The sequence below is a fragment of the Parabacteroides distasonis ATCC 8503 genome (assembly GCF_000012845.1).
Classification (GTDB): domain Bacteria; phylum Bacteroidota; class Bacteroidia; order Bacteroidales; family Tannerellaceae; genus Parabacteroides; species Parabacteroides distasonis.
This window is the reverse complement of record NC_009615.1, coordinates 666543-781885: the sequence shown is the minus strand read 5'-3', so window position 1 is coordinate 781885 and position 115343 is coordinate 666543. Positions and strand designations below refer to the sequence as shown.

Sequence of the window (115343 nt, the reverse complement as noted above, 5' to 3'; positions counted from 1 at the left end):
TTCGCGAATTTCTCGATATATTCTTTCACCTTCTCCTGACGCATAGCGTTCTGATCTTCCGCCTCCATGATCTCCTTGCGGAATATGATGTTAGCTGCGCCTTCCGGACCCATAACAGCGATCTCCGCGCTCGGCCAAGCGAACATGAAGTCAGCGCCCAAGTGACGGGAGTTCATAGCTATATAACCTCCACCGTACGCCTTGCGCAAGATAACCGTGATCTTAGGAACAGTAGCTTCCGAATACGCATACAGAACCTTAGCCCCATGACGAATCACACCCGCATGCTCTTGATCTACGCCCGGCAGATAACCCGGCATATCCTCCAACGTGATGATAGGAATATTGAATGAGTCGCAGAAACGGATGAAACGAGCGGCCTTGTCAGCGCTATCACAATCAAGCACGCCGGCCAAAACCATCGGTTGATTGGCAACGAAACCTACCGTTTCTCCTGCCATACGACCAAAACCGATCACAATATTAGCGGCCCACAACTCTTGAATCTCCAAGAAGTCCGAGTCATCGACGATACATCTGATAACGTCTCGCACATCATACGGTTGTTTCGGGTCCGCCGGAACTACTTGCTCGATATTCAGCATAGCGGACGGCTCTTTCGGCTCAACCACTTTCGCACGCTCCTGATTATTCCAAGGGATGAAGCTAACCAAACGTTTCACCTGATCGAAACATTCTTGCTCGCTCAAGGCATAGAAATGAGCGTTACCTGTAGTCTCCGCATGAACACGTGCGCCACCAAGGTCTTCCATAGAGATATCCTCACCCAGCACGGTCTTGATAACGTTCGGTCCCGTGATAAACATCTTAGAGATGTTCTCAACCACAAACACGAAGTCCGTCAACGCCGGAGAATAAACGGCACCACCGGCACAAGGACCGAGGATCAAGGAAATCTGAGGGATCACGCCCGAGGCGATCGTATTGCGATAGAATATTTCACCATAACCAGCCAAAGCACCAACACCTTCTTGGATACGTGCGCCACCCGAGTCATTGATTCCGATGATCGGACATTTCATCTTCAACGCATGATCCATGATCTTGGTGATCTTACGAGCATGCTGCAAACCTAACGAACCACCGGCAACCGTAAAGTCCTGCGCATAGATGCAAACCGGGGCACCAAAGATCGTACCCGTACCGGTAACCACACCATCACCCGGCAGAACCTTCTTCTCCATACCGAAATCACGGCCATCGTGTTTCACGAACATGTCATACTCATGGAAAGAGTTCTTATCCAACAAAGCCAAGATACGCTCCCGGGCAGTAAGCTTACCCATCGCCACTTGCTTTTCGATAGCAGCCTCACCACCGCCCATCTCGATAACGGCTTTCTTTTCCCTGAGGGCCTCAATGTTTTTACTTAAATCTGTCATATTGATTATTTATAGATTTATTATTTACCAACGGCTTTTGCCCGGTAAGAGCAACGAACCGTCCCTTTAATAATACTATTTAATTTGCCTTTGTTCAATTGGCGGCGAATAGCGGAGACATTGTCGATAAAGACATGCCCCGTCAGATGCTCGCACTCATGCTGCACGATACGGGCGGCGAAACCTTCCACCACTTCCTCGTGCTCCTCCCAATTCTCATCCCAATATCTCACACGAACCGTTTTCGAGCGAGACACTTTCTCGTGTATACCCGGCAGGCTCAAGCAGCCTTCCTCCATAGCTATTTCCTCCTCGCTACGTTCCAAAAACTCGGGATTAATCAACGCACGCTTGAAACCCTTGCATTCAGGGAAGTCATCTCCCATCACATCACCGTCTATAACCACCAAACGGATAGACAAGCCCACCTGAGGAGCGGCAAGCCCTACCCCATCAGCATTATACATCGTTTCAAACATATTGGCAACCAACTGTTTCAAGTCGGGATAATCTTTAGGTACATCCTCAGCCTCTTTTCTTAGTACGGGCTGACCATATAAAAATACGGGTAAAATCATAAGTTATAACTGATATTTTTTACTTTCTAAATAAGCTTGCAAAATAATAACGGCGCTAATCTCATCGACCAATCCTTTATCTTGCCGTTTCTTTTTCTTTAAACCGCCTTCCAACATGGCCTTATGAGCTAAGACCGACGTGAACCGCTCGTCGTAATAAGTTACCGGGATACTTGGTATCGTCCTTTTCAGATGGGTCACGAACGCCTCCACATACTTCATGTTCTCAGAAGGCTCATTGTTCATTTGCTTCCGAAGCCCGACCACAAATAAATCCACCGGTTCCCGTGATATGTAATCCGATAGGTACTTCACAACCTCTCCACTTGGGACTGTCGCCACGCCGTTAGCGATCATCTGTAAAATATCCGTAGCGGCTATCCCCGTACGTTTCCGGCCGTAATCTATTGCAATTATTCTTCCCATCGAGCGCGAATATAGCATAAATATAAATACGGATTACACAAATCCGCAAAAAGTGTGCAACGAATCGGATCAATACGCATTCTTCTCTCCCTTGAACATATTCAGTACCGTAACCACAATAATCTTTAAATCAAGGAAGAACGTCCAATTCTCTATATACCACACATCTCTCTTCACACGTCCTTCCATCTGCTCCAGCGTCTTGGTCTCACCCCGGTAACCGGTGACTTGCGCCCACCCCGTTACTCCCGGTTTCACCAAATGCCGCACCATATACTTATCGATCAACGCCGAGTACTGCTCGGTATGCTTCAACATATGCGGACGAGGGCCTACCACGGACATATCGCCCAGCAAGACGTTCACGAACTGAGGGAACTCATCCAGATTCGTCCGGCGCAAGAAATCGCCGATCCGGGTCTTCCGGGGATCATCCTTGACGGCCTGCAAGGTATCGGCCTGCGCGTTCACCTTCATCGTACGAAATTTAAAACATTCGAAGTCATGCCCATACAATCCCGTACGTTTCTGCTTAAACAAAATCGGGCCGGGTGAGCTTAACTTGATCATTATACCGACCACGATGTACAGGATCGGATAAATCGTGAGCAAAATCACCAAAGAGAAAAATATATCGAACGTCCGTTTCAAGAACCGGTTATAGGCGGATTGCAAAGGCTCCCGGCGGACCGTCAGCAATGGGATCGATTCCATCACCTCCATCACCATACTCTTCTTTACATCCCGGTAAAACTCGGGCACGATATAGAAGCGCACCATCTTCTTCTCGGCGAAATTCAGAAGCCGTACGATCTTTCCGTTGTTCGTACCCGGCAAGGTACAATAAATCTCATCAATATCATGCTCCAGCACATACGCTTCCACCTCACTCGTCTTACCCAAATAATTAGGTAAAACGTCTTTCAACGAGTCATTGTCATCAAAGAACCCCTTTACACTAAACCCATAGCTCAAATCATCTTTCATAACTTGGTAAAGCTCCATACCATTCTTTCCCGCACCCACAATCACCACCTTCTTAAAGTTATAGCCTTTTCGCCTATAAAACTTTAAGGATAAGCGCACAAAAACCCGCCAAAGCGAAAACAAGATGATAGAAACCCCGTAATAGACCAAGAGGAAGGTAGCCAGAATATCCCCTACATTCAAGAAGATCAAGCAAGTAGCGAATAAAAAGATAAGTACGGTAACCAATCCGAACGCCCGTTGCACAATCTTGTCGATAAACACGACCGCCTGATGCAATTGAATCGGGATAAAATATAAAGAGAAGAAATAACAGAAATTCAATAACAAAATAACCTCTCTCAAATTATAGGATATCGCTTCCGTGTATTTCGGGCCAAGCAGATGAAAAACGGCCATAAACAAGAGATTCAATACGATCAAATCTCCTACACCAATCAGCCATTGGATTAAATAACCATGTTTTTTGTTCAATATCATAGCAATTCGATAAATTCTCACAAAAGTAAGTATTTTTCGGCGCAAAAAAAAGGCCGCACTTAGAAGTACGGCCTTTTTAAAGTATTAATTCGTAAATTAATTATTAGCGCTCATAATTACTACACGGTTCCAGCTATTTTCGCCATAAGGTTGTTCGTCCGAACCTCTCCACTCGATAGTGATCTGGCTAGAAGAGATACCGTATTTATCGATAAGTTCCTTAGCGACCGCTCTAGCACGTTTCTCAGAAAGACCCATGTTATAATCAGAAGTACCCGTCTTCTTGTCAGCGTAACCAACTACCTTGATCGGAGCGTTGTTGTTCTTCATGAACTCAGCTGTGTTATAGATATTGATCTGCTGGTTCTTGTCGATCTTAGCGCTGTTGATGCGAAAGTAAACCACATTGTCAACGTAGTTATTTACAACTTCAGTAACTGTCTCTTGGCACTCAGGGCAAGAAACCGGACGTTTGCTCAACTCATCGTTAGCAGCACGCAAAGAGTTGATCTGGCCGTTCAAGTCGTTCAACAAAGCGTAATCCATCGGCTCCAATACCTCGAAGTCTGTCTTACCCAATTTGAATGTCAAACCAGCGCTCAACTGAACGATACCATCTGTCAGGTGATTCATCTCGACGCGGTTAAACTGCTCGTTCAACAAAGAACCTTGGATCTCAACGTTCAAATCAACACGTTTGCTCAAACGGAAAGCGGTTAAGATACCAGCGTTCAACGTAGGAGACTCCGTTCTTGGACGATCATAAGACTCTGTAGTCTTGAAACGCTGCGCATAACCAAAACCGACCCAAGGAATCAAGCGGAACACTTTAGATTCTCTGTAAGGAGCCCAAAAGTTAGTAACATCCCACAACAAGTCTACGTGAGCGGCTACATATTTATTATGTTGCATAAACTGTGCGCCATCACCTTCAAAACCGTGGATAATACCACCATTTAACTGGGTACGGAATCCTAAATACGGATTAAACCACTTACCAAAAGATACTTGTGGAGCGAAGTTTAAACGATTCTTGAAATCAGCCTCTCCATTTTGGTCCCCTAACAATACGCTGGCTCCACCCGCAATTGAAATAAACCAATTGTCGCGAGCTTTATTCTTCTTGAAATTAGTCTTATAACCAGCCTCATTGCTGAACCCCACCTGCGGTTGATATTCCTGTGCTGTCACAGAGAATACAAAACCTGATAACAAAGCTAAAAGTAAAACCTTAGTCTTCATATTTTCAACATTTTAATTAAACAATCAATTACCTAATATCTTAAAATTGGCACAAATTTAACTCTTTTTGTAATTACAACAAATAAAATCTTCAAATTGTTTCGAACTCACTCGAAATAGTTCAAAATTTTATAGCCCCCCTCTTTCAGATAAGACTCCTTCTTCATTAGTTTTATATCGTTCTTCATCATATCCTCAATTAAAGCCGCTAATGAATACTCCGGTTCCCACCCTAAACGAGTACGTGCCTTCGTAGCGTCACCGATCAGCAACTCTACTTCCGTAGGGCGGAAATACTGCGGATCTACTCCCACAACTTCCTCACCCACACGTTTCTTAAAGTTTTCCAGATAGGCATCACCAACCTTCTTGACGAACAATCCCTCGTCTATCGACTCTATGATAGCGACCTCGTCTATCCCTTCTCCTTTAAAGCGGATTCCCACGCCAATTTCCTCAAAAGCCATACGGATAAAGTCCCGAATCGTGGTAGTAATCCCGGTAGCTATGACATAATCCGAGGGTTCATCTTGTTGCAAAATAGCGTACATGGCACGCACGTAATCTTTTGCGTGTCCCCAATCCCGTTTGGAGGAAAGATTACCCATATAAACCTTTTTTTGCATACCCAAAACGATACGTGAAACCGCCCGGGTTACCTTACGGGTCACGAATGTCTCTCCCCTTAATGGAGACTCGTGATTAAACAAGATGCCATTGGAAGCGTGCATATGATAGGCCTCCCTGTAATTCACCGTAATCCAGTAACCGTATAGTTTCGCTACCGCATAAGGGCTTCTCGGATAGAAAGGAGTAGTCTCCCTCTGCGGCACCTCTTGCACCAAGCCATACAACTCGGATGTAGATGCCTGGTAAATACGCGTCTTCGGGATCAAGTTCAGCAAACGGACCGCCTCTAGGATACGCAATACGCCCAAACCATCCGCATTCGCAGTATATTCGGGAGTGTCGAAACTTACTTTTACATGGCTCATGGCGGCCAGATTATAGATCTCGTCCGGTTGAACCTCGCCAATGATACGTGTAAGATTCAAACTATCCGTTAAATCGCCATAATGCAAAATCAAATTACGGTTTTCCACATGCGGGTCTTGATACAAATGATCGATACGGTCCGTATTGAACATGGAAGAACGACGCTTGATACCGTGTACCGTATATCCTTTCTTGATCAAGAACTCGGTAAGATAAGCCCCATCCTGTCCCGTAATACCCGTTATTAACGCTACTTTGCCCATTTCTCTAATTTTCAATTTTCAATTCTCATTTTTCAATTCCCAAGTACCATTCATAGAGTCGCTTCACGCCCTCCTCGATCTCGATCGTATGGCGCCAACCCAAGGCATGCAACTTGCTTACATCCGTCAGCTTACGAAGCGTACCGTCCGGCTTGGACGAGTTAAACCTCAACTCGCCCTCGAACCCGATCTCTCGCCGGATCAGTTCGGCGACCTCACGGATCGAAAGCTCGATACCCGTACCTATATTAATATGTGTATTCCGGACCTCGCCCTCCTTCTGGCGGACATCCTCGAAATCCACGTGTTCCATGATATAAACAGAAGCGTCGGCCATCTCCTCGCTCCATAAAAACTCACGAAGCGGCTTGCCGGTTCCCCACAGCTCCACCTCGCCCGGACGGATACCCTGTTTATCCAATACGGAGAGTATCTCCGGCTCGGAGGCCTTCCCAGACACGCCCTCTACCGGACGAATGTCCATATCCTTACGCAAGGCCTCCCAATCTCCTGTATGCAGGCATTTCGCCAGATGGATCTTACGGATCATGGCTGGCAACACATGCGAGGTCTCCAGATTGAAATTATCATTCGGCCCGTAGAGGTTAGTAGGCATCACGGCGATATAGTTCGTACCGTATTGCAGGTTGTAACTCTCGCACATCTTGATACCCGCTATCTTGGCGATCGCATAAGGCTCATTGGAATATTCCAAGGGAGATGTCAGCAAGCAATCCTCCGGCATCGGCTGCGGAGCCTCACGGGGATAGATGCAGGTGCTTCCCAAGAATAATAATTTCTTTACATCGTTTTTCCAAGAGGCATGAATGACATTATTCTGGATCATCAAATTATTGTAGATAAAATCGGCACGGTACAGACTGTTCGCCATGATACCGCCGACGTGCGCCGCCGACAAGAACACATAGTCCGGCCGTTCAGCGGCAAAAAACTCGTTCACAGCGGCTTGATCCGTCAGATCCAGTTCCGCATGCGTACGAAGCAGGAAGTTCGTATACCCTTTGCTTCGCAAATTATTCAGAATGGCGGAGCCTACCAAGCCCCGGTGACCGGCAACAAATATTTTACTGTCTTTTTCCATCGATATCTCGTATTCTGAACTACTTCTACTTATTAATCAACCTCATCAAATACTGGCCGTACTGATTCTTAATCATCGGCAAAGCCACTTGCTCAAGTCGCTTCTCATCAATCCATCCTTGCTTGAAAGCGATCTCCTCCAGACAAGCCACCTTCAGTCCCTGTCTCTTCTCGATCACCTCCACGAAAGTAGATGCCTCAGACAACGAGTCGTGAGTCCCGGTATCCAACCAAGCGAATCCACGTCCCAATAGCTGCACTTTCAACTCCCCATCCTTCAAGAACCACTGGTTCACGGTAGTGATCTCCAGCTCTCCACGGGCGGATGGCTTGATATTCTTGGCCACGCCCACCACCTTGTTCGGATAGAAATACAATCCTACCACGGCGTAATTCGACTTCGGTTCCTTCGGTTTTTCCTCGATACTGAGGACGTTCCCATCCGCATCGAACTCGGCCACGCCATAGCGTTCCGGATCGTTTACGTAGTAACCGAACACGGTCGCTTTTTGTTCGTTCTCCGCCTTGTCAACGGCCTCTTTTAACATACGGGTAAAGCTCTGTCCGTAAAAGATATTATCGCCAAGTACCAAGCAAACGGAGTCATCGCCGATAAAGCGCTCTCCAATGATGAAAGCTTGCGCCAATCCGTCCGGCGAAGGCTGCTCGGCATATTCAAAACGAACGCCATAATCGGAGCCATCGCCCAGTAAACGACGAAAGCCCGGCAAATCCTGAGGGGTCGATATAATAAGAATCTCCCGTATCCCCGCCAACATGAGCACGGATACCGGATAAAAAATCATCGGCTTATCATAAATAGGTAGAAGTTGCTTGGAAACTCCTTTAGTGATCGGATACAAGCGGGTACCCGATCCACCGGCTAAAACTATACCTTTCATATTCTTTCCATTTTGTTCGACAATACTCGCTTAGGATCGATTCCACACCGTCCCTAAAACTATACAAAGTTAAACAAATAATAATAGATTAGCGCATGGTTTTCAAAAAATCGTCCATATTCTGATACAATGGGACGCCATAGCGCGCACAAGTTAAGCGCACATTATCATACCGGTAAAAGCCGGGCTCGCAAATCACCCGCAACTTTCCGGAGCGCATAAACAGCCCCATCTCCAATAAAGTTATCGGGGATTTGCTGCTCGCCAGAATGTTCATGATAATCAGATCGGCTTTCTCCAGATGCTCCAGTTCCCAATTCACTTGATGCTCAAAATCGGACATCTCCCCGCTCAACCCTTTATCCCTACGAGGATTGAACAAGAGATACCGTCCCTCCGGAAGCGCTCGGAACCAGTCGCAGGTAGCCTTCTGCCAATCCACACTTTTCCCCATATCGATCGTGCCGGCCAAAAAGATTTTTTGGTATACTGCTTCATCCAAATCCTTATTTTCAGTATCGGGATACAAGACAACGACCTCAGATTGGGCAAACCCTCCCATCGGCACCAAAAACAAATATAATATACACAGTACAATATTTCTCGTATTCATGTCTCAAAGCTTACTTTTCAAGCAACAAACTTCGCAAAAAAACATGAATCCAACAAATACATTCACTTTAAATGTGGGCAACAGTCTTGTATATACTAATAGGATATCACGAGAAGTAGTACTTACTTGGACGGTGAAGTATATCTCCTAGGGTACTTGCAGTATATCTTCTCCAAGGAGAGGAGTATATGTACGTGTTTTTTCGAAAACACGTACATGTTTTTGGGAAGGACTCGGCATGTAGCAAAATCATGGGTTCAGCCCATAAATCGTAGCCTGTACGGCATGCGATAAGATATAGGCCGCAGGCGTATCGTTTGAGGGGGAATAGCCTTTGGAGAGCCTCTGGACTACGGGTTCCTTGTTCGTGCCCAGTATCGGGACCAATAAGGGGGCGCCGTTCAAGATAAGCGGTCCCGTCATGGTGATCCGGTATTGGCCGGTAGAAGGTTGCTGGGATACCGCATAGTTACGGCTATCCGACAATAGCTCCATGGTGGTAGGGAAAATGGATGCCGTATGGGAATCCTCACCTACGCCGAGGATGATGCAATCGAACGTAGGCATTTGATTGAACAACGGCAAGAATTCCTTTACGACCCATGAATAACGCATCGCCTCGGTACCCGGCTCGTTCTCGCCCTTGATCCGGTGAATATGGTCTGCCTGGATACGCAAAGGCGTAAAAAGCAAACGATTCGCATGACCGTAATTACTATCCGGGCTTGTCGGTGGAACGCAACGCTCGTCCACCCAGAAGAAACGGATGTTATTCCAGTCAATCTTATCCTTATACTCATCTACCCAGAGGGAAAACATATGCTTCGCCGTCTCTCCTCCCGAGAGCGCTAGGTTAAACGGAGCGAAGTCTTTCCGGCGAATCATCGCCATCATATCCTCCGTCATCGACCGAAGCGCCTCTTTCATCTCATTATATCTCTTTATTTCCATAAAATTATCTTCTTTGGCAGGCGCAGACTTTCTTTTCCGCACCTAAAATAACAGTTTCCTCCGGTCCGTCCTCGCCCGGCTCATAGAAGAATAAGTTCTTCGAACCCTCCTCTTTCCAATGGAGCAAGATCGGATCGATAAATTTCCAGCTAGCCTCCAAAGCGTCGCTACGAGCATACAGGGTGGAATCGCCCAGCATGGCATCCAGCAACAGACGCTCGTAAGCGTCAGGAAGATAGCTCTTCGAGAGGGAATCGTAGCGGAAGTCCATGCTGACTTGCTTCACCTCGAAACCGGCTCCCGGCATTTTCAGCCCGAACTTCAAGGATATACTCTCGTTCGGTTGGATACGGATGGTCAATTTATTGCAGGAACCTCCCGAACATTGACCGACAAACAGTTGATGGGGCGTAGACTTGAAGTGGATCACTACCTCCGATGACTTCTCCGGCAACTTCTTTCCCGTATAGAAATAGAAGGGCACACCGCTCCAGCGCCAGTTATCGATGAAGAATTTCATCGCCACATACGTCTCGGTATTCGAGTCGGGAGCTACGTTCTTCTCTTCCCGATAACCGATATATTGTCCGCGGACAACCATCTTATCCATATCCAACACCGTATACGGACGTATGGAGCGGAATACTTTCACGATCTCGTCACGAATCGGTTCCGGCTCGAATATAGAGGGAGATTCCATGGCGATAAACGACATCAATTGCATCAAGTGATTCTGGATCATATCCCGCATCGCCCCGGCTCCATCATAATATTTCCCTCGATTCTCCACCCCCAAAGTCTCGGTAGCGCTGATCTCGATGGAATCGATATAATTATGATTCCACAATGGCTCGAAAATACCGTTCGAGAAGCGCAATACCAAGATATTCTGCACGGTCTCTTTCCCCAGATAATGGTCGATACGATAAATCTCCTCCTCATGGAAGATATGTCGTAAATGATCGTTCAACTGGCGGGCAGACTCCAAGCTGGTACCGAACGGCTTCTCTACGATGATCCGCCTGAAACCATCTGGAGACTCGGTCTTGTTCAAACCGCTCTCCAGCAAACATTGCGGGACGATCTCGTACATCACCGGCGGGGTAGCCAAGTAATAGATGATCTTATCCGGCAAGTCATGTTTCTCTTGCAAGAACTCGATGCGCTCACGCAATTTGTAGTATTCATCGGCGTTCGTGGAATCGAAGGCGAGGTAATAGACATTCTCCAAGAAGTCATCGATCAAGCCCTCGTCGTAAGTCTTTCCCTTCTGTGCCTCCAAGATATGCGTATGTTGCTCCGCACAGAACTCCTCATCACCATAAGCGGTACGGGCGGCCCCCAAGATGCAGAAGCGGTCGGGCAGCAAGCCCCGGACATATAACTCGAACAAAGAGGGAAGCAACTTGCGACTGGTAAGATCGCCCGACGCCCCGAATATAACTAATAATTGATTATCTGCTTTCTTCATACCTTTATACGTTATAAGTTCCAGAAACCGTCTTTCCTCCCTCGCCCGTCCAGTTGGTATGGAAAAACTTACCACGCTCCCAATCGACCCGCTCATAGGTATGAGCCCCGAAATAATCCCGCTGAGCTTGAATCAGGTTAGCGGCAGAATGTGGGGTAGACAATCCATCGAAATAGCTCAACCCCGAGCTCATTGCCGGCAAAGCCACTCCATGCAAGGCACCCTCGGCTACCACTTGCCGCCAAGCCAACAAGGAAGACTCGATCTTTTGAATAAAGAACTCATCGAATAAGAGGTTCTCCAGATTCCGGTTCTTCTCATAAGCCTGCGTAATTTTCTCCAAAAAGACAGAGCGTATGATACATCCCTTCCGCCAGATCTTGGCGATCGTACCGTAATCCAACTGCCAATCATATCGCTTGGAGGCTTGGCACAACAAAGAGAATCCCTGTGCGTAGGAAACCAACTTAGCAGCATACAAAGCCTGCTTGATCTCTTTCTCCGAGATCAAGGTCTGCCCCAACGCGCCACTCTTCGGATAAAGCGAGGACGCTTTTTTCCGTTCTTCCTGCATGGAAGAAAGCATACGGGCATAAACAGCCTCGGTAATCAATGTCAGCGGATCATTCTCGTCCATAGCGGCGATAGCGCTCCATTTACCGGTGCCCTTCTGGCCGGCGGCATCCAATATCTTATCTAGCAGATAGCCCTCTCCCGCCTCGTCCTTGAAGCAGAGAATATCGGCCGTAATACCGATCAGGTAGCTATCCAGCTCTCCCGTGTTCCAATCCTCAAAAATACGAGCCAAGGCCTCATTGTCCAGATCCAGACGATTCTTCAATAAAGAATACGCCTCGGAAATCAACTGCATATCTCCATACTCGATACCATTGTGTACCATTTTCACGAAATGGCCGGCTCCACCCGGACCAATCCATTGGCAACAAGGCGTCCCGTCGTCCAGCTTGGCGGCGATGCTTTGCAAGACATCCTTCACCAAAGGCCAAGCGGCAGGCGAGCCACCCGGCATCACGGAAGGTCCGTACAAGGCACCGATCTCCCCTCCGGAGATTCCGGTACCTACGAAGTACATCCCATGCGCCTCCATCTCCTTCACCCGTCGTTCCGTATCATGGAAGTCCGAGTTGCCACCATCGATAATCACGTCACCGGGTGATAAGTAAGGAATCAATTGAGCCATCAGCTCATCCACCGGGGCACCCGCTTTTACCATCAGCATGATCTTGCGAGGACGCTCGATAGACTCGACAAATTCCTGTATCGTATGGGTTCCTATAAAATTCTTTCCTTTTCCACGACCGCTCATGAAGCGGTCTACCACGCCTTCCTCTCCCGGCGCTGTACGATTATAAACGGATACGGTGAACCCCTTGCTTTCCATGTTCAACGCAAGGTTCTCGCCCATCACGGCCAAGCCGATTAATCCAATATTTGATGTTTTCATATTTATGTTTTTATTTTATTAATCCAAATAGATCATTTAAAGCCTCACTCATCGACGGATGGGTGAATATCGAATCCCGGAGGAACGTGTAATCTTGCCCGAGACGCATCGCCAAGCTAACCGTATTTATGACTTCGCTGGACTCGGCGCAGAATAAGGTACATCCTAGGATCTTCCCGGTATCCGCATCTACCACGGCTTTCAGTAAGCCATCCGTCTGCTCGATGGTACGGGTACGAGGCATGGCGGCGGCGGGCAGGCTGGCCACCTTTATATTTTTCTCCATCTTACGGGCTTGCGTCTCGTTCAACCCGACATGGGCCAACGGAGGATCGATGAATACGGAATAAGCCACTGCTTCCCGATCGTCCAAGCTCCGGAAACCATTACCAAACAGCTCTTCCCGGATAATACGGTAATCATCCAAAGACAGATAGGTAAATTGTAATCCGCCATGTACATCCCCGATCGCCCAGATATTAGGGATATTGGTACGCAACTTACTATCCACCTCGATAGCGCCACGATTAGTCGTCCGTATTCCGGCGGCTTGCAGATTTAGGCTTTCCGTATTCGGTTTACGGCCGGTAGCCAAAAGCACCGCCTCGGCATCCAGCCGCAAGGTATCTCCCGAGATAGCGTTACGGCAGATCACCGTAGCCCGCTCGGCATCCTGCTCGATAGTCTGCACGACCGTATTCAAATGAATGGTGATCCCTTTTTTCTCTAGCGTGGACTTCACCGAATCGGCGATGTCCCGGTCCTCACGAGGAATGAACACCTCCCCAGCCTCCAAGATCGTTACCTTCGATCCAAAACCGGCGAACATGGAAGCGAATTCCAGCCCGATATATCCGCCTCCGACAATAACCAGATGCCGTGGCAGTTTCTCCAGTTCCATAATGGAAGTACTTGTATATACGTAAGGATTATCCTCGATACCGCTTATCGTAGGAATAATCGTCGTGGCTCCGGTATTGATGAATATCTTCTCGCCTTCCAGCAAGAAAGAGTCCGTATCCGTTTTCACGACAATCTCATAAGGGGAACGAAAAGAAGCCTCTCCGGTATAGACCGTTACGGTCTCCCGATCATCCAGATTCTTGAAATTCTTCTCACGAAGCAAAGAGGTCAGTTTCTCCTTGGCGAGGATCGCCTGCTTAAACTCCTCCGCATATTGCTCGAAGGTAGAAGGTCTGCGATACCCTGTCACTTGAGCGTTATGTACAAGCGCTTTCGTCGGTATACAGCCGATATTGATACAAGTACCTCCGTACATACCCGTCGAACGCTCCACCACAGCTACATTCCATCCATGGTTGGCCAAATCCGCCGCCAAGGTTTTTCCACCTTTCCCAAAACCAATAATAATCGCGTCGTACTTTTTCATCTCTGATTTATCTTCTTTTCGTTAGACATTAAAATAACATTCGTTTTAACCTAATTGTTGCGAATTTCATATCGCAAAAATAGCTCCAGCCCCTATTTTACAAAATGGTTGTTCAACCTATAAGTTTAGCCATTTTTCCCGAAACAAGAAAATAACGAACAAATACCCCCTATTTTTTGTTCTTTACCTATAATATTTATACCCTATGATCACAACACTTATAATACTGGCCCTATCAGCAGTTTTCTTTGTTAATGGAAAATTACGTTCCGATCTTGTCGCTCTATGCGCCCTCGTCTTATTAATCGTATTCAACATACTTACACCCGAAGAAGCGCTTTCCGGCTTCTCCAATCCTATCGTCATCATGATGGTCGGGTTATTTGTCGTAGGAGGAGCTATCTTTAAAACGGGATTGGCAAAGATGATCAGCAGCAAGATACTCCGTCTAGCGGGAAAAAGCGAATTGAAATTATTCATATTGATCATGATGGTCACCGCTTTTATCGGGGCGTTCGTCAGTAATACGGGTACCGTGGCCCTCATGCTTCCGATCGTAGTGAGCATGGCGGCAAGCGCCAATATCAGTCCCGGGAGGTTCTTGATGCCCTTGGCTTTCGCTAGTAGCATGGGCGGAATGGCCACGCTGATCGGTACGCCTCCGAACCTCGTGGTAGATGAGGTGCTATCCAACGCCGGATTCACGGATCTATCGTTTTTCTCGTTTACGCCTATCGGGGTTATTTGTGTGCTTATCGGCTTGGTCGTCTTGATTCCCCTAAGCAAATTCTTCTTGGTAAAAAAGGAGGATGGCAAAGACACGAAGACTACAACCGGGCACTCCCCAAAAGAGTTAGCCAAGAAATACCAATTATCGGATAATCTATATCGGATACAGATCAGGCCCGGTTCCCGGATCGGAGGGAAAAAATTGCAAGAATTAAATATTACGCAGGCTTATAATCTCTCCATTCTGGAGATACGCCGGCAGTCGTCCTCTCAAGGACGTTTCCTTAAAACCGTAGACCAGTCCTTAGCCGGCCCACATACGGAATTACAGGAGAACGATATCCTCTATGTGTTCGGCCCGTTCGAGAAAGTAAACCAATTCGCCAAAGAACAGAATCTGGAGCTTACGGATACCCACGTATCCGAATATGTTGAAGGGGCGGAAGTTGAAAAGCTGAGCGTTCGGGAGATCGGTATCGCCGAGGTCTTATTAATGCCCGACTCGAAATTGATAAATAAGGTGGTAAAGGACTCTGGTTTCAGGGATAAATATTCCGTGAATATCTTAGGCATCCAACGGAAAGGGGAATATATACTGAATGATATAAAAGATATAAAGATGCATGCCGGCGATATCCTTCTAATACAAGGCACATGGGACAGTATCGCTCGCATGAGCCAAAAGCAATCGCAATGGGTGGTATTGGGCCAGCCCTTAGAAGAGGCCTCTAAAGTCACTCTGGATTATAAAGCCCCTGTCGCCGCCTTGATCATGGTCTTAATGATTGCCGCCATGGTATTCGACTTCATCCCGATTCCTCCGGTAGCGGCGGTAATCATAGCGGGAATATTGATGGTATTAACCGGATGTTTCCGTAACGTGGAAGAGGCTTATAAAACGATTAATTGGGAAAGCGTAGTCTTGATCGCCGCCATGTTACCCATGTCGCTAGCCTTAGAGAAGACAGGCGCCTCCAATCTTATCTCGGAGAAATTGGTGAGCGGACTAGGCGATTACGGACCGCTCGTCTTGATGACCGGAATTTATTTCACCACCTCGCTACTGACCATGTTTATCAGCAACACGGCCACGGCGGTACTGGTAGCCCCTATTGCCCTTCAATCCGCCATAGCCATCAACGTTAGCCCTTATCCGTTCCTGCTGGCGGTGACGGTAGGTGCCAGCATGTGCTTCGCCTCCCCCTTCTCTACGCCACCCAACGCACTCGTTATGTCCGCCGGAAAATATACATTTATGGACTATGTAAAGGTGGGGTTGCCTTTACAAATCGTGATGGGAATCGTTATGGTATTTATATTACCTTTATTATTCCCATTCTAAACATTCGCACACGCATTTTAGTTTTATATTTGCAGTTTGTAAAACAGTACAAGAAAATTTATGGATATACCGTTTAAACCGATCAGGTTAGAAGACAAAGAGATCATAACCTCATTTACATTTCCCAGCGATTATCGCAATTGTGATTTCTCATTCGCGAACATGTGCAGTTGGCGTTTCTTATATGACAGTGAATTCGCTATCGTGGATGGCTATTTATTAATCCGTTTCATGATCGAGGACAAGAGCCGTTTCGCCTATATGATGCCTGTCGGGGATGGAGATTTAGCGGGTGCCGTTCGTTTGCTGGAAGAGGATTCCTTAAAATATAGACATCCGCTCTGTATGCTGGGTATCACCCCCGACGCCAAGGAGCAACTGGAAGGCGCACTTCCCGGAAGCTTTTTTTATATCCCAGAACGGGATTATTTCGATTACATTTATTTACGGGAGGATTTAGCGACCTTACGGGGTAAGAAATACCAATCCAAACGTAATCATATCAATAATTTCAAGAAACAATATTCGTACGAGCATGTCCCTATCACGCCGGATATCGTCCCCCAATGCCTAAAACTGGAATGTAAATGGTATAAGGCGAACAATGGAGATAATGACGAGGAAGAGCTTAATGACGAACGTCGCTCCCTTACCTATGCCTTGCATCATTTTGACAGCCTAGGCCTGATCGGTGGCGCTCTCCGGGTGGATAACGAGATTATCGCTTTCTCTTTCGGGGCCCCCATCAACCATAATACATTCGGAGTACACGTGGAAAAAGCGGACGTGAATTTTGACGGAGCATATACGGTGATCAACCAAGAGTTCGCCTCTCACCTTCCGGAACAGTATACTTACGTGAACCGGGAGGAGGATCTCGGCATACCGGGGTTGCGCCAAGCGAAGCTTTCTTATCAGCCTACCATACTATTAGAGAAGAGTGCCGCAATAAAAAAGCAACTTACGCAAACTAAATAAATTATGGACAAGAAACAACAAATCGTAAACTTATGGCGTACCTGCTTCGGGGATTCCGAGGCATTTATCAGCCTTTATTTTGATCGTGTTTACAAGGACGAGAACGCAATGACCATCGAGAAGGACGGTAAAATAGTTTCTGCCTTGCAGATAGTTCCTCATACGATGACTTATTTGGGTACCGAGATCTCGGTAGGCTATATCTCTGGGGCGTGCACGACTCCGGAAGAAAGAGGGCAAGGGCTTATGCGACAACTCTTGCAAGAGACATTCGAGGAAATGGAACGGCGTGAGATCGCTATCTCCGCCTTAATCCCTGCCGATCCTTGGTTATTCGACTATTATAGGGAACAGGGTTATACCGAGGCATTCGATTATTCCGTAGAGACATATATCCGCCCGAATACGCCGGTTCAACTCCCGAAGATAACGGTTATCCAACCGGAGGTACCGACAACCGACGAATTGTTCGCTTATTTCAACCGCAAATTACGTGAACGCCCTTCCTGTATCTTGCACTCGCAGGATGATTTCATCACGATACTTCGTGATCTGCAATTAGATAACGGGGGGATCTACACGGCCTTGGACGAGAACGAGAAGGTGGTTGGCATGGCTTTCGCACTGCCTCTTGAGGCGGGTACAGCGCCGTCCGACAAAAAGCTTTTTATCAAGGAACTTCTTTACGACTCGGAAGAGATCAAGGAATTACTATTGCAAGAGCTTACCCTGCAAAATAACATATCGCAAGCGACGGTCAATACCCCTCCCACCCCTCCGGGTACCTTACCTATGGGTATGGCCCGCATCATCGACACGAAACGCATGATCCACCTCTGGCTATCCAAACAACACGAAAGCCCTGTCTCCAAAAAAGATTTGGAACAAATGGATAACCAAACGCTAACACGACAGTTGATGGGTTATCAAGGTAGGATGGCTTATATGAGTTTGATGCTGGATTAATAGAAATGAAAAACGGATTGCTAAGGATAAAGTTCCCGCAATCCGTTTTTATTCTTAAATCTATTTACTGTTTACGACAAATAAAATTATCATTTAGATGCTATGATCACTTATCTTTAGCAGAATCTCCTTGGTAAAGAAGATCATTGACACCTAAAGTATACCAATCCAAAACATCTTTTCCTCCAGACTTGGCCCAATTCATAAATTGAGGATATGCATCCATAATAGAAATACCTTCTCTAGGATATGAATCAAAAGATGATTTAGGGATCATCAATCCCCACATCATATTATTAAATTCCTCTGTTGAATTATCAATATTCTCATTATACTTATATCGATAATATTCATCACTTGTTAAGGCCGTGGCTGCTTGTTCCGTCCCTAAAAAACCAGCTATATGGACCTCGTTCTTTTTATTCTTATTAGGATCACCCCAAACAATAAAAACGTTTAAGTTGTTAGCATTCACAACTCCGCTCATGCCATTCACATCTACTTCTATCAAGCTTTCACGTGCTTCACAAGTCTTATTATATGTATTTATTATTTGACCTGGCTCGCTATTCATGAACTCATGCGCCTCTTTTCCTTCCAATAAATTAATAACCTTGTCTGTTCCTTGGATCTTCGCAAAAGCATATAAAGATTTCGTTGCACCTACAGCCCTAACACTTGTTGATAAATATACAGTTTTTGCATTAATACCTTCACTGCTAGCCTCTGTCGTATTCATGATGCTGACAATCATAACCAAGTCATTCATATCATAGTCACCAAAATTAGGCCAATTGTCTTCAAATAAATAGACATAAGCTTCTGTCTTATCATATTCAGGTTTATACTCAGGCGTCTCGGATTCGTCTGTAAAAGGCTCATCTTTACTGTAATTGATATCGCCAAAACAATCACCGGATATATTTACAGGGCATTTATTGCCAACCACTCTTAACGCACCATTCTTATTAGCTGAATAATTTACTTCACTTTGCGCATAAGTATATAAATCACTCCAGAAAAAGCCTGTTATCTGAACAGATGTATAATCCAATACACCATTCACCTTAAACAATTTGGCACTATTTCCATCTCCATATTGATTGGCATCCGCATCCTCTACAACTAAGGATACAGGACCTGTTTGAGCAGGATTCAACGCATCTGTCTCAAACAAGGAATGTTCCGCCATCGATATTTTCGTATCATAACCATATATAAAATTCCCGGAAATTACAGAAGAACCCCGATTTAAATATAATCCGGAAGCAGATCCATCAAAAGAGAAAGTACCAACCTTTACCAAACAATGATTATGAAGTTCACCTCCATTCAAATGCATTGAGTTTACAGTAATTTCCGAATTCGTATGATTATAAATTGAACTATGTGGCGAAGGTAGAGTTTCTATTCTATTAATATCTACTTTACCCATATTAACCAATTGAGAATTTCCATCAATTTTCAGAACAGCCTTAGAGCCAATTATCTGACCTCCATGAAAAACTACAATTTGACTGTTTTTTGTCAATGGTGAGGCTGAAGAAGCTAAATCCAAGGTAGCGCCGCTAAAAATATAAAGAGTGTAGTTCTCGTTATCAGGGAAAACGACATTGTTGACCTTTCCGCTCGTAATTTTATAACTCTTATTTTTATCAAGAGTCATACCACTCCGTAGCTCTATTACATCTTTCATCTCAGCTTTTTTATCCAACTTCTCAATTTCCTTCTCCGAAAGCGGGGTGAGCCAACGTGTTATTTCTTGATCACTAATCCCGCTGTCACTACGCAAAAAAGATTTTGTAATAACTGGATCCGTATAATCCAATAATAAATCGCCATCTTTCACCTCTAAGCTTACAACAGTACTATACCCTTGTGCATCCGTTTTCTTAATATAAATATATTCTTGAGTCTTAGGTAAAGCCAAATCAACAATAAATGGATTCCTTGAGTTTGTTTTACCTCCAACATAGAAAACAGAATTAGGATCAGTGATAGGGTCCGAACCAAATACTTCTATCGTATAATAACGTTTCCCCTCATATTCATCCAAGACTTTAACAGTCAATTTATGGCTAGCCTTTGTTGAATAATCAAAATCATTCGGAATACCATTTGTACTCTCGTCCGGTCTCGGCTTTGGATCGGGATCCGGCTTAGGCTCGTACACGTCCGCTGTACATGCGGTCATCAGCACCGCAAACAGGAACAGTGCCATGAACTTTACTTTCGTAAAAATACATCTCTTCATATGCTTAATCATTAAATATTTCCCCTATAACATCATTAAAAAAAGAAGTTGTATATTTTAATCAACTTATTGAGTATTATCAACAGCAAAGGTAGATTTTATTATAATGCGAAGTTCTTAAACGCACAAATATTATCACATCAATTAACTATAATTAATAATACTCCAAAGAAAAAACCTTTGATAAATAGACAATATTTATTTCATACCATGTTAAAAAAGAATAATAAAAGACTATTCACCCTACTCCAACCATTCAATCAGCTTATCAGCCAAAGTTACTGTTCCCGGCAAAGGTGGTTGGTGCCGATGTGGAGAAGGCCCCTAGCGATTTTCTCTTGGCAATAACATACCATCTGGCAATTTGACAAAATGAAAACTAAAGTCTCGGAGAATCGATTTTTTCGGGCAAAGGTACGGCTCGTTTCTAAATACGAGAAGAAAAAGCAGCATTTGTCTCGTTGACAGATGAATACAGAAAAACAGCCTCTCGCTCCAGCGAAATTAATTCATCGTATCTCATATTTTGAGGCAAGAAAAGGGTAAAAGCAGTGTTACGATAGGGTTATAGCACGGTAAGAATGCCCATTCATGAGTACTCATAACCCTATGCGTGACCGCTCATAATGCCTAACGCGAGTATCGGCATTGGGCAATACGACCTATCGCAACAGGTTTCGCCACCTATCGTGTACAAAATTGGCCCCTTTTTCAAGAAAAAGCGTGTTTATTGCCACACCTATCTCATTATCTTGTCACTTTCGCACGAAGGGTATGTCAACATATTCGTATAATATGAAGCAAATAGTCAGAATAAGCTTCTATTTCGCAACAGACCCATCATACAAGCCAGAGGCTCCCAATAGGCCTTAAGCACTCACATAAAACACGGAATTTTCAATCCAACTGATAAATCTTCAGCTTATTGTAAAGCGTCTTCCGGTCGATGCCCAATAACTGGGCCGCACGGGTCTTATTGTTGCCGCACTCTTGGAGGGCCTTACGGATAAGGTCTCGTTCGTGCTCCACGTTCTTTAGCTGGATGTTAGTGTGCGACGGGAGGTTCTCCGTCAGTTCCTCCGGGAGTTCCTTGCGGGTGATGTAGCGGCCGGTCGCCAATAAGGTGGCGTACTTGATGACGTTCTTCATCTGCCGCAGGTTGCCCGGCCAAGAATAGGATTGGAACAATTGCATGGTATCGTTGTCGAAACCGATGATATCTTTCTGGAGCTCGCTATTCGCCAGATCGAGAAAATGATTGGCGAACAAGAGCAAATCCTCTTTTCGCTCTTTCAAGTCCGGGATACGGATCGTGAACTCATTGATACGATGGTACAGGTCCTCACGGAAATCTCCTTTCTCGATCGCCTGCCGCAAGTTCTCGTTCGTAGCGGATATCAGACGTACGTTGATGGCGATCTCCTGATTGCTCCCGATCGGCTTCACCTTGCGCTCCTGCAGGGCACGCAATAGCTGGACCTGCACCTCATACGTCAGGTTCCCGATCTCATCCAAAAATATCGTACCGCCTTGGGCCGCCACGAACGCCCCGGTCTTGTTCTCGATCGCCCCCGTAAAAGAACCTTTCACGTGGCCGAAGAACTCGGAAGCCGCCAATTCCTTGGGAATAGCGCCGCAATCCACGGCGACAAACGGAGCCTTGCTACGATTACTTTGCTCGTGAATCCGACGGGCGATATACTCCTTACCGGTACCACTAGCGCCGGTCACCAATACCGACATATCCGTCGGAGCCACCAAACGCACATGCTCATAAAGCTGGCGGGCCGCTTGGCTCTGCCCCTCGATATAAAGATCCGGGGCCGAAGAAACCGGGACTCTCGCCGGAGCCTTCTCCTCCACGCGCACAAGTTCCTTGATCTTTCCCAGCAACTCATCCGGGTTCAGCGGCTTGGCAATATAATCCGCCGCTCCCAGCTTCATCGCCTGAACCGCCGTTTGTATCTCCGCATAACTGGTCATCATGATAAGGGGTAAGGAAGGATGAGTGCTTTTCAGCCATTTCAATAAGTCGATCCCGTCACTATCCGGCAGGCGTAAATCCGATATAACCAAATCGAACGCTTCCTCCCCCAGCTTCCGTTTAGCATCGGAAACAGAGGACGAGGATCTTACGACAAACCCTTTCTTACCCAGCCATGTGGTAAGCATCAAGGAAAAAGTTATATCATCTTCAACGATTAGAATCGACAACATACCCACTCAGATTATTTATAGTAACCACAAAGGTAAATAAATAAAACGAATCAAGAAAACATCCACGTAGCTTTACGCCATACTCCCTCGAAAGGACCTTGTTTATGATGGGCTAACCACCAGTGGCAAAAACCTAGCTGGAGAATGAAAAGAAGGATTCCTACGGCGAAGCTGGCGGTCGTCCCCAGATCGTCATACAGGGATAAACCGTATCCGAAATAGATGAAAGAGCCTACCATCGATTGCGTGAGGTAATTCGTCAAGCTCATTTTCCCGTAAGGCACAAGCCCGTGAAGCACCTTATGCGGCGCCTTCCACTGCCACAAGAAGATAAAGGAGGATACCAATACGCACATGAACGAGAAATTACGCAAGGAAGACACGATCGTGCTCATCGGGCGAAGCTCTTCGGTACGCTCCAGCAAACCGGGTAGTGAAAGGGACAGATAATAGAGGGGAATGAAACAAACTACCCCGATAACAAAGGTCCTTGTCCAAAACGTCCGGTGCTTCTCCGGATCGACAAACAATCCCTTGCGCCCCAACAACATACCCAGCATAAAGAGAGCCGATGTCTGGAAGAAACGTCCATAGCTCCAAGCCCAGAGAAGGCTATACAGCTGCCCGTCCCACAGATTGGACTTGACCATTTCCCAAAAGCTGGTACCTTCCATATACGGAAAGATCCGCATACAGTGCACCAGCCATTGTTCCTTGGATGCCACATATTCCGGATGCATCAGGGCATACATGAATTTACCCCACTCCATAGGCTGTAGCATCAAGACCACGGCGATCGCCAATACCACCTTATTACTCAACTTGCAAACCGGTATCAACACAATACCCAAGATCGAATAAAGCACCAAGATCTCCCCCGGGAAGAACGATGCGTTGAAGCAACCGATAAAGAATAGGAGCACCAACCGCCAGAAGAAACGAAGCCGGAAGTCCTTCCCTTTCCTCGCTTGGTTATCAAACTGGATGAAAAAACTAAAACCGAACAGCAGGGCGAAAATAGCGTATGCCTTCCCGGAAAAGAGGAAGAACAAGGTATCCCATACCCCTTTATCCAAGGCTTTCATAAAATCGGTAGTAGCCTCCGGAAAATTATACAAGTTAAAATGCTCGATATTATGCAATAGGATAATAGCCATAACGGCAAATCCTCGTAATGCGTCGACCACCTCGATACGAGGTCGGGATTGTAGTGCGTGTTCCATGATATGATTCAGTAGATTTTATTATTTCGTGGCAAAAGTAACGAAACTAAATAGAAAAAGCATCCTCGAAAGGATGCCTTTTTCTTTTGCAGACTTAAATTGAATACTCAGGACTTAATCTTTCGCCATGAATAAATTCATGACTTTCGTTTTTAACGGTTTAAATGTAGAAACGCCCACTTGCGATTTCATTAAATAGATAGCGAATATCGTGCCAAAGCCAGCGAAACGCACGATAATGAATATCTAACTACTTATCCTTTAACAAGTAATAGATAAATTTTGTTTCTATAAAGTGGAATTTTATTTCAGAAGCATGGGGAAAGGCATTCCACGGATGGGTATTTATTCCACACCGGATTCCACAAGATTACCCGATGGCGGACTCCGCATCCTTCACGATAGCAAGTGCTTGCTCGATTACCTCGCCCAGCAGGTGGTACCAGCCGGAATCGGTCAGTTCCTCATCGTTCTTCTCCAAGATCCGCAGGTGTTGTACCAATGAATTGGCCCCCAGCATCGTAAACAGGGGGATCAACTTATGGGATATCCGGGAGGCTTCCTCCCGGTCTTTTCCCTCTAACGCATCCCGAAGTAAGTCGATGCTCTTGCGGGTTTCCTCCGAGAAGGTTTTCAGTATAGAGGCTGAGGCCTCCGGATCCTCTCCGGCAAAAGCGGTCAACGAAGAGAAATTCAACTCGCTCTTTGCCTCCAGATGAAGTGTCAGCAACTCATTCAGCAAGGAGATTAATTGGGCGGCGGTAAACGGCTTGTTCAAGAAGCCCGTGAAACCAGCCTCCAGATAATGCTCGTGCTCCTTGGCGATACTGGCGGATAGGGCGATCACCGGGATCTTATCCGTTCCGGGGATACCGGACGTACGTATCCGCTCCAGTAAATGATAGCCATCCATCATCGGCATCTGTATATCGGTAATAATGGCGTTGAATACGGTGTTCCGCAATAGCTCGAGGACGTTATGCGGATTCGTACAACCTACCACCTGCACGTGACTCTGCTTCAAGAGTTCCTCCGTCAAGGCCAGTTGTAGAGGATCGTCATCAACCAGAAGGCAATAGACATCTTGCCCCCTAAACAAGGGTAAAGCCTCGGCCCCACCGGCATCCGGAGCCTCCGCCGTTACGTCCGGCAAAGATTGGTTATCAGCCAAGGGAAGAGGTAGCAAGATCGTGAAATCACTGCCTTTCCCCGGGGTACTATCCAAAGCAAGCGTACCGTTCATCAAGGACAGAAGCTTACGGGTGATGGAGAGGCCCAGACCGAAACCTTCCGCCTCTTCCGTATCGGCAAGGCGGGTAAACTCCCCGAATACCCGCTCTTGTTCCTCTTTCGGGATGCCCGGACCGGAATCGCTGACGGTAATGGACAGTTGATAATGGACAGCGGACAGTTTCTGTAAGGAGACAAGTAAAACGACTCGCCCCGCTTCCGTGAACTTGATAGCGTTAGATAAGAGGTTTCCTACGACCTGCCGGATACGGATCGGGTCGCCCATATAAACTTGCCCAGTCTCCTCCGGTTTCAGGTTCAAGACAAACCGTAAGCCTTTCGCCTCCGCTATCGGCTGGAAGCTGGTATAGATCTCATCGAACAAGGCCGGGACACGGAAGGGAACGCTATGCACCTCCATCTCGCCGGACTCCAACCGCTGGAAATCCAACAGGTCGTTCACCAAGGAAAGGATATGATCCGAGGAACCTTTCATGTTCTCCAGATAATATTGCTGACGCTCGTCTGGATGGCGGCGTAGCAAAAGCTCGATATATCCGATGATGGAAGAGAGCGGAGCCCGTATATCGTGGCTGATCGTCAACATCAGCTTCTCACGGCTTCGCAATAAGCTCTCGGCGACCTGTTTCGCCTTTTCCAGTTGCATACGGTAATATTTACTTCGTGAGATATCCCGTGAGATAAAGAAGAGGAACAGAAAGGCGATTACCACGGAGACGATCGCGATTCCGGCGATCAAATGGGAGGTCTCCCTTAATAGTACCTGCTTCTTATAGACCCTTTCCAGCGACGCCTCCATCTCCTCCTCCTCGATATTACGGAGCATCTGGTTGATCTCCCGGGTAATCACGCTATTGTTATACCGTAAGTTAGAGGCCCTTTCCAACAACTGATCCATCAGTTGTTGCCGTTGCCAAGCCACACTGTCTTGGATGCTTTTCAGCACGCTGACAATCGTATCGGTCGGATTATAAGCGTTCACCAACGTATCGGTAACGATCTCCCGGGTCGTGTTCACCACGATGCTGGTATCTTCCTTGCCGGGAGAGAACACGTCGGCCAAACGCTTGAAGAATCCTCGCTTCTTACGGGGAACTACCACCGTATCTTGCTTGACCTCTACCCGCTCTTGTACCTGCACCTCATTTACGATCGTATCCCGGACGGCAATTATTTTCTCGATATTCTCCGTATAAAGACGCTCCGTGTTCGCTTCCTGCCAAGTCTCAAGCAAGCGGCGGGTATTCCATCGCTTACGCTCCAGCAGTATGTCGATCGTATCTATTTTCAGGAGTTGCATGGAGTCCGTCACCAAGGTCCTCAACGAATCCATGTTATTATGGGCCTTATTCAACGTACGATTGAAGTGGCGGAACTCGTTCTGGGGCATGCCTACCAACTGCCCCAACGCCTCGCTTTCATAGAGCAGGGAGAGCGTATTGGTGACCAAGTACACCTTCCGGCGTGCCTGATGATCCGGCTCGTCCTCCTCGGCCACTTTCTCTACTATATTATAAATGTAAGCGACTGAGCAGACCGCAATGGTAATCAGCAAAATATAGCCTAATATCACCTTGCTAGTAATATGTCCGCTTTGCTCTTTCATATACGATTGAGATCAGTCTAATTCCTATCATAAGCGATATCCCATTTATCCATCATCTCAAAATCCTGCTTTTTTAAGCCGACTTTCCAAAATGGGATCGGGTCGTCATGGTCTCCCAGATACATACGGTCACGTACCTTGAAGGCACGATTCGTTAAAGCAAACGTGGAATCGGCCACCGGAGTCCGCACACCGGCTATATCAAGCATCGTATGGAATACGCTGTTCGTGCTAACCGGATAAGTCTCGTGTGCCTGCGCTTCCAGATATTTCTGGGGATATGACTCCCGGTAAGCCTTCGAGAACCAGATCACATACGGGATATGCAACTGGTAATAGGTCGGTATCGGAGAAGCATGCAGATAACGGGCTCTGGAATCATCGAAGATATCCTCTCCATGATCGCTTAAGTAAAGCATGGATGCCGGAGCATTTGTCTTCGCCAACATATCCACGATTTCCCCCAGCACGTAATCTGTATAGTGGATGGAATTATCATAAGCGTTCCGTAACTCCTTTTTATACGAGGCACGAATTCCCTCCGCCTTATCCGGCCTATAGAAACGGAACTCCTTCGGATAACGTTCATGGTAATTAAAATGCGAGCCATAAGTATGCAGTACTACGAAAAGATTACCGTCCTCTTTATCCAGTTCCTTCTTTAGATAAGGCAGGATCGCCGCATCGTGCAAGGAGGTTAGCGTAGAACCCGTATTAAATGCGCTCATATCGATAAAGGTATCTGCCTCCCGGTAAAAAGCGCCGATCATCGAGGTCGTTAGTTTCTGGTTGGCGATCACGAGCGTACGGAAACCAGCCTCTTTGAAAGCGGTCACGATACTTTTCTCGTCGTAAAGGACTCCATAATTCTCGGCGCTGGCAGCGGACAGGATAATGGGGACACTTTTATGCGTATTATTCGATTGCGTCACCACATCCGTGAAATGCACCAATCCGTCTAAAGCCTCCATACGGGGAGTCGTCTTGCGCTCGTATCCGTAAAGGCTCCATTCCATAGCACGGGAGGTCTCTCCCACTACCAAGACGTAGATCTCCCGTTTTCCCTCAGCTTGTTCCAGCTTAGTGGCGTCGAACTTAAAGTCGGCGGAAGTAATATGATACTTACGGTTCCTCTCCGCCTTATTTATGGCGAAATATAAATTGTATAGGGCGTTAGCCGGATACACATCGTCCTTCCATGAAAACCGGTGATCTTGCAAAGGAGACAGGAAGCAAAGGATCAAGCCCATGACAAACATGCCTAGGCTGATCTTGGCCCATTTCTTCCGGAAAGGATTTCGCAATTTCTCTTTCTGCCGTATCGAACGATAAGCGAGTATTAGAGTAGGCAATGTATAGAAAAAGAATACGCAACCGATCACCAAAATGATATTCCCCAATAATTCGCTAGCCTCGGAAGCGTTCGAGCTGGTAAGGTTCAAATACATATCAACCGCTATCACGGACTGCCCGAAAAGATACAGAAGCACCAACTGCCCCCCATCTAATATAACCTTCGGCAACAGGCACCAAACCACGATCCCCGGTTTACGGGCCACTAACAAAACACCCATCCAAAAGGCCAAAGGTATCAGCAACGAGGCGATACCGACCGTGACGGGAAGCGGTTCCGTAAAAAAGAACACACAGTTTGGGATGATAAATAACAGGGCAAATAAGAAATATAAATGCTCCTGTGAAGATATCCAGCGTATTAACTTTGTAAAATACTTCATTCAATAAAACTTTGCCAACTCTCAATCATTACTCTTCTCAACTAATACCCAGAACCTAAAATTCCGGTAATTGGCAAAGATAGGCGTTATTAAACACATACAAAGCGTATTATACACAAAAAATGTTATTCACAGTCATTACTTCTCCTTCATCCGTCGCCAATACTCCTTGACAGAGTTTTTCACTTCCCTATGTAACAGCAAGATACCAATTAAGTTCGGGAGAGTCATCAAAGCCACGGTGATACCGGATAATGTCAATACTACCACACAATAAAATTATATTTATCTCCTATATTTTCTGGAGGATAGCGATAAACTCATCATTCGTAATGTCTAGCTCCGGCTCTTTGTAATTGACATAATCCTCAAAATAGTCGCTGGCGATATCGGCTACGATCTCCCCTCCGTCCAAGCCATACGAGGAAACTAGTTTCTCCACCCGGTTACGTATCTGGCGAATCACCTGTAAACGATCCTCATAACGATCTGGCTTCTCCTGATCAGTGACGTGCTCATTCCGGGCGATCAAGTAAACTACCGTATAAAATTTCTCCATGCTCCCGAAAACAGGGACAAACAAGGATTTCTTCTCCTCGGGCAGATCTGCCAAAAACTGTTGTATCTTTGTCATAGCTCTTACTCTTTTACCTAATAAAAAAAACAATATACTTTTTGTTCTAAAACAATATACTTTCGTGTGTAAAAGTATATTGTTTCGACAACAAAAGTATATTGTTCTTCTCGAGTCTGTTAAATGATTGAATTCTTCTTCGTAAAATCCAAAATCTCATCAATATAGCCAAAAGCCAATCCTGTTACCGTATCTGCGCAGCCGTAATAGATAGCGATACGTTTCGTCTCCGGATCATGCAAGGCGGCACAGGGAAAGACTACGTTCGGAACGTCTCCCATGCACTCGTAATCCTTTTGCGGGGATAACAAATAAGGTCCGGAGCGGAATTTCACTTTCCAAGGTTGCTCCAAATCCAAGATAGCGGAACCGAAGCTATACACATACCCGTTGCAAGAACGAAGCACGCCGTGGTAAATCAATAACCAGCCTTCGGAAGTCTCGATAGGGATAGGGCCCGCACCGATCTTCGTACACTGCCAAGCGCTATCCTCGAACGCAGCCGGAGACATCACGTGGCGATGTTTACCCCAGAAACACATATCCGGAGACTCGCTATAGAAAATATCGCCGAACGGAGTATGACCGTTGTCGCTCGGACGGCTCAACATGGCGAAGTTTCCGTTAATCTTACGAGGGAACATCACGCCATTACGGTTGAAAGGCAGATAAGCGTTCTCCAGCTGATGGAAGGTCTCGAAATCGAACGTGTAAGCCACGCCGATCGTCGGGCCATGATAACCGTTACACCAAGTCACATAGTAACGATCCTCGATAAAACATACACGGGGGTCGTAGGCATAAACAAACTCGCCGATCTCCTTGTCGTCGCACTCAAACTCGAGTTTTGTCTCAGAGATACTCCAATGAATGGCATCTGCGCTAAAACCTACGTGCAAACGCATCCGGCGATTCGTATCGTCGCATCGGAACACACCGGCATAACCACCTTTGAAAGGGACAACAGCACTGTTGAACACACTGTTCGATGTCGGGAGGATATCACGAGGAATCACCGGGTTCTTCGAATATCTCCACAATACTTCTTTGCTACCCTCGGGACGATCTTCCCAAGGCATATCTGGCAGCGGAGCGCCTACGATTTTCAAATTATCCATAACTAATCCTATTAAAATATTACTATACTAACTTATTACCTTTATCGTCATACGTGAACGGTACGAAATAGGCTACCAAGAATGAAGGGATCATCGCCAGCAAGGTCACGATAAAGAAATACTTATAACCTAGCCAGTCACTCACAAAACCGCTCATCATTCCCGGAAGCATTACGCCAAGGTTCATGATACCTGAGGCGAACGCATAATGCGCCATCTGATGCTTGCCCGGAGCTACCTGTTGCATCATAAACAGCATCAAGCCCACGAAACCGAATCCATAGCCAAAATACTCGAATACGATGGCGGAAGCGATAATGAGACCATTATCAGGCTGGAAACACGCCAAGAACGTGTATACCAAAAACGGTATGTTGAAGCAACAACAAAGCGTAAACAATACCTTTCGCAATCCCTTAGCCGAGATATAATATCCACCGAGCAAAGAACCCAGCACAAACGCCGCCGCTCCAAACGTACCATAATACAAACCGATCTCTTGCTCCGTTAGTCCTAATCCTTGATCAGCTATCGGAGCTTTCAAGAACAAAGGTACGATCTTTATCACGAAACCCTCGGCAAAACGATACAATATAATGAAACAGATATACCACACGATATACTTCTTCGTGAAGAACTCCTTGAAGACCAGCCATAGCTCAGCCATACTTTCCTTCAACGAATGTTCTCCGGTAGCGGCTTTTCCACCCGAAGGCAACATCTTCATATGATAAAAACCAAGCAGGATCATGATCGTACCGCAAAGCAGCATAACGATCATCCAAGCGTATATCATGGCCTCTTTCTCCAATCCTATCCCGGTAAAATATTGCATCATATAACCCGCCAGATAAACCAGACCACCCGTGGCTACGATCTTCGCTAAATTGTAAAACGCACCTTGCCAACCGATATATTTGGCTTGATTCTCCGGTGAGAGCTCTTTCATATAAACGCCATCCGTTGCCACGTCATGCGTAGCCCCGCTAAGCGCTATAATACCTAATAATGCGATAGATAGAGCAAAGAAACTCGGCAAGTTTAACGCCAAGGCCACTAAACCGAATAAGCAACCGGATAACAACTGGGTCAATACGACAAAGAATTTCTTGGTACGATACATTTCCAAAAACGGGCTCCATAAAGGCTTTAAGGTCCAAGGTAACATGATAACCGAGGTCCATAACGCAATCTGGGCATCCGAGATATCCAATCCCTTAAACATGAGTACGGTAACCATGTTCAGCACTACAAAAGGCAATCCCATAGCAAAATAGACACTAGGGACCCAAGTTACAGGGTTTCGACGTTTAGTAGCATTCGTGTTTTTCTCTTCCATGCTTTATTTAGAATTTAGGTGTACAAATATAATTAATAATCCGGATATATCTTTAATCGATCGGACAAATAGAGGAGATCATCCCGAAGGTAGCGTTATCATTCAAATCCCAGACCATCTTTCCGGCTCCGTTTATCTCGATCAACTGCGGGTAATGTCCTTTCGCAGCCTCTCCGTCATGGCCTTGCCAGTTACAGATATACAAACCACCGTCCCGTTTAGGGAGCAACTGGGCAACAAAGAAAAGCTGGGCTCCCTCGATATCGTTCTCATTCACCTTGCGAACGATATCTCCAGTCTCGAAATTCAGCTCTATGAAGCAATGGGCATCACCGCAAGCGACCAGATAATTACCGTTATCCAACGCAGCCACGCTAAACGGGTTACCGTCTACTTTCACGCTTTTCAGCAATTGACCGGACGGGGATATTTCCCGGATCTCGGAGGTAGCGAACAAGGGCACTAAATAATTGCCCTGCTTATTTTTGTTTACTTGACGGAATTGGGCATGGGGTTGCTCAATATGGGTGTCGAAATCCGTTTTCGACAGGATCTCTCCTTTTGCATTCACCTCCATGATCGTCGCCGGGTATCCACACCACGCTAATAAATAATTACCGTTGGGAAGTACACGGGCCGTCTGCATCTCACAGCCTTCCGGAGCGGAGATATTCCAGACCTCCTCATGATCCCGGGTGATTAGCTTCGCCCCTTTCGAATAGGAAAAAAGGATATTCCGGTCGGGAGTAACAGCTACGGAATTACATTCCCATCCTTTTTCCAAGGGATGCTCCCATTCAATTTCTTTCGTGTTCTTGTTTACGATGGCGATTTTGTCCCAGCCGGAACCGCCTAATAAAAGATAATGCGACGCCTCATGACATGCGGAACATACGAGTAGCAGGCATGCGGATAATATAAAAGTATAGATTTTCATGGTTTAAATTATATAAATAAGCAGGAGCAGGTAAAACCTACCCCTGCGATGGATTATTTCGCTAAGTCGCAGAACAACTCATATCCCTGATCAGGCGTGATACCTTGATGCACGACCGCATGAACCGCTTGGATCATGGCGACAGGAGAAGTACTCTGGAATACGTTACGTCCCATATCCACGCCAGCCGCACCGTCGTTGATCGCATTATAACATAATTCCAACGCCTCCTTCTCCGGTAATTTCTTACCACCGGCAATTACCACGGGAACCGGACAAGCAGCGGCTACCTTCTCGAAGCCCTCACAATAGTAGGTCTTCACGATATTAGCGCCATTCTCCGCACAGATACGGGAAGCCAGACCGAAATAACGAGCGTCTCGAGCCATTTGCTTACCAACGGCGGTAACACCCATTACCGGGATATTGTAACGGCTGGCCTTATCGACCGCCTTATATAAGTTAGCCACAGTCTTAGCCTCATGCGCCTCATCACCGATAGCCAACATAACCGCCATGGCGGAGACGTTCATACGGATAGCGTCCTCTATATCGATCAATACATTATCGTTCAAATCCGTAAGAATAGACGTTCCAGCGTCCGAACGAAGACAAATCGGTTTCGTCGTATTCGCAGGGATCGTAGATTGCAGGATACCACGGGTACACATCAAGCAATCCGCATATTCAATCAAAGGAACGATATTCAAGTCGATACGCTCCAAACCGGAAGTCGGCCCCATGATGAAACCATGGTCAAAAGCAAGCATAACCGCCTTGCCTGTCTTCGGGTTGAAGATACGGGACAGACGGTCTTTCATGCCCCAAGGTAAGTTCTCGGCTCCCTTCACATGGAAACTCTGGTTCTCACAATTGATGCCTAAACCGAAGTCCGCACCTTCTCTTAAATCATCTAAATCTGCCATATTTATTATTCGTTATATTATTATATTTTGTAGAGACGGGGCATGCCCCGTCTCACGCTGTGTATTATTTTATAGCACCTCTGCAAAAGAAGCGAACATACAGCTCCACGAAGTAGCCCCGCTATCAGCGAAACCAATCGAACGCTCACCATAGTTACGGGCACGTCCAAAGTTAGCTTTCATCGGTACCGTAGCCTCCGCTCCATCAAGCGCCGCTTTAGCGCCGGCATTCAAGACCTCCTTGATATCATCCGACGTACAAGCCTGCATAGCCTCCACCGCCGGGATCAAGGCATCCATCATCGTCTTGTCGCCTCGTTTCGCTTGGGTTTGTTGTTGCACATTCGCCAAGCCACCGGCGAACATAGCTTTCACGCCTGCGGCATCCAACTCGGTTCCCTCTGCATGATCGCTCATACCCAAGAAGAAAGCACCGAGCAAGGTACTTGTCGATCCGCTCACTTCCATCATCACGTCCATTCCCATATCACCAAGCATTTGCTTGAACTCCGTTCCGGACTGAGCGCTTTTATTCACGGCAGTCATAGCGGCAACGATAGCGGTACCATGATCACCATCCCCGATTACGGCATCCAATTTAGAGAATTCCTCCTCACGTGCCTTGATCTGTTTCAGCGCATTGTCTAACATGGCCTTGAAGGCCTCGATAGTAAGTTGTTTCATGTATATTATTTATTTACCTAGGGTTGTCCAATAAGGTGCGTCCGCACATTTGTTATTCAAATAATCGATATGATCCTCATCCAAGATCGCCATAATCATCTGGAATCCGGCTTGCTCCTGTACGGTCAAGATCTCTTGGATACGGCTTACCACCACCTGCAAGCCACGAGCCTCTAATTCCTTATAAGCCTTGCGGAAGATGATATTCAATTCCATATGGGTAGTAGCGCCTACGCCGTTAATGATCAACAACATCTTATCACCGGCTTTTGGCTGTAACTGCTGGCAAAGTAGGTCTACCATCTCCACTGCCGTATCATCGGCGGATACCAACGGTTTCTGTCCACCGCCACCTTCGCCATGTTGGCCCATACCGATCTCCATGATACCATCGGGAAGGTTCGTGATCGTACCTCCGTTTTGGGGATGCGTACAAGAACGCATAGCGACAGCCAAGGTAGCCACGTTCTTATTATAGCGTTCACCAATCTCAATCAGCTCGTCTAAAGACTTCCCTTCCTCAGCGGCGGCACCTAATATCTTATACAAAGGAACACAACCAGCCAAGCCACGACGATCGTCTATATTCGCCCCGATACCTGCGCTGATATCATCATGCGTAAGTAATTTCTTCACCTTGATCCCTTTACGTGCAGCCAACTGGCAAGCCATATTAGCACTCATCACGTCGCCGGAATGGTTCAATACGACCAACAAGATCCCGGCCTCACGATCCATCAATTGCAGTGCCTGAAACAAACGTTGGGCACCCGGAGCGGCGAATACGTCACCCACGACGGAGCAATCCAACATGCCCTCTCCTACGAAACCACTCAAGGCAGGCTCATGACCGGAACCACCTAAGGTAACGATCGCAACCTTATCATTGCCTTTCGGGTTAGCACGTACGACGATATTCTCAGCTGCCAACTTTACCTGATTCGGATATGCTAATACATAGCCTTCCAATAACTCTGCCGTAATATTCTCAGGATCATTTATGAATTTTGTCTTGATGTCTGACATGGTATTATCCTCCTTTAGATTTATAAATTTTGATTTACGAATTATTTTAGTTCCATGATCTCGATAGCGATACCTTCTTCCTCGATGAAAGCGATCGTCAAGTGCTCGTCGCAAACAGCTGGGCCGAAGATTACCTTCTTACCTTCCAACTCTTTTTCCAAACAAGGAACCGTATAAGCGATATGGCCATTGGTCTGTACCAACTCCGGTAGGCAGCTGCCTTTCTCGAATTTCAAGAACTCGATCCGGTTCGGACTCTTGCTGTAATCCGTCAACCATACACTCAGGCTTTCGTTATAAACCGCCCCTTCTTTACTTTCCGTAGTGACAATTCCTACGTGATTAAATGTTCTCATGATCTATTCAATTTATAGTTAGACAATTATATTATTAAAATTCGTTCTCTTCCGATAGGATATAAAGCCAGCCCCCAATACTAGGATGATCGACAGATAAAGATAAATAAATATCCCGTTCACGTTGTCATTCTGGCCATAAGAGTGCATGCCACTCAAGAAATAATTCACGCCGAAGAAGGTCATCAACACCGAATAGAAGGCCAAGATAGACGTAAAATTAAACAACCACAGGTTATTGCATTTCGGTATCAAGCGGAGATGCGTCACGATCGCATATATCACCATCGTAATCAACGCCCACGTCTCCTTCGGGTCCCAGCCCCAATAACGTCCCCACGACTCATTCGCCCAGACCGCTCCCAAGAAAGTACCGATCGTCATCAGGGCCAATCCGATCCAAAGTGACATCTCGTTCACGATACTCAATTCTCGTACCCGTTCTTTGAGCATCACGCTGTTCTTCTCCCCGCTTACGCTCATCATCACCAGATTCGTCAAGCCGATCAGACAGCTAATACCGAAGAAACCATAAGCTCCCACGATAACCGCCACATGGAACATCAACCATGGGGATTTCAAGACCGGAACCAGCGGATTGATCTGCGGGTCCATCCAACTCAAGCCGGACACGAACAAGATGATCCCCCCGAATAAAGTAGCCAACGCAAACGTAAGCGTACTCTTGCGTACGAACAACAACCCGGCGAACACCGTAGCCCAAGCCACATAAACCATCGTCTCGTACGAATTGCTCCAAGGGGCGTAACCTGCGATATACCACCGCATTCCCATCCCATACATATGGAAAACGAATACGGCCAAAATGCCCAGACTTAATAACCAAGTCGTATAGGTAACCCATTTTTTCTTCTTGAATAAGGCCACGAAAGCGAAGATCAGCAACAAGCCTCCCAAAATCAAGTACCCTTTCTTACATTGCCGGAATACATCCATTTGATTATATTTAATCTCGGCCTGTATTTTCTCAGGGCGAATGTCTACCGTCTTATTCTTGGCTTGCTGATACGTATGGATCATACCGATCACCTCGTCCGCTTTCTCCCAATCACCACTCTTCAATCCTTCTTGTACCTCCGATAAATACCAGCCCATAATGTGGGTAACGAACATGGAGTCTTTTCCGGAAAACGCCGACAAATCATCGCCCGGCGCATACCATTTGTGATCCGGATCGTCCTCTTTCGGGAAAAGGTTCAACATCTGGTAATTGATCAATTGATGGAAGATATTCACCTGCTCGTCCAGCTTGATCAAGTCTTTATCGAAGCGGGTACGCTCCGCCGGCATTTTATTGTAGGCCTCTTCCAGCTTCTCTTGCAATTTATAGCGTCCGTGGCTATCGAATACCTCTATATAGGCACACTCCTTATCCGTAAGGTCGTAATAATTGGCCAGCTCACTATTAGACAAGGCGATAAACGGCACCCGGACCCACATATCCGGCATAGCCAAGACACTCAACAAGAACTGATCCGAGTTCAAGGAACCGAACTGATCCGATTTATGCAACTTTCGCAGTACCTCGGAAGAGAATGTATTGATCGGCAACATACGTCCGCTTACCGATTGGATCGGCAACGCACCGAACTTAGCGGCATGTTCCGGACTTATCGCATATTTCTGTATAACCTCCTTCATCTCGGGAGCGGCCGCACCTTGCGCCCGCAAGCCCCCTACGGAAAGAAGAACCGCTACTAACAGGGTCGTTTTACGAGCGCCCCCTCTTAAATCTTTCAACTGACGGCTTAATTTCATGAAACGGGAGTTCTTGCCTACCAAGCAAAGTATAAAGCCGATCACTAAAATCACGTAGCCGGTATACGTAATATTCCTTCCGGCCACATCTCGGTTCACGGAAAGTACCGTTCCTTGCTCATCCGGATCATAGGAGGCTTGGAAGAAGCGATAGCCTTTCACGTCTAATACATTATTCATATATACCCGGGTATGGCGAGTCTGTCCATCTACATGTACCAGCAACTCACTCTCATAAGCAGAGGGACTGGCAGAGCCGGGATAGCGGGTTAAGGTAAATTTCACGAGTTCTACGCTAAAAGGAAGCGTATGATAGAGAGTCTGGTCCGAGGTACGGATCATGATACGATCGCTAGCCTCTCCCTCACGCAGGTGAAGGATTCCTTCCTCGCCGAAAAGGTGGGAAATAAGTGCACCCAGAAGGATGACAATAAAGGCGGCATGGGTGACCATCAATCCCCATTTACGCCGCTTAAGTAACTGGTGCTTGATAACGATAGCCACGAAATTGGCTACCAATAAGAATTGGAGTAAGAAAAATACAGGAGAATAGTAAATCAGCGCTTTAGCGACGGCAGTACCATGATACTTCTCTATAAAAGTAGCGATAGCCAAGCCAAAGGCGTAGATCAATAGAAGGACGATAGTCGTCACGGAAGAAGAGATAAATCTTTCTAGAGTTTTCATTTGCTCATTTATTAATAACACTGATGCGACAAATGTACGCAGATTAATCATTTTTGAAAGAATCGGCGATTAATTTGCCGCATCCATGTTATCTATCTATAAATAGACCTTGTCTATTAATCCTCAATAATTACCCGGAAGCCTACGTTGAACACACGTTGGTACGGATAATATCCTTTACGGGTATAAGCCGTCGAGAATTTCGGTCGCTCGATATAAGAACCGCCACGAACCACCTTATACTCGGAGACCTCTTTCGATTTCTCGTTGTAAGGATAAGGCAAGTAATCTGAACGAGTCCATTCCGCCACGTTACCGTGCATGCAATACAAACCGAACGGATTCGCTTCATATTGCTTACCACCCACCTGAACCAAATTGCCATCATCCACGCCTTCCTCTTTCGGTAAGTAAGTATAGTATTTGTACCAATAAGAAGTCTTAGGCATCGGTTGCGGGTCGATACCGCTTACGGCAAGCAGGAGCGTGGTTACGTCGGCTAGGTTATCCTTTTTGCCGAAGTCCGCATTCATATCGCCATACCAGAAATCTTGATCGCTACCGGCACGACAAGCCCATTCCCATTGCGCCTCGGTCGGAAGCGTGATGTTCAAGCCTGTTTTCTCACTCAGCTTCTTACAATAATCCATAGCGTCATTGTAACTTACACGGATTACCGGTTGCTCCGGTTTATTAGCGGGATATCCTTGAACCACGTGATCTTTCCATTGCTGATCCACGAAACGGCTGTCGTGATCCGGGAAAATCACGTTGAATTGCTGGTTCGTAACCTCCAACTCACCCATCCAGAAAGCTTTGTCAATCTTCACTTTCGCCGTCGGACGAGTATCGGATTGCCCACGATAGCTGCCCATCACGAATTGTCCGGCCGGAATGCGAACAAATGTCATCTTGATACCCGGAGCCAACTCGATCTCCTTACGGGTTTCCTTCTCGTCAGCCAACATAGCCTTGATCCGGTCCGCATCGAAAGGCCAGCCTTTCACCTTCAACTCTTTTTCCTTGACAGGAGCCAATTTCTCCGGCATCTCCGGTTTGATCTCACCTTTACCCTTCAAGTAAGCGGCATAATCGGAGATCTCTTTCTTCCAATCCACGCCTGCGCCATTCGCATACTTATCCGTCAACTCTTTACGACGCTTGATCTGGTCGAAGCCTTGATACGGGATGATATCCTTCGAAAGCACATTCGCATTGAAATAACCCTTATCCGGAGCGTTGTAATCAATCCAGTTATAAAGGGTTTTCCACTCTTTATCCGTCAGTTGCACGTTAAAGTGCCCTTTCTTCAACATACGAACCAGTTCACTCGTGTTCGGATGATATTCATACGGTTGAAGAACCACCATATCACCCTCGCCACCTTGACGGTGTACATACGGATGCAGATTCAAGTAAGAAGTGCCATAACCTAATTTATCCTTCTTGCCCCCACGCAAGTCGAAAGCCTTACCCTCACCATTATGGCAAGCGATACAGGCACGATCCAAGATCGGTTGGATCTCCAGATCGAACGTGAACGAACGGGTCCCCCCTTCCGGCGGAGTCAACGCATGCGGGGCTTTCTGCGAAGCCATCACACGTTTCGGAATAGGAATCTGGTTCTGGTCCTCATGGCAACCGATACAAGATACCACCTCGCCCGGCTGACCGGTCAACCAGCTACGCATCCACTGGATAGCCACACCGTCTTTGTCTAACGGCTGGATAGAAATCGGCGTATTCGCCGGGATCTTGAAGATAGCGGAGCCATCCTCTTCTACTGGTACCGTACCCAACATACGCTTGATGTCCCAACCGGACTGGATTCCATGCCAGTTATGATCGGAGGTAGTCTTCACGTAAGCATACTCATAAGCGTGCAGACGAAGAGACTTAACCGTACCCCGGGGAATGCCTCTCAAACCCTCTCCCTCGTAAATATCCTGAATAAAGACCGTAGCCTCTTTGTCATTCAATTTCACACGGTCCGGAATAGCCGGAGGAGTCTGTGTCTTACGTACGGCAACCGGACTGATATAGCCCTCACCCTCTACCTTACGCAAACAAGTCACGTTATCGAAGACGTCCACCAAATAGATACCCCATAAATCCTGCGGGTCTAATTTAGCGGCCACCAAGAAATATTTATCATTCAGCGGAGTCGGTTTGATAAACTGCGGCCATACGCCATTCACCAGCTCATCCTTAATCTCCTCCACGATCGGCCGGTTACGATACGGGATCTCCTGTACCATACCGGCGGCGCCTTTACGGGCTTTTGCCGGATCGAACACGATCAAACGGCCGGAACGGGCGATACCATGGTGACCGGAGATAATTCCCACGAAAGCGGAACCGTGGCCCGGCAACGGCTGGATATCAAACGTACTGTTCGGGAACATCGATCCGCTACCATACAGCGCTTTCTGCTCCGTACCATCCGGATTCATGTTCATCACGATACGGGAATAATAGTGCGTCAAGTCCGTGTACTCCCAACGGGTATACATCACACGACCGTTATTCATCACTACCGGGTTCCAGTTCGCGTCTTGATCGAAAGTCAGACGGCGCAAGTTCTTCGTATCCGGCGTATAAAGTACCATATTACCGACAGGGTCATCACCGCTTACACAAGGCACGCCTTGATAACCGATATTCGAGTTGGCGATGATACGTCCGTCCGGTAAGTAGGTTCCATCATAAAACTCCAGATCCGGTTCCTCGTTATGTATTAATTGCTTAAAGCCCGAGCCATCCAATTTCACCTCGAATACGTTCCAACGCTTATCGGGCATCGTCTGGGTAAACATAGCACGATCGCCATCCCAATGCATCCGCAAGTCAGCGATAGAGGAACCGTTTTCCGGTTTATAAATCGACCGTACCTGTACATCCTCCCCACGTAGATTACTCAACTCCACAATATCGGCGTCGAATCCCATACGGCGGGCGGACTCTTGGTTGCTCCAGTTATTACCCTGCGTACCCAAATCCGGAGCCATTGCCTTATGAGCGTTTACACCTAATTTAAAGCGGGCAGCCAAGACTTTATCACCATCCAAGAACGGGTTCGCCAGCAAGATCGTACGTTTATTCGCAATCGCTTTCTCCGCGTTAACCAAAGCGGCCTCATCACCACTATAAATGCCATCGAAACCTTTCTTTACCTGCTGTTCCAGCTCATCCAAAACCGGTTGATACTTAGTGGCATCGAAACCTTTCAGTTTTTTCATATCATTGAAAGCCAGACGAATCGCCTCCATATTCAACCAACTCAAGTCGCTCTGCAAATTACAGATACGTTGAATTTTCTCATAAAGTTTCAAATACTCACGGATCTGAGTATCAATATCTTTTTCTGTCTCGATCTGCTTAACAGCGTTCTTTACATACGCAGCGTCTTTCAGACGAGAAGCCAGATTCAAGACAATATCACGCTCAGCGGAAGCGTCACTAGTAGTCAACCAATTCTCCAACCCATCGATATTAGCGTTTAAGGCTCCTAATTCCTTCGGATAAGCGGCTAGCAAGCGTGCGGCCTCCTCCTTCGGGAAAACATTCATGATACGGAAGAATACACTACCTACCGTTGACTGATCGGCCAAACCCACCTCAGCCTCAAAGCGTACATATTCCTTATTGATATTGTACACCATCACGCCATTGGCATGGCATAATACGCTATGGTCGTATTTCTTACCACCGATCAACAATGGATTCCCGTATAAATCCGTATTCTTGCGGATACTGTTCGAACCGGAAACCCAATAATCCGGGTCTAACTCATCCAACCAAACCGAACTACCGTCCGCCTTGATTAAACGGGCATTCGCCCATGTACCCCAATCCCAATCCGTACCGTCCGGTCCGGCGGCCGTAACAAGTACCAACTGATCCTGACCCGTCAAATCGGCGGACATCGGGACAGCCTTCTGCTTCGCTTTGATCCAAGCGGACATGATCGGCATGTTCGCCTTCACCAAAGAGGCACGAAGCTCAGACTTTTGTTTTACTGAGGCGTCAATCCAGTTATCCACCTTCTTTTGCTTCGGACCTGCCGAAACAAGAAGAGAGGTCGACAACAAGAGTGATACCATTATATAGTATTTATTCATGTATTAAATTTAAATTTAGAAGGTTGTTTATTGAAACCCTAAGGATCACGATCGGCAACCCTTAGAATTACGAAGCATAACCCTAGAGGTTTTTATAAAGCGGCCTTCTGGTTCGTGAAACGTAAGCCAGCGTTGTCGTGATAGCATGCCCACTCATCTACGATAGCGCCTTCCGGACCTGCCATCATAAAGTGGAATGTCTCCAATTTCTTCAGACGTAATACGTCGCCGACCTTCTGAACCACGAAATTCTTGCTCTTGATCGGTCCGTGTCCAGCAGGGATAGCCGGGGCGTTCGGGGTCTCGTCACCTACCTCAGAGAAGTTGTATACCCAACCCTTCTCTACCATCCAAGACTCATGTTTAGCAGGAAAGTCAGTCTTTACGTGAGCGTGTTCCGGAATCATCTGGCCCGGCAACAAATAGATAGCGTGAGCGAAATACTTATACTCCGGATCGTTGATCCAGAAAATACCACCCATACCTACATTTTCGAAATCGCCCAAGCCAAAGTCTGTCACCCACATATCTTTCGCCATCAACTCCGTGAAAGGAACATCGTAGAAAGCAAACATATCTTTCATCGCTTCCATAGCGACATCTTGTTGAAACTTGCCGTCTTTATAAAAATCGGCGTTCGTGTACTTCTTTGAATAAGCCATTGTTTTATTTTTTTGATTGTTAGTATTACATGCGTTCGTGCATTCTTTGCGGCAAGTTCCTTCCGGACAATTGCCCTCCCCGTTAGCGGCGCAACAAGTAGCGTCTGTCGTTGTCTTTCCCGTACATGCGACCATAGATACCAACACCAATCCCATAGCCGCCATTTTCATGTTCAAACCTTTTCTCATTTGTTTTTGTGTATATTTGTTAGTACTATTTGTTTCAACGTATCGCTATTCCCTCGATCTCGATCAATAACTCATCCCGGCAAACGTCGGCCCACATATAAGAGATCGGGATATTTAATCCGTAGGTATTCATCAAACGCTCAGCCTCCTTATAGTCGGATTTATTCTTCAAGTAGACTCGTAACTTAACCAATTTAGCGTCAGCGATCAGTTCCGCTATATTTTCCATCGTGATCCGTAGCTGACGTTCCAGACCTACTCCCGTCAAGCTCTCCTCACCACGGATAGCGGCTGTACCGGAAATATAAATCAATTTACGATCCTGAAAAGTCATGCTCTTGGCACGCTCGAACTTAGGGGTCGTCTTCTTTTGTCGGGCAACTTCCAGTACTTGTTCCGAATACGCATGGGCAGCCACCTGCAACTTATTATCGATCGGCGTAGCGAAAGCATCCGGCGTAGTAAACACGGCGGCATCCACATCGATCAAGATACCTCCCAGATTCGCCCCGATACCCGTAGCGGCAGGATAACCATTCGCCCATTCCGTTTTACTATAAAAATCAGACCGGGCGTTATTAAACGCTTGATAATGCTGATCCGGACCGTCGAAAGCGGTTATACGCTCGATATAATTCCACTGACGGATAATGCTATTCAACGGAAAACCCTCCCGACGAAGCACATCCCCCAATAACCGGAAAGCTTCCACCGACTGAGGCTCTATACCAAAATGGAGTACATCCCCTTGAAAACCGCCGGCAAAAAGGAAACGTCCCGAGGCATTCTCCAACAAGACATAAGGAACACCTTGATAATGACGGAAAGTAATCCGATCCTGCGCATCGGGCACATAGCTATGTACCTCCATCAGCAAAGGAGCGTTCAGCGGCGGTTGGGAGACATAGCTCAAAGCCGGTTCGCAATCCCCATAATACCGACGGATCTTCTCCCGCAGCAAAACCCGGCGTGCCACGTATTCCTCATTTGTACCCGGAGTACCGAAAAAGGCCAACCTCATGATCACCTCGTTTTGAGGCAATTGAGACAATAGATCGTCCACCATAACGGCGAACTCGGCCCGCTTGGTGCTTAATATCGTATAATGTATCTTCTCACAATAATTCATATCCTTTTATTTTACAGGGAGTTTACATATTCCGTTAACGCCTCGATATCTTTCTTGGAAACCTTTTTATCGATGCCATGCTTATGGACCTCGAACACCTCTTCCATGGTAGCCGCACGCCCATCAAACAGATAAGGAGCCGTACGCCAGACCTCGATCAAAGTAGGTGTATCCCACCCTTTCTCAAATTCTATATCCTCGCCGATACGGTGCATCTTCATATCCGTATAATAAGGACCGCTATGACACTCGCCACATTTCAGTTTCTCAAACACCTTTCTTCCCTCTTTCGCCTTATCCGATAATTCCCCATTTACTAAATACGGGCTAGGCACCGGACGCAAGGATTTCATATAAGCGTCCACACATTTCGCCATTTCCTCTTCTGGCTCAAAAAACTGAATGAACTTAAAACCGGCACGTACCGCATATTCTGCGCTCTCACGAACACCCGAGATCATGCTTGGGGGAGTCACATGCGAATACAACATGCTCTTACAATTCTTCGAGTTACCAACTCCATCATTCATCAAGTCCCAGTTCATCCCGTCCGTACGGGCATCCCCCGGATGGCAACCGTTACAACTCTGCCAGCCTTGATAGCAATGATTTGCGTCGTTAAAGTATTTCTCGCCCTTGTTCTCCGGCGTTTCCGTACGCCCCGGATTCATGTCGGTAGCCGTCACCTCCAATGTATTTATATCGACGGTATTCAAGATATCGGCGAAATAAGTAGGGATTATCAACTTATCTCCCGAAAATATAAAATTTCGGGGACCGTTTCCTTGTAAGGTAACTCGCTCACGAAGTCCATACAAGAAATTCAAGTCGTAATCCAGACGGCTCTTATCCTTATAAGACTCAAACTTCGCCAACATCGCCGGATGATCGATCACGCTCACCTCATGCGTTCCGCTATGCGTGATAAAGATATGCTTGTCATCGCAAGCGATACTCCAGATACCGGCAGCGCCACGATCCGGCTCGTCCACCAATACCGCCCCAACGAATTCCTGCTTCGCCACATCGATCACGCTGAAAGCGCTCGTGTTCATCCAACCTTGTTGAAGTTGGGAAGTAGGCACCGTGAATCGTCCCAAGTTATGAGACACGTATATATATTTCCCGTCCGGCGTGATACACATCCCCCGTAAGGCATTGCTACCATTCGCCAATTGGATATCTTTCACTTTCGTAAACCCCTCCATCTCGATTACTGATACGCAAGCGGCCACCACATCCACGTCCGCCCGTTGTGCGGGCAGGAAATTCGTAACAAACATATACTTGCCATCCTTGCTGAATACCGCCGATTTAGGCTCACGCAACACTTTCACGCTCCGGACTACCTTACGCATCACCGGATCTATCTCGACCACCGAATTATCGAACTGATTACATACATATATATGTTTCTTATCCGGCCCGAACATCGGATGACAGGCTCCCGATCCCGTCGGTATAGCCGCTTCCACCCTACCCGATTCCAAGGAAAGCACTTGTAAACGGCCGGTCTTCTCGAAGGTCGTCACATACACCTTATCCCCATCCGGAAGCAACCCGGTCGGGATCTCATCAAACGGAAACGAATGAAGTAAGCTCTTACCGTCCGCTGAAAAAATATCCAGATGTCTCGTTCCTTTCTGTGTCATTAATAGCTCCCCCTTCGCATTCAATACGGCATCCGTAGTAAAGAAAGGTGGGTTGCCGGCTGAAGCGAGAGAAACGCAACAGCCGACAAGACAAGCCACCAATGAGTTTTTTATCAAGTATTTTCGTGTGTTCATGGTATATTTTGTATTCCTTATTTTCTAAATCCTAGTTCGTTCGAGATCACCCCGGCAATCTCCTTGATCACCTTCACCGTATTTTTCACCACCTCTTTCGATAAGCGGTCTTTCGGGCCGGAGATCCAAATCGCTCCACAAGGATATCCCGTATAATTAAAGATCGGGGCGCCTACGCAGATCACGCCGCTCAGCTCCTCCTCATTATCCATGGCATATCCCAGCTTACCAACCTTCTCCAATTCCTCCAGATAGGCCTCACGAGAAGTGATCGTCCGGGAATTATACCGTGTAAACGTCATGTAGGACAGGTAACGATCTCGCACCGTCTTCGGCAAATAAGCCATAATCGCCTTTCCGGGAGCCGAACAATGCAACTCAAACGGCTTTCCCGGCGACAGGACGAAGCGGAACGTATGATGTCCTTGCGCTTGTTCGATAAAAATCCCTTTCTCATCTCCCAAGACACCAAAGCAAGCGGTCTCTTTCACTTGATCACGTAAATCACGCAAATGTGGCAAGACGGTCTCTAAGAGATTGTGTTCATTCAAGGATCTGAAACCAAGGGTCAATAATTTTCGGGAAAGTTTATAGCGTTTCGTGTCTTCACTAAAATTAAGATATTCCAGCCGCACCAATGTATTCAAAATACGGTAAGCCGTAGTCTGAGATATATCGAGCGCCGACTTAATATCTTGCAATGTTTCTCCCGCCGACCGCAAGGAAAGGTACTCAAGAACCGCTATGCCCTTCTCTAAATTAGGCACTTTGTAGCTCTCATCCACTTTTTCCATATTTGGCAGCGTGTTTTCCATATTTGAAATTGCATTTCAGATTTGAACCAAATATAGCAGTGATGAATTTAAACAAGACACGAAATATGTAAAAAGGTGTTAAGTATGTTGCAGAGCATATAAATCCTTAAAGGAAAATGATCAATTCTTTTTGATTTACAATGATTTTATCTCTTATATACATATTATTTACCTACTTTCGCGGAATATCCTTGAAAGCACAAGGATATAAGTGCATTCATAAACGAGCAAGAATACAAACATGACAAGCGAAAGCAAAAAAGAAAAGTTAAATAAAAACGAGCTATTAGCTAATTATCAATATCTCATGGATACGATCTGGACTATCTATTTGGAAGACGGAAGCGTCGATATACTTAAATATTCAATGAATCCGGAATTAGTTAATACAAAACAAGATTATACCAGCCTTGCCAACATTCTAAGAAACGACATCTATTCTCCAGACCGTAGTTTATGGGATGAAACGGTTTCGCTTGAAGTTTTCTTTAGAATGATAGCCGAAGGATGTTTTCATAAAACATTTGACTTACGTTTCTGCAACGATCACTTCGGTTTTGAATGGCACGAAACTTTTATCGATATTCTTGTTAACAACGAAGGTATCCCTGATAGAATCCTTTTATCTAGCCGTAATATCAACGATTTCAGAAAAGCGCAAATTATAGAAACCGCCGTAAGATCAGAATATGATTACGTAATCTATATTGAAGCTTCGAAAAATAGCTATGTCATGTATACCTCCGGCTCGGAGAGCTATAGTCCCCCTCCTATCGCCAGCTATGACTATGATGGAGTAGTCGCCTCATATAACCGGCAATATATGGCACCTGAGCTTCACGAAGAAATGACTGAGAAACTACAGATCGCTCATATAGAACCGATACTACGGAAACATGGAGAATATATCGTATATGGCACCATGATAGAGAATGGCGTAAACCGGGAAAAGAAAATGCGATTCAGCTATTACGACAGGGAAAAGAACATATGGTTAATGACTCGAACTGATATAACGGAAATCAAAGAAGAAAGAAAACAAAAAAAACTGTTGCAGGAAGCTTTACAGAGCGCTAATGCCGCCAACCGTGCCAAAACTGATTTCCTATCCCGGATGAGCCATGACATCCGCACTCCTATCAACGCCATCGTCGGTATGACAGCGATAGCTCGCCTGCACATGGATGACCAGATGCGTATAGCTGATTGCTTAAAGAAAATAACCATTTCCTCCAAACTCTTATTAAATCTGATCAATGAGGTACTGGATATGTCTAAACTGGAAAGTGATAAGATCATGCTGACAGAAGAGGCATTCAAGATCAACGAGCTATTAGAGAGTTTATTCGTCATGGTGCAACCGGCCTTTGAAGCGAAAAAGCAAAAGTTTCAGATACATGTCACCAAGATAAAACACGAATGCCTTATAGGTGACGTGCAACGTATACAGCAAGCATTGTTGAACATGCTTACAAATGCGATCAAATATACTCCGGAAGACGGGCAAATACAACTAACGGTAGAAGAGAAACCTTCTGTCTATAACGGTTACGGCCAGTTTGAAATAACCGTAACGGATAACGGTATAGGAATGAAACCAGAATTTCTGGAAAAAGTATTCGAACCTTTCGAGCGGTCGGATGACAAGGCCATTCGCAATATCCAAGGGACTGGTCTCGGCATGGCTATCAGCCGCCATATCGCCCAGATAATGAACGGAGACATTCTTGTGGAAAGTGAATATGGAAAAGGCTCCAAATTCACCATGAGGTTTCATGTCAAACTGGGAAGTACGAATGAATACGACAATAATATATTGGTAGACCTACCAGTACTGGTAGTAGATGACGATGAGGTATCCTGCGAGATCGCTTATGAAAACCTCCAAGAATTAGGGATGAAACCGGAATGGGTTCTTTCCGGTGAAAAGGCCGTACAAAAAGTAATCGACGGAGACACTTACTTTGCTATTATCATAGATTTAATGATGCCCGGCATGAACGGCATCGAAACCACCATAAAAATAAGGGAATACGTGGAACCAGATACTCCGATCATCATCATATCAGCATACGATTATTCCGGTTACGAATTTGAGGCAGTAAAAGCTGGCGTCAACGGCTTCATAAGCAAGCCTATCATGAAATCCAAGCTATTCCATTTAATGAAAAAATTTGCCTCAGACAAAAAGGAAGACGAGCAAGTCCTTATCACACCGACTCATATCATATCTTTTCCCGGCAAACGGATACTGGTCGTGGAAGACAATGACCTAAACCGCGAGATAGCGTATGAATTGCTGCAAGAAACCCATGCAGAAGTCGAGACAGCTTGCGACGGACAAGAAGCCGTTGATAAAGTCGCCGCTTCACCCGAAGGTTATTACGATTTTATAATCATGGATATACAGATGCCTGTAATGGATGGACTCGAAGCGACAAGGCAAATTCGTCATCTCGACCGTCAAGATATCAAAGATATGCCCATTATAGCCATGTCTGCCAATGCTTTCGCCGAAGATGTACGGCTAAGTCTGGAAGCCGGCATGAACGAACATATCGCAAAACCGATCGAGATAGACAAATTATATGGAATTATGAGGAAATGGTTCCAGTAAAAAAAGCCGGAATCTCTTCCGGCCTTCTCCAAACTCAATGAATCACCTTTTTACTTCTTGCAATCGCAAGTTGAATATGCTACCAACATCCAAACCAATTTTTCTTGTTCCTTCAGATAGTCACTCATCAACGCTACCGTAGCCTCATCGCCCGCCTCCGATGCCAAGGAAAGAAGTTTACGCTCCTCACCAATCAGCAGGCCATAGGTATCGAGAATATGTTTCAATGCCTCGTCACCACAGGATACGCCTGATACCTCTTTTACACGGGCTACTTTCAGGTACTCGCTGAACTTGTTCTCCGGCTCGCCTCCCAACATCAGGATACGTTCCGCCAACTCGTCAACCTTCTCGGCAGCGTTGTTGTACATATCCTCGAATTTACCATGAAGAACGAAGAAACCGTGTCCCTTGATATTCCAGTGGAAACCACGAAGGTTCGTATAAAATACTTGGTAGTCCGCCAATAATTGTTTCAAGCTTGCTACTACGTTACTTACCGCTGATGCGTCTAAATGAAGATAATCTAATGTTTTCATACTGCTATTTTTTTAATTGTTATACTTTCCGTTTTCTTATACTGCAAAGATATGGTAAATATAAACAGCTGTCAAACAGATAATTCCTATATACATATAGATAGAATCTATATTTAAACGATCAACAGGAAGACATGCGATAGAACTTAGGTTTCTATTTACCCAATTTAAACTTATATCCTGCGGTAAGAGCCAAGGTATGGTAATTCGCCTCGATAGATCCTCCCTTATACTCTTTACCTAACGATACATCATAGCCAAAATTGATAAAGCATTGTTTTATTTCCACACCTACAGTGGAACTTATACCCCAATCAAAAGCACGAAGCCCTTCACAGGGATCATGGGTATAAAACTTAGCGGATTCTTCCGAAGCGACAGACCATCCCCCGAACATTCCTTTATCCAATACGCTTACGGCTATATAAGGGCCTACTCCGACATTCAAACGAATATCCTCAGCTAATTTGAACGATAAATTAGCCATAATCGGTAATTGCAAGAAATTTCGTGTCACCTTATTTGAGTAATCATACGCATATCCATACGGATCATAAGTAGGTCCCGGCACAGTCCACCAATAATGCCCATATCCATATCCGGGGAATTGGTCATTACTATATCCCCTTTGCGTATAATACAGACCGGACTTCAGAGAAAGAAATTCCGGCTTCAACTGATATTCCACTCCTACCCCAATCTTCCAACTCGGTTTCCAATCAACCATTGGACCCGCCTTCATCACTGTCATACCCGCTTCCGGAACTACCGACCACTGGGCTTGTACCGATACTACACCCAGCATTAACACCATCGCAAATACTACAACTCTTTTCATATACTTTTTATTTTGATAAAATAATCGAACGATATATATGAATAAGACATGAAACAATAAAAAACCCCTATTGGCACCAACAGAAAAAGGCCGGAATCACTTCCGACCTTCTCCAAACGCAATGAATCACCTTTTTTACTTCTTGCAATCGCAAGTTAAATATGCTACTAACATCCAAACCAACTTCTCTTGTTCTTTCAGATAATCACTCATCAAAGCGACCGTAGCCTCATCTCCCGCCCCGGATGCCAAGGAAAGAAGTTTACGCTCCTCACCGATCAAATGACCATACGTATCAAGAATATTCTTTAACGCCTCGTCACCGCAGGATACGCCTGATACCTCTTTTACACGGGCTACTTTCAAATACTCGCTGAACTTGTTCTCCGGCTCGCCTCCCAACATCAGGATACGTTCCGCCAACTCGTCAACCTTCTCGGCAGCGTTGTTGTACATATCCTCGAATTTACCGTGAAGAACGAAGAAACCGTGTCCCTTGATATTCCAGTGGAAACCACGAAGGTTCGTATAAAATACTTGGTAGTCCGCCAATAATTGTTTCAAGCTTGCTACTACGTTACTTACCGCTGATGCGTCTAAATGGATATAATCTAATGTTTTCATAATTGCTACTTTTTAATTTGTTATACTTTCTGTTTTTCTTATACCGCAAAGATACGGCAAGTATAAGTAGCTGTCAAACAGATAATTTTTATATCAAGATAGAGGAGATTTATTAAACTATTCCATACAATAAGTATGCAAATGACATGAATACATAAATAATTGGATACTAACATTTTAAAAAGACGATTATCATTTTCGAAAAACACGTACGTGTTTTTTTGAAAAGTCGTACATGTTTTTCGGGAAACACGTACGACTTTTTACAGAATCATACGGCAAGGAACTAGAACATACATAAAAATATAAGATAAGTCTCCCTTTTTCAGAGGACCCAAAAGCATTTCCCCCAAAATCCCCTACTCGAATCCTCGCTCTATGGAAAACAGATACTCCGGCGACATTTACTAACATTGAGATTTCTCCATGCTTCTGCGCTTCGTCTATCAAGCTCAGAATAGACGAGCGTGAGGACAAGTCCATTTCCATCGGCAGTACGTCAAATCCGGCATTGTTCATTGTCTGGGCAATAATCGCTGCATTATTCATACTGTTTTTTTCCCTAAAAAGGTTACCTTCGCGGAAACAAGATATCGCTTTGGAAGTACAAGAATTATTGAAACTATATGCCGCTCACCCGCAAGTGACGGCGCTGGACACCCTACTGAAAAACGATACGTCCCGCAATATATTCCTAAAGGGACTGAATGGCTCGGGTCCGGCGATGACGATCGCCTCTCTTTTTACGAAAGGAAGGGGAAGCTATGTGTGTGTGTTGAACGACCAAGAGGAAGCCGGCTATTTCTATCACGACTTGATGCAGCTTACCGCCAGCAATGAGGTATACTTCTTCCCATCCGCTTACCGGAGGGCCATCAAGTACGGGCATGTCGATCCGGCGAACGAGATCCTGCGCACCGAGGTACTCAGCCGGTTGCAAGACCCGGACGCCTCTTTCGTGATCGTCACGTATCCGGACGCCTTGGCGGAACGAGTCGTGGCCCGGGAGGTATTGAAGGAGAATACCTTAAAAATCAGCGTGGGCGAGAAGCTGGATAATATGTTTGTCTCTGACGTGCTGGACGAGTATGGCTTCGAGCAGGTCGATTATGTATATGAGCCGGGGCAGTACGCCCTCCGGGGCAGTATCCTCGACGTTTTCTCTTTCTCCTACGAGTTCCCCTACCGTATCGACTTTTTCGGCGACGAGGTGGAGACCATCCGTACGTTCGACGTGGAGACGCAACTCAGCAAGGAGAAACTGGACAGCATCTATATCGTCCCGGAGATGAGCAAGAACGCCAAGGATAGTACTTCCTTGCTAGGCTCCCTTCCCCGGAACACCTGCATAGCGGCGAGAGATCTCGCATGGTGCAAGGAGCGCATCGGAAGCGTATGGAACGACGATCCGGTGGTAGCCGACGAGGAATCCTTCGCCGATATCGACCAGATGCGGAAGAAATTAGTCCGGGGCGAGGACTTCCTACGGGAGGTCTTGGATTTCCGTCGCATCCATTTCGGGGCACGGCCGATGGGAACGGCGGACGCTACCATCCATTTCTCTACGCAAACGCAGCCGATCTATCATAAGAATTTCGACCGGGTGAGCGAGTCGTTCCATAAATACCTCGACGAGGGCTATACATTATATATATTGAGCGATCAAGAGAAACAAGCCAACCGTATCCGGATGATTTTCGAGGATAGGGGCGACAATATCCCTTTCACCGCCGTAAACCGCACGATACACGAGGGATTCGCCGACGATACGCTACGCATCTGCTTTTTCACCGACCATCAATTGTTCGACCGCTTCCACAAGTTCAACTTGAAGAGCGATAAGGCACGAAGCGGAAAGATCACCCTTTCGCTCAAGGAGCTGAACCAGTTCTCGCAGGGGGATTATATCGTACATATCGACCATGGCGTAGGACAGTTCGGGGGATTGGTACGCACCGAGGTGAACGGTAAGATGCAAGAGGCCATCAAATTGATTTATCAGAATAACGATATTATATTCGTCAGCATCCATTCCCTGCATAAATTATCGAAATACAAGGGGAAAGAGAGCGGCGAGCCTCCTAAGTTGAGCAAGCTCGGCACAGGCGCTTGGGAAAAGATGAAGGAACGTACCAAGGCGAAGGTGAAGGATATCGCCCGGGACTTGATCCTCCTCTATTCCAAACGCAAGCAAGAGACGGGTTTCGCCTACACGCCGGACAGCTTCATGCAGCATGAGCTGGAAGCCAGCTTCATCTACGAGGACACGCCGGACCAGATGAAGGCGACCGCCGAGGTCAAGGCGGATATGGAAAGTACCCGTCCGATGGACCGGCTGATTTGTGGAGACGTTGGTTTCGGAAAGACCGAGGTAGCTATCCGCGCGGCATTCAAGGCGGTATCGGACAATAAGCAGGTGGCCGTGTTGGTACCCACCACCGTACTGGCTTTCCAGCATTACCAGACGTTTTGTGAGCGCTTGAAGGATTTCCCTTGCAAGATCGATTATATCAGCCGGGCCCGTACGGCCGCGCAAATCAAGGCTACCTTGAAAGAGCTGAAAGAGGGCGAGGTGAATATCTTGATCGGCACCCACCGGATCGTCGGCAAGGATGTACGTTTCAAGGATCTGGGCTTGCTTATCATCGACGAGGAGCAGAAGTTCGGGGTATCCGTCAAGGAGAAGCTTCGGCAGCTGAAGGTGAACGTGGACACCTTGACAATGACGGCCACCCCGATCCCCCGTACCTTACAATTCTCCTTGATGGGGGCCCGGGACCTTTCCAGCATCACCACGCCACCGCCCAACCGTTATCCCGTGCAGACGGAGGTGGAGCGTTTCAATCCCGATATCATCCGGGAAGCGATCAATTTCGAGATGAGCCGGAACGGGCAGGTGTTCTTCATCAACAACCGTATCCAGAACATTTACGAGATGGAAGCCTTGGTACGGCGGGAAGTCCCCGACGCACGGGTAGCCGTGGGGCACGGGCAGATGGAGCCGGAGAAGCTGGAGAAGATCATCCTCGACTTCGTGAACCATGAATACGACGTATTGATCGCTACCAGTATCGTGGAGAGCGGCATCGACGTGCCCAACGCCAATACGATCATCATCAACAACGCCCAGCAATTCGGGCTTAGCGACCTCCATCAGCTACGCGGACGTGTAGGACGAAGCAACCGGAAAGCCTTCTGCTACCTCCTTTCCCCGCCCCTCACCTCGCTGACGCAGGAGGCACGGCGCAGGTTGCAAGCGATCGAGAACTTCTCCGAGCTGGGTAGCGGTATCCATATCGCCATGCAAGACCTCGATATCCGGGGGGCCGGCAATATGTTGGGGGCCGAGCAAAGCGGTTTCATAGCGGATCTGGGTTACGAGACGTACCAGAAGATCTTGGAGGAGGCGGTAGACGAGTTGAAAAGCGAGGAATTCGCCGATCTTTACGCCGATAACACCGAAGGGCACCGGGATACGGGCAGCGAGTACGTCCGGGAGACCTATATCGAGAGCGATCTAGAATTGATGTTCCCTCCCACCTACATCCCCAACGACTCGGAACGTATTTCCCTATACCGGGAGTTGGATAATATGGAGGAGGAACGTGACATCCTCGCCTTTACGGAGCGCCTGAAAGACCGCTTTGGCAAGATACCGAAGGAGGGCAAGGAGTTGATCCGGATCGTGCGCCTCCGTCGCATGGCCAAGAAACTGGGTATGGAGAAGGTGATCCTGAAGAAAGGGCAGATGAGCCTCTTCTTGGTGAATAACCCGGACAGCCCGTATTACCAAAGCGAGGCGTTCGGCAAGCTGCTGGGCTTCATCCAAAAGCATCCCCGTGAATGCAACCTCCGGGAGCAGAACGGCAAGCGAAGTATCGTGATCAAGAACGTCCCTACGGTGGAAGCGGCATGCGGCTACCTGCAAGAGATGGAAAAAATAAACTCAACCAACTTTTGACACATCCTCTTACAAACACGAAAAGATATGGAAAAGAAAACGATTATAGACCTTTTTGAGAGTTCAGTGAAGCGCTTCCCCGGTAATCCTTTTTTATGGGAGAAGACGGGCAAGCGATTCGAGCCAACCACTTACTCCGAGGTTCGAGACCTCGTCTATGAGGAAGGCGCAGGCCTCGTATCGCTGGGCGTGCGGAAAGGGGATAACATGGCTTTGCTGAGCGAGGGCCGCAACGCATGGATCATCGGAGAGCTGGCCATGTTTTACGCCGGGGCCACCAATGTCCCCCTATCCATCAAGCTGGAGGAGGCGAATGACCTCTTATTCCGCCTCGTCCACGCCGACGTGAAATATATCATGGTATCGGGCCTGCAACTCAAGAAAATCCGGGCGATCAAGGATAAGCTCCCCGCCGTACGGAAGATCATCGTACTCGACGAGCAAGCGGAATACCAAGACCGTGAGATGTCGCTGTCCGAGATACGCCGGATGGGGAAGGTCTATCTGGGTATTCATCCGCTAGAGGAGTTCTTGGCGATCGGGCAATCGCTGGGCAACGATGATTACGCCACCATCACCTATACCTCCGGCACGACCGCCGATCCGAAAGGCGTGATCCTCACCCACCGTAACTATACGGCGAACGTGGAGCAAGCGCTCACCTGCGTGGATATAGACGATACGTGGCGTACGTTGGTGATACTCCCGCTGGACCATTGCTTCGCCCACGTGGTAGGATTCTACATCTTCATGTCGAAGGGAGCCTCGGTAGCTACCGTGCAGGTAGGGCGTACCGGTATGGAGACCTTGAAGAATATCCCTATCAATATAAAGGAGTTCAAGCCGTACCTGATACTGAGCGTCCCCGCCTTGGCGAAGAACTTCAAGAAGAATATCGAGCAAGGTATCCGAGCGCGAGGCAAGAACGCCGTCCGCCTTTTCAACCTAGCCCTACGGATCGGTTATATCTATAACGGGGATAGCGACGAGGAGGAAGGAAAAGGCTTCCGCGTCTTCTTGAAACCACTGATCCGTTTGTTCGACAAGCTATTGTTCACGAAAGTCCGTGAGAACTTCGGGGGCGAGCTGAAGTTCTTTATCGGAGGGGGCGCCTTGCTGGATAAGGACTTGCAGAAGTTCTATTACGCCTTGGGAATCCCGATGTACCAAGGATACGGGCTGAGCGAGGCGACACCGATCATCTCGACCAACGGCCCCCGCCGCCACGTCTTCGGCAGTAGCGGCGTATTGGTGCGGCCCCTCGACCTAAAGATCTGCGACATGGACGGCAACGTACTTCCTCCGGGGGAGAAAGGCGAGATCGTCATCCGGGGAGAGAACGTGATGGCCGGCTACTGGAAGAACCCGGCATCGACGGCCGATACCGTAAAGGAGGGTTGGCTGTACACCGGGGATATGGGATATATGCGTGACGGGCTTCTTTATGTGTTGGGGCGTTTCAAGAGCCTGCTGATCGGAAGCGACGGGGAGAAATACAGTCCGGAGGGTATAGAGGAAGCCTTGGTAGAGCATTCCTCTTGCATCGACCAGCTGATCCTGTACAATAACCAGAGTCCGTACACGACCGCCCTGTTGGTCCCTAACAAAGAACGGTTGAGGAAGCATCTGGCCCACCAGAATCTGGACCTCACGAGCGATCAAGGCCGGGAAGAGGCCATCCGTATCATCCAGCGCCAGATCGACCGCTTCCGCAAGGGAGGCGACCTGTCTAGTATGTTCCCGGATCGTTGGTTGCCGACCACCTTCGCCATCCTCCCCGAGCCTTTCACCGAGCAAAACGGCATGGTAAATAGCACCATGAAGATCGTCCGGGGCAAGGTAGAGAAAGCCTACGCCGCCCGTATCGCCCAGCTCTATACCCCCGAGGGGAAGAACCCGCAGAACAAGTGGAACAAGGAGGCGTTGTAGAGACGCGGCGTGCTGCGTCTCATCCCCCGCGATGGGCCTTGCTACCCCGGCAAGGCCTTTGTTGTTTCAAGAGAGCCGCAGAACGAGAACAACACAAAGATATTTATGTAAAAAACAAAGTTTATTTTTGCTTTTATGTAATTTTCTACTGACCTTTGACAGTGATTAATAATTGCCTATTCCATAAATAGTAGCCCCCCAGCTCCTCGGAGTTTCTTCTCACAGCTAATATGGTTTAATAATTTCTTTCTTGAGAAATGAATCTCTAAATCTAATTTTATATGAAAACTAAATTTTTAGCACAATTACTGTTATCAACATGTTTGATATCCTCCTGCACGAGCGAAGATATAGAATTTTCAGATGTAGACGAACAGGGATCGATAGAAACCACCACGTTGGATATCGATGAAGCCAAAAGTTTATTGCAAGAGTTCGTGGCCGATGCTTTCACGAAGTCTAACACGTCTTTCACGATCAAAGAGCATAAATTAAAGACTCTGTATATTGATAACACAGAGACCTTGCCCGTTACAGTCAGAGATACGATACCCGTTTATGAGTTCACTACCGAGACGGATGGACAAGAGGGCTACTCCGTGGTAGTCGGAGATAAAAGAGTAGAGAAAGTGCTCATTTCAGTACCTTCCGGTCTTTTATCGGACACATCGTTCATCGAACCTTTGCGATTGTATTATAGAGATATCCCGATGCTCATTCAGCAAGATCTGAATCAATATTACGCAGAGACACAAGAAAAGGCCATTCAAACAAAGATGAGTGTGGAAGCTTGCTATAAAGACCTACCTACACTTTGGAGTCAAGGATATCCCTATAATGAAAAATGTCCAATAAAGTGTTATGACCATGCGCTTGCTGGATGTAATGCCATTGCTATCGCCCAGATCCTCGCTTATCACAGAGTCCCAACAAACCTTAATTGGAATGCTATCTTAGCTAGCTCTACGGTAACATCTTCTTCTAGCGCAACTGTCATAGATCAAGTGAGCACACTTATAGCAAACATAGGAAGTAAAATCAGCACAGAGTATGAATGTCTCGAAAGTGGAGCATCTCCAAGCAATATACCATCCTGTCTAATTTCTTATGGGCTTAAAGCAGATGGTATCGTAACACTTTCCGTTGAAGAATGTAAAATGAACCTTCAAAATGGAAGACCGGCGATTCTTTTCGGATATACGGCATCAAATGCAGGCCACACATGGGTTTGCGATGGATGGAAAAAACATATATATGATGACGGAAATTGCTATGATTACTTAAAAATGAATTGGGGTTGGGGAGGCGATTCGAACGGATTCTTCTTAATAGAATACCCAATGTCTTTCAATGCCGGAGGATATTTATTTAACAAAAATCTAAAGATGATTTGCAATATACATAAACTATAAACATATAAGATACTCATGAGAAAAACAATCATACTCGCTTCAATCTTCTCCTTCATCCTCATAGCCTGCACCAAGGATGACAACACATGGAAATATGGCGACAAACAGGAGTTGGCAGGCTCGGAATGGCTCAAAGTAGAAATGTATCCCGTGACTTATGTCTCCAACGAGGGATTCTCTCCCATCCGGAACCCCAAAGAGCAAACGCTGCGTTTCGAGGACGACGGCTTCACGATGACGACTAAAGGCAGTGTGCATGATGACGAATCGCAAATCATGCGGGATACTATCATCCTCACGCACGGACGCTACGAGTACGAGCACCCTACCCTGCGATTGACACCCGACTCCGGCAGCCCCTCCGTGGAGGCATGGATCTCCCCTCTGAACAGGATTTGCTTCCATGATAACGGAGACCTCCGAGAGTTCAAACGGAAATAACGATCCGCCGAGGCCCGGCCATCACGGTTGGGCCTCGCATTTTCTAAAGATTCGACCTCGCACTTGCCGCGGAATGCCGCATTTCCCCAAGATTCGACCGCACACCCGATGTACCCCCCGTATTTTTCCAAGATTCGACCGCGCACCCGCCGCGAGGTCTCGCATTTCCCCAAGATTCCGTTTCGCGCCCGATGTAAGCCCCGTATTTTCCCAAGATTCAACTTTTCACCTGCCGCGAGGTCGAATCCGCGAAAAATACGGTAGTTTCCAGAGCTATATCCACCGATTTGTCTTACCTTTAGCCAGTATTAAACCTGATCATGGATCTAAATCAACAAGAAAATGGAAAAGATTACAAAAGTAAAAGACATTAACATCACGAAATTGAACAACGCCGAGTACCGAACCTTCATGGCCCGCTACGGGAACCTGCTCGCGGGTGGCGGAAGCGACTCGGAATCGCCCGACGAGATCAGCTTCGATCCGAACGACCCGCTGGGCATCCCCCAAGAAGTTCGTACAGCCTTCGCCGCCGATTTCGCCCTATTGACCGACGCCGTGAACCAATCCTCGGCCAGCGAGGAGACCGCGCAGATGTCCACCCTCGACAAGGAGAGGGATGATCTCTTGATCTTCATTACTTCCACCATTACCCAAATGACGAAAAGCCCGCTGGCGGCGCAACGCACGGCGGCCGAGAAGCTATACCTTCCCGTGAAGCCCTACATCGGAGCCGCGCGCCTCGCCAACTTGCAGGAGACGGCCGCCATCGAGGGCTTGCTGGTAGACCTCGACAAGGACGGCATGCCCGAGGCGCTGGCGGCGCTCACCCTCACCGAGGTAGTGGCCTCGCTGAAGGAGAAGAACCAGCAATACGCAGCCTTGACCGAGCAGCGCACCAACGCGCAAGCCGACAACCCCATCGAGAGCGCCAAGAAGATCCGCCTCCGCATGGACGAGGAATACGACGAGATGACCACCTACGCCTTCGCCCAGAGCGTGGTGAAGCCAACGGCTACGACCGCCACCTTCATCAACCGCCTCAACACCCTCATCGACGAGACCAACGCCCTCTACAACCAACGCATCGCACAAGCGAGGGCCGCCGCCGCCAAGAAGCAAGCGGATAGCGAATCGCCGTCAGAGATATAAAGCCGTGAGGCCCTCATGTTTTTTAGATTTAAGAATGATGGGGCTCCCCTCCCTCCAAGGAGGGGATGCCCCATTGATTAATGATTATTAATAGCCTCTCCCCCCTCCCTCCCACGAAAAAAACATACCTTTGCCAACTGTATTATCCGTGAAGGAATAACGAGACATTTACATGATAAGATCTATTCGCTATATCACTTTGCTAGTCCTGTTACAATTCGTGACCGGCATTTCCGTCCTATACGCCCAGAGCATAACTTCCGCGTCCGGAATCGTGAGAGACTCCGTAAGCGGGGAACCCCTATCCTACGTATCCGTCATGTTCGAGAACTCGACGATCGGGGCGATGACCGACGATGACGGGGCTTTCAGCCTCCAGAATGACAAAGGGCTTACCCGGCTGGTCGTATCCTCGCTTGGATATGACAATAAGGTCGTAAACCTAAAGGCCGGGCAAAAGAACGACAATCTGGATATATTATTAAGCCCCACCTCCTTCCAGATCGCGGAGGTAGAGGTGAGGCCTACCAAGGAGAGATACTCCCGCAAGGACAACCCCGCCGTGGAACTGATCAAGAAAGTCATAGAGCATAAGAACGACAACCGCATCGAGGCGAAGGACGAGTACCAAAGCGAGGTGTACGAGAAGCTCAGCATGTCGCTGGACGACTTCAACCCCAATCTCGAGAAGAATAAGTTCCTGAAGAAATTCAAGTTCATCAAGAACTATCTGGATACCTCGGAGTTCAACGGGAAACCGATCCTGACGATCTCCGTCCGTGAGACGATCTCCGACCAATACTACCGCAAACATCCCAAGGCGGAGAAGACGATCACCAAGGCCAAGCGCCAGCAGGGTATCGACAAGACATTGGACGATGGAGGCGCCATCACCGCCAACCTTGAGGAGATATTCAAGGGCGTCAATATCTTCGACAACAATATCAATATCTTGTTGAACCGTTTCGTGAGCCCGTTATCTTCCACGCTGGCCGTCTCCTATTACAAATATTATATCATGGATACGGTGGACGTAGCCGGAGATAAATGTGTGGATCTCGCCTTCGTGCCCGTAAACAGCCAGAGCTACGGCTTCACGGGCCGCTTGTACATCACGCTGGACGGTAATTACGCCGTCAAGAAATTCCTCTTGAACACCCCGGCGAACATCAACCTCAACTGGGTGGACAAGCTTCGGATCGAGCAAGAGTTCAAGCGGATGCCGGATAGCACTTGGGTGCTCGCCAACGAGAATACCTACGTTAATTTCTATATCGTAAAAGGGGCGCAACAGCTCTATGCCCACCAGCTAAGGAATTTCGATAAGTATCAGTTCGACGTGCAGAACGCCGACTCGATCTTCGGTCTTCTCGGCCCGATCCATGAGTTGCCCGAAGCCACCGCCCAGACCGACACCTTCTGGATACACAACCGCCATGTCCCCTTGAAAGAGAAAGAGAGCGCCTTGGACGACTTGCTGGCGCAACTTCGCAAGGTACCGGCTTTCAACGTGATCATCAAGACCGCCGAGATATTGATCACCGGTTATATCCCGACCACGGCGGACAAGGATAAGAGCAAGTTCGATTTCGGACCGATGAATACCACGTTCAGCGCCAACCATCTGGAGGGCTTCCGCATGCGTGTGGGAGGTATGACGACGGCAAACCTCAACCCGCACTGGTTCGGTAGCGGTTATCTGGCCTATGGCGTAAACGACCGTAAGCTAAAGTATAACGCCAAGCTGACGTATAGCGTGAACAAGAAGAAATATCACGAGGGAGAAAGCCCGGTGAACAACATCTCCGCGATCCAAGAGTACGACGTATATACGCCCGGTCAGGACTTCCTCTTCACCAGCAAGGATAATATGTTCGTGGCATGGAAGGTGGGCGAGCCCGTCACCATGATGCAATACATCCGCAAGACCATGCTCCAGTACCAGAAGGAATGGCTGAATGGCCTGACCCTTACCACTTGGGCGCGGAACGAGAACAACGAGGCGGCCGGAACGCTCCGCTACGACCGTTACAACGCCGACGGGACATTGACGAACCTAAAGAGTTTCACCAACACGGAGCTAGGGGCCCAGCTTCGTTTTGCCCCGGGCGAGCGTGCCTATAACGGACGAGAGGGTAAGAACTCGCTTTTCAACCTCTCGAAAGACGCTCCCGTATTCAAGCTATCCCATCAAATGGGATTGAAGAACGTGTTGGGGGGCGACTTCAACTACAACCATACGGAGATCAGCGCCGAGAAACGGATCTGGCTCTCTTCCTTCGGACATATCGACGCCTTGGTGACGGCGGGCAAGGTATGGGACAAGGTTCCTTTCCCCTTGCTCATCATGCCGAATACCAACCAGTCCATCACGATCCAGCCGCAAGCCTTCAACATGATGCGTGCGCTGGAGTTCGTAAGCGACCAGTATGTTTCGTTCTACTTCACGTATTATATGAAGGGATGGATCTTAAACCGTATTCCCGGCGTGAAGTGGCTACGTTTGCGTGAGGTGATATCGTTCAGCGGTTTCTACGGAGGACTGACCGATAAGAACAACCCTGCCTTGGACCCGACGGGACTATACCGTTTCCCCGAGGGAACCTCGCCGATGGGCCGTACGCCTTACCTGGAGGCCAGCGTAGGTCTGGAGAACATCTTCAAGATATTACGGATCGATTATTACCGCCGGTTGACGTATCTGGACCAACCGAATATCAAGAAGGGGGGCGTGCGTATAGCGCTGCGGTTCTCCTTCTAAGAGAAGGGACGTAGAGAATTGACAGTTGACAGTTAATTTAAGAGAGATAAGAAAAAATGGGGGAGTTGGGACGTAGACCGAACGCATGGGCATTGACGCCGCTGGTGGTATTCTTATTGACTTATTTGGTGGTATCTATCGTGGCGGGAGATTTCTATAAGATGCCGATAACGGTAGCCTTCGTCATCTCCTCGATCGTAGCGATAGCGATCTCCAAGGGAGGCAAATTAAGCAACCGTATCGAGCAGTTCTGCCGGGGGGCGGCCAACAGTAATATCATGCTGATGGTATTGATCTTCATCCTCGCCGGGGCCTTCGCGCAGACCGCCAAGGCGATGGGTGCCGTAGACGCTACCGTGAATCTGGCGATGTCCATCCTGCCCGGTAACCTGTTGGCGGCCGGAATCTTCCTAGCCGCTTGCTTCATATCCATCTCGGTAGGTACGTCGGTGGGCACGATCGTGGCCTTGGCCCCGGTAGCCGTCGGTATAGCGGACAAGACGGGGATGCCGGACGCCCTTATGCTGGGTGTCGTGGTGAGCGGCGCCATGTTCGGCGATAACCTGTCGTTCATATCCGATACGACTATCGTAGCTACCCGCACGCAGGGTTGCCAGATGTCCGATAAGTTCAAGGTGAATATCCGTATCGCCCTCCCGATAGCGATCCTGACCGGATTGATATACGTGCTGGTGGGAAGCGGCGTGGAGAACGCTTACGCCCCCGCCCCGATCGAATGGGTCAAGGTGATCCCTTATCTGGTGGTATTGGTAACCGCCGTTTGCGGGATCAATGTCATGCTGGTGCTATTTATCGGGATCGTCCTGTCCGGTATCGTAGGTCTGTGGACCGGTAGCTTTGATATCTGGGGCTGGAACGCCTCCATGGGACTAGGTATCACGAATATGGGCGAGCTGATTATCGTGACGCTTCTGGCAGGAGGCATGTTGGAGATGATCCGTTATAACGGGGGTATCGACTGGATCATCCGCAAGCTTACCTCCCGCATCCATTCCTCCAAGGGGGCCGAGATGAGCATAGCGGCCTTGGTGAGCTTCGCCAACCTCTGCACGGCCAACAATACGATCGCCCTCATCATGGCCGGCCCGATCGCCAAAGATATAGCGGACCGGTTCAAGATAGATCCCCGCCGCAGCGCCAGCCTATTGGATATCTTCTCTTGCTTCGTACAGGGAATCATCCCCTACGGCGCCCAGATGTTGATGGCCGCCGGACTCGGGCATGTCTCCCCTATCGAGATCATGCAATATCTTTACTACCCGTATCTATTGGGAGCAGGCGCCTTATTGGCGATCTTATTCAATTACCCGAGGAAATATACATACGTATAGGCTGCCCGTCCTTACGAAAAAACACAATAGTATTCAAAGCAAAAAGACTATTGTGTCCGGGATTGAATACTATTGTGTTCGCTGATGAATACTACTGTGTTCAGGTGGGAACACGGTAGTGTTTGGGAGCGATGGGAATACCGCTGTCGGATTAGCCGAACAAATCCAGCGTAAGCTGTTTCTTTGCGGCTTCCAGTTTACGAAGATGCCGCTTGCCTTGAGGGGTGACGATCTCCATCTTATCGAAACGGGTACGTATCACCGTAGTCACGGTATAGCTCACGTTGACCACCTCTCCTAGCTCCGACAGACGGCGGGCGATCTCCAAGACGCAATCGATGCACATACCGCTCGTGAACGAGATCTTGTCCTCGAACATCTGTTTCTTGAAATCCTCATCTTGCATATAGAAATCGATCGTCTCGCCTCCCTTGTTGTAGATACCTTTCCACCGATACTTACTATCTTTCAGTACCGGCGAGATGATCTCTATCGTGGCCTTATTATCCTTGACCGTAGGCAGATCGTCGCTACGCAAGATAAAATAATCGAACTGGTCCCGTTTCACCTCCAGCGAACCGGAACGGTTGCGATCCTTCTCGTTCAACTCACGTACCGAGATTTTCGTCACCTTCGGATACCCTTTCAAAGCCTCGTAGAAATTAGACTTACACTTACAGAAACGGGGCGAGGCGTTCAACAGGTCGATCAAGCGGTGTGAAGGCGTAGCCCCCGGAGTCTTCAGCCGTAGTTCACGGCGTAACTTGAACAGCTCACGCTGCATCTCCTCCTCGTCCGCCGGCGTACGATCCATCAGCGGCTGTCCACCCACCGACAAGGAAGGACGGGTCAATATCTGCATCACCAAGTTCAACACGATAGAGATAGAGCGGCTACTCTCCCCAGCCACGCCCAGCTTCTCACGGAAACCACCCTCCTTATCGTAAGGCTCGTTGTAAACCGTCAGCTTCACGTCCAGCATATCCGCCAAGGAACGTATCAGCGTAAGAATCTCCTTCTCACACCGGTGCTTGGTCATGGCATCCATATAATTGGATTTATTATTAAAGGAATAACGTATCTCCAGCTTATTCGCAAATTTTAAATAGAGTCACTCATTTGTTTCTAGTTTTTCGGTTCTTCTTTCGGTTTACGATCAAAAAACGGGTTCTTCGACGAGGCGCTGACCGGTATCGCCATCACGCATTTACAGTCTCCCAACAGCCCCAGTCGTTGGGCCGCCAAGCCGGCGCTGAACATGACACGAGTATCCACACGCAGGTCCGCCGCCGTAGCGCAAGCCGAGCCGATAGCGATACCCAGATCGACGGAATTAATAGCGCACGGAACCAAGTCCGGCTTCTCCACGCAGGTATCGAAACCGCAATGGGCGCAGTTCAAGCCTTGTACTTTCTGGGAGGTACCGATAATCACCACGGCGTCGGCACTCTTTATATTCTCGGCGTCACGGAGCAGGAACTTGAATCCGGTCTCGGCCGCTATCCGGATCATCTCATCGGACAAGCGCAAGATATCCCCATCCGTCACCATCGCTATCTCTATGATATCAATACCCTTGCCTTTAGGAGCCGTGCGAGCGGCTGTCATCATACGGCGTGCGGCCTGTAACACAAGCTCATGCCTGATTTCTCTTTCGTTCTGTATCATATCCTTCTAAATTCAGTGAAACAAAATTAAGCAAAATATACGAAACCAAGGCAAACATATGAGGATAGAATTCATAATTCAAGATTAGTCATTCGGTCCGTGGCCTTAAAGGGATAAGCCGGGTATTCATAAATACTGAAACGAGGCTCGGTCTCTCCCTCGCAATAATTCCAGATCGTACGGTACTCATTGACATCCTCGCCTATCTCCTTCAATTGCCTAAGGTAAGCGGCCACGGATTTATTCTCCACGATATAGACCTCACCCATTTGATCGATAATCGGGCTATGCCGACGGCTCCCGTCGTGATCGAACTTAAGAATCCGCTTTCCCTCGGAAGTCAGTCCAATGGTATGGAAAGTCATGCTCTTACCAATAGCGGGCAAGTTCAACACGTTACGATCCGTCCCGGCGAACAGCAACCCGTTCTCCTTCAGGAAACGAACCAAGCACTTGCCTAAAGGACGCTGGTTACGGATCATATCATACAACTCCGCCTGTTTCTCCTCCGGCACCTGCCCGAAGATCTTCTCCTCACGAGCCTCTTGCAACGAGCGGCTATTCGGGGTATAAACCGCATAATTCTCCCGGAATCCCTTCACGGAGAACGTATAATAGCAAACCACCCCAAGGGCGTTTAAGGTCTGCCGTAATTTCGCCGTATGCCCCCTACGGGAAGCCGAGACCGTATAAACCAACTGATTCGTGATCGTCCAGCCCGCCGCCAAGATCGCCTCGATAGCGTGCCTCGCCTCCGGTGTCACCTCCAGTGGAGACTGGAAATGCGTTTGTATATAGAACTGGCTCACGCCGATAGCGGAAGCCTTCTCCTTGAACTCCCTCAATATACCGACCAACTCGTCGGTCACACGCAGCGGAAGATAAGCCAGCAACCGGGAACCTAGCCGTACCCGTTGTAACTCGGCGTACTTCTCGCCCTCCGGACGGCTCTCGTTCGCCTTCCGTTTCCGCACCGCCATCTTATATACCGCCTCCAATATTTTACGCAAGGTAGCGTTCTGGCTCATCAAGGCATCCCCGCCCGTTATCAAGATATCCCTCAGTTGGGCGTCTTCCTCGAAATAACGCATCAGACGACGTAACTTCCGGTCCCAACTCTCCTTAGGCTTCAGGGCCTCGAAATCGAAATTCAACCGCTCGCTCTGGAAATCATACATGCGCTGGCAAGAAGCGCACAATCCACCGCAGGCACGCCCCATCGAATCGGGGATCAAGATCGCCACCTCCGGATACCTCCGGTGTATATTATGTCCCTCCGGCAATAGCCAACCCGCCGCGTTCGGCTCATCGGCAACGACCATGTCTTCCTTTTCCCACGCCTTAATGCTTCCATACGTATCTACCAGCTCGTTCGAGTACATGATGTACGATCGCACCGTAGCGTCGTCATACCCCTCATGTTCTATATTTAATAGGGAAAGATAATAAGGAGTCACAAAAAAGGGCATCCCCTTCTTTTTGGCACGGGCCAATAAGCTCATCGTCTCGTCCGACAGGGAATATCCCAAAAAGAAGTTCAATTCCGTAGGACTCTTGATCGCCATCGACAAATGGAAACGAGCGGTATTCCACCATTCACGTACCCGAGCCTCTTTCTCCTCATAGGAGATGCCCTCGGCGAACTGGAAACGTGACGAAGGGCTATGGCGTCTTTCTATCTTCTTGATCAAGCAAGCGATGATACGCTCCTTGTTCCTCTCACGGATAGCGATCACCTCCGGGTCAAGCCCGGTCGGCCAGCGGCTCATCTGCCTTTTCACCAATGCCCGGTCCGGCAGGATCTCAACCGGATGTTCCAATAAATCAAACTGATGGTATAGGTCGATAAATAAATCAGGAGAGACCTCATTTTCCAAATGGCCGGTCAGGAACTGCCAAAGATAAGTGACCGTCCGCACCGGAAGACGCTCGCCCGTAGACAGCTCGTCCACGAAAGTATCATCATGCTCAATCAAAAGAAGGATACGCCTCGCCACCGCCATTCCTACGTTTTCTTGGGTACTTTCCTTTTCCGTGAGCCAGGATAAAATAAGAGAACGCAAAGCATCCTTAAAATACTTTGCGTTCTCACTTTCTTCCGCTAAGGTCACCAACCAAGGGAAGCTCTGGTTATATACTTTTTTCAGTTTAGAAATGTCGGATACAAGATGTTCTTTTTTTATCATAAGCATGTCATTTTTGTAGATTAGAATACATTTGTAAAGCGTCCTCTTGACGATTTTCTACAAAAATAACAAAAAATACGGCAAAATGCCGTTTATACAAATCTAAAACATCTTAATAAATCCTTACCATACGATTGACGGACAATACTGCGATATCGTATTTTTCAATACCTTTAGATTGATCGGCTTCGTGATAAAACCGGAAGCCCCGGCTTCTTTAGCGGCTTCCATATCAGAGTCGAATACATAAGCCGACTGCATGATTACGGGGATATCTTTCGATAGCTTACGGATTTCCTTCAAGGACTCGATACCCGTCATCTCAGGCATCTTTATATCCATCAAGATCAAGTCCACCTCGTTTTCCTTAAAGAGAGCCAAAGCTTCCAAACCAGTTTTAGCACGGATCAAATTACAATATTTATGTAAAATGGTCTTCAGAAGTAAATAATTACTTTCCTCATCCTCCGCGATTAGCAACGTGGGCTTTCCTCCACCCAAATCATTTTTCACATCCATATATATAACGTTTTATTCTTTTAATCAAAATCAAATAAACTCTGATGAAGCAAAGATAAAACAAATATTAGAAAGTAGACATAAAATTCAAGGAGATATGAGTATTCGGGGAAGTTCTTTTTCCACCCATGCTAGAAAGTTACGTCTATACCTCCCATAAATATCGCCTTCGGCATCGGGAATCCTTCGTTGATAGAATAACGGGTAGCCGTTAAATTCTCTCCTTTGACAAATAGATTCAAGCCTTTATCACGTGTACCGAAACGGTAGGCTGCCTTCGCGTTCAAAACCGTGTAATCCTCTTTCACCTTGTCCGCCGTATTGATATAAAGGTCGAAAATGGATTGTACGTTCACGTTGAAAGTGAAACGTCCCGGGGCATACATCACGCCAGCGAAAAACTTATGCGCCGGAGCCGCCAGCAGGGCCTTGCTCGTATGCAAATAGCTATAGTTCATATCGAGGCTCAAATTCTTGAGAATCTGGTAACGGGAATCGAACTCGATACCTTTATTCGTAAAAGTACCCGTATTGACATTCTTAGGCCGTCCGTCTATACGTGTCGTCTCGATCATATCCTGCCCGTCGATAAAAAAGGCAGTCAACTCCGTAAACAAGTTGCCGTCCAAAAATGTCTGCCCGATGGATACCTCGTAGTTCATCATGCGCTCCGGTTTCAAATCTGGGTTCTGAGGCGGGAACATGTACATCTCTCGTATATTCGGACTCCGGAAGCCTTTCGACAAAGAAGCCTTTATCACGTTCCCCTCGAACGGACGTACCGTGAAGCCGGCCTGCGGAATCCACTCGCCGCCGAAGATACTGTTATGCTCATAACGAACCCCGGCGTTCAAGCTTACCTTGTCAAATAGATCCTGCTGCATGATAACGTATCCGGCTACCTCGTTCACGGTCTTATTCACCAACTCATTCTGGTTACCATTGATACTATCCTGCCATGCGTGACCACCCCAGTTCTTATAATCGATGCCGACCGTAAAACTATTCCCTTTCACCAAGCGGAAAGACTGATAAAGCAAGAAACCCGCATTATGATCGTCCGAATAAAACAGATAAGGATTAGGCGTCCCGCCCGGATTATACCCATCATCAATCTTATGATGGCCCCAGTTGTAGAAAGCACGAAGGGCACCACTTGTCTTCCCGTAATTATTCTCTAAAGCGAAGGAGGTAGTACCTCGCAGGATATTCATGATATTATCGATAAGCGGATTTGTTATCTCTCCCGGGTTCTGGTTCTTGAACTTAGCTAAGCTTACGTCTCCCGTCACCTTATAATGATCATCAATCTTATATCCTAACTTAGCGAAACCATTCGTGATATGAAACTTCGAATCCGGACGATGTCCATCTGTGCGGTCATGATTCAAGGAGATATAACTACTAAAGTTACCGATATTGTACCCATTATTAATCATATACTTCTGGGTGTTATACGAGCCGTACATGATACGGGCTTGCGTACGCCGTCCCGGCTGATTATGCTGGCGGGTGATGATATTCACGACACCTCCCATAGCGTTCGAGCCGTATAACAAGGAACCCGGACCACGGATCACCTCCACCTTTTCCACGTCCGAAGCCACATAGGTATCCGGAAGCGAATGGCCGAATAGACCGGCCCATTGAGGCTGTCCATCGAACAACATCAAGACCTTATTACCCTGTCCGACCCCCCGGATATTAACCGTCCCGGCCGCTCCCTCGGAAACGCCGAAACCTGTGATCCCTTTTTCCGTGACAAACAGCCCGGGTACTCGCTCCGACAATACGGGAAGCAACGCCGATTCACTGCTAGCCTCAATCTCCTCCCGTTCGATGACCGAGATAGATAACGGCACACTGTTCCGGTTCACATGGATCTTGTTGGCGGAAACTACCACCCCTTTCAAATTGATCAGACTGTCAATCTCTACCGGATCTATCGCGAATGCCATGGAGCTTACCAATAGTCCGGAAACTAGTAAAAGTTCTTTTCTCATATACTACTTATATCTATACTATTTATCATTTTAAACATCCCTTAGTGGCACGTCTGCCAAAAAACGTGTTACCAAACCTTCAAAAAAAAGCATTAATCCGCCCGGCTCATCACCAACTTACCATGCTTAATGCCTTTGATTGTCGTCAACTTATCCGACAATTCCGTCAAGCGGTGGGCCGTTCCCATCACCGTCACTATATGCAAGCAAAAATTCTGATTGATATAATACTGGGAAGACGACAAGATCACATCCTTATAATTTTGTTGGATACCCGTGATCTTCAAAGAGATCTCTTTCTTGACTTGGTCATACATAATCACGATCGTCCCGGCTACGATATGGTTGCATTGCCATTTACGTTCGGCTACATTCTTCTCTATCAGAAAACGAATCGCCTGCGAACGATTGGCGAAGCCATTCTCATTCACATATTGATCCAATGATTCCAACAGATTGTCTTCCAAAGAGACACCGAAACGTTTTAAAGACATAAAACCTTTTTTTATAATTTTCGGTACCAAAGGTAGTGTTTTTTCAAGAATCTCGGTATTCTATCGGCAGGAAGAGGAAAAATTAGTCGCTAATCACGAAAATTCACTCCAGTATCCCACCATAAGCGAGTACCTCCGGTATCCGGACCTCCCAGATACTCACACAAGGCGGAATATTGAGCCGGGTTACCGGAAATAATGCTAACCGGGAAATTCAAACGACGAATCATCGTTCGCGTATCGATCTTTCCATTGCTTTTATTCACCAAAACCGGGAACAAACGGGGATAACCGGTACGCCTCTGCTCCGCCCAAGCCTCACAGCCCTCGGGGTAACAAGCGATCCATTTTTGGGTAATGATCTTCTCCAGCTTGGTCTCCCTAGAGGCTTCTTCATCCCATGCCGGAGACACCAAGCAAAGCGCCTTCGCCGAATATTCGGGAGTAAACGTATCCACGAAATCGGCGGCTACAAGATCACTCCGCAAATAAGTATTGGCCTCTCCTACCCTCCATTGATTGAACGATGATCGTACGCCTTGCTCATAGCAAGTCCCGGCATCCTCCCCGGACCAGCCTCTCAAGGCTGCCTCCGCACGTAAGAACCAAACTTCCGCGGGCGTCATTAATATAGCGTCCGTTTTCTGGGTAATCGTGCTTCTCGAATGCTCACTATAGCGGGAATGATTAAATCCTGTCCCTTGCCGGATTCCCCGGTACTCCCCGGAATATCCCTGTCCGGTAGCAGGCTCAAAATAACAGGATAACCGAGGGTCTTTATATCCTTTAAGGATCGATTCCATATTAGCGTTCATAAAAACCTCTCCCCACGCCTTATTGATCTCCCCTAGCGGATTCGAGTAGCCGGTTCCGGCGGTAGAAACCGCGACGACCTCATAAGCCTCCTCCAGCAAACCGGCTGGATGTGTCAGCGACTTATGCGCCTCATCCCTTGCCTTATCAGGGTCGGCCATAGCGATACGAACCGCCAAGCGCAAACGTAATGAGTTGGCGAAACGCATCCATTCCCCAAACGTCCTGTAATTCTCCGGCATAATCATATCGAAACGAGAAAAGGTTTCCTCTCCATCATATTCAGACAGCAAGTGAATAGCCTCCCCCAAATCCCGGAAAAAAGCATAATAAGCGTCTTTCTGGGAATCCGGCATTACCCCGGCATCCGACTCCCCGAACTTCGTATACACGATCGGGCCATAATAATCCGAGATCCGATGCATGACCTCTACTTTCAGTATTTTAGCGATCGCATAGAAAGCCGGATATTTATCACGGGAATGATCTTCCGTCTGCTTTATCTCCGTCATGATATATCCATACGTATTATCCCACATCGTGCCATTCCAGCCATCCTGCAAATTATAGACCGTATTTCCCAATCCGGCGTTGAAGGGTTTAAAATCATGCATATAACCGGAAAACATATCCGCATTCAGATTTTGCATCGTTTGGAAATGCCAGTTCTTACCATTCCCCCAATCATAATTAAAATAAATCCCCATCTGGACTACTTTTAACCAGACACCGAACGTATTATAATCATACGTTTTCTGCTCGTCAGTAAACCCCGTACTATCGGTATTATACTCCTCGAATTTACCCGTACAAGAAAAAAGGAGTAATACGACCAACAGACTTGCCATTTCATTCAGAAATCTTGTCTTCATACACTTAGAATGAAAGTTTCACATTAAAGCCAACACTTCTCGTAGTCGGTATCCCGAATATATCGATCCCTTGATTACTATTACTCACCGAAAGTATGGCATCCGGATCAAATGGAGCCTTTTTATAAATAAAGAATAGATTCCGGGCGACAAAAGACAGTTCCGCCTTTTTAACAAATTGTTTTCTTCCCAACAATCTCTTCGGTAGCGTATATCCCAAAGATAACTCTCGCAAACGGATATTGGTAGCATTGTACATATAATATTCGGTCACGCCGTTTCGTCCTCCCACCTGCTCATAAAATCCTTTTATGTTATAAATATGATGCCCTTCCAAATCCACATACCCCATCGTACGGGCCTCTCCAGAAACCTTACTCACTCCTATTTGGTCAAGCACAGCCTGCGTCTGGGCCAATACCTCTCCCCCAAAATGCCCGTCTATCAGGAAATAGTATGAGAAATCCTTATACGTGAAACTATTCCCCCAACCCAATAGGAACGCCGGATTGCAATTCCCCACCTTAACCGTATTCCCGCTACCGATCTCTTGGGGCAAACCGTCCCGGCCATACACGATCGCACCATATTTATCCCGCTCAAAAGCTTTCCCATAGATATCGCCAAACGAACCACCTTCCACCAAACGCATCGCATAGCTAGAAGAGAACCCTTCGTTTCCTTGAATAAAGCTAGCCAAATCATCGTGCAGTTTTTTTACCTCATTTTTATTCCGAGAAAAGTTGAGTGTCGTATTCCATTTAAACTGGTTCGTTAATATGGGAACCGCACCTAGCGTCAATTCTACTCCCATATTCTGTATATTTCCCGCATTCACAAAATAATACTTGTAAGCGGCTCCAGCGGAAGAAGGCAAAGAAAAGAGTTGCTCTTTCGTGTTGGTCTTATAAAACGTAAGATCCACGTCCATACGATAATCAAAGAATTTCCATTCAGTACCTATCTCAAAAGAGCTGCTCATCTCCGGCTTCAAGGTACCGAACGGAGCCGTATCATTCGGCTGGGGAATCCCGCCCGCTGCGATATGGCCTACCGTATTGCTAACGAATAAAGGTATATCATTACCCACCTTACTCCAAGAAGCCCGTACTTTCCCAAAAGATATCAAGGAAGGCATCGAGAAGGATTTAGGGATAATCCAAGAAAGACCGACTGAAGGATAGAAAAAACCTCTTGATTTACGTTCCGTAAACGCAAGGGTAGATGACCAGTCATTACGTGCGGTCACATCTAAGTAAAGGCTTTCCTTATATCCCAACTGCGCCATAGCAAAAAAGGATTGCATTTGCCGGCGTGCGTCATCCAACTCCTCGATGTAGGCACTGGACGACATGTTAATATTAGCAATCGTAAAGACATTCGGATAATACAAGGAAGCCGTTTTCGAATCCAGCCTCAACGCACTGGTGCGTGTGTCCGTTATGCTCGTACCGATAGCGGCGTTCAAGGAGAAATCATCCCAGCTTTTATTCAATTTGGCCATCAAATCCCCATAGAGCAACGTAGTCTGGCAGGTGTAATAAATGTAACGCCCGTTCTCACCGGCGATACCCGGAGAGGTAGAAGCGTATATTTCCTGCTGATACTTATCATTCACATAATCGATATTTCCACGGCCCTGTAACGTAAGCCAATCTGTCACCTTGAAACTAGCGGAAGCCAACGCCAACACACGGGCACGTTTATCCTCGTTTTCCGTACGGTTGACCAACCAATAAGGATTTTGCTCAAAATCAGTAATCGTAGTATACCAGTTCTGGACGTTCATATTCCGTTTCTCGTTATATACCTCAAAGTTCTCCTTATAAGGCGCCATATCCATCCCTCTAGGAAACGTGTATAAACCTTGTAACGGGTTCATATAAAATCCCCCGACCGTAGGTTTCCCTTTGATTGTTTGGAGTATCAAGTTTGCCTGCCCCTCCAAGATCAAACGATCATCAAAGAAAGAAGAACTTTCACGGAGATTAAAATTATGCTTGCTTAAATTATTCTTAGGAACAATGCCCCGTGCGGTCGTATTGGCATACGAGAAATAATTTTGCACATGGCTATTCCCTGCCGTAAATATCAATGAGTTAATAGCGGTAATACCCGTCCGGAAAAAATCGCCGACAGGGTCATAGACCGGAAGAGAAGCCCGGTCTCCCCAACAAGTTTCCGCCCCTTCCAGCCGTCCAAACTCATTCTGAAACTTGGGGAGACTGATCGCTTGATCGACAGTCAGCGACGAGGAGAAATGAATATTCCGTACCCCGGCCTTACCTTTTTTCGTTTTGATCAAGATCACACCGTTCGCCGCTTGTCCCCCATACAACGCAGAGGCCGAAGCCCCTTTCAAGACACTCAAACTCTCTATATCATCGGGATTTAAATTAGAGATATTATCTCCCGCATCTCGATTACCGGCATCAGCTGCACCTCCAATCGCCGTCGAGGTTTGCTCACTGCTAACACACAAGATAGGGACACCATCCATTACATACAAAGGTTGATTATTTCCGGATACAGAACGACTTCCTCGAATAATCACTCGAGAAGAGCTAGCCAGACCAGCGGAAGTCCGATTTATCTGAAGACCTGCCATCTTTCCCGAAAGCGTACTCATAAAATTAAAATCCTTGGTCCTTACTAATTCCTCTCCAGAGATCAATTGAGTGACATAAGGTAAAGAAGATCCCTTTTTTTCGATACCAAGAGCCGTAACAACCACCTCGTCTAGAATCCGAGTATCATCTTCCAGCTGAACATTCAAAAATAATTGCCCCTCATACTCAATTTCTCGTGAACGATAACCAATATAAGAAAAAACTAAAGTAGTCTCCTTAGGAAGCTCCAAGACAAAACGACCATCCACATCCGTAATCGTACCGTTCTTTGTTCCCTTCTCCACCACATTCACGCAGGCAATAGGCTCTCCTTCGTGATCAGTCACGATACCTTTTATCTTACCATCCAATTTTTGTTGTATCTGAATTATTGTCTCTTTTTTACTCAAAATAATCTGGTCATTCATAACTGTATAGACAATCGTCCTATCCTTAAACAATAAATTTAAAATCTCAAAAACCGTACGTCCAGATAAAGGGCTACGCAACTTCTCGGATAAATTGATCACTCGAGCATCATAAATAAAAGAATAATTGGTTTGGCTCTCGATCTCATCTAAGGCTTCCGCCAAGCTAACAGAAGCTGAAATATGAATATAAGATTCTGCATATTCCTGTTGGGCATCTAGTGGGAATAAACATAATAACAATAGAGAGAATACACTAATACACAATCTCATAATTCAACAAAGATTAAATGATAAAAAATACTCTTATCGTCATGCTCATAGTGAACAAAGTTACAGAAATTTTCATTATGGCAAATAAATTCCGCTAAATTTTCAATACCACATCCATCAAACCACAAGGATTTCAAATATTTACGCACAAAACTATGTAAACATATACTCATCAAAACATATCGTATAACTGATTCATGAAGCGATGAAAACAAGTTGTGGTACAAACAAAGCCCCCAGTCAACGTTATAGGCAGTGTCCTGCTACATATATGCTGCACTCAGCGGAAGTAATTGATTAAAGCAATAAAATCATCTAGTATTACACTTAAAAAAACTCTTTATATATAAGTATAAAGATTAAAGCTTCAGATTAAAAAGAGGATGCATGAGGCATCCTCTTTTTATAACCAATTCATTACAAAGTGATATTAGAAGGTATTTGATCTAAATCATAATAGTCATGAACTATCTTATCCGGATATACCTTAACAATTCGAATACCAATTCGATCTTCCCCCAAAGGAGTACAAATAGAATTTGTTATTGTAATATTGAAATTTCCATAAGAACTCATCGCATTATAATGTAAATGTCCAGCAAACATATTACTTACTCGATATTTATCCATAAGATCTAAGTATATTTTCCGTTTTTTTATGGGAATATTCTCATATCTATTTGTCTCATTAGGCTCTTTCACAAAGAAAGGATAATGTCCAAAAAGGATACGATGATTACATTTCTGAGAGTTCTCTAGATTTTTCTCCAACCAGACCAGTTGTTTTTTTTCTTTTTCTTCTCTATTTGCAAAAATAATAGGAGTATTTAATCCAATAAAACAACTATTATTTAAATGAAAGCAAAAACAATCATATCCATATTCATCCATATAACAAGAAATAGACTCATCTGTACTCTGTTGATTTAAATCATGATTACCTGGTAACACATAAACAGGGATGTTTTTTTTTATCAAAGTACAAATTCGTTTAAATTCGTTAATTTGATTTTGATCTTCACCATCATTTACCATATCACCCGTTATAACCACAAATGCCGGATTCAAATTATTAATAACAGCAACAACCTTTTCCATGATTTTTGTCTCTTGAGAGAAACTTTTATTCTTTTCTAACATTCCAAACTGAGGATCTGATAATTGAATAAAATAAAAAGGTTCAGACTGAGCAAAAGTTTTTGTAACACAAAAAATCACAGTAACTAGATACACCAATAATCTACTCATAATATAATATTTTAATTAATATCTTCATACTGAAGTAATACAGAATTCGCCTATTCCTTTATTTTGAAGATGTGCAATAGTTGGAATTCTTATCCCACCACAACGGAGTAGATACAATATCGCCTTTACCACCTAACATGGATTTGCCTTTCTCGTACTCAGTGGCATTAATCAAACTTTCCTTTGTTGGATACCTCATTCGTTTAATAAAATTAGCTGACTTCAAGATATCCTTATCATTATTATTGTAAACAGCTTGATCTCGATAGACAGCAACATCCAAACGGGGTAAATTTAAACGACGTTTATCATTCCAACCTTCTTGCGCCAAATCAGGTATCCCAGCGATATATTTCTGAGTAATGATCTTTTCCAAAGCTGTATTTCCCGCACCTTGTTGATCATCATATCTAGCACTTGTACCAGCCTCATTTTTCTCTGTAGAAGTCAGGTAGTCGTCCACCTCAGAAGTAACCCCCCAAGTAGCGAAAGACGCACGAACACCTGCCTCATATTCCGATTTAGCATCACCAGCGATAAAACCACGAGCATATAATTCAGCCTTCAAAAAATGAACCTCTTCAGAAAGGAACAAATCATACGGACGAGATTTATAGGGATAGCCATCCTTAATAATAAAGCCAAGCTCAGCACATTGTTTCGATTGATAAATTCCGGTATTGGCTTCCTCTGCCTTAGGTCCATATACCAAACCTTTCCAATCTCCATTCTCAATACCCGGCTGGAAAATCTTCGGGGCACGAGGATCTACCTTTTCCGGATGTACGCTAGAAACCGCAACACCGGACGTCTGGTTCACTACACCTTGAGGCCAAGCGACACCACCGATATTAGTCACCAGTTTCTCAACCGATTTTGACATACAAATCGGACCACTCCATGTAATCTGGAACATCGTATAATTGTAATCCTGTCCCCAAGAGCCATCAGCCTTCGGTGGCATATAAGCGTTATCAGCCTTATCCGAGATCAACCCTGCTGGTGATGAAATAGCGGCATTTGCCTCAGCTATACATTTCTCCTGATCCACTTCTGTCAAACGAACAGCCAAACGCAGACGCAAGGAATTGGCAAAACGTTTCCACTTCGATACATCATTCTTATAAATCAAGTCGATACCCGCATCAGAAAAAATAGGTTGCGCACTATCGTTAAAGCCATTTATGGCAGCATCAAGTTCCCTGAAGTACTCGTCATAGATATCCTTCAACGATTTATAAGGAGGATTCGCCTCTACAATCTCATAAGCAGGGAAAGGCATCGGGCCAAATTTATCGGCAGCCAGCGTATGCACATATACACGCCATATCCGGGCGAAAGCAATCGTATTCGCATAAGCATCCTTATCCTTTTCCGTCAGACTACGGATCACTATATTAATAGAGGCGATCTGTTTCAAATATTCTTCCCAAACGAGATTATTCCATTCATCGTCTTGAATATAGTTCTTGGTACCCCATCCACCACCATCGACAGTCATCTGGGAATAAAAATCAATCTGTAATGGTTTCAAACGTTGTTCCACGTTACCTTCGATGATCAAGCCACCACGCAATGTAGAGGCTAGACGGGGTTCGTTCATATTATAGTTCACGTCGTCTGTTGGTTTATCCGGATTCTCATTTATACCCGTCAAGTCGCAACTAGTTGCACTTAGCATCATTAACGAACAAGCTGTTAATATCTTTATACTCTTCATAATAATTCTATTTTTAGATTTATGTTTCTTTAAAAAGCCAGATTAATATTAAAACCTAAGCTTCTCATTGTCGGCATAGAACCGTACTCAATACCTTGGGCGTTACCGGATGTATAAGCAGCTTCCGGGTCAAAGCCCTTTGTCTTACTATAGATCATGAATAAGTTACGAGCCACGAAACTCAAACGTGCGGCGGTAAATGGAGTCTTAGCCAACATGGTTCTCGGGAAATTATAGCCTAGATTCAATTCACGTAAACGAATATTTGTAGCGTCATACATATAAGCTTCTGTATTATTTGAAACACCATTCCAATAAGCCTGAGAAGTTATACTCTTTGTATTCGGGGAACCGTCCACCAATACACCCGGAACTACCATACCGTCACGACCATCCAACGTCATCTCTAAGTTACCAGATGAAGCACCCGCACGGATAGATCCCATATACACATCACCGCCATAACGCATATCGAACATGAAGCTCAACACGAAATTCCTATAAGACAAGGTATTACTCCAACCCATCATCCATTTCGGTTGGTTATTACCCAATAGTTCCATGTCACTCGTACGCAAAGGCACACCATCCTCACCGATGATAACATTACCTTTGTCATCACGTTGATAAGCATAGCCATAGATATCACCGTAAGCACCTCCTTCATGAGCCACAATCTTCAAGAAAGTAACCGACTTATCACTTAGAATCTGCTCTTTCGTATCCTCCGTCAATGAAACGACCTTATTATTATTTTTTGACCAATTCAATTGAGTATCCCATTGGAACCCGTTTTCCGTAATCACTGGGGTAGCATTCACTGCAATCTCGACACCCTTATTCTCAATATTACCGGCGTTAATCATTTTCTTTTTAAATCCAGTTGCGGAGGGAACATCAATTTTTATGATCTGATCCTTCGCATTCTTTTTATAGTAAGCTACGTCGACACCAACCCTATTCTCAAACGCCTTCAACTCAAGGCCTAACTCCCAAGAGTTGATCGTCTCATTCTTTAAATTTGGATTTGCCATCCAATCCTCGTTGCTGGCATTAAAAATACCCCCTTTAATATCATAACTGATATTATAATAGTCACGCAGCATATAAGCGTCCGTATCATTACCTACCTGAGCCCAAGACGCACGGATCTTACCGAAAGAAAGAATACCCGTGTTATGCCCCATCTTATTCAACATTTGGGTGAAAATCCAGCTAACACCTACCGATGGGTAGAAATAAGAGTCATTGTCTTTCGGAAGTGTTGAAGACCAGTCATTACGAGCGGTTAAGTCCAAATACAAATAGTCGTCCCAAGACAATGATGCCGTAGCATATAGCGAGTTGATTTGTTTACGGTTGCGAGTATACTCACCACCATGTGTCTTACCGTTGGCGATCGCATGGAAATCGGGAATCACAAACTCACCGGATGATTCCTTGTACCATGTAGAATTACGGTACATCATATTACCACCTACCGTACCTACGATACCGAATCGATCCCAGTTGCCTTTAGCAGTCAATAAGAAATCGGAGTTGATCTCGGTGAATTTCTCCATATTGGCAGTCATGCTACCGTTGTTCTCCCAATACGGGTTACCTGTCGCACGAATCGTCTCATACTGGATGGTGTAATTATCCATACCAGAGCGAAGCTTCAAGCTCAACCAATCCGTAAACGTGAAATCCAAGGCCGCGAATCCGATAAAACGGTCTTTCTTATCCTTGTTCGTATTGCGGTAAGCGGACCAATACGGGTTATTGGCGTTGGCTCCTGTGTCGATCAGATAACCAGCGGGCTTTCCGTCCGCACGTTTCCAATCATTATCTTTATAGGCGTCATAGTCAGAGAAGCCCACACTTCGAGGCATACTTAAATAGTTAAGGAAGATATTATCCGGGTCGCCCGCTAATTTCACACGGTTGTTCGTATGCTGGCTTACATAATTGACCTTCACGTCAGCCGATAACCATTTAGACAGCTTAGCCGTAGAACGCAAATTAATAGACGTACGATCCATTCCGCTATTCGGGACAACCCCCTTATTATCCAAGCGTGTCACACCGGCACGGAAAGTGATATCCTCGGAGCTCTTACTCAAATCCACGCTATTCGTCCAAGTGGTACCAGTGCGCAAAAAGTCCTTGTACAGATTATTATCTCTAGCCGCATAGGGATGAGATCCCATCGCCATATCCTTAGGAGAACCATCCATAACGGCACCCCAACTCGTCGCTTTATTATTATCGAAAGCGCCGTCGATACCTTGTCCGTATACATCTTGGAACTTCGGAGTTTGCATCGGGTTCTCAGCCGTGAAATTCGAATTGATACTTACGCCCCAACCTTTATTCTGGCTACCTTTCTTAGTCGTGATCATCACGACACCGTTACCTGCACGGCTACCATACAACGCCGCGGCTGCCGGGCCTTTCAATACGGACATACTCTCGATATCATCTGGGGAGATATCAGAGATACCGGAACCTTTATCCACGTTACCGTTACCCCAATAGTCATCCGTACCACCGCTAAAGTTATCGATAGGTACACCGTCCACAACAATCAACGGCTGGTTATTACCAGTAATAGAGTTATTACCACGAATCACGATACGAGAGGAACCACCGACACCGGTACCATTTTGCTTGATCTGCAAACCAGCTACCTTACCAGCCAAAGCGTTGGCCACGTTAGCATCACGGGTTTGCGTCAGGGACTCACCTTTCAATTCAGACATAGAATATCCCAAAGCCTTTTTCTCACGCTTGATACCCAAAGCGGTTACCACGACTTCATCCAAGGCTTGCGTATCATCGACCAATTGAACCTCGATAGAAGGTTGTCCGGTAAAGACGATCTCTTGCGTATTAAAGCCGATATAGGAAACTTGTAAAGTCGCATTGTTAGGAACATCCAACTCGAAACGGCCATCCATATCCGTGATGGTACCGTTGGTAGTTCCTTTGACAATTACGTTAGCACCGATAATAGCCTCGCCCGTTTTGTCCGTAACGACACCGACTGCTTTTCGTGTCTGTTGTTGAGCGTTTAAGACTGTGACTTCATGCGTGTTCTCTGCGAAAACCATGGCCGGTACCAAACAGAATGCGCATACCCCCATGTTGATCATTAACGGAATTTTTCGAAAAAGAGAATAACTATTCCCCCTTAAAGCATTTAAGGTTACAATTTTATTCATATTTTTGTAGTGTTACTATTTATAATAAAGTTATTTGTAGCTGCGCCAACAGCTCTTCTTGACTTTTCGTACGGGAGAATACGCCAATATTCTTCCGTATGTTTTTAATCCTTGTTTATTCTTTCTTCATGGCAGACGTATTTTAGAAGGTTACACATTATTTCTCATTTTGATATTTCCACGACTGAGGTTCCCGATCCACTGTCCTTAACGGTAGGTTTATGTATCGCATACTGGATTCCCGACGCCAATTTCAGGTATTCCAATACTTGAGGCAATTGCTCGTCCTTGAAACGGGCTGTTATTATGGACTTCAGTATCTCGTTATCTTTTACCTCGAATACTACGTGATAATGACGTTCCAGCGTTTTCAATACTTTATCCATCGGATGGTTCCTGAAGATAATCTCCCCGTTCTTCCAAGCCGTGTCATATTCGGTATTCACGTCGAACACCTTGATCTTGCCAGCGCCCTTTTGATACTCGGCTTTCTCGTTTGGCTTCAACATCTGTGTCATTCGCTTTCCTCCGGACACGACGTTCAGCTTTACCGATCCCTCTACCAAGGTGGTCTCTATCATACTCTCGTCTTTGTAAGCGGATACATTGAAAGAAGTACCCAACACCTCTACCGAGTAATCTTTATCCGCTTTCACAATAAAAGGCTTATGAGCATTCTTCGTCACCTCGAAATATCCTTGTCCGGTTAATTCCACCGTACGGGTATCCGCATTGAAGTCCGAAAGATATCTCAATTCGCTATTGGCATTCAGCCAAACCTTAGAACCGTCAGGTAAATCGAATGCCGAAACCACCCCAGGATTCGTGCGTACGGCTAGCGTACGCACGTTCCCTTGACCCTGCTGTATGAACAAATAAGCGGATAAAAGAAAGACTGGAATGAATAACACGGCCGCAGCCCGTTGAATAACACCTAACACTTGTCTTAAAGCTAATCTTTTCTCTTTCTTATGGATTCTTGATTTAAAACGAGACAACGCCTCGTCCGGGTTCACGGTCCGCATGACTTTTAGGCGACTTGCCACTTGAGCTGTAAAATAGACCTGCTCCAACAGTTTCTCGTTTTCTAGAGAGGCGGCCCGCCAGTTTTTCACCTCCGCAGCTTCCTCCTCGGTCAACATCCCATTGATGTATCGGATCAATATGTCTTCGTTTATTTCCATTTTTTCTTGTTTCTATAATTAATACAGTTGAGACAAAAGATGTACTAAACAAAAAAACGATTTTTTTCAAGAAAATTGAATAATGGCAAAAATACCGTTCCTAAAGAAAGGCTCAACAATATCCCTCTTTCTACTGTTTTACCACAAAATGAGACTTCTAATGGTAAAGATTCTTTTAAAACGGATTTATGAGGAGCCAAGTGAGGCGGATGGTTATCGCATTCTTCTCGACAGGCTATGGCCCAGAGGACTGAAGAAAGAGGATGCGAAGTTTGACGAATGGAGAAAAGACATCACTCCATCCAAGGAGTTACGCCAATGGTTCCACGAGGATAAAGACAGGCATTGGGAAGTATTCCAAGGTCGCTACGGGATGGAGATCAAGCAGAACCCGGATTTCATTCCTTTCTTACGAGAGATCGAGAAGCATCCGGTTGTCACTTTCCTCACGGCAGCGAAGGATGTACAACATAGTCATCTACCTATATTAAAAGAAGTCATCGAGGATTTCGAAAAAAACAAATCATAAAAATAAAAAGACCTATGAAAAGTATCGTATTGCTTCGCCACGGCGAAAGTATATGGAATAAAGAGAACCGGTTCACCGGTTGGACCGATGTGGATTTGACAGAAAAAGGCGTGGCCGAAGCTTATAGGGCCGGCAACCTATTGAAAGAAAAAGGATATGTGTTCAATAAAGCCTATACCTCTTATTTAAAACGGGCCGTCAAAACCTTGAATTGTGTATTGGATCGCATGGACCAAGACTGGATCCCGGTGGAGAAGAGCTGGAGGCTGAACGAGAAACATTACGGATCGCTACAAGGGTTGAACAAGAGCGAGACCGCCCAAAAGTATGGAGACGAGCAGGTCTTGATCTGGCGTCGCAGTTACGATATAGCCCCGCTTCCCCTATCGGAAGACGACCCTCGTAACCCTCGCTTCGATATCCGCTACAAAGACGTGCCGGATAAAGAGTTGCCCCGTACGGAATCCTTGAAAGATACGGTTGAGCGGATTCTCCCTTATTGGAAAGAGGTTATCTTCCCGACGCTCCGGACCGCCGACCAGATCCTTGTCGCCGCTCACGGAAACAGCTTGCGGGGAATCATCAAATATTTAAAAAACATCTCCGATGAAGAGATCGTTCATCTGAATCTCCCAACAGCCGTTCCATACGTGTTCGAGTTCGATGATGACTTAAAACTCGTGAATGATTATTTCCTTGGCGACCCGGAGGAAATCAAGAAACTCATGGAAGCCGTAGCCAACCAAGGAAAGAAAAAGTAGCGGGATTCATGCCTCTTATCCGGAATTATTCATTAAGTTTGCAACCAAACAAACTTAAACACTATTGTGGACGAGAACGCAGAACGAATTTCACTAGAACTTATCGCAGGAGACGAACAAGCGTTCGACACCGTGTACAAACAATATTACCGGGGATTGTGCGCCTTCGCCTCCCAATATGTAACAGTACCAGAATCGGAGGAGATCGTACAAGACGTGATGATGTGGCTGTGGGAAAACCGAAAATCCCTAGTAGCGGACATGTCTCTGAAATCACTCCTCTTCACGATTGTCCGCAATAAATGCCTCAATACGATCAGCCACATACAGGTTAAGCAACAAGTGCACGAGAGACTGTACGCCAAGTTCCAAGAGCAATTCGAGAATCCTGATTTTTATATAGGAGAACTGATGGCCTTGGCCTCCAAGGCCATCCGGGAGCTCCCGGATGAATACCGTAAGGCATTCGAGATGAACCGTTTCGAGGAAATGACCTACAACGAGATCGCCGAGCGGACAGGCGTATCCCCAAAAACAATCGCATACCGCATCTCTCAAGCGCTCAAGATATTACGGACGAAATTAAAGGACTATATCCCTTTATTGGTATGGCTGCTTTACGAACAAACACGCTCATAACGGAGGAAGCATCCTACCGCCATGAGCGTTTTTTTAATGAGTCAAAAGACTTATTTCACGAACGGTGCTTTCAATAAATAATCCACGCAGCCTTTCACGCCCTCAAACTGGGAACGTCCGTCAGGCATACCCTCCAACTCCACGAAATAATCCTTGATTCCATTCGCGTAAGCTTGCCGGAATATATTCTCGAAATTCATCATCCCGGACTCGCCTAGAATAGCACGGTCCTTGATGTGCAATACCTTAATACGGTTCGGATATTTCTTCAACCACTCTATCGGATCTTGTTGTCCCATCACGGCCCAATAAACATCCATCTCGAAAAATACAAGCGAAGGATCAGTATTCTTCAAGAACAACTCATAGATGCAATCTCCTTTCACACGCCTTCCCAGCTTGGCCTCCGTACTACCCGGATTTACCTTGGCGAACTCCATCTCATGGTTGTGATAGCCGAAAGGAATACCGGCCGCTTTCACGATCTTACCCGCCTCGTTAAAAATCTCGCAGACGAAAGCGGTTTCCTCGGTGCTACGGGTACTCGGTTGCCCGGGCTGGATCAAGTACTTCACGCCTAGTTTGGCATGGTCATCAGCCGTCTTCTTCCAATACTCGGAGATCTGGGAGCGATTGGCCTTCGTGTACTCACGTACCGGAGGATTCACGTGGGAACTGGTGATCTTCAATCCGGCATCATCCACCATCTTCTTGAATTCCATCATGTCTACACCGCCGATCTTGCCTTCCTTGTAACCGGCCAATTCCAGATTCGTGTACCCCATTTGCTTGATCTTTTTCAATCCACCGGGTACATCCGCATAAAGTTCCTTGCCTAAAGAATAGATTTGTAAACCAACTGTCTTAGCGGCCATCGTTTCAGAAGTGACAGGTTTAGCCGCATCTGCGCTCCCGACCTTTCCGGCCATCAGGCCACCCAAGGTGAAAAGGGACGCATTCTTTAAAAAATCTCGTCTATTTATCATGATTATTAGAATTAAGTCAGTCCAAAGATAGAGATTATAATCTAAAAAAAGACCGCATAGGATGGAAAAATCCACCTATACGGTCCACAAATGGTATACATTATATAATAGGACTCGATTAACGGCGAGGCTTGATATCCAACTTCACCGGCTTGATCATATTCTCCGGGCTTAAGATCGTATCCAATTCCTCCTTGGTCAAGATACCATGATCCAGTACCAATTGATAAACGCTAACGCCGGTCTCCAACGCCTCCTTCGCGATCTTGGTCGAGTTCTTATAGCCGATTACCGGATTCAAGGCCGTCACCACGCCGATGCTATGATGTACCTCCTCACGGCAACGATCCTCGTTAGCGATAATACCGTCCACGCAACGGGTACGCAAGGTATCGAAACCATTGATCAGCAAATCCACGGACTCGAAGCAGCATTGTGCCATCACCGGCTCCATGGCGTTCAGCTCCATCTGGGCGGCTTCCCCGGCCATGGTCACACATAATTCATTACCCATTACCTTATAAGCGATTTGGTTCATCACCTCCGGGATCACAGGGTTCACCTTACCCGGCATGATAGAAGAACCCGGCTGCATAGCAGGCAAGTTAAACTCACCCAAACCGCAACGAGGACCGCTTGCCAACAAGCGAAGGTCATTACATATCTTATTCATCTTCACGCAAACCCGCTTCATGGCGGAAGCATAGCCTACCAAGCAAGAAGTATCCGAGGTAGCTCCTACCAAATCGGAGGAGAGACGGATATCCCATCCGGTTATCTCACGTAAAGCCGCGATACATTTCTCCGCGTATCCCGGCTCGGCACAAATACCCGTACCGATAGCGGTAGCTCCCATATTAACCACCAAGAAATCGGCGGCGGCCTCATTCAAGTGAGCGATCTCATCCTGCAAGATGCTGGCGAAGCCATTAAAGGTCTGCCCCAACGTCATAGGTACGGCATCCTCCAACTGCGTACGTCCCATCTTGATAATCCGCGAGAACTCCTCCCCTTTCTTACGGAAAGAGGCGATCAATTCCTCCAAATGGGGAAGCAATTGAAGATGCTTAAAATACATACCGATATGGATAGCGGTCGGATATGCGTCGTTCGTGGATTGCGAGCAGTTCACATGGTCGTTCGGTGAGCAGTATTGGTATTCACCTCGCTCATGCCCCATCAGCTCCAAGGCACGGTTGGCGATCACCTCATTCGCGTTCATATTCGTAGTGGTACCCGCTCCGCCTTGGATCATATCCACCGGGAACTGGTCGTGATGCTTGCCATCGATAATCTCCCCGCAAGCGGCGATGATAGCGTCCTTTTGCTCTACGGTAAGCAAGCCTAGTTCAAAGTTAGCCATGGCAGCCGCCATTTTTGTTATAGCTAATCCTTTAATGAATAAAGGATATTCACTCAAACGGAATTTACTGATTGAGAAATTCTCGATTCCTCTCAAGGTTTGAACTCCGTATAATGCTTCGGCGGGGATTTCACGAGCGCCGATCAAATCGCTCTCTATGCGAGTTTTTCCAGTTAATTTAGTATCCATATTAGAAATATTAATCGTTTTTTATTGTTTCCGCAAAGGTAGAAACTATTATTTTGAAAGCAAATTATTCTTCGAAATAATAAAAACAAATGCCAAAAACGCCAATACACGTCTATACAAGGCTCAATAAATTACAATTTGTCAATAGAGCAGTTTTAATAGACCTTCTGATCTTTTTTATCTCATTCATAAAAAAAACACGATTTTATTTGCTGTTTGTCAAAGATTCCATATATTTGCTGCCGTAATAACAAAACAGAGTCATGAGAACATTCGTAGTAAATACATATTGGTGGTGGCGCTTCGTACAACTCAAAAGGTCGTAAGGAACGAAGACTCGTATGTATATATAAACACTACATAAAGATATAAAGAGGTCTGTCGCACTTGCGGCAGGCCTCTTTTCTTTTTATGGCAAATTCAAAAGGAAAATAACTAAAATAGATAAAAGATGAAAACGTATCAAGTTGACAAGAATGGTTACTATGGTGAGTTCGGCGGGGCCTATGTTCCCGAGATCCTTCATCAATGCGTGGAAAATTTACAGAATACCTATCTGCAAGTGTTGGAGAGCGATAGCTTCAAGGAAAAGTTCGATCAGTTATTGCGTGATTATGTAGGCCGCCCCTCCCCTCTTTACTTGGCCAAACGGTTGAGCGAGAAATACGGATGTAAGATCTATTTGAAACGGGAAGACTTGAACCATACCGGAGCACATAAGATCAACAATACGATCGGCCAGATCCTCCTAGCCCGCCGCATGGGGAAGAGCCGTATCATCGCCGAGACGGGTGCCGGACAGCATGGAGTGGCTACGGCTACGGTATGTGCCTTGATGAATATGGAATGTATCGTTTATATGGGGAAGACAGACGTGGAACGCCAACATGCCAACGTACAGAAGATGGAAATGCTGGGAGCTACCGTCGTGCCCGTGACCTCGGGAAACATGACCTTGAAAGACGCCACGAACGAGGCGATCCGTGACTGGTGCTGTCATCCTTCGGATACGTATTATATTATCGGTTCTACGGTAGGCCCCCATCCTTATCCGGATATGGTAGCCCGGCTGCAATCCGTTATCAGCGAGGAGATCAAGAAGCAACTGCTGGAGAAGGAAGGAAGGGATCACCCGGATTACCTGATCGCCTGCGTAGGCGGGGGAAGTAACGCCGCCGGTACGATCTATCATTTCGTGGACGACGAGCGGGTGAAGATCGTATTGGCCGAGGCCGGCGGCAAGGGCATCCACTCCGGCATGAGCGCCGCCACGATCCAATTGGGTAAAGAGGGCATCATCCACGGGGCACGTACCTTGGTCATGCAGAACGAGGACGGACAGATCGAGGAACCTTATTCTGTTTCCGCCGGCTTGGATTACCCGGGCATCGGCCCGATCCACGCGAACCTCTCCGTAAAGCACCGTGCGCAAATCCTAGCGGTTGATGATGACGAGGCGTTGGAGGCCGCTTTCGAGTTGACCCGTCTGGAAGGAATCATCCCGGCCTTGGAAAGCGCCCATGCCTTGGGAGCCTTGGCCAAGGTAAACTTCAAGCCGGAAGAGGTGGTGGTACTGACTGTCTCGGGCCGTGGCGATAAAGATATGGACACTTACATTAATTATAAATTATCATGAATTATTCTTTCAAAACGATAAGCAAGAAGGTGATGGGCGACCTTCACACTCCCGTAAGCATCTATCTGAAAGTGCGGGATATCTACCCGGAATCGGCCCTGTTGGAAAGCTCGGACTTCCACGGAAACGAGAATAGCCTTTCCTTTATAGCGCTCCGCCCCTTGGCGAGCATCGGTATCAACAACGGGGAATGCACGGCTACCTTCCCGGACGAGACCCGTGAGGTTACCCCGCTCACCGAAGACTATAACGTACCCGAGGCGATGAACGCTTTTCTCGGCCGCTTCAAGGTGGAGGGAGCGGACAAGAAGGTCTGCGGATTATTCGGCTACACGGCTTTCGATGCCGTCCGTTATTTCGAGAACATCCCGGTCATGGAAGTTCATCACGAGGAGAACGACGCCCCCGATATGCTATACATATTATATAAGTATATCCTTGTCTTCAATCATTTCAAGAACGAGTTGACCCTAGTGGAGATGCTCCAAGAGGACGAGGCTAGCCGGCTGGAAGAAATCGAGACATTGATCGAGAACCGTAACTTCGCCTCCTATAACTTCCAGACAGCGGGTCCCGAGACCTCCCCGATCACCGGCGAGGAATACAAGGCGATGGTCCGCCAAGGCATCAAGCACTGCCTCAGGGGAGATGTCTTCCAGATCGTATTGAGCCGTCGCTTCGAGCAACCGTTCAAGGGAGACGACTTCAAGGTGTACCGGGCTCTTCGCAGCATCAATCCCTCTCCTTATTTGTTCTACTTCGATTTCGGAGGTTTCCGTATCTTCGGCTCTTCCCCCGAGACGCATTGCAAGGTAACGGGCAGACACGCCAGCATCGACCCGATCGCCGGGACCGCTTTCCGTACCGGTAATATCGAGGTAGACAAACAACGTACCGAGGCCCTGCTAGCCGACCCCAAGGAGAACGCCGAGCACGTGATGCTGGTAGACCTCGCCCGCAACGACCTAAGCCGGAACGCCCACGACGTGCAAGTGGATTTCTATAAGGAGGTACAATACTACAGCCACGTCATCCACCTCGTATCCCGTGTGAGCGGCGAGATCAACGCCGATAGCGACCCGGTAAAGACCTACGTCGATACCTTCCCCGCCGGCACGTTGAGCGGAGCCCCCAAAGTACGGGCCATGCAACTGATCACCGACATCGAGCATCATAACCGGGGTGCTTACGGCGGCTGTATCGGCTTTATCGGTCTGGATGGTGATTTGAACCAAGCGATCACGATCCGTACCTTCGTCAGCCGTGGCAACGTACTTTACTATCAGGCGGGAGCCGGGATCGTGGCTAAGAGCAACGATGAGCGTGAATTGCAAGAGGTAAACAATAAGCTGGGAGCCTTGAAGAAGGCGATAGATCTAGCGGAGAAATTAATCAATTGATTATCCGGTTGTAGAGACGGGGCACGCCCCGTCTCTACAACAACAATATATATAAAATGAAGATATTATTATTTGATAATTACGATTCCTTCACCTACAATTTGCTACATATATTGAAGGAACTGGGTGCGGATGTAGAGGTACACCGCAACGACAAGATCTCCTTGGAAGAGATAGAGCGTTTCGATAAGATCTTACTATCCCCGGGACCGGGCATCCCCGAGGAAGCCGGCATCCTCCTCCCCTTGATCCGCCGGTACGCCCCGACAAAGAGCATCCTAGGTGTCTGCCTAGGCGAGCAGGCCATCGGCGAGGCATTCGGCGCCACATTGATAAACCTTACCGACGTGCATCACGGCGTTTGCTCCGATATACGGATTGTCGCTAAAGATCCTATCTTCGAGGGACTGGAACCGGGTATACGTGTTGGGCGTTATCATTCTTGGGCGGTCTCCAAGGAAAACTTCCCGGATTGTCTGGAAATCACGGCGGTCGATACGGAAGAAGGACAGATCATGGGCTTGCGCCATCGTGAGTATGATGTACGAGGTATCCAATTCCATCCGGAATCCGTGTTGACACCCAAAGGGAAGACAATTATAGAGAACTGGCTGAAACGCTAATTACCTCCTAAGGCACTTATAGTTTCTTCCTAACGAAACATCAGTTTTCCTATAGTGAAACTAATGTTTCTCAAGCAAGAAACAAGAGTTTTTCCCTAGAGAAACAAAAGTTTTTCGATAAAGAAATATCGCAAAACTGCAATATTTTATCATTCAACACATTACAGACATGAAGCAAATATTATACAGATTATTCGAGCACCAATATCTAGGCCGGGAAGAAGCCCGGAATATCCTCCAGAATATAGCGGAGGGACGCTACAACGATTCCCAGATCGCCAGTCTGATCACCGTATTTCTGATGCGCAGTATCTCCGTAGAGGAATTGACCGGATTCCGGGAAGCTTTGCTGGAGATGCGTGTACCGGTAGATTTAAGCGAATACAAACCGATCGATATCGTAGGTACCGGAGGCGACGGAAAAAACACGTTCAACATCAGTACCTGTTCCTGTTTCGTAGTGGCCGGTGCCGGTTACAATGTCGTAAAGCACGGTAACTACGGGGCTACCTCGGTGAGCGGTGCCAGCAACGTGATGGAGCAACACGGCGTAAAATTCACGAACGATATCGATAAGCTACGTACCTCCATGGATACCTGCCATATCGCCTACCTCCACGCCCCCTTGTTCAACCCGGCGCTGAAAGCGGTAGCTCCGGTACGGAAGAGCCTCGGCGTGCGCAGCTTCTTCAATATGCTCGGCCCGCTGGTCAACCCGATCATACCTACTTACCAATTGTTAGGCGTATATAACCTCCCGCTACTCCGCCTATATAATTATACGTATCAAGAGAGTGGTACCCGTTTCGCCGTGGTACATAGCTTGGACGGTTACGACGAGATCTCCCTCACGGCCGATTTCAAGGTAGCCATGCCGGAGAAAGAGAAGCTTTATACCCCGGAGATGCTCGGATTCAAACGTTGCACGGAAGCGGACCTCGATGGCGGAGAGACCCCGGAGGAAGCGGCCCGTATCTTCGACGCCGTATTAGGGAACAGGGCTACCGAGGCCCAAAAGAGCTGCGTGATCGCCAACTCCGCTTTCGCCATCCAAGTGATCTGTCCAGAGAAGAAGATCGAGACATGTATCGCCGAGGCACGTGAATCATTGGAAAGCGGAAAAGCATTGGCCACATTCCGTAAATTTATATCTTTGAACCAAAGATAAAGAAACATATCCTATGAAAAAGGACATCTTACAAGATATTATCGCCAATAAGCGCATCGAGGTAGCCCGGCAAAAACAGGCCGTAAGCTTACAGACCTTATTGGCTCTAGGTAGCGACCGTATGGAGCGTGACACACGTTCCATGCGTGCGGCGCTGGAATCATCCCCCTCCGGTATTATCTCCGAGTTCAAGCGTAAAAGCCCCTCCAAGGGCTGGCTGCATCCGGGTGCGAATATCGCCGACGTGGTGCCCGCTTACGAGGCCGGAGGAGCCTCCGCCTGCTCGATCCTTACGGATGGGGATTTCTTCGGAGGTTCCTTGGGCGACTTGCAAAAGGCCCGCAAGCTGGTGGATCTCCCGTTACTTCGCAAGGACTTCATCATCGATACCTACCAACTCTTCCAAGCTCGGGTGATGGGCGCCGACGCTGTCTTGTTGATCGCCGCCGCCCTTACGGAAGAAGAATGCCGGATACTCGCCGAGACCGCCCATAGCCTGCAATTGGAAGTCTTGCTGGAAGTCCATAGCGAGGACGAGCTCAAATACCTGAACGCAGATATCGATATGCTCGGCGTGAACAACCGTAATCTCGGCACCTTCCATACGGACGTAAACAACTCATTCAAGTTGGTCGATAAGATGCGAGGCTTCTCCCCTCTTTTAGTGTCCGAGAGCGGAATATCCGAGACCGATACCGTACGCCAATTGCGTGAGGCCGGTTTCCGTGGATTCCTGATCGGAGAGACCTTCATGAAAACCGAGAGGCCGGGCGATACCCTAGCCGATTTTATAGGAGGACTGGCATGATCATCAAAGTTTGCGGAATGCGGGAGCCTCAGAATATCCGGGAAGTAGCCGCCCTAGCCATCAACTGGATCGGCTTTATCTTCTACGAACGTTCCAAGCGCTTTGTCGAGCGATGCCCGACGGAGCAGCAGGCAACGGACAGTGAACAATTGTCCCCTAAGAAAGTGGGCGTTTTCGTCAACGCTACCATCGAGTCCATGATGGAGAAAGCCTCCACCTACAAGCTAGACTATCTCCAACTTCATGGTAACGAATCGCCGGAAGATTGCCACACCTTGCAAAAAAGGGGCTATTCATTGATCAAGGCTTTCCCCATCGCTACGAAAGAGGACTTCGAAAAAACAAGGGAATATGAGGGCCGAGTGGATTATTTCCTTTTCGATACGAGATGCGAGGGCTATGGAGGCTCAGGCAAACGTTTCGATTGGTCTATCCTAACCGGATATAAAGGAGAGACTCCCTTCTTGCTCAGCGGAGGCATCCGTCCGGAAAACGCAGAGGCGATCCGGAACTTCCGGCATCCCCGTTTCGCAGGTATCGACCTCAACAGTGGCTTCGAGATCGAGCCGGGATTGAAAGACATCGACAAACTAAAGAATTTCATCCAACAAATTTTACATCCAGCTGTAGAGACGGGGCGTGCCCCGTCTCCCACCGTCTGATAGTATTTTTAAAATAGAATTCAAAATGAATCGCATCACAAACTTATTCCAGACCCAGAAAGACGGAATACTCTCCGTCTATTTCACCGCCGGTTATCCGAACTTAAACGATACGGCAAGCATCTTAAAAGCCTTACAGGCTAAAGGTATCCACATGGTAGAAGTAGGAATCCCCTTCTCCGACCCGATGGCAGACGGCCCTGTCATCCAAGAGGCCGCTACGCAAGCGTTGCGTAACGGGATGTCACTCCACCTCCTATTCGGGCAATTGAGAGAGATCCGGAGCGAAGTACAGATCCCGATCATCCTGATGGGCTACCTGAATCCTATCATGCAATACGGTTTCGAGAAATTCTGTGCCAGTTGCGTAGAGGCCGGCGTAGACGGAATGATCATCCCCGACCTGCCTTACGCCGATTATATCGCCGACTACAAGGAGATCGCCGATCGCCATGACCTGAAAATGATCATGCTGATCACCCCAGAGACCTCCGAGGAACGAATCCGGCTGATCGATGCCCATACCAGCGGATTTATCTATATGGTATCCAGCGCCGCCACGACCGGAGCCCAACAAGACTTCAACGAGCAGAAGCAGGCCTATTTCCGTCGTATCAACGCCATGAACCTACAGAATCCCCGCTTGGTAGGTTTCGGTATCAGCAATAAAGCCACTTTCGAGGCGGCGATAGCCCATTCTTCCGGTGCCATCATCGGCAGTAAGTTCGTACAGTTACTAAAGAGCGAAGCTACTCCCGCCGAAGCGGTCGATAAGTTACTGGAAGCCCTAAAACAATAGGAACCCTATTCATGTTTACATATAAAAACAGTAAATAGTCCTATGAATAACTTCACTTTTCACAACCCAACCCGTTTATTATTCGGTAAGGGCATGATTGAGAAACTGAGTACGGCCATCCCGATGGTGCATCGCATCATGATCACCTTCGGAGGAGGTAGCGTAAAGCAAAACGGTGTGTACGACCAAGTGATCAAGGCGCTAAAGGATCGTGACTATATCGAGTTCTGGGGCATCGAGCCTAATCCCACCATCGAGACCTTGCGAGAAGCTATCCAGATAGCGAAAGGCAAGCAGGTGGATTTCCTATTGGCGGTAGGCGGTGGCTCCGTCATAGACGGGACGAAGCTAATCTCCGCCGGCATCCAGTACGACGGTGATCCTTGGGAATTGGTACAGAAAGGGTATTACTATCATACCGTGCCCATGGGTACCGTACTGACCCTGCCCGCCACGGGTTCCGAGATGAATAGCGGGGCCGTGATCTCCCGGAAAGAGACGCAAGAGAAATTCCCGTTCTACAGTAATTTCCCCGTGTTCTCGATCTTGGACCCGGAGACGACCTTCAGCCTGCCCCCGTATCAAGTGGCTTGCGGTATCGCCGATACCTTCGTCCACGTGATGGAGCAATATATGACTACGACCGACCAATCCCGCTTGATGGATCATTGGGCGGAAAGTATTTTAAGTACCTTGGTTGAGATCGCCCCGAAGATCAAGGAAGATCCGAGGAATTACGACCTGATGGCAGATTTCATGCTATCCGCCACGATGGGCTTGAACGGCTTTATCGCTATGGGCGTAACGCAGGACTGGGCTACCCATATGATCGGACACGAGCTAACCGCCCTTCACGGATTGACGCATGGAGCGACTCTAGCGATCGTCTTCCCCGGAACCTTACGCACCCTACGCAAGCAGAAAGAGGGCAAGATACTGCAATACGGCGAACGGGTATGGGGTATCAATAGTGGAACAACAGAGGAACGGGTAAGCCAAGCCATCGAGAAGACTGAGCAATTTTTCCAAAGCCTCGGTTTATCTACCCGCCTCAGCCAAGAGAAGATCGGCGATACGACAATCACCGAGATCGAGAATCGCTTCAATGAACGAAACGCCGCCTTCGGGGAGGCGAAGAATGTAACGGGTAGCGTGGCACGGGAAATATTGGAGAGCTGTAAATAACGTACAACTTGTAGAGACGGGGCGTGCCCCGTCTCTACAAATGGGTATAGGTTTTATCTTAACAGGACTACTACCCGGATCGGGCCATGCGCCCCGAATACCAAGGCTTGTTCAATATCAGCAGTCTTTGAGGGACCGGACATGAAGACTCCGTAATCATAATCCATAGTGGCAGTACGGCGGTAAGCCTCATTCATCGTATGAACCAATTGAGTCTTGTCCAACAAGATCACCAAAGCGTTCGAGATAAAGTACAGACCTTTATAACGTACCTGACGGGGTAACCAGACAGCGGCATTCTCCGCCACGCCGAAACTACCCTCCACCACAGATACGTCCGTCCCGTTCAACTCCCGGGGATCGGTCAGCTCATCCGGGTTAAAGGTAGCGCAAGTAATCTCCTTCAAATTCGAGGCGATACGTTTCGCCTCCGGAAACTCACGGCGGATCACCTCATTCACATCCTCGCCGGGCTTTAACTCGATGGCCTTGCCACCCGCCCCGGCTAGCACTTCCGAGAACGTAGCCAACTTATCCGCATAGGTAATCGCCTCCAACGTAAGCTCAGGCATCTCGTGGCGTGTACCCGTATGATGACGGATACTCGCCAATATAGAATCTTTACTACTCATTATCTCACCTTATTATTCTTCCACATATCATTAAACGACTCCTTGGCGAAAGCCGGAAGCTCACGTCCCTTGCCCCAAGCGTTCAAGCCATTGTAGACCATGAAACGAGGCAAATGATTCACTACCGGAGCAAACTTCAACGCCGTATTGAACAATCCCGAACGTTCCATCAGGAACTTCATGCCGAAAGACATCACTTTCTTCTCCTTGCTCGCCTTACCGATCTTATCCAAATCTTGCCGCCAACGGTAAATCTGCTCGCCCAAGTCGATCTTTACCGGACAAACGTTCGAGCAAGAAAGACATAAGGAGCAAGCCGATACGTTATCCGAATATTCCTCCGGATTCCTCAGCATACCCAAGTTGATCCCGATCGGTCCCGGAATGAAATACGTATACGAATAGCCACCACTCCTGCGATATACCGGACAGGTATTCATGCACTCGCCACAACGGATACAATTCAACGTACGGATATGATCCGGTTTCGCCAAGATATCACTGCGCCCGTTATCCACGATAATGATATGGAACTCTTGTCCCTCGGGCGGACGGCGGTAATGAGAAGTATAAGACGTGATGGGTTGCCCCGTACCCGAACGAGCCAGCAAACGAGTGAATACGCCCAATGCCTCCAGATTCGGTACGATCTTCTCCATCCCCATCGTAGCGATATGCACCTTCGGGAAGGAGGTTCCCATATCGGCGTTTCCCTCATTGGTACAAACCACGATCTCGCCCGTAGAGGCGACGGCGAAGTTAGCGCCCGTCATCGCCACGTCGGCATGCAGGAATTTCTCACGCAGATTCTTACGGGCGGCATGCGTCAGGTAGGTAGGGTCGATATTCCCTTTCTCCGTTCCCATCTCACGCTCCATCATCTCGCTGATCTGCTCCCGTTTGATATGGATCGCCGGCATCACGATATGGCTCGGGGCCAAATGCATCAATTGCAAGATACGCTCACCCAAATCGCTCTCCACCACATCGATTCCTTTCGACATCAAGAACTCGTTCATATGGCATTCCTCCGTCAGCATCGATTTGCTCTTGATCAGGTTCCGGGCATCATGCTGGCGCAAGATCCGCAAGACGATCTCGTTATGCTCCTCGGCATCTTTCGCCCAATGCACGATAGCCCCGTTGGCGATCGCATTTTTCTCGAACTCCTCCAGAAGCGTGTCCAGATGGCTGTTGGAGTAAAGCTTGATCTCCGAGGCCAACTCTCTCAACCGCTCCCACTCGGGAAGCGAATGGCTCATCTTATCCCGTTTGGTACGTACCATCCAAAGCGTATGGTCGTGCCAAGCCTCATTCTCCTTATTCTCTAGGAAATGGGCCGCTGCTATAGCATGTTTCGTACTCATAATCCGGACGCTAATATTTGAACGATGTGAATAGTCTTGATCGGAAGTTTCTCTCGCTTGATAACCCCTTCCATATGCATCAGGCAAGAGCTATCCGCCCCGGTGATATACTCGGCGCCGGTACTCATATGATCCTTTACCTTGTCTTGTCCCATGCAAGTAGAGACCTCAGGCTCCTCGATGGCGAACATACCGCCGAAACCGCAACATTCGTCCACCCGCTTCGGCTCGAACACCTCGATACCTTTCACCAAGGAAAGGAGATCACGTAACTTGGAACAGTACGGGATATTACGCTCGCTGGGCGACGAGAGATGCAACTCACGCACCCCGTGGCAACTATTATGGATACTCACCTTATGCGGGAAAACGGCCGGCAGGGATCCCGGTCTCACCACGTCGTGCAAGAACTCGCAGATATCATAAATCTTCTTACTGTTCATACAAACGTGATCCCGCTTTCCCAATATATGGGGATGGTTCTCTTTTACGAAGGCTACGCAACTGGCCGAGGGGCCTACCACGTAGTCATAGTTCTTAAACTGTTCCTCCATCCGGAGGGCCAAGCGAGCCGCCTCATCCTCGAAGCCGGCGTTCGCCATGGGTTGTCCGCAACAGGTCTGGTCCATCGGATAATCGACATCCACACCCACATGCCTCAACAATTTATACGAGGCGATACCCACTTCGGGGTACACCGCGTTAATGTAACATGGGATAAATAATCCTACCTTCATACTAATTTTATCTTATATATCATATACGACACCGTATATAATTAACACCTACAAGCCCCTCATAGCTGCATATTGGCCCTTACCCTGCTTAATGTCTCGGGAGTCATCAGCAAATAAGAGGCGATATGGGACAAGGGGGCACGCTGCACGATCTCAGGGTGTTCTTTCAATAAGCGGGCATAACGTTCATTAGCGGTCTCGAAACGAAGGAAATCCGCCTTCCGTTGAGACAGGATCAGCGAATTCTCCAACAGGCGGCGATACATGACCTCGATCTCGTAATCCTCGGCGCACAATGCCAATAAAGGATCATGAGGAATGCCATACAGCACCGTATTCTCCAAGGCCTCCACCAACAGATTAGCGGGACGCTGGCGCAAGAAGCTCTCGATGCAAATGAAGATGTTGTCCTCGCTGGCGAAATGCTCGGTCAGCTCTTTCTTATTCTTGAAGTAAAACTGGCGAACCATTCCCTTATAGACATAACCGAGTTGCGTACAAACCTCTCCTTCGCTCAAAAACAGGGCGCCTTTTTTCAATTCTGTCCGGATTAAGATAGAGGCCAGTTTCTGGGCGGCTTCCTCACTGAGTAGAATCGATTGCGCCGCAATCCTGCGAGCTATAAATATCGCTGTATCCATATTCATGGTTGTTTTTGTTTGTTTCCGCAAACTTACGAAATAAATACCACTTGATTTACATCAAGCCCCCATTTATTTATATTCCTGCCAACTCTTGATGCAGATATCATCTACGCTCAAGGTACAGAAGGCTTGAATGAAAGCGCTCGCCAGACGGGCATTCGTAATCAACGGGATATTCAGGTCGATGGCGGCACGGCGGATCTTATAGCCGTTGTCAAGCTCGCCGGCGGAAAGGTCACGAGGGATATTCACGACCATATCGATCTGCTTCTCATGAAGCATCTTAAGCGCCTGCGGTTCTCCCTTCTCGCTCGGCCAGTACACCTTCGTACTCGGAATGCCATTCTCCGCCAAGAAACGGTGCGTACCTCCCGTAGCGAATAGGTTGTAGCCTTTCGTCGCCAACATCTTAGCGGCATCCAGCATGGCTACCTTCTGCTTCGGCGTACCGGTGGACAGGAGGATATTCTTCTCCGGAACCCGTTGCCCGACAGCGAGCATACTCGTCAACACCGCCTCGGATACATCGTCGCCCAGACAACCCACCTCGCCCGTGGAAGCCATATCGACCCCTAATACCGGATCGGCTTTCTGCAAGCGATTGAACGAGAATTGAGAGGCCTTGATACCCACGTAATCCAAATCGAACTCATTCTTATTCGGTTTCTCTACCGGCAAGCCCAGCATGACACGGGTAGCCAACTCGATGAAGTTTATCTTCAGCACCTTGCTCACGAACGGGAAAGAACGGCTGGCACGAAGGTTACACTCGATCACCTTGATCTCATTGCCCTTCGCCAGATATTGGATATTGAACGGGCCGGAGATATTCAGCTCCTTAGCGATCTGCTTACTGATACGCTTGATACGACGAACCGTCTCTACATATAATTTCTGGGCCGGGAACTGAATCGTAGCGTCGCCGGAATGAACCCCGGCAAACTCGATATGCTCGCTAATGGCATACATCACGATCTCGCCATGATCGGCCACGGCATCCATCTCCACCTCTTTCGCATGCTCGATGAACTGACTTACCACCACCGGATGCTTTTGGCTGACGTTGGCGGCCAATTTCAAGAAACGCTCCAACTCCTCTTGATTCGAGCAGACATTCATGGCGGCACCACTCAGCACGTAACTCGGGCGAACCAACACGGGGAAGCCTACCTCCGCCACGAAGCCATTGATATCCTCCATGGAAGAAAGCTCTTTCCAGCGGGGTTGATCCACGCCGATACGATCCAACATGGCGGAGAACTTCTCACGGTCCTCGGCATTATCGATGCTCTTGGCGGATGTCCCCAAGATATTCACATGCTGCTCGTCCAAACGCATCGCCAAGTTATTCGGGATCTGGCCGCCGGTGGAGACGATCACGCCGTGCGGGTTCTCCAGCTCGAGGATATCCATCACACGCTCGAAGGTAAGCTCATCGAAATAAAGACGATCGCACATATCATAGTCGGTAGACACCGTCTCGGGATTGTAGTTGATCATCACGGAACGATAGCCCTCCTTACGGATCGTATTCAAGGCCTGCACGCCACACCAGTCGAACTCCACCGAGCTACCGATGCGATAAGCGCCGGAACCCAGCACGACAATCGAGCGATGATCGCCCAAGTACGTCACGTCGTTTTCCGTACCGCTATACGTCAGGTACAGGTAATTCGTCCGCGCCGGATACTCGGCGGCCAAGGTATCGATCTGTTTCACCACCGGAAGAATGCCATGCTCCTTACGGAACTGGCGAACCAACATCATACCCTTCTCCACATCCCCGTCGAGACCGATCGCCCGTGCGATCTGGAAATCAGAGAACCCTTGTATCTTCGCCCGGCGGATCAACTCCGGATTGATGCGCCAACGTTGGATCCCCTTCATATCGAAAGCGTGAAGCTCCTTGGAGGTCTGCATGATTCCATATAGTTTCTGTAGGAACCATCGGTCTATCTTGGTAAGCTCATGAATCTGGTCTACCGTATAACCAGCACGGAATGCCTTCGAGATAACGAAGATACGGCGGTCGGTAGGCTCATGCAAAGCCTTATCGATATCCTCGATCACCAACTCCTTATTCTCCACGAAACCGTGCATACCCTGCCCGATCATACGCAAGCCCTTCTGGATAGCCTCCTCGAAGGTACGTCCGATCGCCATCACCTCGCCAACCGACTTCATGCTGGAACCCAACTCACGAGCCACGCCATGGAACTTACCCAAGTCCCAGCGAGGGATCTTACATACCACGTAATCGAGAGCCGGCTCAAAGAAAGCGCTAGTCGTTTTCGTCACGGAGTTTTTCAAGTCGAACAAACCGTAGCCCAAGCCTAATTTAGCGGCCACGAAAGCCAACGGATAACCGGTCGCCTTAGAAGCCAAGGCCGAAGAACGGCTCAAGCGGGCGTTCACCTCGATCACCCGGTAATCCTCACTCTCCGGATCGTAAGCGTATTGCACGTTACACTCGCCCACGATACCGATATGGCGGATGATACGGATCGCCAACTCACGTAATTTATGATAATCCGTATTACTCAAGGTCTGCGAGGGGGCAATCACGATAGACTCTCCCGTATGGATTCCCAGCGGGTCGAAATTCTCCATGTTACATACCGTGATGCAGTTATCGAAGCGGTCGCGCACCACCTCGTACTCTACCTCTTTCCAGCCCTTCAAGCTTTTCTCCACCAATACTTGCGGAGAGAAAGAGAAAGCCTTCTCTACCAACACGTCCAATTCTTCCTCATTGTCGCAGAAACCGGAACCCAAGCCCCCCAGCGCATAAGCGGCACGGACGATGACCGGATACCCCAGCTCAGCGGCCGCACGACGAGCGTCAGCGGCGTTCTCCACGGCCTCGCTCTTGATCGTCTTCACGTCGATCTCATCCAGCTTGCGTACGAACAACTCCCGATCCTCGGTATCCATGATAGCCTGCACCGGGGTACCCAATACCTTCACGCCATACTTCTCCAGCACGCCGCTTTGGTAAAGAGCCACGCCACAATTCAACGCCGTCTGCCCGCCGAAAGCGAGCAAGATACCTTCCGGACGTTCCTTCTCGATCACCTTTTCCACAAAAAAAGGAGTAACGGGCAGGAAATAAACCGTGTCCGCGACTCCTTCCGAGGTCTGTACCGTAGCGATATTCGGATTGATCAATACCGTTTGAATCCCCTCTTCCTTAATCGCCTTCAGGGCTTGGCTGCCTGAATAATCGAACTCGCCCGCCTCACCAATCTTCAAGGCTCCGGAACCGAGTATCAGGACTTTCTTTATATCTTCTTTCATTGCTTTACTTTTTTTAATGTTCTCTTTTAGGGTAAGCCTAAACACCCGTTTAAGGTAGACCTAAACACTCATTTAGGGTTGCCCTAATCCCTCGTTTAGGGTGGGCGTAAATCCCCGGCTACAACAATTCCGTGAATTTATCAAACATGAACTCCGTATCCAGCGGCCCGCTGCAAGCCTCGGGATGGAACTGAGAGGAGAAGAAAGGCTTCGTCTTATGCTTGATACCCTCGTTCGTCCCGTCATTCATATTGATGAACAGCGGTTCCCACTCCTCACCCAGCGTATCGTTATCCACGGCGTAACCATGGTTCTGCGAGGTGATGAAGCATTTCTCCGTGCCTACCATACGTACCGGCTGGTTATGGCTACGATGACCGTACTTCAATTTATAGATAGAAGCACCGCCGGCTTTCGCCAACAACTGGTTACCCATGCAAATACCGCAAATCGGCTTATCCCCGGAAAGCGCCTTACGGATATTCCGCACGGCGGCATCGCAAGTATCCGGATCGCCCGGACCGTTGCTGATAAACAAGCCATCGTATTCCAGCTGATTGAAGTCGTAGTCCCAAGGCACACGGATCACCGCCACGTTACGCCTCAACAGGCAACGGATGATGTTATGTTTCACGCCGCAGTCCAAAAGCACGACGCGCTTTAGGAATTGAGAATTGAGAATCGAGAATCGAGAATCGGAGGCTTCCGATAAAGAACAGGTCTGGCTCGTACCATCGGGCAGGTAACAAATAATCTCCTTGCACGATACCCGATCCACATAGTTCACATGCTCATAATCCTCGATCTTCAATTCCCCATTTCCAATTTCGTTATCGGCATCGCCGATAACGATACGTCCCATCATCACGCCATGCTCACGCAATTTCTTAGTCAACGCACGCGTATCGATACCGTATATGCCCGGGATCTTCTCCTCCTTCAACCAGTCGCCCAAACTGCACTCGGCGTTCCAGTGGCTATACTCATGGCTGTAATCGCTAACGATAATCGCCTCGGCGTGGATCTTCTCGCTCTCCATAAACGTAGCGATCCCGTTCGGCTCGAACGTACGAGGCGGGACACCGTAGTTACCAACGAGCGGATAAGTCAACACCATCAACTGGCCTGCGTACGAAGGGTCCGTCAAGCTCTCCGGATATCCGGTCATAGCGGTATTGAACACGACCTCGCCAGCCACCGGTCTCTCATAGCCGAAAGAGTAGCCACGGAAGACGGTACCGTCGTCTAACATCAAAGTTGCTGTTCTGTTTGTCTGCATAGAATCTGTATGTTGTGTCATTTCACTAAATATTCTTCTTCCATATAGTGAATAAAAGCCTCGTTCACTAACCGAGTCCCGCCCGGTGTCGGGTAATCGCCGGAGAAATACCAGTCACCCGGATGCTCCGGACAAGAGGCATGCAAGCCCTCCAAAGTCTGGTAGACGATCTCTACTTTCGCCTGCGTCCCGGCCGGTGTAAGCAACTCCACCATCTTAACGGATATCTCCTCGTCCGTAAACGGGGCGTATATCTCCTTTACGTAATTCACCAACGGACCATCCGCCGCTGTTTGTTGTCGCTTCGCCTTCTGATAAGCGTCCAAGATCACGTATTCCATCCCCCGGTCACGTAACAGGGCCACCGCAGCCTTAAAAGCGATAAACTCGTTCATCCGGGACATATCGATACCGTAATAATCCGGGTAACGTACCTGCGGAGAAGAACTTACGATCACGATTTTCTTCGGATGCAGGCGATCCAAGATACCGATAATACTCTGGCGTAAGGTAGTACCCCGCACGATGCTATCATCTATCACAACCAGATTATCGATAAAAGGTTCAATACTTCCGTAAGTAATATCATATACGTGCGCCGCCAGATCATTGCGGCTATTGCCCTCAGCGATAAATGTACGTAATTTTATATCTTTTATAGCTACTTTCTCCGAGCGGACTCGCATGGAAAGGATTTGCTCCAGTTCCTCTTCCCTAAGCAGGTGACTACGATCGGCGATCCATTCTTTTTTCAGCTTATTCAAATAGTTGTTCAACCCCTCCTGCATCCCGAAATAAGCGACCTCGGCCGTATTCGGGATAAAAGAGAAGACGGTATGATTCAAATCGTAATCCACCGCTTTCAAGATCGGATGCACGAGATTATCTCCCAAACGCTTCCTTTCCCTGTAGATATCCACGTCGCTACCCCGTGAGAAGTAGATACGCTCGAAGGAACAAGCCTTATTCTCTTTCGGCTCCACGATCTGGGAGATATGCCACTCGCCTTTCTTGTTGACGAGTATCGCCTCTCCCCGATTCAACTCCCGGATATCCTCTACCTGCACGTTCATCACGGTTTGTATAACCGGACGCTCGGAAGCCAGCACGATGATCTCATCATCCGCATAATAGAAGGCCGGACGGATTCCCCACGGGTCCCGCACGCTGAACGACTCGCCACTACCGGTGATACCGCAAATCACGAAACCACCGTCCCAGCCCGGGGTACAGCGTTTCAGCACGTTCGACAAATCAATTTGATCCTCGATGGCATGCGTGATATCCATCCCTCTCAATCCTTCCGCCTCACACTTTTGGTACAGGCGCTCCACTTCCCGGTCCAGCCGGTGTCCCAGCTGCTCCAGCATAATATAGGTATCGGAATATTTCCGGGGATGCTGGCCGATCGCCGTGATCTCCTCGAATATCTCATGAACATTTGTCAGGTTGAAATTTCCGCAAACGGCAAGGTTCTTGGCACGCCAGTTATTGCGTCGTAAAAAAGGATGGATATAAGAGATTCCGGATTTTCCGGTGGTACTGTAACGGAGGTGGCCCATATAAAGCTCTCCGGCGAAAGGTAGGTTGGCTTTGGCGAATAACGGATCGTTGAGTTGCTCGGGGGTTAAATCCTTGTAGTGTTCGTGAACTGCGGCAAATATCTCGGTAATAGCTCCGGTCCCGACAGCCCGTTCACGGAACATATATTCCTCTCCGGCATTTGCCTCTAACTTCACGCAGGCTAAGCCCGCTCCTTCCTGCCCCCTGTTATGCTGCTTTTCCATCAGCAAATAGAGCTTGTTCAGTCCATACATCCAACTACCGTATTTCTGGTGATAATACTCCAAAGGCTTCAGTAACCGGACCATGGCGACACCACACTCGTGCTTCAATACTTCCATTGTCGAATCAACTTTTTGATTTTGCCGCAAATATACAGACAATCCCTAACATATTGTTTAAACAAACATAAAATAATTGACACTTTCACGGAAAAAATGTTTTTATCGGACGTTTGGTTCACAAAGCTTAGATTTTATAAGCAAAAGGGAGGGTTTGTTTTCAATCTATAAGCCACTCATTTCCCTCTTAAAAGAGGCCTTTCAAAGATATCCATCCGAGAACCGTAATATTTCCGCAACAGAAAGAAAAGTACCAATATTCTTTCTGGCACAGAAAGCCCGTAGCACTGGCGCAAAAATGTTGTTCGCAGCCCCATGTGCTTATAAAGTTTTGAATGCAGACCAAGGGAAGGAAGTTGAAGCCTACACTGCCCACTGCTTTTCTAGGGCTGGTTACAAAATAAACGCCATTCCATTCTGGCTCATGGGTATGATGTTGTAGTCTTTTGTAATACAAAGGTGGTAAGAAGCATAATGTCATGTTTCCGGAAACAAAAAAGCCTCCTTTTAGGGGAGGCTTTACCATGGGATTCTAACATGAACGATCGTCATAGGTAAACATACGGAGAATTCTACGATTATGCAACATTACGATGAAGATATTCCCATCATTAGGCACTTGATGAAGTCGCTCACGGATCTTATTAAACACTCGTAATTACTAGGAGATGTCAGGAACTAAAGAGACAGGTAGGAAATCCTCTGTAGTTTCGGGATCATATGCTCGGTCTTTCGCCTCAAAAATAACACTCCCCGGAACAAGACAAATACAAGTATGATACATTCCTTGAGGAACCTGTATTCCCGGACAAGATCCTCCAGCCTCTAGGACAAACTCATCAATCTTATTTCCCTTCGCATCATAAAACACTTCACGCACAGCCCCCCGGCAAACGATTACCGTCTCTGATGTTTCTTGATGTCGATGTATCGGTATCACGGTCTCTGGCATCAGGACATTCAGCATCCGCTGCGAGGTATCCTTTCCAGCCACGGTTCTCAAATCATAATGCATTCGTTTCCTTGGTGAGGAAATCGCATCCAATAAGATCTTATCAAACAATTCATTATTCAGCTCCATACATTCCATTCTCATTTAAAAGCAAACACAAATGCTCCATACATTTATAGAGTACCATCATTCAAATTTTCATTATTTGATCTAGCTTATCAATACATACTTTTTTCGAAAAATGTATCTTATAATAGGCTTGCCCATTTAATCCCAACTGCGACCTCTCCTCTTCTGTCTTATGATACATTGTAATTACATTCTTTGCCAATCCTTTAAAATCACCGGAGTTAGTAGTCAATCCACAGTTAGCTTCTTCAACTATTTTATTACCCATACCAGACAACATCGTAACCATTGGCTTTGCGGAAGCCATATATGCTTGAACTTTAGAAGGTATAGTCAATGAAAAAATATATTCTTCTTTTAATGATACCAACATCACATCCGCAAGAGAAAAAAAGTCGGGCATTTCTTCAACTGGATAACGGCCTAAGAAAAACACCGTATCATTTAATTTTAAGGATTGAACCTTTTGTTCAATATCTGATTTCATGCGTCCATCACCTACTATTATCCATTTAATATCCGGAAGATGTCGGGTTAAAACCGCAGCTTGAATAATAGATCCAAAATCTTGTGCCGCACCTATATTACCAGCAAACATGACTTTAAATCCATTAGGCATTAAAGATTCATATTTATTTGAATCACTAATCTCTTTCATGAACACATCTTCTGCCCAGTTTGGTACATATATTAACTTGTCTTTAAAATTTCCTTTACTCAAAACTGACTCAAAAAAAGCAGGAGACTGTACAAACAAGATGTCTGTTCTACAATAAATACCTGTAACCAATTTTGATAATAAGTTCATTACAAACCCACTTTTCAAACCGCTTGCGGCTGCTACACTTTCCGGCCATAAGTCTTGAATCCATAAAGAAGCATTAACACCCGTTTTCTTTTTTAAAAGCAATGCAGGATACATCTGAAATACAGGAGAAGTTCCAAAGCAAAAGATACTATCAGTCTCTATACGATGGGTTAATACGTATAAGGAAGCAAAAAAAACAAACGAAAGATAATTCAAGGCCAGCCGTATTCCTCCACCATTTCCTCTAGGAATAAGAGGCACGCGGATAACTCTGATCCCTTTATAATCTTCCTCCTGTATTCCCCAAAACTTATAACCGTTAAGAATTTTTCCTTTCGGATAATTTGGTTTCCCAGTCAGGACCGTTACATTGTGCCCCCGTTTAACCCATTCTTCCGCTAAATCATTCACTTTAAACTCTTCTGGATAAAAGTATTGGCAGACAATTGTTATTTTCATATTGTTGATTATTTACGCCAAACCATCTTATCTATAATGCCGGTATAACTCTGTATTAACTTAACCACCTTAGTAGATACATTGCTATCATCATAAGCAGGTACCGTTAATCCATCATCCCCACAAAGATGCATTTCTACAGCAAGATCAACGGCCTGTAATACTTGTTCTGTTGAAATTGATCCTATGACAAAGACACCCTTATCCATAGCTTCTGGGCGCTCTGTTGATGTACGAATACTTACCGCCGGAAATTTAAAGTAACTAGCTTCTTCCGGAACTGTTCCACTATCTGATACCACACAAAAAGCATACTGTTGTAAATGGTTATAATCATGGAATCCTAAAGGTTTACTTTGAATCACTCGTTTATCAAACTTAAACCCACGTTGCTCGATAAACTTTTTGCTACGAGGATGACAAGAATAAAGAATAGGCATATTATACTTATCAGCCATAGCATTAACCGCATTCATCAAGGAGAAAAAATTAGCTTCAATATCTATATTTTCCTCACGATGAGCTGAAAGCAGGATATATTTATGCCGCTCCAATCCTAAACGCTCTAATATTTTACTTGAATTAATTTGTTCTATACACCCATCCAACACCTCACGCATAGGAGATCCGACAACATAGGTATTCTCAGGCCTAACCCCCGCATCAAGGATATAACGACGAGCATGTTCGCTATAACAAAGATTCACATCACTAGTTACATCTACAATTCTTCTGATTACCTCTTCAGGTAAATTCTCATCTTTACAACGATTTCCTGCTTCCATATGAAATATCGGAATTTTCAAACGTTTCGCAGAAATAATAGAAAGACAACTATTAGTATCACCTAACACTATTACAGCATCAGGTTTTACTTCTACCATCAACTCATAGCTCTTAGAGATTACATTCGCCATGGTTTGACCTATGTTTTCACCAACCACATTCAAGTAATAGTCAGGCTCACGCAAAACTAGATCTTTAAAAAACACTTCGTTTAAAGTATAATCATAGTTCTGCCCTGTATGAACAAGAAAATGTTCAAAATACTTATCACACTTTTTAATAATGGCAGACATCTTTATTATTTCAGGCCGAGTACCTAAAATAGTCATTAATTTTAATTTTCCCATATAGTCAATCAATATAAAGGATAAATATCTTTATGGTTATCAACCCACTCTTTCATCTCTATAATCATCTGTTCGTAAGAAGGTACCTCAAAATCAAAATCAGTACGCTTATTGAGTAAAGTCTTATCTAAAACCAATTTTTCAGACTTCGCTATCTGAACCTCATTATTTCTAAAGTACTTATTAAAGAGACATAGCAAGTTATATTTATTAATACTTCCGTTATTTACCAAATTATATAATCCAGTAAGGTTCGTTTGTAGAGCACGTTCCATCGCCTTTGCAAGGGTTAAAGTAGTAACTCCTGTCCATATAGCTTTTGTAAAGCCATTGATTGGAGTATGTTGTTTCATAAACCAATGAAAAAGGCCTATTCCATGTTCATTAATATCCGGACCAATAATAGAATTTCTAAAGGTAAGGTTTTTATCATCCACAATCTCACCCAATGCCTTTGTCCTATCATAATATGAACATCCATCAGGTACGGAGCACTCATCATAAGGCCCTTTATTACCAGCAAATACACAATCTGTACTCATCTGAATAAAGCGTGTCGGAGTATCTTTCAACCAAGCTACAACTTGATGAGGAAGATAACTATTAATATAAACAGCCTTTTCAGGAGCAGAATCGGCAAATTGATTCAGCAAACCAATGCAATTAATTATGGCATCGTAATTACCTGTAGTTACTATATTTTTCAAACATTCTATATCGAATGCATCTCCCCCGATCCACGTACAAAAAGGAAATCGTTTGCGAGAGAACGCATACACCTCATATCCCTGCTCTTTAAAATAAAGCGCAATAGTATGGCCAGCCATACCGGAAGCACCCAAGACTAGTATTTTCATATAGGCAGTTATTACTCAGAACGTATTTCCTTTGTTTTCACTCTTGCTTGTAAACCAAGATCTTCACGAATAAAATTGAGTTTATACAACATTTCCTTCATGCCCTCCACATCGAGACGGGTAGTATTATGGGAATGATACTCCTCTACCTGCTCAACCTTATGAGAACCCTCAGTAAAGAACTTATCATAGTTCAAGTCTCGGTTATCACATGGAATACGGTAATAGTTACCCATATCAATAGCCTTAGCCATCTCCTCACGAGTGACAAGAGTCTCATAAAGTTTCTCACCATGACGAGTGCCAATCACTTTAACCTCAGTCTCACCATATCTCGAATCAATCTTAGCGTAAATCTCCTTCAACGCTCTGGCTAGAGTTTCCAAGGTAGCCGCAGGAGCCTTCTGGACAAACAAATCCCCATTCTCACCATGAGTAAAAGCATAAACCACCAAATCAACAGCGTCATCCAAAGTCATCATGAAGCGAGTCATATTTGGATCTGTTATAGTAATAGGTTTACCATCCATCATCTGCTCAACCCACAAAGGGATGACAGAACCACGAGATGCCATAACGTTACCATAACGAGTACAGCAAATAGTAGTCTTTGCATTCTGTCCCAAAGCACGACCTTGAGCAATAGCAACCTTCTCCATCATAGATTTAGAGATCCCCATAGCGTTGATAGGATAAGCGGCCTTATCCGTAGAAAGTACCACGACGTTCTTCACTCCATGAGCGATAGCAGAAAGCAACACATTATTAGTACCCTCCACGTTCGTACGCACAGCCTCCATAGGAAAGAATTCACAACTAGGAACCTGTTTAAGAGCAGCGGCAGAGAACACATAATCCACACCAGTCATAGCGAAATCCACCGCCTCACGCTGACGCACATTTCCAATATAAAACTTCACCTTATGAGCCACATCCGGACGCTGAGCCTGAAGGTAATGGCGCATATCATCCTGTTTCTTCTCATCACGTGAAAGAATACGAATCTCTTTTATATCGCTATCCAAAAAGCGACGAAGCACGGCGTTACCAAACGAGCCCGTGCCTCCTGTTATCAATAAAACTTTGTCTTTAAATACTGACATGATAAATTGTATAAATTTAATCTTTCTATGTTACTGATACCAATGGGTATTGGCAATAGATCGATTCATTTTTCGTAAGATTCCATGATCTCGATCAACTTCCGGGCTCTTTCCTCATAAGTATCGAATTCTTTTAACTGCTGGTCACCTAGCGACAGAAGATGGTCATAATACAAACGATCTGTTGCCACTTTATAAATGCTATCCGCAAGTGCAGATGCGGAGGTAGCCTCATAATATTCCGCCGCATCTCCACACAAGCTATGGGCAAACCCCAAATCGGTCGTGATGATCGCCTTTCTCATCCGCATGGCCTCTGCATAGCTGGCACTGAAGCACTCCAGCAAGGAAGGCAAGAACATTGCATCAACCTGCTGATACAGACCTGGGCATTGATTGATCCGCACAGCCCCCAAGAAAAGCACGTGCTCCCGTTCCTCTTCACTTAAAGGGATGTACTCTTCCTCCCGAATGGTAAGAATAAAACGAAACTTTAAATCTGGATATTTACTCCTCAATATATGAATGCAAGGCACAATGATCGGCAAATTTTTATGGGGGTAATTCGCACAAACAGTCAACAGTGTAAATCCATCAAAATAAGGCAATTGAACAGAGCAATCCCACATTTCAGGATAGTCAAACACTTGATTGTAGTTGTTGGTTACCGTATAGACCTTTTTCTTAGGAAACAACTCTTTCAGCTTCATTGAAATAAAAGGATTTTCTGTATAATAGGCATTCGCACTCATACGAAAGTTTCTTTTGATAAACGATAACCTGAGACGCAATTTTAAATTATCCTTCCATGATACACTTTTAAAGAAAGGAGAATCCGACAACACCAAATGAGAAAGAGCGAATCCACACAGGTGCCTACACTTTGGGATCCAGACGGAAGGGCCAAATAGGGTAAACACCATCTCTATCTCATGTTGTTCTACCAATCCATCTAAAAAGGCATTACGGCCTGTTAGTATCTGAATGAATCCTAAAGGTCTAGAATACCGAACAACATAAATACAAGGAAGCATCTCTATCGCCTTTGCGCATTCTTCCAATGCAGATGGCAATACCACTGTGAAATGATGTTTAGATGTATATTTATACAACTCTCTACAAACAGAATCACACACCTGGATACCTCCTCCAACTTTCAAGTTAGAGGCATTAATAAGTACATTCATAATGTAAACTCGTAAGTTATCAAATTCTATTTTCTTTATTAATGCGTATCAATAGTTCGCTTTATGATTCGCATTATTACCAAAAAAATCAAATTGTACCATTATCGACTCTTATACTCTCACCCGAAATACTTTCTGCCTTGTCAGAAAGTAAAAAAGCAACAGTCTCCGCAACAGAACGAATCGATGTCGGAGCTTTCATTGAAGTACGTTTATAAATACGGTCTTTTTGTTCATTGTTAAGTGTAGCACTCATAGCTGTTTCCATAAATCCCGGCACAACTACATTCGAACGTATGCCCAGTCCGCCCCATTCTCGACAAGTATCTTTTGAGAATGCTTCCAAAGCTCCTTTACTGGAGGCATACATAGCAAGTCCTTTATAGCCGGTATGAGCGCTGATGGAAGATATGTGCACGATACTACCTCGCGTATGATGAAGAAGCATATTACGAATAGCGTATTTGGTCATCATCATTGGTGTAAATACATTTACTTCATACATCGCTTTCAATTTTTCAAGATTCAAATTAGTCACGATGTCATCGTAAGCAATAGCTGCGTTGTTTACAAGACCATACAATTGTACCCTATTGGAAACAAAGTCCTTAAAGATACTCTTACGCACACCATCCGCATCAGACAAATCAATGCTTTTAAAAAATAACTTACCTGTATACTCTTGTTCCAGCACTCTAAATTCTTCCGTGTAGCTGCGTGCCACTCCATAAACGATATTGCCTTGTTCCAAAAGTACACGGCATATTTCAATGCCCACGCCACGTGAGCAACCTGTTATTAAATAATTCATGAACGTTTCAATTTCCCGGTTCTTGTTAATGAAAAAGATTCTACAAACTTTATCTTACGAGGAATTTTAAAATCTTGTAGATGCTCCTTCAATATCTTTCTTATATCTACTTCTTTCAGTTCTGCGCCTTCTTCCAACAGTACTTCCGCACAAAGGACATTCCCTAAAATGGCATTAGGCTTTCCAAAGACAAGAGCCTGTCTCACTCCATTTATGGAAAGAATGGCATTTTCCGTTTCTCCCGGATTTACCTTATATCCACCAACATTAATAAGTTCGTTTTTACGACTGCTAAAGCGGAATAAGCCATTCGCCTCATCCACCCACTCAATAATATCACCAGAATGGTAGTAATCTCCATCAAACTCAAAACTATCAGACTGGCCGAGCAAAGATTTATGAATCATCAGTTCTTTATCTTTAACCTCAAATTTATCCTTGATCGCTGATGGAATCTGGAAACAATCCCCCTTAGCGGCAAACAGCGAACCAGCCTCTGTAGATGCATACACATTATTAATTTTTGCGTTTGGAAATATCCTTCCAATGGCATCATACAAATGCCAGTCAGACTTTTCTCCCCCCAATGTGACACGTTGAACGGAGGGGTAAGCCCTTCCAAATGGTAGAAGCAAACGATAGAACGTGGGAGTTGCCGAAAGATGCGTGATCTGGTTTTCCTCAATGGCAGCATATACATCCAAGCGTCCCGCATTAAACACATTCACTAAAGTATTCAAATTTTCAAAAGCTTGAAAAAACACCTGTAATCCAGCCATGTGCGTGGGGTTATAAGCATATCCCCAAACCTGATTTTGATATTTCTCTCCCTTACGCACCGAGCGTGTAAGGGAAGCAATGGTGTGAATAACTTTCTTAGGCTGCCCAGTCGTGCCAGATGTAAAGATTGTTATTTCTGACGGAGACGCTTCTATCGCATCGACCACATCTGAGATAGAATTGAAATGACAGCGATCCAAAGCAATGCTCTTGTTAATCTCATCCTCGTCTATTCCATCAATTTCGGAAGAACTCAAATCGCTATCAAGAAGAATTAGTGATTTTCCACAAGCTAACGCACGTATGAGATTACAAAAATAAGCAAATAAATCTGTACCCCTGAATAAAGGACAATAGATCTGCTCAGCATTCAAGAGAGACAGTAATTCGTCATAGGAGTACTCTTTGCCCTTATCAATAAGAAAGACTCTCATTTATTGAAGTTTTTCGTAGATTTCACCTATCGTGTTTACCAAGCCGTCCTCAAAGATGTCGATATCAAACTCATCCTCAATCTTCACTGTCAACTCTGCCAGATCAAACGAGGTAAGATCAAGGTCATTGCGAAGATCATCAGTCACGTTGATGTTATCGATGGCAGGAAGCTCCTTTGTCGCACGAATCTCGTTGATTATATTCAATATTTTCTGTTCCATGTTTCGTCATCATTTATTTATTGGTTCATAAAAATGTGTTTCACTCATATTTGCTGTTACGCTCCCCCATGACAATCCGACCCCAAAGCCTGTCATCACGACCTTAGAGAGGTCATATCTCCCTTGGGGGCAGACATCAGAAAGGAGTAAGGGGATTGTTGATGGTCCCGTGTTTCCATAGTTCTCTACGTTTATGGGAACTAATTCCGCTCTGGCCTTGAGTTTCTTCCTAACGTAGTTTACCATAAACCT

At 46.7% G+C, this 115343-nt stretch carries 90 protein-coding genes (2 of these 90 cut by a window edge); 22 read left to right on the top strand and 68 right to left on the bottom strand.

Going from position 1 to position 115343, the window contains the following annotated elements; genetic code table 11:
- The 13 genes from BDI_RS03260 to BDI_RS03200 form a co-directional block, all read right to left on the bottom strand.
- Positions 1–1403: the 5' portion of an acyl-CoA carboxylase subunit beta gene (locus BDI_RS03260; RefSeq protein WP_005857693.1), read on the bottom strand. Its footprint begins 145 nt before the window's first position; 1403 of the gene's 1548 nt are visible here — the first part of the coding sequence; it begins with the start codon at positions 1401–1403; its stop codon lies off the left edge, out of view.
- Between the two features lie 20 nt (positions 1404–1423).
- A complete protein-coding gene (gene def / locus BDI_RS03255; RefSeq protein WP_005857695.1) occupies positions 1424–1981 on the bottom strand; it encodes a peptide deformylase in 558 nt (185 codons plus the stop codon).
- Between the two features lie 3 nt (positions 1982–1984).
- The gene (ruvX, locus tag BDI_RS03250; protein WP_011966113.1) at positions 1985–2407 is read right to left on the bottom strand and encodes a Holliday junction resolvase RuvX; all 423 of its coding nucleotides are present in this window, start codon (positions 2405–2407) and stop codon (positions 1985–1987) included.
- Between the two features lie 69 nt (positions 2408–2476).
- A complete protein-coding gene (locus BDI_RS03245) occupies positions 2477–3874 on the bottom strand; it encodes an undecaprenyl-phosphate glucose phosphotransferase (RefSeq protein ID WP_005857699.1) in 1398 nt (465 codons plus the stop codon).
- A 96-nt stretch (positions 3875–3970) separates the two neighbouring features.
- Entirely contained in the window at positions 3971–5116 is a 1146-nt protein-coding gene (locus BDI_RS03240; RefSeq protein ID WP_008772416.1) for an OmpA family protein, read from the bottom strand.
- A 107-nt stretch (positions 5117–5223) separates the two neighbouring features.
- Complete coding sequence (gene gmd, locus BDI_RS03235) at positions 5224–6375, bottom strand: GDP-mannose 4,6-dehydratase (protein ID WP_005857703.1); 1152 nt, start codon at positions 6373–6375, stop codon at positions 5224–5226.
- Positions 6376–6400: 25 nt separating this feature from the next.
- The gene (locus BDI_RS03230; protein WP_011966111.1) at positions 6401–7477 is read right to left on the bottom strand and encodes a GDP-L-fucose synthase family protein; all 1077 of its coding nucleotides are present in this window, start codon (positions 7475–7477) and stop codon (positions 6401–6403) included.
- Between the two features lie 25 nt (positions 7478–7502).
- The gene (gene rfbA / locus BDI_RS03225) at positions 7503–8378 is read right to left on the bottom strand and encodes a glucose-1-phosphate thymidylyltransferase RfbA (RefSeq protein ID WP_008772418.1); all 876 of its coding nucleotides are present in this window, start codon (positions 8376–8378) and stop codon (positions 7503–7505) included.
- A gap of 88 nt (positions 8379–8466) precedes the next feature.
- Entirely contained in the window at positions 8467–8991 is a 525-nt protein-coding gene (locus BDI_RS03220; RefSeq protein WP_005863002.1) for a nucleoside 2-deoxyribosyltransferase domain-containing protein, read from the bottom strand.
- A gap of 249 nt (positions 8992–9240) precedes the next feature.
- A complete protein-coding gene (gene pgl, locus BDI_RS03215; RefSeq protein WP_011966110.1) occupies positions 9241–9942 on the bottom strand; it encodes a 6-phosphogluconolactonase in 702 nt (233 codons plus the stop codon).
- Positions 9943–9946: 4 nt separating this feature from the next.
- Positions 9947–11413, bottom strand: coding sequence for a glucose-6-phosphate dehydrogenase (zwf, locus tag BDI_RS03210; RefSeq protein WP_011966109.1), 1467 nt, complete (start codon positions 11411–11413; stop codon positions 9947–9949).
- 4 nt (positions 11414–11417) lie between these two features.
- Positions 11418–12878: a decarboxylating NADP(+)-dependent phosphogluconate dehydrogenase gene (gene gnd / locus BDI_RS03205; RefSeq protein ID WP_011966108.1), complete on the bottom strand. Its 1461-nt coding sequence runs from the start codon at positions 12876–12878 to the stop codon at positions 11418–11420.
- A 10-nt stretch (positions 12879–12888) separates the two neighbouring features.
- Entirely contained in the window at positions 12889–14268 is a 1380-nt protein-coding gene (locus BDI_RS03200) for an FAD-dependent oxidoreductase (protein ID WP_011966107.1), read from the bottom strand.
- A gap of 205 nt (positions 14269–14473) precedes the next feature.
- Here BDI_RS03200 and BDI_RS03195 point away from each other — a divergent pair, with 205 nt between their 5' ends.
- Genes BDI_RS03195 through BDI_RS03185 form a run of 3 tightly spaced genes read left to right on the top strand, consistent with a single transcriptional unit; the run spans position 14474 to position 18283 of the window.
- Positions 14474–16339 carry an SLC13 family permease gene (locus BDI_RS03195; protein WP_011966106.1) on the top strand — a complete coding sequence of 622 codons (1866 nt, stop codon included), beginning with the start codon at positions 14474–14476 and terminating at the stop codon, positions 16337–16339.
- 60 nt (positions 16340–16399) lie between these two features.
- A complete protein-coding gene (locus BDI_RS03190) occupies positions 16400–17317 on the top strand; it encodes a DUF2156 domain-containing protein (protein ID WP_011966105.1) in 918 nt (305 codons plus the stop codon).
- A 3-nt stretch (positions 17318–17320) separates the two neighbouring features.
- A complete protein-coding gene (locus tag BDI_RS03185; RefSeq protein WP_011966104.1) occupies positions 17321–18283 on the top strand; it encodes a GNAT family N-acetyltransferase in 963 nt (320 codons plus the stop codon).
- Positions 18284–18389: 106 nt separating this feature from the next.
- On the opposite strand, the gene BDI_RS03180 is transcribed toward BDI_RS03185, so the two are convergent.
- From BDI_RS03180 to BDI_RS03090, 20 genes are all read right to left on the bottom strand, one after another.
- Positions 18390–20537 carry an LruC domain-containing protein gene (locus BDI_RS03180; protein ID WP_005857725.1) on the bottom strand — a complete coding sequence of 716 codons (2148 nt, stop codon included), beginning with the start codon at positions 20535–20537 and terminating at the stop codon, positions 18390–18392.
- An 897-nt stretch (positions 20538–21434) separates the two neighbouring features.
- Entirely contained in the window at positions 21435–22754 is a 1320-nt protein-coding gene (locus tag BDI_RS03175) for a sigma-54-dependent transcriptional regulator (protein ID WP_011966102.1), read from the bottom strand.
- A gap of 50 nt (positions 22755–22804) precedes the next feature.
- Positions 22805–23977: a DUF418 domain-containing protein gene (locus tag BDI_RS03170; protein ID WP_011966101.1), complete on the bottom strand. Its 1173-nt coding sequence runs from the start codon at positions 23975–23977 to the stop codon at positions 22805–22807.
- Positions 23978–24347: 370 nt separating this feature from the next.
- The gene (locus tag BDI_RS03165; protein ID WP_011966100.1) at positions 24348–26834 is read right to left on the bottom strand and encodes an ATP-binding protein; all 2487 of its coding nucleotides are present in this window, start codon (positions 26832–26834) and stop codon (positions 24348–24350) included.
- A gap of 17 nt (positions 26835–26851) precedes the next feature.
- Positions 26852–28570 (bottom strand): phosphoethanolamine transferase, encoded by a 1719-nt coding sequence (locus BDI_RS03160; protein ID WP_005857733.1) that lies wholly within the window; start codon positions 28568–28570, stop codon positions 26852–26854.
- Positions 28571–28708: 138 nt separating this feature from the next.
- Positions 28709–28840, bottom strand: coding sequence for an alanine:cation symporter family protein (locus BDI_RS20685; protein WP_009017246.1), 132 nt, complete (start codon positions 28838–28840; stop codon positions 28709–28711).
- A 22-nt stretch (positions 28841–28862) separates the two neighbouring features.
- Positions 28863–29204 carry a hypothetical protein gene (locus BDI_RS03155; RefSeq protein WP_005863025.1) on the bottom strand — a complete coding sequence of 114 codons (342 nt, stop codon included), beginning with the start codon at positions 29202–29204 and terminating at the stop codon, positions 28863–28865.
- A gap of 119 nt (positions 29205–29323) precedes the next feature.
- On the bottom strand, positions 29324–30322 hold the full coding sequence (locus BDI_RS03150) for a glycoside hydrolase family 130 protein (RefSeq protein WP_005857736.1): 999 nt from the start codon (positions 30320–30322) through the stop codon (positions 29324–29326).
- A gap of 22 nt (positions 30323–30344) precedes the next feature.
- Complete coding sequence (locus BDI_RS03145) at positions 30345–31661, bottom strand: MFS transporter (protein WP_008779699.1); 1317 nt, start codon at positions 31659–31661, stop codon at positions 30345–30347.
- 52 nt (positions 31662–31713) lie between these two features.
- Positions 31714–32598: a WD40 repeat domain-containing protein gene (locus tag BDI_RS03140; RefSeq protein ID WP_005857740.1), complete on the bottom strand. Its 885-nt coding sequence runs from the start codon at positions 32596–32598 to the stop codon at positions 31714–31716.
- Positions 32599–32651: 53 nt separating this feature from the next.
- The gene (gene lsrF / locus BDI_RS03135) at positions 32652–33524 is read right to left on the bottom strand and encodes a 3-hydroxy-5-phosphonooxypentane-2,4-dione thiolase (protein ID WP_005857742.1); all 873 of its coding nucleotides are present in this window, start codon (positions 33522–33524) and stop codon (positions 32652–32654) included.
- A 69-nt stretch (positions 33525–33593) separates the two neighbouring features.
- The gene (locus BDI_RS03130) at positions 33594–34208 is read right to left on the bottom strand and encodes a DAK2 domain-containing protein (RefSeq protein ID WP_005857744.1); all 615 of its coding nucleotides are present in this window, start codon (positions 34206–34208) and stop codon (positions 33594–33596) included.
- Positions 34209–34217: 9 nt separating this feature from the next.
- Positions 34218–35234, bottom strand: a complete 1017-nt coding sequence (locus BDI_RS03125; RefSeq protein WP_011966099.1) for a dihydroxyacetone kinase subunit DhaK — start codon at positions 35232–35234, stop codon at positions 34218–34220.
- A 41-nt stretch (positions 35235–35275) separates the two neighbouring features.
- On the bottom strand, positions 35276–35590 hold the full coding sequence (locus BDI_RS03120) for a hypothetical protein (RefSeq protein ID WP_011966098.1): 315 nt from the start codon (positions 35588–35590) through the stop codon (positions 35276–35278).
- 18 nt (positions 35591–35608) lie between these two features.
- Positions 35609–38056, bottom strand: coding sequence for a cytochrome c biogenesis protein CcsA (ccsA, locus tag BDI_RS03115; RefSeq protein WP_011966097.1), 2448 nt, complete (start codon positions 38054–38056; stop codon positions 35609–35611).
- Positions 38057–38172: 116 nt separating this feature from the next.
- Positions 38173–42159: an SUMF1/EgtB/PvdO family nonheme iron enzyme gene (locus BDI_RS03110; RefSeq protein ID WP_227204364.1), complete on the bottom strand. Its 3987-nt coding sequence runs from the start codon at positions 42157–42159 to the stop codon at positions 38173–38175.
- A gap of 110 nt (positions 42160–42269) precedes the next feature.
- Positions 42270–43028 (bottom strand): hypothetical protein, encoded by a 759-nt coding sequence (locus BDI_RS03105; protein ID WP_005857754.1) that lies wholly within the window; start codon positions 43026–43028, stop codon positions 42270–42272.
- A 34-nt stretch (positions 43029–43062) separates the two neighbouring features.
- Positions 43063–44157, bottom strand: a complete 1095-nt coding sequence (locus tag BDI_RS03100) for a hypothetical protein (RefSeq protein ID WP_005857755.1) — start codon at positions 44155–44157, stop codon at positions 43063–43065.
- A gap of 11 nt (positions 44158–44168) precedes the next feature.
- Positions 44169–45944: a YncE family protein gene (locus BDI_RS03095; RefSeq protein ID WP_005857757.1), complete on the bottom strand. Its 1776-nt coding sequence runs from the start codon at positions 45942–45944 to the stop codon at positions 44169–44171.
- Positions 45945–45961: 17 nt separating this feature from the next.
- The gene (locus BDI_RS03090; RefSeq protein ID WP_029257197.1) at positions 45962–46759 is read right to left on the bottom strand and encodes an IclR family transcriptional regulator; all 798 of its coding nucleotides are present in this window, start codon (positions 46757–46759) and stop codon (positions 45962–45964) included.
- Between the two features lie 241 nt (positions 46760–47000).
- Here BDI_RS03090 and BDI_RS03085 point away from each other — a divergent pair, with 241 nt between their 5' ends.
- Complete coding sequence (locus tag BDI_RS03085; RefSeq protein WP_011966095.1) at positions 47001–49376, top strand: hybrid sensor histidine kinase/response regulator; 2376 nt, start codon at positions 47001–47003, stop codon at positions 49374–49376.
- Between the two features lie 50 nt (positions 49377–49426).
- Here the strand turns inward: BDI_RS03085 and BDI_RS03080 are convergent, their stop codons facing one another.
- The 4 genes from BDI_RS03080 to BDI_RS03065 all read right to left on the bottom strand — a co-directional run bounded on the left by BDI_RS03080 (position 49427) and on the right by BDI_RS03065 (position 51926).
- The gene (locus BDI_RS03080; protein ID WP_005857763.1) at positions 49427–49915 is read right to left on the bottom strand and encodes a Dps family protein; all 489 of its coding nucleotides are present in this window, start codon (positions 49913–49915) and stop codon (positions 49427–49429) included.
- Between the two features lie 154 nt (positions 49916–50069).
- The gene (locus BDI_RS03075) at positions 50070–50753 is read right to left on the bottom strand and encodes an outer membrane beta-barrel protein (protein WP_005857766.1); all 684 of its coding nucleotides are present in this window, start codon (positions 50751–50753) and stop codon (positions 50070–50072) included.
- 135 nt (positions 50754–50888) lie between these two features.
- Positions 50889–51377 (bottom strand): Dps family protein, encoded by a 489-nt coding sequence (locus tag BDI_RS03070; protein ID WP_005857767.1) that lies wholly within the window; start codon positions 51375–51377, stop codon positions 50889–50891.
- A gap of 192 nt (positions 51378–51569) precedes the next feature.
- Positions 51570–51926, bottom strand: coding sequence for a hypothetical protein (locus BDI_RS03065; protein WP_005857769.1), 357 nt, complete (start codon positions 51924–51926; stop codon positions 51570–51572).
- 49 nt (positions 51927–51975) lie between these two features.
- Here BDI_RS03065 and mfd point away from each other — a divergent pair, with 49 nt between their 5' ends.
- From mfd to BDI_RS03030, 7 genes are all read left to right on the top strand, one after another.
- On the top strand, positions 51976–55338 hold the full coding sequence (gene mfd, locus BDI_RS03060) for a transcription-repair coupling factor (RefSeq protein WP_011966094.1): 3363 nt from the start codon (positions 51976–51978) through the stop codon (positions 55336–55338).
- Positions 55339–55365: 27 nt separating this feature from the next.
- Complete coding sequence (locus BDI_RS03055; RefSeq protein WP_011966093.1) at positions 55366–57267, top strand: AMP-dependent synthetase/ligase; 1902 nt, start codon at positions 55366–55368, stop codon at positions 57265–57267.
- Positions 57268–57548: 281 nt separating this feature from the next.
- Positions 57549–58679 (top strand): C10 family peptidase, encoded by a 1131-nt coding sequence (locus tag BDI_RS03050; RefSeq protein WP_011966092.1) that lies wholly within the window; start codon positions 57549–57551, stop codon positions 58677–58679.
- Positions 58680–58694: 15 nt separating this feature from the next.
- Positions 58695–59120, top strand: coding sequence for a hypothetical protein (locus BDI_RS03045; RefSeq protein WP_011966091.1), 426 nt, complete (start codon positions 58695–58697; stop codon positions 59118–59120).
- A 342-nt stretch (positions 59121–59462) separates the two neighbouring features.
- Positions 59463–60272 carry a DUF6261 family protein gene (locus BDI_RS03040; protein WP_011966090.1) on the top strand — a complete coding sequence of 270 codons (810 nt, stop codon included), beginning with the start codon at positions 59463–59465 and terminating at the stop codon, positions 60270–60272.
- A gap of 172 nt (positions 60273–60444) precedes the next feature.
- On the top strand, positions 60445–63033 hold the full coding sequence (locus tag BDI_RS03035; RefSeq protein WP_005857781.1) for a DUF5686 and carboxypeptidase-like regulatory domain-containing protein: 2589 nt from the start codon (positions 60445–60447) through the stop codon (positions 63031–63033).
- A gap of 56 nt (positions 63034–63089) precedes the next feature.
- Complete coding sequence (locus BDI_RS03030; RefSeq protein WP_011966089.1) at positions 63090–64385, top strand: Na+/H+ antiporter NhaC family protein; 1296 nt, start codon at positions 63090–63092, stop codon at positions 64383–64385.
- A gap of 151 nt (positions 64386–64536) precedes the next feature.
- Here the strand turns inward: BDI_RS03030 and BDI_RS03025 are convergent, their stop codons facing one another.
- The 12 genes from BDI_RS03025 to BDI_RS02970 all read right to left on the bottom strand — a co-directional run bounded on the left by BDI_RS03025 (position 64537) and on the right by BDI_RS02970 (position 83608).
- A complete protein-coding gene (locus BDI_RS03025) occupies positions 64537–65433 on the bottom strand; it encodes a hypothetical protein (protein WP_011966088.1) in 897 nt (298 codons plus the stop codon).
- 77 nt (positions 65434–65510) lie between these two features.
- Entirely contained in the window at positions 65511–66053 is a 543-nt protein-coding gene (locus BDI_RS03020; RefSeq protein ID WP_005863072.1) for a ferredoxin domain-containing protein, read from the bottom strand.
- 71 nt (positions 66054–66124) lie between these two features.
- A complete protein-coding gene (locus BDI_RS03015; RefSeq protein ID WP_011966087.1) occupies positions 66125–68239 on the bottom strand; it encodes a KamA family radical SAM protein in 2115 nt (704 codons plus the stop codon).
- A 123-nt stretch (positions 68240–68362) separates the two neighbouring features.
- Positions 68363–68758 (bottom strand): response regulator, encoded by a 396-nt coding sequence (locus BDI_RS03010; RefSeq protein ID WP_009275015.1) that lies wholly within the window; start codon positions 68756–68758, stop codon positions 68363–68365.
- Positions 68759–68889: 131 nt separating this feature from the next.
- Complete coding sequence (locus tag BDI_RS03005; RefSeq protein ID WP_011966086.1) at positions 68890–70761, bottom strand: TonB-dependent receptor plug domain-containing protein; 1872 nt, start codon at positions 70759–70761, stop codon at positions 68890–68892.
- A 92-nt stretch (positions 70762–70853) separates the two neighbouring features.
- Positions 70854–71255, bottom strand: a complete 402-nt coding sequence (gene nikR, locus BDI_RS03000) for a nickel-responsive transcriptional regulator NikR (protein WP_005857797.1) — start codon at positions 71253–71255, stop codon at positions 70854–70856.
- 89 nt (positions 71256–71344) lie between these two features.
- The gene (locus BDI_RS02995) at positions 71345–72940 is read right to left on the bottom strand and encodes a SusD/RagB family nutrient-binding outer membrane lipoprotein (protein ID WP_009275012.1); all 1596 of its coding nucleotides are present in this window, start codon (positions 72938–72940) and stop codon (positions 71345–71347) included.
- A 4-nt stretch (positions 72941–72944) separates the two neighbouring features.
- Positions 72945–76250, bottom strand: coding sequence for a SusC/RagA family TonB-linked outer membrane protein (locus tag BDI_RS02990; protein WP_011966085.1), 3306 nt, complete (start codon positions 76248–76250; stop codon positions 72945–72947).
- 417 nt (positions 76251–76667) lie between these two features.
- On the bottom strand, positions 76668–77498 hold the full coding sequence (locus BDI_RS02985; protein ID WP_009275010.1) for a metallophosphoesterase: 831 nt from the start codon (positions 77496–77498) through the stop codon (positions 76668–76670).
- A 58-nt stretch (positions 77499–77556) separates the two neighbouring features.
- The gene (locus BDI_RS02980; RefSeq protein ID WP_009275009.1) at positions 77557–79218 is read right to left on the bottom strand and encodes a SusD/RagB family nutrient-binding outer membrane lipoprotein; all 1662 of its coding nucleotides are present in this window, start codon (positions 79216–79218) and stop codon (positions 77557–77559) included.
- A gap of 29 nt (positions 79219–79247) precedes the next feature.
- Complete coding sequence (locus BDI_RS02975) at positions 79248–82424, bottom strand: SusC/RagA family TonB-linked outer membrane protein (RefSeq protein WP_009275008.1); 3177 nt, start codon at positions 82422–82424, stop codon at positions 79248–79250.
- Between the two features lie 164 nt (positions 82425–82588).
- Complete coding sequence (locus BDI_RS02970) at positions 82589–83608, bottom strand: FecR family protein (protein ID WP_005857807.1); 1020 nt, start codon at positions 83606–83608, stop codon at positions 82589–82591.
- 160 nt (positions 83609–83768) lie between these two features.
- Between BDI_RS02970 and BDI_RS02965 the strand changes: the two genes are divergently transcribed.
- The 3 genes from BDI_RS02965 to BDI_RS02955 all read left to right on the top strand — a co-directional run bounded on the left by BDI_RS02965 (position 83769) and on the right by BDI_RS02955 (position 85537).
- Positions 83769–84137: a DUF488 domain-containing protein gene (locus tag BDI_RS02965; protein ID WP_005857809.1), complete on the top strand. Its 369-nt coding sequence runs from the start codon at positions 83769–83771 to the stop codon at positions 84135–84137.
- A 14-nt stretch (positions 84138–84151) separates the two neighbouring features.
- Positions 84152–84898 (top strand): 2,3-diphosphoglycerate-dependent phosphoglycerate mutase, encoded by a 747-nt coding sequence (gene gpmA / locus BDI_RS02960; RefSeq protein ID WP_005857811.1) that lies wholly within the window; start codon positions 84152–84154, stop codon positions 84896–84898.
- 66 nt (positions 84899–84964) lie between these two features.
- The gene (locus BDI_RS02955) at positions 84965–85537 is read left to right on the top strand and encodes an RNA polymerase sigma-70 factor (RefSeq protein WP_005857830.1); all 573 of its coding nucleotides are present in this window, start codon (positions 84965–84967) and stop codon (positions 85535–85537) included.
- A 50-nt stretch (positions 85538–85587) separates the two neighbouring features.
- Here BDI_RS02955 and BDI_RS02950 read toward each other — a convergent pair whose 3' ends face one another.
- Together BDI_RS02950 and BDI_RS02945 are read right to left on the bottom strand one after the other, a co-directional pair.
- A complete protein-coding gene (locus BDI_RS02950) occupies positions 85588–86523 on the bottom strand; it encodes a sugar phosphate isomerase/epimerase family protein (protein ID WP_005857832.1) in 936 nt (311 codons plus the stop codon).
- Positions 86524–86641: 118 nt separating this feature from the next.
- The gene (locus BDI_RS02945; protein ID WP_005857834.1) at positions 86642–88075 is read right to left on the bottom strand and encodes an aspartate ammonia-lyase; all 1434 of its coding nucleotides are present in this window, start codon (positions 88073–88075) and stop codon (positions 86642–86644) included.
- Positions 88076–88526: 451 nt separating this feature from the next.
- Between BDI_RS02945 and trpB the strand changes: the two genes are divergently transcribed.
- From trpB to BDI_RS02905, 8 genes are all read left to right on the top strand, one after another.
- Entirely contained in the window at positions 88527–89711 is a 1185-nt protein-coding gene (trpB, locus tag BDI_RS02940) for a tryptophan synthase subunit beta (protein WP_011966084.1), read from the top strand.
- Complete coding sequence (locus BDI_RS02935; RefSeq protein WP_005857838.1) at positions 89708–91111, top strand: anthranilate synthase component I family protein; 1404 nt, start codon at positions 89708–89710, stop codon at positions 91109–91111. The genes trpB and BDI_RS02935 overlap by 4 nt, the downstream gene beginning before the upstream one ends.
- A gap of 56 nt (positions 91112–91167) precedes the next feature.
- Positions 91168–91734, top strand: coding sequence for an anthranilate synthase component II (locus tag BDI_RS02930; protein ID WP_008772464.1), 567 nt, complete (start codon positions 91168–91170; stop codon positions 91732–91734).
- A 169-nt stretch (positions 91735–91903) separates the two neighbouring features.
- On the top strand, positions 91904–92902 hold the full coding sequence (gene trpD / locus BDI_RS02925) for an anthranilate phosphoribosyltransferase (RefSeq protein WP_011966083.1): 999 nt from the start codon (positions 91904–91906) through the stop codon (positions 92900–92902).
- A 13-nt stretch (positions 92903–92915) separates the two neighbouring features.
- Positions 92916–93710 carry an indole-3-glycerol phosphate synthase TrpC gene (gene trpC, locus BDI_RS02920; RefSeq protein ID WP_008779672.1) on the top strand — a complete coding sequence of 265 codons (795 nt, stop codon included), beginning with the start codon at positions 92916–92918 and terminating at the stop codon, positions 93708–93710.
- Positions 93707–94372: a phosphoribosylanthranilate isomerase gene (locus tag BDI_RS02915; RefSeq protein WP_011966082.1), complete on the top strand. Its 666-nt coding sequence runs from the start codon at positions 93707–93709 to the stop codon at positions 94370–94372. The genes trpC and BDI_RS02915 overlap by 4 nt, the downstream gene beginning before the upstream one ends.
- 25 nt (positions 94373–94397) lie before the next feature.
- On the top strand, positions 94398–95171 hold the full coding sequence (trpA, locus tag BDI_RS02910) for a tryptophan synthase subunit alpha (RefSeq protein WP_011966081.1): 774 nt from the start codon (positions 94398–94400) through the stop codon (positions 95169–95171).
- 42 nt (positions 95172–95213) lie between these two features.
- A complete protein-coding gene (locus BDI_RS02905) occupies positions 95214–96356 on the top strand; it encodes an iron-containing alcohol dehydrogenase (protein ID WP_009275004.1) in 1143 nt (380 codons plus the stop codon).
- Positions 96357–96409: 53 nt separating this feature from the next.
- On the opposite strand, the gene BDI_RS02900 is transcribed toward BDI_RS02905, so the two are convergent.
- From BDI_RS02900 to BDI_RS02815, 17 genes are all read right to left on the bottom strand, one after another.
- The gene (locus BDI_RS02900) at positions 96410–96988 is read right to left on the bottom strand and encodes a LutC/YkgG family protein (protein WP_011966080.1); all 579 of its coding nucleotides are present in this window, start codon (positions 96986–96988) and stop codon (positions 96410–96412) included.
- Positions 96988–98355, bottom strand: coding sequence for a lactate utilization protein B (locus BDI_RS02895; protein WP_011966079.1), 1368 nt, complete (start codon positions 98353–98355; stop codon positions 96988–96990). Before BDI_RS02895 ends, BDI_RS02900 begins: the two co-directional genes overlap by 1 nt.
- Positions 98352–99092, bottom strand: coding sequence for a (Fe-S)-binding protein (locus BDI_RS02890; protein ID WP_011966078.1), 741 nt, complete (start codon positions 99090–99092; stop codon positions 98352–98354). The genes BDI_RS02895 and BDI_RS02890 overlap by 4 nt, the downstream gene beginning before the upstream one ends.
- A 59-nt stretch (positions 99093–99151) precedes the next feature.
- Positions 99152–99733: a Crp/Fnr family transcriptional regulator gene (locus BDI_RS02885; RefSeq protein WP_005857857.1), complete on the bottom strand. Its 582-nt coding sequence runs from the start codon at positions 99731–99733 to the stop codon at positions 99152–99154.
- A gap of 72 nt (positions 99734–99805) precedes the next feature.
- On the bottom strand, positions 99806–103033 hold the full coding sequence (gene carB, locus BDI_RS02880; RefSeq protein ID WP_005857859.1) for a carbamoyl-phosphate synthase (glutamine-hydrolyzing) large subunit: 3228 nt from the start codon (positions 103031–103033) through the stop codon (positions 99806–99808).
- 118 nt (positions 103034–103151) lie between these two features.
- On the bottom strand, positions 103152–104333 hold the full coding sequence (gene carA, locus BDI_RS02875; protein WP_011966077.1) for a glutamine-hydrolyzing carbamoyl-phosphate synthase small subunit: 1182 nt from the start codon (positions 104331–104333) through the stop codon (positions 103152–103154).
- On the bottom strand, positions 104330–106216 hold the full coding sequence (locus BDI_RS02870; protein ID WP_011966076.1) for an amidophosphoribosyltransferase: 1887 nt from the start codon (positions 106214–106216) through the stop codon (positions 104330–104332). Before BDI_RS02870 ends, carA begins: the two co-directional genes overlap by 4 nt.
- Positions 106217–106877: 661 nt before the next feature.
- On the bottom strand, positions 106878–107297 hold the full coding sequence (locus tag BDI_RS02860) for a WbuC family cupin fold metalloprotein (RefSeq protein ID WP_011966074.1): 420 nt from the start codon (positions 107295–107297) through the stop codon (positions 106878–106880).
- A gap of 61 nt (positions 107298–107358) precedes the next feature.
- On the bottom strand, positions 107359–108564 hold the full coding sequence (locus tag BDI_RS02855; RefSeq protein ID WP_011966073.1) for a glycosyltransferase family 4 protein: 1206 nt from the start codon (positions 108562–108564) through the stop codon (positions 107359–107361).
- An 8-nt stretch (positions 108565–108572) separates the two neighbouring features.
- Positions 108573–109697 carry a non-hydrolyzing UDP-N-acetylglucosamine 2-epimerase gene (gene wecB / locus BDI_RS02850; RefSeq protein ID WP_011966072.1) on the bottom strand — a complete coding sequence of 375 codons (1125 nt, stop codon included), beginning with the start codon at positions 109695–109697 and terminating at the stop codon, positions 108573–108575.
- Positions 109698–109705: 8 nt separating this feature from the next.
- Positions 109706–110554 carry an SDR family oxidoreductase gene (locus BDI_RS02845; RefSeq protein WP_011966071.1) on the bottom strand — a complete coding sequence of 283 codons (849 nt, stop codon included), beginning with the start codon at positions 110552–110554 and terminating at the stop codon, positions 109706–109708.
- Between the two features lie 11 nt (positions 110555–110565).
- A complete protein-coding gene (locus BDI_RS02840) occupies positions 110566–111657 on the bottom strand; it encodes a polysaccharide biosynthesis protein (protein WP_011966070.1) in 1092 nt (363 codons plus the stop codon).
- A gap of 65 nt (positions 111658–111722) precedes the next feature.
- A complete protein-coding gene (locus BDI_RS02835) occupies positions 111723–112844 on the bottom strand; it encodes a glycosyltransferase (protein WP_011966069.1) in 1122 nt (373 codons plus the stop codon).
- Between the two features lie 88 nt (positions 112845–112932).
- A complete protein-coding gene (locus BDI_RS02830; protein WP_011966068.1) occupies positions 112933–113655 on the bottom strand; it encodes an SDR family NAD(P)-dependent oxidoreductase in 723 nt (240 codons plus the stop codon).
- A complete protein-coding gene (locus BDI_RS02825) occupies positions 113652–114869 on the bottom strand; it encodes an ANL family adenylate-forming protein (RefSeq protein WP_011966067.1) in 1218 nt (405 codons plus the stop codon). Before BDI_RS02825 ends, BDI_RS02830 begins: the two co-directional genes overlap by 4 nt.
- Positions 114870–115091, bottom strand: coding sequence for a phosphopantetheine-binding protein (locus BDI_RS02820; protein ID WP_011966066.1), 222 nt, complete (start codon positions 115089–115091; stop codon positions 114870–114872). It abuts the gene before it with no gap.
- Positions 115092–115100: 9 nt separating this feature from the next.
- Positions 115101–115343, bottom strand: partial view of a 3-oxoacyl-ACP synthase III family protein gene (locus BDI_RS02815; protein ID WP_011966065.1) — the 3' portion only. Its footprint extends 804 nt past the window's final position; the window shows 243 of its 1047 coding nt (coding positions 805–1047); its start codon lies beyond the right edge, outside the window; it ends in the stop codon at positions 115101–115103.

Coding starts and splice junctions, on each gene's coding strand:
- def (WP_005857695.1), bottom strand. CDS start 1,981: ATGATTTTACCCGTATTTTTATATGGTCAGCCCGTACTAAGAAAAGAG.
- ruvX (WP_011966113.1), bottom strand. CDS start 2,407: ATGGGAAGAATAATTGCAATAGATTACGGCCGGAAACGTACGGGGATA.
- BDI_RS03245 (WP_005857699.1), bottom strand. CDS start 3,874: ATGATATTGAACAAAAAACATGGTTATTTAATCCAATGGCTGATTGGT.
- BDI_RS03240 (WP_008772416.1), bottom strand. CDS start 5,116: ATGAAGACTAAGGTTTTACTTTTAGCTTTGTTATCAGGTTTTGTATTC.
- gmd (WP_005857703.1), bottom strand. CDS start 6,375: ATGGGCAAAGTAGCGTTAATAACGGGTATTACGGGACAGGATGGGGCT.
- BDI_RS03230 (WP_011966111.1), bottom strand. CDS start 7,477: ATGGAAAAAGACAGTAAAATATTTGTTGCCGGTCACCGGGGCTTGGTA.
- rfbA (WP_008772418.1), bottom strand. CDS start 8,378: ATGAAAGGTATAGTTTTAGCCGGTGGATCGGGTACCCGCTTGTATCCG.
- BDI_RS03220 (WP_005863002.1), bottom strand. CDS start 8,991: ATGAATACGAGAAATATTGTACTGTGTATATTATATTTGTTTTTGGTG.
- pgl (WP_011966110.1), bottom strand. CDS start 9,942: ATGGAAATAAAGAGATATAATGAGATGAAAGAGGCGCTTCGGTCGATG.
- zwf (WP_011966109.1), bottom strand. CDS start 11,413: ATGAAGAAAGCAGATAATCAATTATTAGTTATATTCGGGGCGTCGGGC.
- gnd (WP_011966108.1), bottom strand. CDS start 12,878: ATGAAAACATCAAATATTGGATTAATCGGCTTGGCCGTGATGGGCGAG.
- BDI_RS03200 (WP_011966107.1), bottom strand. CDS start 14,268: ATGAAAAAGTACGACGCGATTATTATTGGTTTTGGGAAAGGTGGAAAA.
- BDI_RS03195 (WP_011966106.1), top strand. CDS start 14,474: ATGATCACAACACTTATAATACTGGCCCTATCAGCAGTTTTCTTTGTT.
- BDI_RS03190 (WP_011966105.1), top strand. CDS start 16,400: ATGGATATACCGTTTAAACCGATCAGGTTAGAAGACAAAGAGATCATA.
- BDI_RS03185 (WP_011966104.1), top strand. CDS start 17,321: ATGGACAAGAAACAACAAATCGTAAACTTATGGCGTACCTGCTTCGGG.
- BDI_RS03180 (WP_005857725.1), bottom strand. CDS start 20,537: ATGAAGAGATGTATTTTTACGAAAGTAAAGTTCATGGCACTGTTCCTG.
- BDI_RS03175 (WP_011966102.1), bottom strand. CDS start 22,754: ATGTTGTCGATTCTAATCGTTGAAGATGATATAACTTTTTCCTTGATG.
- BDI_RS03170 (WP_011966101.1), bottom strand. CDS start 23,977: ATGGAACACGCACTACAATCCCGACCTCGTATCGAGGTGGTCGACGCA.
- BDI_RS03165 (WP_011966100.1), bottom strand. CDS start 26,834: ATGAAAGAGCAAAGCGGACATATTACTAGCAAGGTGATATTAGGCTAT.
- BDI_RS03160 (WP_005857733.1), bottom strand. CDS start 28,570: ATGAAGTATTTTACAAAGTTAATACGCTGGATATCTTCACAGGAGCAT.
- BDI_RS03155 (WP_005863025.1), bottom strand. CDS start 29,204: ATGACAAAGATACAACAGTTTTTGGCAGATCTGCCCGAGGAGAAGAAA.
- BDI_RS03150 (WP_005857736.1), bottom strand. CDS start 30,322: ATGGATAATTTGAAAATCGTAGGCGCTCCGCTGCCAGATATGCCTTGG.
- BDI_RS03145 (WP_008779699.1), bottom strand. CDS start 31,661: ATGGAAGAGAAAAACACGAATGCTACTAAACGTCGAAACCCTGTAACT.
- BDI_RS03140 (WP_005857740.1), bottom strand. CDS start 32,598: ATGAAAATCTATACTTTTATATTATCCGCATGCCTGCTACTCGTATGT.
- lsrF (WP_005857742.1), bottom strand. CDS start 33,524: ATGGCAGATTTAGATGATTTAAGAGAAGGTGCGGACTTCGGTTTAGGC.
- BDI_RS03130 (WP_005857744.1), bottom strand. CDS start 34,208: ATGAAACAACTTACTATCGAGGCCTTCAAGGCCATGTTAGACAATGCG.
- BDI_RS03125 (WP_011966099.1), bottom strand. CDS start 35,234: ATGTCAGACATCAAGACAAAATTCATAAATGATCCTGAGAATATTACG.
- BDI_RS03120 (WP_011966098.1), bottom strand. CDS start 35,590: ATGAGAACATTTAATCACGTAGGAATTGTCACTACGGAAAGTAAAGAA.
- ccsA (WP_011966097.1), bottom strand. CDS start 38,056: ATGAAAACTCTAGAAAGATTTATCTCTTCTTCCGTGACGACTATCGTC.
- BDI_RS03110 (WP_227204364.1), bottom strand. CDS start 42,159: ATGGTATCACTCTTGTTGTCGACCTCTCTTCTTGTTTCGGCAGGTCCG.
- BDI_RS03105 (WP_005857754.1), bottom strand. CDS start 43,028: ATGAGAAAAGGTTTGAACATGAAAATGGCGGCTATGGGATTGGTGTTG.
- BDI_RS03100 (WP_005857755.1), bottom strand. CDS start 44,157: ATGAATTATTGTGAGAAGATACATTATACGATATTAAGCACCAAGCGG.
- BDI_RS03095 (WP_005857757.1), bottom strand. CDS start 45,944: ATGAACACACGAAAATACTTGATAAAAAACTCATTGGTGGCTTGTCTT.
- BDI_RS03090 (WP_029257197.1), bottom strand. CDS start 46,759: ATGGAAAACACGCTGCCAAATATGGAAAAAGTGGATGAGAGCTACAAA.
- BDI_RS03085 (WP_011966095.1), top strand. CDS start 47,001: ATGACAAGCGAAAGCAAAAAAGAAAAGTTAAATAAAAACGAGCTATTA.
- BDI_RS03080 (WP_005857763.1), bottom strand. CDS start 49,915: ATGAAAACATTAGATTATCTTCATTTAGACGCATCAGCGGTAAGTAAC.
- BDI_RS03075 (WP_005857766.1), bottom strand. CDS start 50,753: ATGAAAAGAGTTGTAGTATTTGCGATGGTGTTAATGCTGGGTGTAGTA.
- BDI_RS03070 (WP_005857767.1), bottom strand. CDS start 51,377: ATGAAAACATTAGATTATATCCATTTAGACGCATCAGCGGTAAGTAAC.
- BDI_RS03065 (WP_005857769.1), bottom strand. CDS start 51,926: ATGAATAATGCAGCGATTATTGCCCAGACAATGAACAATGCCGGATTT.
- BDI_RS03055 (WP_011966093.1), top strand. CDS start 55,366: ATGGAAAAGAAAACGATTATAGACCTTTTTGAGAGTTCAGTGAAGCGC.
- BDI_RS03050 (WP_011966092.1), top strand. CDS start 57,549: ATGAAAACTAAATTTTTAGCACAATTACTGTTATCAACATGTTTGATA.
- BDI_RS03045 (WP_011966091.1), top strand. CDS start 58,695: ATGAGAAAAACAATCATACTCGCTTCAATCTTCTCCTTCATCCTCATA.
- BDI_RS03040 (WP_011966090.1), top strand. CDS start 59,463: ATGGAAAAGATTACAAAAGTAAAAGACATTAACATCACGAAATTGAAC.
- BDI_RS03035 (WP_005857781.1), top strand. CDS start 60,445: ATGATAAGATCTATTCGCTATATCACTTTGCTAGTCCTGTTACAATTC.
- BDI_RS03030 (WP_011966089.1), top strand. CDS start 63,090: ATGGGGGAGTTGGGACGTAGACCGAACGCATGGGCATTGACGCCGCTG.
- BDI_RS03025 (WP_011966088.1), bottom strand. CDS start 65,433: ATGGATGCCATGACCAAGCACCGGTGTGAGAAGGAGATTCTTACGCTG.
- BDI_RS03020 (WP_005863072.1), bottom strand. CDS start 66,053: ATGATACAGAACGAAAGAGAAATCAGGCATGAGCTTGTGTTACAGGCC.
- BDI_RS03015 (WP_011966087.1), bottom strand. CDS start 68,239: ATGATAAAAAAAGAACATCTTGTATCCGACATTTCTAAACTGAAAAAA.
- BDI_RS03010 (WP_009275015.1), bottom strand. CDS start 68,758: ATGGATGTGAAAAATGATTTGGGTGGAGGAAAGCCCACGTTGCTAATC.
- BDI_RS03005 (WP_011966086.1), bottom strand. CDS start 70,761: ATGAGAAAAGAACTTTTACTAGTTTCCGGACTATTGGTAAGCTCCATG.
- nikR (WP_005857797.1), bottom strand. CDS start 71,255: ATGTCTTTAAAACGTTTCGGTGTCTCTTTGGAAGACAATCTGTTGGAA.
- BDI_RS02995 (WP_009275012.1), bottom strand. CDS start 72,940: ATGAAGACAAGATTTCTGAATGAAATGGCAAGTCTGTTGGTCGTATTA.
- BDI_RS02990 (WP_011966085.1), bottom strand. CDS start 76,250: ATGAGATTGTGTATTAGTGTATTCTCTCTATTGTTATTATGTTTATTC.
- BDI_RS02985 (WP_009275010.1), bottom strand. CDS start 77,498: ATGAGTAGATTATTGGTGTATCTAGTTACTGTGATTTTTTGTGTTACA.
- BDI_RS02980 (WP_009275009.1), bottom strand. CDS start 79,218: ATGAAGAGTATAAAGATATTAACAGCTTGTTCGTTAATGATGCTAAGT.
- BDI_RS02975 (WP_009275008.1), bottom strand. CDS start 82,424: ATGAATAAAATTGTAACCTTAAATGCTTTAAGGGGGAATAGTTATTCT.
- BDI_RS02970 (WP_005857807.1), bottom strand. CDS start 83,608: ATGGAAATAAACGAAGACATATTGATCCGATACATCAATGGGATGTTG.
- BDI_RS02965 (WP_005857809.1), top strand. CDS start 83,769: ATGGTAAAGATTCTTTTAAAACGGATTTATGAGGAGCCAAGTGAGGCG.
- gpmA (WP_005857811.1), top strand. CDS start 84,152: ATGAAAAGTATCGTATTGCTTCGCCACGGCGAAAGTATATGGAATAAA.
- BDI_RS02950 (WP_005857832.1), bottom strand. CDS start 86,523: ATGATAAATAGACGAGATTTTTTAAAGAATGCGTCCCTTTTCACCTTG.
- BDI_RS02945 (WP_005857834.1), bottom strand. CDS start 88,075: ATGGATACTAAATTAACTGGAAAAACTCGCATAGAGAGCGATTTGATC.
- trpB (WP_011966084.1), top strand. CDS start 88,527: ATGAAAACGTATCAAGTTGACAAGAATGGTTACTATGGTGAGTTCGGC.
- BDI_RS02935 (WP_005857838.1), top strand. CDS start 89,708: ATGAATTATTCTTTCAAAACGATAAGCAAGAAGGTGATGGGCGACCTT.
- BDI_RS02930 (WP_008772464.1), top strand. CDS start 91,168: ATGAAGATATTATTATTTGATAATTACGATTCCTTCACCTACAATTTG.
- trpD (WP_011966083.1), top strand. CDS start 91,904: ATGAAGCAAATATTATACAGATTATTCGAGCACCAATATCTAGGCCGG.
- trpC (WP_008779672.1), top strand. CDS start 92,916: ATGAAAAAGGACATCTTACAAGATATTATCGCCAATAAGCGCATCGAG.
- BDI_RS02915 (WP_011966082.1), top strand. CDS start 93,707: ATGATCATCAAAGTTTGCGGAATGCGGGAGCCTCAGAATATCCGGGAA.
- trpA (WP_011966081.1), top strand. CDS start 94,398: ATGAATCGCATCACAAACTTATTCCAGACCCAGAAAGACGGAATACTC.
- BDI_RS02905 (WP_009275004.1), top strand. CDS start 95,214: ATGAATAACTTCACTTTTCACAACCCAACCCGTTTATTATTCGGTAAG.
- BDI_RS02900 (WP_011966080.1), bottom strand. CDS start 96,988: ATGAGTAGTAAAGATTCTATATTGGCGAGTATCCGTCATCATACGGGT.
- BDI_RS02895 (WP_011966079.1), bottom strand. CDS start 98,355: ATGAGTACGAAACATGCTATAGCAGCGGCCCATTTCCTAGAGAATAAG.
- BDI_RS02890 (WP_011966078.1), bottom strand. CDS start 99,092: ATGAAGGTAGGATTATTTATCCCATGTTACATTAACGCGGTGTACCCC.
- BDI_RS02885 (WP_005857857.1), bottom strand. CDS start 99,733: ATGGATACAGCGATATTTATAGCTCGCAGGATTGCGGCGCAATCGATT.
- carB (WP_005857859.1), bottom strand. CDS start 103,033: ATGAAAGAAGATATAAAGAAAGTCCTGATACTCGGTTCCGGAGCCTTG.
- carA (WP_011966077.1), bottom strand. CDS start 104,333: ATGACACAACATACAGATTCTATGCAGACAAACAGAACAGCAACTTTG.
- BDI_RS02870 (WP_011966076.1), bottom strand. CDS start 106,216: ATGGAAGTATTGAAGCACGAGTGTGGTGTCGCCATGGTCCGGTTACTG.
- BDI_RS02860 (WP_011966074.1), bottom strand. CDS start 107,297: ATGGAGCTGAATAATGAATTGTTTGATAAGATCTTATTGGATGCGATT.
- BDI_RS02855 (WP_011966073.1), bottom strand. CDS start 108,564: ATGAAAATAACAATTGTCTGCCAATACTTTTATCCAGAAGAGTTTAAA.
- wecB (WP_011966072.1), bottom strand. CDS start 109,697: ATGGGAAAATTAAAATTAATGACTATTTTAGGTACTCGGCCTGAAATA.
- BDI_RS02845 (WP_011966071.1), bottom strand. CDS start 110,554: ATGAAAATACTAGTCTTGGGTGCTTCCGGTATGGCTGGCCATACTATT.
- BDI_RS02840 (WP_011966070.1), bottom strand. CDS start 111,657: ATGTCAGTATTTAAAGACAAAGTTTTATTGATAACAGGAGGCACGGGC.
- BDI_RS02835 (WP_011966069.1), bottom strand. CDS start 112,844: ATGAATGTACTTATTAATGCCTCTAACTTGAAAGTTGGAGGAGGTATC.
- BDI_RS02830 (WP_011966068.1), bottom strand. CDS start 113,655: ATGAATTATTTAATAACAGGTTGCTCACGTGGCGTGGGCATTGAAATA.
- BDI_RS02825 (WP_011966067.1), bottom strand. CDS start 114,869: ATGAGAGTCTTTCTTATTGATAAGGGCAAAGAGTACTCCTATGACGAA.
- BDI_RS02820 (WP_011966066.1), bottom strand. CDS start 115,091: ATGGAACAGAAAATATTGAATATAATCAACGAGATTCGTGCGACAAAG.